113 protein-coding genes, 1 tRNA gene and 1 pseudogene (2 of these 115 running past the window's edge) are annotated in these 110,309 nt (G+C 65.5%); 80 read left to right on the forward strand and 35 right to left on the reverse strand.

The genetic code is table 11. The annotated features are described in order from the left end of the window. On the forward strand, positions 1–507 hold the 3' portion of the coding sequence (locus ACXMDM_RS08700) for a pseudouridine synthase (RefSeq protein WP_259722890.1). The gene continues 162 nt to the left of window position 1, outside the view; the window shows 507 of its 669 coding nt (coding positions 163–669); the start codon falls outside the window, past its left edge; its stop codon occupies positions 505–507. Positions 508–565: 58 nt separating this feature from the next. On the opposite strand, the gene ACXMDM_RS08705 is transcribed toward ACXMDM_RS08700, so the two are convergent. The 4 genes from ACXMDM_RS08705 to ACXMDM_RS08720 form a co-directional block, all read right to left on the reverse strand. Further along, complete coding sequence (locus ACXMDM_RS08705) at positions 566–781, reverse strand: DUF8669 family protein (protein WP_071801413.1); 216 nt, start codon at positions 779–781, stop codon at positions 566–568. Positions 782–860: 79 nt separating this feature from the next. Then, complete coding sequence (locus ACXMDM_RS08710; RefSeq protein ID WP_259722889.1) at positions 861–1,823, reverse strand: NAD(P)H-binding protein; 963 nt, start codon at positions 1,821–1,823, stop codon at positions 861–863. Positions 1,824–1,898: 75 nt separating this feature from the next. Beyond that, a complete protein-coding gene (gene petM, locus ACXMDM_RS08715; RefSeq protein ID WP_071801415.1) occupies positions 1,899–1,997 on the reverse strand; it encodes a cytochrome b6-f complex subunit PetM in 99 nt (32 codons plus the stop codon). An 18-nt stretch (positions 1,998–2,015) separates the two neighbouring features. Next, the gene (locus tag ACXMDM_RS08720; protein ID WP_259722888.1) at positions 2,016–3,095 is read right to left on the reverse strand and encodes a N2,N2-dimethylguanosine tRNA methyltransferase; all 1,080 of its coding nucleotides are present in this window, start codon (positions 3,093–3,095) and stop codon (positions 2,016–2,018) included. A gap of 130 nt (positions 3,096–3,225) precedes the next feature. Between ACXMDM_RS08720 and ACXMDM_RS08725 the strand changes: the two genes are divergently transcribed. Then, positions 3,226–4,077 (forward strand): alpha/beta fold hydrolase, encoded by an 852-nt coding sequence (locus ACXMDM_RS08725; protein ID WP_083544545.1) that lies wholly within the window; start codon positions 3,226–3,228, stop codon positions 4,075–4,077. 36 nt (positions 4,078–4,113) lie between these two features. Beyond that, positions 4,114–4,644 carry an acetolactate synthase small subunit gene (gene ilvN / locus ACXMDM_RS08730; RefSeq protein ID WP_071801417.1) on the forward strand — a complete coding sequence of 177 codons (531 nt, stop codon included), beginning with the start codon at positions 4,114–4,116 and terminating at the stop codon, positions 4,642–4,644. Between the two features lie 12 nt (positions 4,645–4,656). Here ilvN and ACXMDM_RS08735 read toward each other — a convergent pair whose 3' ends face one another. After that, positions 4,657–5,367, reverse strand: a complete 711-nt coding sequence (locus ACXMDM_RS08735; protein ID WP_259722887.1) for a peptidylprolyl isomerase — start codon at positions 5,365–5,367, stop codon at positions 4,657–4,659. 5 nt (positions 5,368–5,372) lie between these two features. Next, the gene (locus tag ACXMDM_RS08740; RefSeq protein WP_071801419.1) at positions 5,373–5,960 is read right to left on the reverse strand and encodes a photosystem I assembly protein Ycf4; all 588 of its coding nucleotides are present in this window, start codon (positions 5,958–5,960) and stop codon (positions 5,373–5,375) included. A gap of 221 nt (positions 5,961–6,181) precedes the next feature. Between ACXMDM_RS08740 and psbD the strand changes: the two genes are divergently transcribed. The 3 genes from psbD (at position 6,182) to ACXMDM_RS08755 (ending at position 9,574) form a co-directional block, all read left to right on the forward strand. Continuing rightward, positions 6,182–7,240 carry a photosystem II D2 protein (photosystem q(a) protein) gene (psbD, locus tag ACXMDM_RS08745; protein ID WP_145536902.1) on the forward strand — a complete coding sequence of 353 codons (1,059 nt, stop codon included), beginning with the start codon at positions 6,182–6,184 and terminating at the stop codon, positions 7,238–7,240. Further along, positions 7,224–8,612: a photosystem II reaction center protein CP43 gene (gene psbC / locus ACXMDM_RS08750; RefSeq protein ID WP_071801421.1), complete on the forward strand. Its 1,389-nt coding sequence runs from the start codon at positions 7,224–7,226 to the stop codon at positions 8,610–8,612. Before psbD ends, psbC begins: the two co-directional genes overlap by 17 nt. A 215-nt stretch (positions 8,613–8,827) precedes the next feature. Next, a complete protein-coding gene (locus ACXMDM_RS08755) occupies positions 8,828–9,574 on the forward strand; it encodes a YcgJ family protein (protein ID WP_259722956.1) in 747 nt (248 codons plus the stop codon). Here the strand turns inward: ACXMDM_RS08755 and ACXMDM_RS08760 are convergent. Then, positions 9,555–10,196 (reverse strand): nucleoside triphosphate pyrophosphatase, encoded by a 642-nt coding sequence (locus tag ACXMDM_RS08760; protein ID WP_233830716.1) that lies wholly within the window; start codon positions 10,194–10,196, stop codon positions 9,555–9,557. The two genes, ACXMDM_RS08755 and ACXMDM_RS08760, sit on opposite strands and share 20 nt — an antisense overlap. Before the next feature lie 39 nt (positions 10,197–10,235). Between ACXMDM_RS08760 and ACXMDM_RS08765 the strand changes: the two genes are divergently transcribed. Genes ACXMDM_RS08765 through ACXMDM_RS08775 form a run of 3 tightly spaced genes read left to right on the forward strand, consistent with a single transcriptional unit; the run spans position 10,236 to position 12,501 of the window. Beyond that, the gene (locus ACXMDM_RS08765; protein ID WP_259722957.1) at positions 10,236–10,658 is read left to right on the forward strand and encodes an Npun_F0494 family protein; all 423 of its coding nucleotides are present in this window, start codon (positions 10,236–10,238) and stop codon (positions 10,656–10,658) included. Positions 10,659–10,690: 32 nt separating this feature from the next. Next, the gene (locus ACXMDM_RS08770; protein WP_259722971.1) at positions 10,691–12,259 is read left to right on the forward strand and encodes a cobyric acid synthase; all 1,569 of its coding nucleotides are present in this window, start codon (positions 10,691–10,693) and stop codon (positions 12,257–12,259) included. Continuing rightward, positions 12,256–12,501 carry a 2Fe-2S iron-sulfur cluster-binding protein gene (locus ACXMDM_RS08775; RefSeq protein ID WP_071801424.1) on the forward strand — a complete coding sequence of 82 codons (246 nt, stop codon included), beginning with the start codon at positions 12,256–12,258 and terminating at the stop codon, positions 12,499–12,501. Before ACXMDM_RS08770 ends, ACXMDM_RS08775 begins: the two co-directional genes overlap by 4 nt. Here the strand turns inward: ACXMDM_RS08775 and mnmA are convergent. Next, positions 12,492–13,637, reverse strand: coding sequence for a tRNA 2-thiouridine(34) synthase MnmA (gene mnmA, locus ACXMDM_RS08780; protein WP_259722958.1), 1,146 nt, complete (start codon positions 13,635–13,637; stop codon positions 12,492–12,494). The two genes, ACXMDM_RS08775 and mnmA, sit on opposite strands and share 10 nt — an antisense overlap. On the opposite strand from mnmA, the gene ACXMDM_RS08785 reads away from it, so the two are divergent. The 3 genes from ACXMDM_RS08785 to ACXMDM_RS08795 all read left to right on the forward strand — a co-directional run bounded on the left by ACXMDM_RS08785 (position 13,636) and on the right by ACXMDM_RS08795 (position 16,568). Beyond that, positions 13,636–13,773, forward strand: a complete 138-nt coding sequence (locus tag ACXMDM_RS08785; protein WP_259722959.1) for a hypothetical protein — start codon at positions 13,636–13,638, stop codon at positions 13,771–13,773. The genes mnmA and ACXMDM_RS08785 overlap by 2 nt on opposite strands. Before the next feature lie 14 nt (positions 13,774–13,787). Beyond that, a complete protein-coding gene (locus ACXMDM_RS08790) occupies positions 13,788–15,401 on the forward strand; it encodes an NAD(P)H-hydrate dehydratase (protein ID WP_259722960.1) in 1,614 nt (537 codons plus the stop codon). 192 nt (positions 15,402–15,593) lie between these two features. After that, positions 15,594–16,568, forward strand: coding sequence for a sigma-70 family RNA polymerase sigma factor (locus ACXMDM_RS08795; protein ID WP_071802255.1), 975 nt, complete (start codon positions 15,594–15,596; stop codon positions 16,566–16,568). Here ACXMDM_RS08795 and pdhA read toward each other — a convergent pair. After that, positions 16,540–17,625 carry a pyruvate dehydrogenase (acetyl-transferring) E1 component subunit alpha gene (gene pdhA / locus ACXMDM_RS08800; protein WP_071801427.1) on the reverse strand — a complete coding sequence of 362 codons (1,086 nt, stop codon included), beginning with the start codon at positions 17,623–17,625 and terminating at the stop codon, positions 16,540–16,542. The genes ACXMDM_RS08795 and pdhA overlap by 29 nt on opposite strands. Before the next feature lie 125 nt (positions 17,626–17,750). On the opposite strand from pdhA, the gene ACXMDM_RS08805 reads away from it, so the two are divergent. The 8 genes from ACXMDM_RS08805 to ACXMDM_RS08840 all read left to right on the forward strand — a co-directional run bounded on the left by ACXMDM_RS08805 (position 17,751) and on the right by ACXMDM_RS08840 (position 26,357). Then, positions 17,751–19,700: an IMS domain-containing protein gene (locus tag ACXMDM_RS08805; protein WP_259722961.1), complete on the forward strand. Its 1,950-nt coding sequence runs from the start codon at positions 17,751–17,753 to the stop codon at positions 19,698–19,700. 68 nt (positions 19,701–19,768) lie between these two features. Further along, positions 19,769–21,229, forward strand: coding sequence for a signal recognition particle protein (ffh, locus tag ACXMDM_RS08810; protein WP_259722962.1), 1,461 nt, complete (start codon positions 19,769–19,771; stop codon positions 21,227–21,229). A 96-nt stretch (positions 21,230–21,325) separates the two neighbouring features. Then, positions 21,326–21,811 (forward strand): hypothetical protein, encoded by a 486-nt coding sequence (locus ACXMDM_RS08815; RefSeq protein ID WP_499569441.1) that lies wholly within the window; start codon positions 21,326–21,328, stop codon positions 21,809–21,811. 85 nt (positions 21,812–21,896) lie between these two features. Further along, positions 21,897–22,307, forward strand: a complete 411-nt coding sequence (rpsP, locus tag ACXMDM_RS08820) for a 30S ribosomal protein S16 (RefSeq protein WP_259722964.1) — start codon at positions 21,897–21,899, stop codon at positions 22,305–22,307. An 11-nt stretch (positions 22,308–22,318) separates the two neighbouring features. Further along, positions 22,319–23,311, forward strand: coding sequence for a PhoH family protein (locus ACXMDM_RS08825; RefSeq protein ID WP_259722972.1), 993 nt, complete (start codon positions 22,319–22,321; stop codon positions 23,309–23,311). Positions 23,312–23,373: 62 nt separating this feature from the next. Then, the gene (locus ACXMDM_RS08830; protein WP_259722965.1) at positions 23,374–24,102 is read left to right on the forward strand and encodes a Bax inhibitor-1/YccA family protein; all 729 of its coding nucleotides are present in this window, start codon (positions 23,374–23,376) and stop codon (positions 24,100–24,102) included. Between the two features lie 115 nt (positions 24,103–24,217). After that, on the forward strand, positions 24,218–25,333 hold the full coding sequence (gmd, locus tag ACXMDM_RS08835; protein ID WP_259722966.1) for a GDP-mannose 4,6-dehydratase: 1,116 nt from the start codon (positions 24,218–24,220) through the stop codon (positions 25,331–25,333). A gap of 19 nt (positions 25,334–25,352) precedes the next feature. Then, positions 25,353–26,357 carry a GDP-L-fucose synthase family protein gene (locus ACXMDM_RS08840; protein WP_071801434.1) on the forward strand — a complete coding sequence of 335 codons (1,005 nt, stop codon included), beginning with the start codon at positions 25,353–25,355 and terminating at the stop codon, positions 26,355–26,357. Positions 26,358–26,399: 42 nt separating this feature from the next. On the opposite strand, the gene ACXMDM_RS08845 is transcribed toward ACXMDM_RS08840, so the two are convergent. Further along, the gene (locus tag ACXMDM_RS08845) at positions 26,400–26,942 is read right to left on the reverse strand and encodes a sll1618 family protein (protein ID WP_233830718.1); all 543 of its coding nucleotides are present in this window, start codon (positions 26,940–26,942) and stop codon (positions 26,400–26,402) included. Positions 26,943–26,973: 31 nt separating this feature from the next. Between ACXMDM_RS08845 and era the strand changes: the two genes are divergently transcribed. The 6 genes from era (at position 26,974) to larB (ending at position 31,020) form a co-directional block, all read left to right on the forward strand. Then, positions 26,974–27,921 (forward strand): GTPase Era, encoded by a 948-nt coding sequence (era, locus tag ACXMDM_RS08850; RefSeq protein ID WP_499569444.1) that lies wholly within the window; start codon positions 26,974–26,976, stop codon positions 27,919–27,921. Positions 27,922–27,964: 43 nt separating this feature from the next. Then, entirely contained in the window at positions 27,965–28,510 is a 546-nt protein-coding gene (locus ACXMDM_RS08855; protein WP_233830723.1) for a phycobiliprotein lyase, read from the forward strand. Positions 28,511–28,515: 5 nt separating this feature from the next. Next, a complete protein-coding gene (trmD, locus tag ACXMDM_RS08860; RefSeq protein WP_071802257.1) occupies positions 28,516–29,211 on the forward strand; it encodes a tRNA (guanosine(37)-N1)-methyltransferase TrmD in 696 nt (231 codons plus the stop codon). Positions 29,212–29,285: 74 nt separating this feature from the next. Next, positions 29,286–29,765 carry a 2-C-methyl-D-erythritol 2,4-cyclodiphosphate synthase gene (gene ispF, locus ACXMDM_RS08865; protein WP_145537070.1) on the forward strand — a complete coding sequence of 160 codons (480 nt, stop codon included), beginning with the start codon at positions 29,286–29,288 and terminating at the stop codon, positions 29,763–29,765. Next, positions 29,762–30,286 carry a TIGR03792 family protein gene (locus ACXMDM_RS08870; protein ID WP_259722967.1) on the forward strand — a complete coding sequence of 175 codons (525 nt, stop codon included), beginning with the start codon at positions 29,762–29,764 and terminating at the stop codon, positions 30,284–30,286. Before ispF ends, ACXMDM_RS08870 begins: the two co-directional genes overlap by 4 nt. Beyond that, entirely contained in the window at positions 30,283–31,020 is a 738-nt protein-coding gene (gene larB, locus ACXMDM_RS08875) for a nickel pincer cofactor biosynthesis protein LarB (protein ID WP_071801439.1), read from the forward strand. Before ACXMDM_RS08870 ends, larB begins: the two co-directional genes overlap by 4 nt. Here larB and ACXMDM_RS08880 read toward each other — a convergent pair. From ACXMDM_RS08880 to ACXMDM_RS08890, 3 genes are all read right to left on the reverse strand, one after another. Continuing rightward, the gene (locus ACXMDM_RS08880) at positions 30,989–31,927 is read right to left on the reverse strand and encodes a DUF1517 domain-containing protein (RefSeq protein ID WP_071801440.1); all 939 of its coding nucleotides are present in this window, start codon (positions 31,925–31,927) and stop codon (positions 30,989–30,991) included. The genes larB and ACXMDM_RS08880 overlap by 32 nt on opposite strands. Before the next feature lie 74 nt (positions 31,928–32,001). Beyond that, positions 32,002–32,223, reverse strand: coding sequence for a sulfur carrier protein ThiS (gene thiS, locus ACXMDM_RS08885; protein ID WP_071801441.1), 222 nt, complete (start codon positions 32,221–32,223; stop codon positions 32,002–32,004). Further along, the gene (locus ACXMDM_RS08890; protein ID WP_071801442.1) at positions 32,220–33,296 is read right to left on the reverse strand and encodes a thiamine phosphate synthase; all 1,077 of its coding nucleotides are present in this window, start codon (positions 33,294–33,296) and stop codon (positions 32,220–32,222) included. The genes thiS and ACXMDM_RS08890 overlap by 4 nt, the downstream gene beginning before the upstream one ends. A 111-nt stretch (positions 33,297–33,407) precedes the next feature. On the opposite strand from ACXMDM_RS08890, the gene ACXMDM_RS08895 reads away from it, so the two are divergent. Then, complete coding sequence (locus tag ACXMDM_RS08895; RefSeq protein ID WP_255448140.1) at positions 33,408–33,530, forward strand: hypothetical protein; 123 nt, start codon at positions 33,408–33,410, stop codon at positions 33,528–33,530. A 20-nt stretch (positions 33,531–33,550) separates the two neighbouring features. Here ACXMDM_RS08895 and ACXMDM_RS08900 read toward each other — a convergent pair. Beyond that, positions 33,551–34,473 (reverse strand): annotated as a pseudogene (locus tag ACXMDM_RS08900) (bifunctional riboflavin kinase/FAD synthetase); the annotation flags it as partial. A gap of 82 nt (positions 34,474–34,555) precedes the next feature. Here ACXMDM_RS08900 and ACXMDM_RS08905 point away from each other — a divergent pair. Then, complete coding sequence (locus tag ACXMDM_RS08905; protein ID WP_071801444.1) at positions 34,556–35,137, forward strand: DUF3611 family protein; 582 nt, start codon at positions 34,556–34,558, stop codon at positions 35,135–35,137. 57 nt (positions 35,138–35,194) lie between these two features. On the opposite strand, the gene surE is transcribed toward ACXMDM_RS08905, so the two are convergent. Continuing rightward, positions 35,195–36,025, reverse strand: coding sequence for a 5'/3'-nucleotidase SurE (gene surE, locus ACXMDM_RS08910; RefSeq protein WP_259722973.1), 831 nt, complete (start codon positions 36,023–36,025; stop codon positions 35,195–35,197). Between the two features lie 112 nt (positions 36,026–36,137). On the opposite strand from surE, the gene pheS reads away from it, so the two are divergent. The 4 genes from pheS to ACXMDM_RS08930 are packed head-to-tail and all read left to right on the forward strand — an operon-like array spanning position 36,138 to position 39,387. Next, the gene (pheS, locus tag ACXMDM_RS08915; protein WP_071801446.1) at positions 36,138–37,145 is read left to right on the forward strand and encodes a phenylalanine--tRNA ligase subunit alpha; all 1,008 of its coding nucleotides are present in this window, start codon (positions 36,138–36,140) and stop codon (positions 37,143–37,145) included. Positions 37,146–37,197: 52 nt separating this feature from the next. Beyond that, positions 37,198–38,151: an NAD(+) kinase gene (locus ACXMDM_RS08920; protein ID WP_259722969.1), complete on the forward strand. Its 954-nt coding sequence runs from the start codon at positions 37,198–37,200 to the stop codon at positions 38,149–38,151. Between the two features lie 10 nt (positions 38,152–38,161). Then, complete coding sequence (locus ACXMDM_RS08925) at positions 38,162–38,827, forward strand: winged helix-turn-helix domain-containing protein (RefSeq protein WP_259722970.1); 666 nt, start codon at positions 38,162–38,164, stop codon at positions 38,825–38,827. Then, the gene (locus tag ACXMDM_RS08930; protein WP_311134009.1) at positions 38,824–39,387 is read left to right on the forward strand and encodes a DUF192 domain-containing protein; all 564 of its coding nucleotides are present in this window, start codon (positions 38,824–38,826) and stop codon (positions 39,385–39,387) included. The genes ACXMDM_RS08925 and ACXMDM_RS08930 overlap by 4 nt, the downstream gene beginning before the upstream one ends. Here the strand turns inward: ACXMDM_RS08930 and cbiE are convergent. Beyond that, positions 39,323–40,621: a precorrin-6y C5,15-methyltransferase (decarboxylating) subunit CbiE gene (gene cbiE, locus ACXMDM_RS08935; protein ID WP_186437651.1), complete on the reverse strand. Its 1,299-nt coding sequence runs from the start codon at positions 40,619–40,621 to the stop codon at positions 39,323–39,325. The genes ACXMDM_RS08930 and cbiE overlap by 65 nt on opposite strands. 51 nt (positions 40,622–40,672) lie before the next feature. On the opposite strand from cbiE, the gene ACXMDM_RS08940 reads away from it, so the two are divergent. The 7 genes from ACXMDM_RS08940 (at position 40,673) to ACXMDM_RS08970 (ending at position 49,188) form a co-directional block, all read left to right on the forward strand. After that, positions 40,673–40,915, forward strand: coding sequence for a DUF8678 family protein (locus tag ACXMDM_RS08940; RefSeq protein ID WP_071802259.1), 243 nt, complete (start codon positions 40,673–40,675; stop codon positions 40,913–40,915). A gap of 76 nt (positions 40,916–40,991) precedes the next feature. Then, positions 40,992–43,514 carry a GH116 family glycosyl hydrolase gene (locus ACXMDM_RS08945; protein ID WP_071801450.1) on the forward strand — a complete coding sequence of 841 codons (2,523 nt, stop codon included), beginning with the start codon at positions 40,992–40,994 and terminating at the stop codon, positions 43,512–43,514. Positions 43,515–43,597: 83 nt separating this feature from the next. Beyond that, positions 43,598–44,104, forward strand: a complete 507-nt coding sequence (locus tag ACXMDM_RS08950; protein WP_071802260.1) for a DUF3122 domain-containing protein — start codon at positions 43,598–43,600, stop codon at positions 44,102–44,104. A gap of 144 nt (positions 44,105–44,248) precedes the next feature. Further along, a complete protein-coding gene (gene ribD / locus ACXMDM_RS08955) occupies positions 44,249–45,325 on the forward strand; it encodes a bifunctional diaminohydroxyphosphoribosylaminopyrimidine deaminase/5-amino-6-(5-phosphoribosylamino)uracil reductase RibD (protein WP_071801451.1) in 1,077 nt (358 codons plus the stop codon). 48 nt (positions 45,326–45,373) lie between these two features. After that, entirely contained in the window at positions 45,374–46,405 is a 1,032-nt protein-coding gene (locus ACXMDM_RS08960) for a mechanosensitive ion channel family protein (protein WP_071801452.1), read from the forward strand. A 155-nt stretch (positions 46,406–46,560) separates the two neighbouring features. Then, positions 46,561–48,813, forward strand: coding sequence for a glycosyltransferase family 2 protein (locus ACXMDM_RS08965; RefSeq protein WP_259734792.1), 2,253 nt, complete (start codon positions 46,561–46,563; stop codon positions 48,811–48,813). A gap of 96 nt (positions 48,814–48,909) precedes the next feature. Further along, positions 48,910–49,188, forward strand: a complete 279-nt coding sequence (locus ACXMDM_RS08970; RefSeq protein WP_071801453.1) for a DUF427 domain-containing protein — start codon at positions 48,910–48,912, stop codon at positions 49,186–49,188. Positions 49,189–49,264: 76 nt separating this feature from the next. Here ACXMDM_RS08970 and ACXMDM_RS08975 read toward each other — a convergent pair whose 3' ends face one another. Together ACXMDM_RS08975 and ACXMDM_RS08980 are read right to left on the reverse strand one after the other, a co-directional pair. Next, positions 49,265–50,278 carry an AI-2E family transporter gene (locus ACXMDM_RS08975; protein ID WP_259734793.1) on the reverse strand — a complete coding sequence of 338 codons (1,014 nt, stop codon included), beginning with the start codon at positions 50,276–50,278 and terminating at the stop codon, positions 49,265–49,267. A 244-nt stretch (positions 50,279–50,522) separates the two neighbouring features. After that, on the reverse strand, positions 50,523–51,476 hold the full coding sequence (locus ACXMDM_RS08980; protein ID WP_071799713.1) for an IS1595 family transposase: 954 nt from the start codon (positions 51,474–51,476) through the stop codon (positions 50,523–50,525). A 94-nt stretch (positions 51,477–51,570) separates the two neighbouring features. On the opposite strand from ACXMDM_RS08980, the gene ACXMDM_RS08985 reads away from it, so the two are divergent. Beyond that, positions 51,571–53,010: a fatty acid desaturase gene (locus ACXMDM_RS08985; RefSeq protein WP_313772268.1), complete on the forward strand. Its 1,440-nt coding sequence runs from the start codon at positions 51,571–51,573 to the stop codon at positions 53,008–53,010. Here ACXMDM_RS08985 and ACXMDM_RS08990 read toward each other — a convergent pair. Together ACXMDM_RS08990 and ACXMDM_RS08995 are read right to left on the reverse strand one after the other, a co-directional pair. Then, a complete protein-coding gene (locus ACXMDM_RS08990; RefSeq protein ID WP_145537365.1) occupies positions 53,007–53,360 on the reverse strand; it encodes a hypothetical protein in 354 nt (117 codons plus the stop codon). The two genes, ACXMDM_RS08985 and ACXMDM_RS08990, sit on opposite strands and share 4 nt — an antisense overlap. 369 nt (positions 53,361–53,729) lie before the next feature. Then, complete coding sequence (locus tag ACXMDM_RS08995; RefSeq protein WP_071801457.1) at positions 53,730–54,209, reverse strand: DUF427 domain-containing protein; 480 nt, start codon at positions 54,207–54,209, stop codon at positions 53,730–53,732. 95 nt (positions 54,210–54,304) lie between these two features. Here ACXMDM_RS08995 and ACXMDM_RS09000 point away from each other — a divergent pair, with 95 nt between their 5' ends. Then, entirely contained in the window at positions 54,305–54,523 is a 219-nt protein-coding gene (locus ACXMDM_RS09000) for a hypothetical protein (RefSeq protein WP_499569454.1), read from the forward strand. Positions 54,524–54,815: 292 nt separating this feature from the next. On the opposite strand, the gene ACXMDM_RS09005 is transcribed toward ACXMDM_RS09000, so the two are convergent. Then, complete coding sequence (locus ACXMDM_RS09005) at positions 54,816–56,189, reverse strand: IS30 family transposase (protein ID WP_083544327.1); 1,374 nt, start codon at positions 56,187–56,189, stop codon at positions 54,816–54,818. Between the two features lie 106 nt (positions 56,190–56,295). On the opposite strand from ACXMDM_RS09005, the gene ACXMDM_RS09010 reads away from it, so the two are divergent. Both ACXMDM_RS09010 and ACXMDM_RS09015 read left to right on the forward strand, forming a co-directional pair. Continuing rightward, positions 56,296–56,655 carry a rhomboid family intramembrane serine protease gene (locus ACXMDM_RS09010; protein WP_499570392.1) on the forward strand — a complete coding sequence of 120 codons (360 nt, stop codon included), beginning with the start codon at positions 56,296–56,298 and terminating at the stop codon, positions 56,653–56,655. Between the two features lie 51 nt (positions 56,656–56,706). Then, positions 56,707–56,988 (forward strand): hypothetical protein, encoded by a 282-nt coding sequence (locus tag ACXMDM_RS09015; protein WP_145537250.1) that lies wholly within the window; start codon positions 56,707–56,709, stop codon positions 56,986–56,988. Between the two features lie 13 nt (positions 56,989–57,001). Here ACXMDM_RS09015 and ACXMDM_RS09020 read toward each other — a convergent pair whose 3' ends face one another. Genes ACXMDM_RS09020 through ACXMDM_RS09030 form a run of 3 tightly spaced genes read right to left on the reverse strand, consistent with a single transcriptional unit; the run spans position 57,002 to position 58,802 of the window. After that, a complete protein-coding gene (locus ACXMDM_RS09020) occupies positions 57,002–57,247 on the reverse strand; it encodes a Nif11-like leader peptide family RiPP precursor (protein ID WP_071801458.1) in 246 nt (81 codons plus the stop codon). Further along, positions 57,244–58,104 (reverse strand): potassium channel family protein, encoded by an 861-nt coding sequence (locus tag ACXMDM_RS09025; RefSeq protein WP_259722881.1) that lies wholly within the window; start codon positions 58,102–58,104, stop codon positions 57,244–57,246. The genes ACXMDM_RS09020 and ACXMDM_RS09025 overlap by 4 nt, the downstream gene beginning before the upstream one ends. Before the next feature lie 35 nt (positions 58,105–58,139). Further along, positions 58,140–58,802, reverse strand: a complete 663-nt coding sequence (locus ACXMDM_RS09030; protein ID WP_259722880.1) for an SOS response-associated peptidase — start codon at positions 58,800–58,802, stop codon at positions 58,140–58,142. Between the two features lie 96 nt (positions 58,803–58,898). Between ACXMDM_RS09030 and ftsH the strand changes: the two genes are divergently transcribed. From ftsH to ACXMDM_RS09105, 15 genes are all read left to right on the forward strand, one after another. Beyond that, positions 58,899–60,815, forward strand: a complete 1,917-nt coding sequence (ftsH, locus tag ACXMDM_RS09035) for an ATP-dependent zinc metalloprotease FtsH (RefSeq protein WP_259722879.1) — start codon at positions 58,899–58,901, stop codon at positions 60,813–60,815. A 64-nt stretch (positions 60,816–60,879) separates the two neighbouring features. Next, on the forward strand, positions 60,880–61,836 hold the full coding sequence (gene argF / locus ACXMDM_RS09040) for an ornithine carbamoyltransferase (protein WP_259722878.1): 957 nt from the start codon (positions 60,880–60,882) through the stop codon (positions 61,834–61,836). Positions 61,837–61,909: 73 nt separating this feature from the next. Beyond that, entirely contained in the window at positions 61,910–62,542 is a 633-nt protein-coding gene (gene lexA / locus ACXMDM_RS09045) for a transcriptional repressor LexA (RefSeq protein ID WP_071802262.1), read from the forward strand. Positions 62,543–62,575: 33 nt separating this feature from the next. Further along, positions 62,576–62,648, forward strand: a tRNA-Ala gene (locus ACXMDM_RS09050). 188 nt (positions 62,649–62,836) lie between these two features. Then, positions 62,837–63,997 (forward strand): site-specific integrase, encoded by a 1,161-nt coding sequence (locus ACXMDM_RS09055; RefSeq protein ID WP_259722877.1) that lies wholly within the window; start codon positions 62,837–62,839, stop codon positions 63,995–63,997. Between the two features lie 194 nt (positions 63,998–64,191). Beyond that, positions 64,192–64,431, forward strand: a complete 240-nt coding sequence (locus tag ACXMDM_RS09060) for a hypothetical protein (protein ID WP_259722876.1) — start codon at positions 64,192–64,194, stop codon at positions 64,429–64,431. Between the two features lie 3 nt (positions 64,432–64,434). Then, positions 64,435–64,752, forward strand: coding sequence for a hypothetical protein (locus tag ACXMDM_RS09065; RefSeq protein WP_313772302.1), 318 nt, complete (start codon positions 64,435–64,437; stop codon positions 64,750–64,752). A 159-nt stretch (positions 64,753–64,911) separates the two neighbouring features. Continuing rightward, positions 64,912–66,042 (forward strand): hypothetical protein, encoded by a 1,131-nt coding sequence (locus ACXMDM_RS09070; protein WP_499569459.1) that lies wholly within the window; start codon positions 64,912–64,914, stop codon positions 66,040–66,042. Continuing rightward, positions 66,039–67,007, forward strand: coding sequence for an AAA family ATPase (locus tag ACXMDM_RS09075; RefSeq protein WP_259722873.1), 969 nt, complete (start codon positions 66,039–66,041; stop codon positions 67,005–67,007). The genes ACXMDM_RS09070 and ACXMDM_RS09075 overlap by 4 nt, the downstream gene beginning before the upstream one ends. Then, on the forward strand, positions 66,989–67,402 hold the full coding sequence (locus ACXMDM_RS09080; protein ID WP_259722872.1) for a hypothetical protein: 414 nt from the start codon (positions 66,989–66,991) through the stop codon (positions 67,400–67,402). The genes ACXMDM_RS09075 and ACXMDM_RS09080 overlap by 19 nt, the downstream gene beginning before the upstream one ends. Positions 67,403–67,765: 363 nt before the next feature. Next, positions 67,766–68,236 carry a hypothetical protein gene (locus tag ACXMDM_RS09085; RefSeq protein ID WP_259722871.1) on the forward strand — a complete coding sequence of 157 codons (471 nt, stop codon included), beginning with the start codon at positions 67,766–67,768 and terminating at the stop codon, positions 68,234–68,236. Next, entirely contained in the window at positions 68,233–68,442 is a 210-nt protein-coding gene (locus ACXMDM_RS09090; RefSeq protein WP_259722870.1) for a hypothetical protein, read from the forward strand. The genes ACXMDM_RS09085 and ACXMDM_RS09090 overlap by 4 nt, the downstream gene beginning before the upstream one ends. Positions 68,443–68,508: 66 nt before the next feature. Continuing rightward, the gene (locus ACXMDM_RS09095; protein WP_259722869.1) at positions 68,509–69,126 is read left to right on the forward strand and encodes a hypothetical protein; all 618 of its coding nucleotides are present in this window, start codon (positions 68,509–68,511) and stop codon (positions 69,124–69,126) included. Then, on the forward strand, positions 69,123–69,443 hold the full coding sequence (locus ACXMDM_RS09100; protein ID WP_259722868.1) for a hypothetical protein: 321 nt from the start codon (positions 69,123–69,125) through the stop codon (positions 69,441–69,443). Before ACXMDM_RS09095 ends, ACXMDM_RS09100 begins: the two co-directional genes overlap by 4 nt. Next, the gene (locus ACXMDM_RS09105) at positions 69,440–69,706 is read left to right on the forward strand and encodes a hypothetical protein (RefSeq protein ID WP_259722867.1); all 267 of its coding nucleotides are present in this window, start codon (positions 69,440–69,442) and stop codon (positions 69,704–69,706) included. Before ACXMDM_RS09100 ends, ACXMDM_RS09105 begins: the two co-directional genes overlap by 4 nt. 683 nt (positions 69,707–70,389) lie before the next feature. Here the strand turns inward: ACXMDM_RS09105 and ACXMDM_RS09110 are convergent. Beyond that, complete coding sequence (locus tag ACXMDM_RS09110; RefSeq protein ID WP_071801463.1) at positions 70,390–71,613, reverse strand: cation:proton antiporter; 1,224 nt, start codon at positions 71,611–71,613, stop codon at positions 70,390–70,392. Positions 71,614–71,681: 68 nt separating this feature from the next. Beyond that, complete coding sequence (gene ppsA / locus ACXMDM_RS09115; RefSeq protein WP_259723167.1) at positions 71,682–74,135, reverse strand: phosphoenolpyruvate synthase; 2,454 nt, start codon at positions 74,133–74,135, stop codon at positions 71,682–71,684. Positions 74,136–74,149: 14 nt separating this feature from the next. Between ppsA and ACXMDM_RS09120 the strand changes: the two genes are divergently transcribed. From ACXMDM_RS09120 to hypA, 7 genes are read left to right on the forward strand one after another with little or no spacing between them, the layout of a single operon-like run. Continuing rightward, the gene (locus ACXMDM_RS09120; RefSeq protein WP_499569464.1) at positions 74,150–74,791 is read left to right on the forward strand and encodes an NAD(P)H-dependent oxidoreductase subunit E; all 642 of its coding nucleotides are present in this window, start codon (positions 74,150–74,152) and stop codon (positions 74,789–74,791) included. Then, positions 74,791–76,422 carry a NuoF family protein gene (locus tag ACXMDM_RS09125; RefSeq protein ID WP_259723165.1) on the forward strand — a complete coding sequence of 544 codons (1,632 nt, stop codon included), beginning with the start codon at positions 74,791–74,793 and terminating at the stop codon, positions 76,420–76,422. The genes ACXMDM_RS09120 and ACXMDM_RS09125 overlap by 1 nt, the downstream gene beginning before the upstream one ends. After that, positions 76,419–77,138, forward strand: a complete 720-nt coding sequence (gene hoxU / locus ACXMDM_RS09130; protein WP_259723164.1) for a bidirectional hydrogenase complex protein HoxU — start codon at positions 76,419–76,421, stop codon at positions 77,136–77,138. Before ACXMDM_RS09125 ends, hoxU begins: the two co-directional genes overlap by 4 nt. Then, on the forward strand, positions 77,135–77,719 hold the full coding sequence (locus tag ACXMDM_RS09135) for an NADH-quinone oxidoreductase subunit B family protein (RefSeq protein WP_071801467.1): 585 nt from the start codon (positions 77,135–77,137) through the stop codon (positions 77,717–77,719). The genes hoxU and ACXMDM_RS09135 overlap by 4 nt, the downstream gene beginning before the upstream one ends. A gap of 3 nt (positions 77,720–77,722) precedes the next feature. Next, the gene (locus ACXMDM_RS09140; RefSeq protein ID WP_259723163.1) at positions 77,723–79,186 is read left to right on the forward strand and encodes a Ni/Fe hydrogenase subunit alpha; all 1,464 of its coding nucleotides are present in this window, start codon (positions 77,723–77,725) and stop codon (positions 79,184–79,186) included. 7 nt (positions 79,187–79,193) lie between these two features. Further along, on the forward strand, positions 79,194–79,667 hold the full coding sequence (locus ACXMDM_RS09145) for a hydrogenase maturation protease (protein WP_071801469.1): 474 nt from the start codon (positions 79,194–79,196) through the stop codon (positions 79,665–79,667). Then, positions 79,660–80,001, forward strand: coding sequence for a hydrogenase maturation nickel metallochaperone HypA (hypA, locus tag ACXMDM_RS09150; protein ID WP_071801470.1), 342 nt, complete (start codon positions 79,660–79,662; stop codon positions 79,999–80,001). The genes ACXMDM_RS09145 and hypA overlap by 8 nt, the downstream gene beginning before the upstream one ends. A gap of 141 nt (positions 80,002–80,142) precedes the next feature. On the opposite strand, the gene ACXMDM_RS09155 is transcribed toward hypA, so the two are convergent. Beyond that, the gene (locus ACXMDM_RS09155; RefSeq protein WP_499569468.1) at positions 80,143–80,715 is read right to left on the reverse strand and encodes a hypothetical protein; all 573 of its coding nucleotides are present in this window, start codon (positions 80,713–80,715) and stop codon (positions 80,143–80,145) included. Between the two features lie 233 nt (positions 80,716–80,948). Further along, positions 80,949–81,188, reverse strand: coding sequence for a hypothetical protein (locus ACXMDM_RS09160; protein WP_259723161.1), 240 nt, complete (start codon positions 81,186–81,188; stop codon positions 80,949–80,951). 27 nt (positions 81,189–81,215) lie between these two features. Here ACXMDM_RS09160 and hypB point away from each other — a divergent pair, with 27 nt between their 5' ends. The 7 genes from hypB (at position 81,216) to hypE (ending at position 91,390) form a co-directional block, all read left to right on the forward strand. Next, positions 81,216–81,890 carry a hydrogenase nickel incorporation protein HypB gene (gene hypB, locus ACXMDM_RS09165; RefSeq protein ID WP_259723160.1) on the forward strand — a complete coding sequence of 225 codons (675 nt, stop codon included), beginning with the start codon at positions 81,216–81,218 and terminating at the stop codon, positions 81,888–81,890. Continuing rightward, a complete protein-coding gene (gene hypF / locus ACXMDM_RS09170) occupies positions 81,887–84,295 on the forward strand; it encodes a carbamoyltransferase HypF (protein ID WP_259723159.1) in 2,409 nt (802 codons plus the stop codon). Before hypB ends, hypF begins: the two co-directional genes overlap by 4 nt. A 96-nt stretch (positions 84,296–84,391) precedes the next feature. Then, positions 84,392–84,616 (forward strand): HypC/HybG/HupF family hydrogenase formation chaperone, encoded by a 225-nt coding sequence (locus tag ACXMDM_RS09175; RefSeq protein ID WP_071801480.1) that lies wholly within the window; start codon positions 84,392–84,394, stop codon positions 84,614–84,616. Next, the gene (nifJ, locus tag ACXMDM_RS09180) at positions 84,613–88,185 is read left to right on the forward strand and encodes a pyruvate:ferredoxin (flavodoxin) oxidoreductase (RefSeq protein WP_071801481.1); all 3,573 of its coding nucleotides are present in this window, start codon (positions 84,613–84,615) and stop codon (positions 88,183–88,185) included. Before ACXMDM_RS09175 ends, nifJ begins: the two co-directional genes overlap by 4 nt. Further along, complete coding sequence (locus ACXMDM_RS09185; RefSeq protein ID WP_071801482.1) at positions 88,182–89,210, forward strand: dihydroorotate dehydrogenase-like protein; 1,029 nt, start codon at positions 88,182–88,184, stop codon at positions 89,208–89,210. The genes nifJ and ACXMDM_RS09185 overlap by 4 nt, the downstream gene beginning before the upstream one ends. Then, the gene (hypD, locus tag ACXMDM_RS09190) at positions 89,207–90,337 is read left to right on the forward strand and encodes a hydrogenase formation protein HypD (protein WP_233830733.1); all 1,131 of its coding nucleotides are present in this window, start codon (positions 89,207–89,209) and stop codon (positions 90,335–90,337) included. The genes ACXMDM_RS09185 and hypD overlap by 4 nt, the downstream gene beginning before the upstream one ends. A 33-nt stretch (positions 90,338–90,370) precedes the next feature. Then, positions 90,371–91,390, forward strand: coding sequence for a hydrogenase expression/formation protein HypE (gene hypE, locus ACXMDM_RS09195; RefSeq protein ID WP_233830736.1), 1,020 nt, complete (start codon positions 90,371–90,373; stop codon positions 91,388–91,390). A 12-nt stretch (positions 91,391–91,402) separates the two neighbouring features. On the opposite strand, the gene cysK is transcribed toward hypE, so the two are convergent. Further along, entirely contained in the window at positions 91,403–92,383 is a 981-nt protein-coding gene (gene cysK / locus ACXMDM_RS09200; protein ID WP_071801484.1) for a cysteine synthase A, read from the reverse strand. A 103-nt stretch (positions 92,384–92,486) separates the two neighbouring features. Continuing rightward, a complete protein-coding gene (locus ACXMDM_RS09205) occupies positions 92,487–93,653 on the reverse strand; it encodes a calcium/sodium antiporter (protein WP_259723158.1) in 1,167 nt (388 codons plus the stop codon). Positions 93,654–93,822: 169 nt separating this feature from the next. Between ACXMDM_RS09205 and bicA the strand changes: the two genes are divergently transcribed. The 7 genes from bicA to ACXMDM_RS09240 all read left to right on the forward strand — a co-directional run bounded on the left by bicA (position 93,823) and on the right by ACXMDM_RS09240 (position 104,896). Beyond that, a complete protein-coding gene (gene bicA / locus ACXMDM_RS09210; RefSeq protein WP_259723157.1) occupies positions 93,823–95,472 on the forward strand; it encodes a bicarbonate transporter BicA in 1,650 nt (549 codons plus the stop codon). Between the two features lie 50 nt (positions 95,473–95,522). After that, positions 95,523–98,246 (forward strand): cation-translocating P-type ATPase, encoded by a 2,724-nt coding sequence (locus tag ACXMDM_RS09215; RefSeq protein ID WP_259723156.1) that lies wholly within the window; start codon positions 95,523–95,525, stop codon positions 98,244–98,246. Between the two features lie 9 nt (positions 98,247–98,255). Further along, positions 98,256–99,539: an ArsB/NhaD family transporter gene (locus ACXMDM_RS09220; protein ID WP_259723155.1), complete on the forward strand. Its 1,284-nt coding sequence runs from the start codon at positions 98,256–98,258 to the stop codon at positions 99,537–99,539. Between the two features lie 220 nt (positions 99,540–99,759). Then, positions 99,760–101,667 carry an NAD(P)H-quinone oxidoreductase subunit F gene (locus ACXMDM_RS09225; protein WP_259723154.1) on the forward strand — a complete coding sequence of 636 codons (1,908 nt, stop codon included), beginning with the start codon at positions 99,760–99,762 and terminating at the stop codon, positions 101,665–101,667. A gap of 13 nt (positions 101,668–101,680) precedes the next feature. Beyond that, positions 101,681–103,189: a complex I subunit 4 family protein gene (locus ACXMDM_RS09230; protein ID WP_259723153.1), complete on the forward strand. Its 1,509-nt coding sequence runs from the start codon at positions 101,681–101,683 to the stop codon at positions 103,187–103,189. A gap of 1 nt (position 103,190) precedes the next feature. Then, positions 103,191–104,483, forward strand: coding sequence for a CO2 hydration protein (locus ACXMDM_RS09235; RefSeq protein WP_259723152.1), 1,293 nt, complete (start codon positions 103,191–103,193; stop codon positions 104,481–104,483). Positions 104,484–104,494: 11 nt separating this feature from the next. Beyond that, complete coding sequence (locus ACXMDM_RS09240) at positions 104,495–104,896, forward strand: fasciclin domain-containing protein (protein WP_071801489.1); 402 nt, start codon at positions 104,495–104,497, stop codon at positions 104,894–104,896. Between the two features lie 189 nt (positions 104,897–105,085). Here the strand turns inward: ACXMDM_RS09240 and ACXMDM_RS09245 are convergent, their stop codons facing one another. The 5 genes from ACXMDM_RS09245 to ACXMDM_RS09265 all read right to left on the reverse strand — a co-directional run bounded on the left by ACXMDM_RS09245 (position 105,086) and on the right by ACXMDM_RS09265 (position 109,644). After that, entirely contained in the window at positions 105,086–105,421 is a 336-nt protein-coding gene (locus tag ACXMDM_RS09245) for a P-II family nitrogen regulator (RefSeq protein ID WP_071801490.1), read from the reverse strand. A 145-nt stretch (positions 105,422–105,566) separates the two neighbouring features. Next, positions 105,567–106,346 (reverse strand): amino acid ABC transporter ATP-binding protein, encoded by a 780-nt coding sequence (locus ACXMDM_RS09250; RefSeq protein WP_071801491.1) that lies wholly within the window; start codon positions 106,344–106,346, stop codon positions 105,567–105,569. Positions 106,347–106,349: 3 nt separating this feature from the next. Next, the gene (locus ACXMDM_RS09255; RefSeq protein WP_259723151.1) at positions 106,350–107,561 is read right to left on the reverse strand and encodes an amino acid ABC transporter permease; all 1,212 of its coding nucleotides are present in this window, start codon (positions 107,559–107,561) and stop codon (positions 106,350–106,352) included. Further along, a complete protein-coding gene (locus ACXMDM_RS09260; RefSeq protein WP_071802267.1) occupies positions 107,561–108,550 on the reverse strand; it encodes an ABC transporter permease subunit in 990 nt (329 codons plus the stop codon). The genes ACXMDM_RS09255 and ACXMDM_RS09260 overlap by 1 nt, the downstream gene beginning before the upstream one ends. 23 nt (positions 108,551–108,573) lie before the next feature. Beyond that, positions 108,574–109,644 carry an amino acid ABC transporter substrate-binding protein gene (locus tag ACXMDM_RS09265; RefSeq protein WP_259723150.1) on the reverse strand — a complete coding sequence of 357 codons (1,071 nt, stop codon included), beginning with the start codon at positions 109,642–109,644 and terminating at the stop codon, positions 108,574–108,576. Positions 109,645–109,746: 102 nt separating this feature from the next. Here ACXMDM_RS09265 and ACXMDM_RS09270 point away from each other — a divergent pair, with 102 nt between their 5' ends. After that, positions 109,747–110,309: the 5' portion of a TrkH family potassium uptake protein gene (locus tag ACXMDM_RS09270; RefSeq protein WP_083544553.1), read on the forward strand. The gene runs 880 nt beyond the window's last position; 563 of the gene's 1,443 nt are visible here — the first part of the coding sequence; it begins with the start codon at positions 109,747–109,749; its stop codon lies off the right edge, out of view.

The raw sequence follows: 110,309 nt of genomic DNA on the forward strand, positions 1-110,309 counted from the left end.
TCCGGCCCCCTGCAGCAACGGCTCACCGATCCCCGCTGGGGCCACTGGCGCCGGTATGCGGTTCAGGTGGAGGGCACGGCCACGCCAGACCATCTGCAGCAGCTGCGCAGTGGGCTGATCGTGCAGGGGAAGCGCACCCTGCCGGCGAAGGCCGCCCTGCTCGCCGATCCCGCCGTTGCTGAGCGGCAGCCCCCGATCCGGCACCGCCTTTCCGTGCCCACCGGCTGGCTTGAGCTGGAGTTGCGCGAAGGCCGCAACCGCCAGGTCCGGCGCATGACGGCCGCCGTCGGCCTGCCCACCCTGCGCCTGATTCGCACCGCCATTGATCTGATGGACGGCCAGGCGCCGCTCAACCTTGAAGGCCTGGCCCCTGGCCAGTGGCGGCAGGCTGATTCAGGCGAAAATGCGCGTTTTGAGGGGGTGCTGCGGCGCCCAGCCGTTCACTCTCCAGGACGCGGCGGCAAGGCAGGCGGTGGAAAGGGTGGCCAGGGTGGCGGCGGCGGATAGGGCGGTTTCGCCTGGGCTGTCCCTGCCTTCAGGCGATCACGCTTGAGCAGATCAGCGTTCAGCCGATCACCTGTTGCAGTTCCCGCGCCGTTTGCAACTGGCCGTAGTAGTAGTTGGCGCGCGAGCGGCGATCGGGATCCTCAAGGGAATCAAAAGCATCGAAGCCAACGGTCAGCCAGAGTTCGTGGCCGCAGCAGCGATTCAGTTCCTCCACCGCCTCCTGCTCAAGGTTGGCGAGCCGGCGCTGCAGGTTCTTGATCTGGGCAATGGACATGGCGTGCAAGAGCTGGAGGGGTGAAGGCGGAACCCAGAGGTGACGGGCAAAATCAACGGCAATAGTACGCCTGAACTGTTCAGAAGGGAAGCTTTTTCTTGGCATCCTTGGCCAGGTCCACATCCAGCTCCCGCAGTCGCTTCAGGATCGTGCCGAAATACTCCTTGAGGTAGGCGTCGAGGTGGGTCGTCTCGGCTGGATCGAGCCCGAAGGCCGCGTAGCTCTCGTCCATGGGTGCCTCCAGGCTGATGCCCCCACCGGTCACCTCGTCGAAGGCCAGTCGCTCGGCCACATTCACGCCCGGTTCGAAGAAGGCCGCAATGCCCTGCATCAGCCGGATCAGCACGGGCCTGACCCGAAACACCCGCGCCGCCTTGCCGCTGTACTTCTCACAGAGCTGGGTGACTTCACCGGTGTTCCACGCCCTCGGCCCGACAACGGCAAAGGCCTGACGGACCGTGGCGGGGTGGTCGAGGGAGGCAACGGCGAACCGGGCCACGTCCTGGGTGTTCATGTAAGCGATCGGCGTTGGCGTGCCGCTCACCCAGACCGTCTGGCTCTCGAGCACCGGCATGGCGAACTGACCGATCACCCCCTGCATGAAGGCCACACACCGCAGGATCGTGTAGTCAAGATCTGACTCGATCAACAACTGCTCGGTGCAGTATTTGATCTCCATCAGCGGCACGCTGCGGTGCTTTTCGGCATCCAGCAACGACACAAAGATGAAGCGCTTCACCGCCGCCGCCCGGCAGGCGTTGATCAAATTGAGCTTGCCGCTCCAATCGATCGTGTAGATGCTGTGGTTGTCGGTGGCGCGGGCCGTGGCGGCGTCGATGACCGCGTCTTGACCCTCCAGGGCGTAGTCGAGGCTGGCAGGCTCGAGCAGGTCGCCGCGGGTGAGCTCGCAGCCCCATTCCTGCAGAAACGAAGCCTTGCGCGGTGAGCGCACCATGCAGCGCACCTGATGCCCCTGATCGAGTGCGCGGCGGGCGATCTGGCGACCCAGCGTTCCCGTGCCACCGACGACCAGAACCTGCATGAACCACGGGCGGCGAAGGGCTGAGCCTAAAGCTGCGACAAGACCTGACGCGGGCCGCCAGGGGTGCCAGCCGGTTCAGTCTTTCTGCAACTTGAGCAGCACGGCGCCGCCGACCAAGCCGACCGGAATCAGCACCCAGAAGATCGCTGCGATGCCGAAGATTTCTGAGGCCATGGGAGTGGTCGGGAACGACTACCTATTTAGCGCCTCCGCCACGCCCAGCACCACGGGCCAGGGCGCGTCGGTGCGCACCTGCGCTGGCATCAGGGCGCTGGCGGACGCCGACCAGCCGTCGCCGCGCAGGGCGCTCAGCAGCGCGGCCAGTGCCGGTGGCCCACCGCCCAGTCGCTTGCCGATCTCAGCGGTGGGCCAGCAGCGGGCTGGCAGGCCTTCGTCGTCGGCCAGGCGGGCGAGCAACCGGGTGGCTTCGCGGCCCAGGCTGGGATCAGCTGGGGCCCTGGCCGTGAGGGTGGGGCCATGTTGCAAGGGGCCGATCCAGAGCGGTCCGCTCACCGCCAACGGCCGATCGGCACCGCAGCAGGGCGCCCAGGCGCGCAGGCTGATCAGCGGCTGCACCTGCTGGTCCCCGCAGCGGTGGCAATAGGCCGCCATGCCCAGCTGCCTCTCCTCCGCCTCGGCAGGCCGGCGCCGCAGGCGCACCGCCGTGCGGAAGGTGCGCCCCTCACTGAAACTCAGCAGGGGCTCCAGCCCCCGACCCATCGCCCAGGCCGTGCGGGCGATCACCCCCAGCTGCAGGCGCAGGGCCAGCTCCCAGCTGGCTGGATGGGCCCGGGCGGCAGCCCCCAGCAGCCGGATCGCGGCGGGCCGGTCGTGGCCGGTGGGGGAGCGGCCATCGCTGCTGGCCACGTAAAGCACGCCGCCGAAGCTGACCGCATTGAGGGCCAGGGGCAGCAGGGCACTCGGGCAGCCGAAGGCATCGAGATCGACCAGCTCGAAGCGTTCCTCCCGGATCAGGCAATCGGCCAGCAGTTTCTGGGCCGTGAGCGTGCTGACCCGCAACGGAGTGGGCAGCCGCAGCCGCAGTGGGGCCAGGTTGGCCTGAAGCAAGGCCAAGCGGTCGGGGTCGGCGTCATTGGCCCACACCGCTTCGGCCTGGCTTTCCTGGCCGTAGCGCAGGGCGCGAATGCCGCAGCCGGCCATCAGGTCGAGCACCCGCAGCGGGCCGCAGCCCGCCAGCTGGCGCGCCAGGAGCACGCCAAGATCCCGCGACGGCCGTGAGCTGGCCTGAAAAAAGCCGCTGCCGAGACGCACTCGGGCGGAAGCTTCGCAATAGTGAGAGTCCTCCTGCGTCGGATCGGCTCCGGTTGTGACAACCCTCTGCCAGCCTGTCGCAACGAGCGGCATCGATTGGGGCGAACACGCGGTTTGGCGGTGGCAGGGGATGGCCTGCCACTGGCGGCAGCTTGGAAATCCAGGCCATCCGCCCCTGCTGTTGATTCACGGTTTTGGCTGTGGCAGCGGCCACTGGCGCCGCACGGCGGGTCCGCTGGCGGCGGCGGGCTGGTGCGTCTATGGCCTCGACCTGATCGGCTTCGGCGATTCCGCCCAGCCGGCCCGCCGCCTCGACAATCGCCTCTGGGCGCGCCAGGTGCAGGCCTTTCTCGAAGAGGTGGTGCAGGCACCGGCTGTGCTGGTGGGCCATTCGCTCGGCAGCCTGGTGGCGCTCAGCTGCGCCGTGTTCTTTCCCGGCTGGGTGCGGGCCGTTGCGGCGGCCACCTTGCCTGACCCCACCTTGCTGGTCGCCGTGCCGCGGCGCCGGCCCCCCTGGCGGCGACGGCTGCAGCGGCTGGTGGTGATCCTGCTCTGCCGGCTGTTGCCGCTGGAGTTGCTGGTCCCCCTGATCGCCCGCACTCCCCTGCTCGATCTCGGCATCCAATCCGCTTACGCCACTGCCGTGATCGGCGACAGCGAACTGCGTCAGCTGATTGCCGCCCCGGCCCGCCGGCCCACCGCCTCCTGGGCGCTGCGGGGCATGAGCATCGGCATGGCGTTGCGGCCACGGCAGGCCACCGCCGCCGCCCTGCTGGCCCGCATGCAGCAGCCCCTGCTGGTGCTCTGGGGCGAGGCCGACCGGCTGGTGCCGATTGAGGTCTCGCGCCAACTGGTGCGTTACAAAAGCGATCTCGAACTGACCTTGCTTGAAGGGGTGGGGCATTGCCCCCACGACGAAGCCCCAGCCGAGTTCAGCCAGCAGCTGCATCCCTGGCTGAGCCGCCTGAAGGCCGCAACGTAATTTGGCCTCAGGATTCCGGGCCCCAGCGAGCGCTGCATGAAGCACACCCTTTCCGTGCTGGTTGAAGACGAATCAGGCGCCCTCAGCCGGATCTCCGGTCTGTTTGCCAGGCGCGGCTTCAACATCGAGAGCCTGGCGGTTGGGCCTGCCGAAGGCAAGGGAGTGTCCCGGCTGACCATGGTGGTGGAAGGGGATCAGTCGACCCTGCAGCAGATGACCAAGCAACTCAACAAGTTGGTCAACGTGCTCAATGTGATCGACCTCACCACGATTCCTTCGGTGGAGCGGGAACTGATGTTGGTGAAAGTCTCGGCACCGCCGGAGCGACGCTCCGAAATCCTCGAACTGATGCAGGTGTTCCGCGCCAATGTGATCGACGTCTCCAATCACGCCCTGATCCTTGAGGTGGTGGGGGATCCAGGCAAGTTGGTGGCCTTGGAGCAGATTCTCGAAAGTTACGGAATTCTCGAGATCGTGCGCACCGGCAAGGTGGCCCTGGAGCGGGCCTCAGGCGTGAACACGGCCTTCCTGAAGATCAGCGCGTCCAGCAAGCGGGTGCCGGCCTGAGGCTCCGCTCTCTCAGGGCTTGCCCTCCACCAGCTCGCCGCCCTCCACCACGGTGGCCTTGACCAGCCTGTCGCCCTGGCGGATCTTGTCCACCACCTCCATGCCCTTGACCACCCGGCCGAACACCGCGTAGCGGCCATCGAGCTCCACCAGGGGTTTGAGCGCGATATAGAACTGGGCGCTGGCCGAGTTGGGATCGGCCGAGCGGGCCATGGCGATCGCTCCGCGTTCGTGTTGCAGGCGCAGCTGCCCCAGCTCAGCGGGATTGGTCAGCTCCACGCCATAGCGGGGTTCTGCCTCGCCCTTGAGGGCGATCTCCAACGGCACGAAGCGGGCCTGGCCGCTGGTGGGATCAAGAAAACTGCCGGTTCCATAGAGGTTGGCCGGCACTTTGGCATCGGCACTCTGGGGATCGCCGCCCTGCACCACGAAGGGCGAAGGTTCGCGCACCACCCGGTGAAACACGGTGTTGTTGTAGGTGCCCCGCCGCACCAGATCAACGAAGTTGCCTGCTGTCAGCGGCGCCGCCTCACCGTCGAGTGAAACCTGCACCTCGCCGCGGCTGGTCTGCAGAGCCACCAGGGCCTGGCCGCTCAGGCAGGGGCTGGTGGCGGCTTCGCAGCCGACGGAGCCTTTGACCGGATCGGCTGCGCAGGCCGTGAGCCCAAGGGGCGAGAACAGCAGCAAGCCGACGAGCAGAACGCGGGGAAAAGAGATGGCCATTGGATTCAGACGCCCTCCAGGGGCACCTTGAGGAAACGGGCCAGCTCAGCACCGCTCTGCTCGAGTTCGGCCAGGGGAAGGGGTTCGCCGATCCTGGTCAGGGGCAGATCGCGGCGGCCCTGCAAGCGCAGAGCCAGGCGGCGGCGGGGATTGATCCCATCGCGCACATCCACCTTGACCGCCTGGATGTCGCGCAGGGGCAGGTCGAAGCGAATCCACTGGCGAAAGCCCCGCCGACTGATGGTGGCGGTGCCACTGGTCTGGTCGAAACGGTTGCTGCCGGCGCCGACATCGATGGCGATCACCCCCCAGAGGTAGGTGGAGAGCAACAGCGCCGCGATCCCGTAGGCCCCCATCACCAGCCCCTGGGGAACCCAGACGAGGGCGGCGGGGTGGCCGATCGGCATCAGGTCGATCCCCAGCTTGCTGGAGAGGCTGGCGAGCAGGAAACCGGCTCCGCCGGCTGTCACAGCCAGGGCGACGACCAGATTCGAGGGGCGCCGGGAGCCCAGCACGGCCTGATCGAGCACCTGGGAGGAATTGCCGGCCGGGGGCCGGGGCGGCGAGGCGGCCGAGGAGGAGACCGAAGCCATGGGGACGCAGCAGGGCGGAGACCTGCCATCTTCGCCTTCCCAGCGCAGCCCTGCGGGCGGGGCTGCGCTGGGAAGGCTGGCCTGAATGGGAAGAAATACTTAAAACCCTGGCTGCGGCGGCGATGTCGGGCCGTTTCAAGGTCCCCCGCTACCACCTCCCAGATTGTTACCATCGCCGGGTATTTCATCGACAAGCGGGTTTCCGACCTGCCTATGCACCCATGACGATTGCTCTAGGGCGCGCGCCAGCAGCCCGGGGATGGTTTGACGTCCTCGATGACTGGCTCAAGCGCGACCGTTTCGTTTTTGTGGGCTGGTCCGGCCTGCTGCTGTTCCCCACGGCCTACCTGGCCCTGGGCGGCTGGCTGACCGGCACCACCTTCGCGACCTCGTGGTACACCCACGGGATCGCCAGCAGCTACCTGGAAGGCTGCAATTTTCTCACCGCAGCGGTGAGCACCCCGGCCGATGCGATGGGCCACAGCCTGTTGCTGCTCTGGGGCCCGGAAGCCCAGGGCGATTTTGTGCGCTGGGTGCAGCTGGGTGGCCTCTGGCCATTCGTGGCGCTGCACGGCGCTTTCTCGCTGATCGGCTTCATGCTGCGTCAGTTTGAGATTGCTCGCCTGGTGGGCATCCGCCCGTACAACGCGATTGCCTTCTCCGGCCCGATCGCGGTGTTCGTGAGCGTCTTCCTGATCTATCCGCTGGGTCAGAGCAGCTGGTTCTTCGCGCCGAGCTTCGGTGTGGCGGCGATCTTCCGTTTCCTGCTGTTCCTGCAGGGCTTCCACAACTGGACCCTGAACCCGTTCCACATGATGGGCGTGGCAGGGATCCTGGGCGGTGCGCTGCTGTGCGCCATCCACGGCGCCACGGTGGAGAACACGCTGTTTGAAGATTCCGATCAGTCGAACACCTTCAAGGCGTTTGAGCCGACGCAGGAAGAGGAGACCTACTCGATGGTGACGGCTAACCGTTTCTGGAGCCAGATCTTCGGGATTGCGTTCTCCAACAAGCGCTGGCTGCACTTCTTCATGCTGTTCGTGCCTGTGATGGGCCTGTGGACCAGCAGCATCGGCATCATTGGCCTGGCGCTGAACCTGCGTGCGTATGACTTTGTGAGCCAGGAGATCCGGGCGGCTGAAGACCCGGAATTCGAGACCTTCTACACGAAGAACATTCTTCTGAATGAAGGCCTGCGTGCCTGGATGGCACCGGCAGACCAGCCCCATGAAAACTTCGTCTTCCCTGAAGAGGTCCTCCCCCGTGGTAACGCTCTCTAATCCTTCCCTTGTTGCCGTTGGCGGCAAGGATCTTGACTCCACCGGCTACGCCTGGTGGGCAGGCAATGCCCGCCTGATCAACCTCTCCGGCCGACTGCTGGGTGCCCACGTGGCCCACGCCGGCCTGATGGTGTTCTGGGCAGGCGCGATGATGCTGTTCGAGGTGAGTCACTACAGCCTCGATAAGCCGATGTACGAGCAGGGCCTGATCCTGTTCCCGCACGTCGCCACCCTTGGCTACGGCGTCGGCCCCGGCGGCGAAGTCACCAGCCTCTATCCCTTCTTTGTGGTCGGTGTTCTGCACTTGATCAGCTCCGCCGTGCTTGGCCTCGGCGGCCTTTATCACGCCCTGCGTGGCCCTGAAGTGTTGGAGAACTATTCCTCCTTCTTCTCCCAGGACTGGCGCGACAAGAACCAGATGACCAACATCATTGGTTATCACCTGATCCTGCTGGGCGTCGGCGCCTTGCTGCTGGTCTTCAAGGCCATGTTCTTCGGCGGTGTCTACGACACCTGGGCACCGGGTGGTGGTGATGTGCGCATGATCACCAACCCCACCTTGAGCCCTGCTGTGATCTTCGGCTACCTCACCGCCGCTCCGTTTGGTGGCGAGGGCTGGATCATCGGTGTCAACTCAATGGAAGACATCATCGGTGGACACATCTGGGTCGGCCTGATCTGCATCTTCGGAGGCATCTGGCACGTGATCACCAAGCCTTTCGGCTGGGTGCGTCGTGCCTTCATCTGGAACGGTGAGGCCTACCTGAGCTACAGCCTCGGTGCCTTGAGCCTGATGAGCTTCATCGCTTCCACCTTCATCTGGTTCAACAACACCGCCTATCCCTCCGAGTTCTACGGCCCCACCAATGCCGAGTCCTCGCAGGCCCAGAGCTTCACCTTCCTGGTGCGTGACCAACGCCTCGGTGCCAACATCGGCTCGGCCATGGGCCCCACCGGCCTGGGTAAGTACCTGATGCGCTCCCCCACCGGTGAAATCATCTTCGGTGGTGAAACCATGCGTTTCTGGGACTTCCGCGGCCCCTGGCTCGAGCCCCTGCGTGGCCCGAATGGCCTCAGCCTCGACAAGCTCCAGAACGACATTCAGCCCTGGCAGGTGCGCCGGGCAGCTGAATACATGACCCACGCTCCGAACGCCTCCCTCAACTCCGTGGGCGGCATCATCACCGAGCCCAACTCGGTGAACTTCGTGAACGTGCGTCAGTGGCTCTCGGCCACCCAGTTCATCCTGGCCTTCTTCTTTCTGGTCGGTCACCTCTGGCATGCGGGCCGCGCCCGCGCCGCAGCGGCCGGTTTTGAGAAAGGGATCGACCGCAAGGCCGAGCCCACCCTGGCCATGCCTGATCTCGACTGATCTCGCGAACCATCCAACGTTCACGGTTCATTCGTTCAGGGTTCATTCACCCCCCTTACCCCCGCACTTGCGGGGGTTTTTCATGGGCAGAACAGATCAGAGGTCAGGCCAGAAACCAGACCAGCCTTGTCATCACCCCAGCCTTGAGAGAAACAGTTGGGACAGGTTTGATCGATCGATCGTTCCTACGTTTGAAGGATCAACGCTGTGATCCCGTGCCTCTCCATCCATTCGCCGGCCGCGTCCTTGCCTATGCGGCCCTGCCCTTGGCCTTGCTGCCTGTGGCTGCTAGAGCCAGCACGATCGATTTTCCCCGCCAAGGCGTGGTCTGCGATCTGCCTGCCAGGAGGTGCTACACCGCCCAAGGTGTTTCTTTGGCGCTCACCCGCGAATTTTTCGGCAGCTACGCCGAGCGTGAACTGAGTTCCACTCAGTCGGGCAACAGGCGCTCGAATCAGTTCAAGTTGAGCGATGGAGATGTCTGCGATCTGCGCCAGCAAACCTGCTGGGATGACGGCCGGGGAGGCAAGAACGTCAGCAACGCGCTCAGCAGGCAACTGTTCGGCAGCAACGGCGCCTGGGGAAACAACGGCTCGCAGCAATCCGCCCAAGGCAGCCGCTCCTGTGAGCTTCGCCGGGGCAACCGTGGCCTTTTCGACGGCTCCTGCCAGCTCAATCGGCGCGAAACGTCCAATGGGACCGCCTACAACGTGGAGCTCAGTGATGGACGGCGATACAGCTTCTTCAACCGGGATGGACGGCTGGTGATGCGGGACGCCAACAATGTCCTCAGGCCCGCCCAGATCAGCAACCGCAACGGGGCCGTGGCCTTCCGCTGGGACGATCTGCAACTGTCAACGCGGAATCCAAGCTGGGGAAACCAGGGGCCGCAGGGGGGTAGCAGCGATTTCAACCCAACCAGCAACTTCCTCCAGGACGTCTTCAGCAACCTGTTTCGTTGACGGCTGACTCTTCTTGCAACCAGCGCCGCAACAGCGGCAGGCTCAGGCCGATCACGTTGCTGAAGCAGCCCTCAATCTGCTCCACCAGTAGGCCACCGCGGCCTTCAAGCGCAAACCCACCGGCGCAGTGCAACGGTTCGCCTGTGGCGACATAGCTGTCAATTTCGGCGTCGCTGAGGGCCGCGAACTGAACCCTGGTGGTCACCGTGGTCAGCTGAAGTGGTGCCAATACGGCCGGCCCGCGGCGCAGGCAGTGGCCGGTGTGGAGCTCCGCCCACTGGCCCGCCATCCTTCGCCAGCGCCGGCTCGCCTCGGCGGCATCGACGGGCTTGCCAAACACCTCGTTGTCAAAGACCAGCACGGAATCGCAACCCAGCACCAGCTCCTCCACTCCGACTCCGGCTCCGGCCAGCGCTTCGGCTTTCGCCCTGGCCAGCCGTTGCACCAGTAGCTCTGCTGCCAGCTGAGGCGCCCCGGACGCAATCGCGTCTTCGTCAACGCCACTGACGGCGTAGCGGTGTGGAATGGCGGCCTGCTCCAGCAGGCGCCGGCGCGCCGGCGAGGCGGAAGCGAGCAAGAGAGCCTGCATCGGCAGATCGTGGCAGCAGACGGTGGCTGTCATCCTCGACCGTCGCTGCCGGTTATCCAAGAGAATCGTGGGATGGAGAGCGATTCCCCAAGCAGTCCTGCGCAGATCAGCCCTGCACTGATCAGCCCTGCACTGATCAGTGACGCCCGCTCGCTCAGCCGTGCCGCCAGCGGTCTGCGCTGTCTGCCCTTCTCGCGGGCGTTCTATGCGCTGGTGCAGGGCGAGGCGATCAGCAGTGAGGCGCTTTGCCAGCGCCCCGATTGGCGCAGGTTCTGTTTCGTCTCGATGGGTCCCGATCGGGTCGAGGAGCATTTTCTCTGGCTGATCAAGCTCGGTGTGCTCCGCCGTGAGGTGGATGGCCAGGGCCTGACCGAGCGTGTGCGGCTGACGCCGATGGGACGCGAACTGGTGGCCGGCTGGCCTGGTGAAATTCCTCGGGCCGGTCTGGCGGAGCGGATCCACCAGAACCTGCGCCGCCACCGGCCCCGGCTATGAGCGGCCGCCAGCTGGGGCATCCCCACGCCCTGATGGTGCTGGGCACCAGCAGTGGCGCTGGAAAATCACTGATGACAGCGGCCCTCTGCCGGGTGCTGCGCCGCCGTGGTGAGCAGCCCCTGCCCTTCAAGGGGCAGAACATGAGCCTCAATGCCTGGGTCGACCGCGATGGCGGCGAGATGGCCTACAGCCAGGCCCTGCAGGCCTGGGCGGCGGGCATGGAGCCGGAGGTGGCGATGAACCCGGTGCTGCTCAAGCCCCAAGGCGACAGCCGTAGCGAGCTGATTCACCTGGGCCAGTCTGTGGGGGTCGCCCAGGCAGAGCACTACTACCGCGACTGGTTCCGCCCCGGCTGGGAGGCGATCCGGCAGGGCCTGGCCATCCTTCAGGCCTCCCATCCCGGCGGACGGCTGGTGCTGGAGGGGGCCGGCAGCCCGGTGGAGGTGAACCTGCAGCACCGCGACCTCACTAATCTGCGCCTGGCCCAGTTCCTGGGGGCCCGCTGCCTGCTGGTGGCCGACATCGAAAGGGGTGGCGTGTTTGCCCAGATCATCGGCACCCTGGCCCTGCTGCGGCCCGTTGAGCGGCCATTGATCGGCGGCATCCTGATCAACCGCTTTCGCGGCCGGCGCTCCCTGTTCGATGAAGGTCGCCGCTGGCTGGAGCGGGAAACCGGGATTCCGGTGCTGGGGGTGATGCCCTGGCTCGATGAACTCTTCCCCCCCGAAGACTCCCTCGATCTGCTTGAACGGCGCGCCCGCAAACCTGATGCGGAGCTGGAGATCGCCGTGATCAGGCTGCCGTCGATCAGCAATTTCTCCGACTTCGATCCGCTCGAAGCCGAACCGAGCGTGAGGCTGCGCTGGCTGCGCCCCGGCGAGGCGCTCGGCAGCCCCGATGCCGTGCTGATTCCCGGCAGCAAGCAGACCCTGCGCGACCTGGCAGCCCTCAAGGCCAGCCCGATGGCGGCGGAGCTGGAGCGCTTCGTGGCTGGGGGCGGCCATCTGTTCGGACTCTGCGGCGGTCTGCAGATGCTGGGAAGGGCCCTGGAGGATCCCGAGGGTCTGGAGGGTGGCGGCGGTGGCGGCGGTGGCGGCGGGGGTGGAGGCACTGTGACGGGCCTCGGATATCTGCCGCTGCTCACCCGCTTCGGCGCCGCCAAGGCCCTGCGCCAGTGCCAGGCCCAGGCCCTCTGGCCCGCGCCGGCTGATCTGGAGCTGGCAGGTTTCGAGCTGCACCGAGGCCGCAGCCAGGTTCTGGAGCCAGGCCATGGCTGCCTGCCGCTGGCCAGCGCGGCCGATCTGGGCTGGTGGCAGCCCAGCGCCGGCGGCGGGGTGGTGGCTGGCACCTACCTGCACGGGGTGTTTGAAAGTGGCCCCTGGCGCCGCCGCTGGCTGAATCAACTGCGGCGGCGGCGGGGCCTGCCTGCCCTCAGCGAAGACCAGTCTCACCACAGCCGCCAGCGCGAGGCCCTGCTCGAGCGTCTCGCCGATGCCTTTGAGGCCCACGTGAACCTGGAGCCGCTGCTGGCTTTGCCCAGGCGCCAAGCTGAGCGGCCACCCAGAATGGCCCTGCCGCTCGGTTCGCCCCTGTTGCCGTGACCCCCTCCCTGGTCAGGATCACCTGGCCCGATGGCCGCACCACCCTCGAGCCCAGCGGCCGTGACTGGCTGGCAGCGGCGGCGGCTGCAGGTCTGTTGATCCCCACCGGTTGTCTGGGGGGAAGCTGCGGGGCCTGCGAAATCGAGGTCAATGGGCGCGTGGTACGCGCCTGCATCAGCAGCGTGCCTCCGGCCCGCAGCGGTGCCCTGGCGGTGTCTCTCGCCAGCGATCCCTACTGGTGAGAGGCCGCCGTGGCAGGTTCCGGCTGAATCAGCCCACCGCCCAGCAGCACGGCACCGTCGTAGAAGACCGCCGCCTGGCCCGGGGTGATCGAGAACTGTTCCTCCTTGAACTGCAGCTGGCAGCGGGCCGGCCGGCCTGCGGCCGCATCGGCGAGGCTCGGCTCCAGCGGCGTCAGCAGGGCCTGCACCGGCGCGCTGCGGTAACGCACCTGCACCTCCAGCTCCAGCGGCCGCTTGGGTGGGTCGATCGACACCCAGTTGACCGCCCCGACCAGGCAACCGCCACGGGCCGCCTCAGAGCGCGGCGCTACCACCACCCGGTTCATGGCCGCATCGATGCGCAGCACATGCAGCGGCTCGCGCCAGGCCACGCCCAAGCCTTTGCGTTGGCCGATGGTGAAGTGCTCGATGCCGTCATGGCTGCCGAGAACCGTGCCATCGGCCAGGCAGATTTCGCCCTGACGGGGCGGCAGGTAGGCATCGAGGAACGCCTTCATCGAGCCGTGATGGTCGGCTAAGCAGAGGTCCTGGCTTTCTGGCTTGGAGGCGGTGCGCAGCCCGAGCCGTTCGGCTTCCAGCCGGGTGTCGGCCTTGCTGATCTCGCCGAGGGGAAAGACCAGCCGCTCGAGCACGGACTGCGGCAGGTCGTAGAGGAAATAGCTCTGGTCTTTCTGGCCATCGAGGCCGCGCAGGAGCTGGGTGCGCCCGCTGGGGCTCAGCTCCGCCGGCAGCAGCCGGGCGTAGTGACCGGTGGCGATCCGGCCAATCCCCCGCTGCTCGGCCGCCCACTCGAGCATGGGCGTGAATTTCACTTCCCGGTTGCAGCGCGAGCAGGGAAGCGGGGTCACGCCTGCGGCGTAGCCCTCAACAAGAAAATCGATGATTTCGGCCTTGAAGCGTTCGCGCGAATCGACCACGTGATGGGGCACCGCCAACTGTTCGCAGATGCCGGCGGCATCGACGAGGCCCTCGGCGCAGCAGCTGCCCTTGCCGCTCATCAGCCAGAGGGTGAGTCCTTCCACCTGCCAACCGGCCTGCACCAGCAAGGCCGCGCTCAAGGAGCTGTCGACGCCGCCGGAAAGACCCACCGCCACGCGCTGTTCACCCGGCCAGGCGCGTAAGCGCTCGATCGCCATGGCTGTTGCCGGGGTGGCCGCTGTTGCCGGGGTGGCTGGTGTGGCTGGTGTGGCCTGGGTGGCTGGTGTGGCCTGGGTGGGGGAGGAAGAGCTGGTCAAACCGGACGACCTCAACGCTGAAACGGAGCAGAACTAGGCGCTGCTCCCATCATGGGACCAGCCCGCGCCGATGCCGCCGTGTTCCTATGGCCCGCTCCGGATGCCGCCCACCTGCTGGTGCGCTCAGAGCAGATGGCGGCCCTGGAAGCCGAACTGTTCGCCAGTGGTCTGCCGGTGGCTGCCTTGATGGAAAAGGCGGCCCTGCAGATCAGCCGCCGGCTGCTGGCCCAACCCCAGCGGCTGGTTGCTGGCGTGCTCGTGCTGGTGGGTCCAGGCCACAACGGCGCCGACGGGCTGGTGGTGGCGCGGGAACTGCACCTGGCGGGCGTCGCCGTGCGGATCTGGTGCCCCTTCGAGCGCCAGAAACCCCTGGCGGCAGAACACAGGCGTCACGCCCGCTGGCTGGGGATCCCGGCCCTGAGCGCTCCACCAGACCCCGGCGATGCGGCCCTCTGGATCGATGCCCTGTTTGGCATTGGCCAACACCGCGCGCCGTCTGAGGATCTCCAGAAGCTGTTCGCCGAGCGGCAGGCTGCCCGAGCCGGCCAGCTGGTGGCCATCGATGTGCCCACCGGACTCTGCGCCGATGGGGGCCGGGTTCTGGGCCGCGTGGCGGCTTGTGCCAGCCAGACGTTTTGTCTGGGATTGCTCAAGCAGGGCCTGGTGCAGGACAGCGCCCTGGCCTGGGTGGGCCAGCTGGAGCGACTCGATCTGGCCCTGCCTGCCGCCCTACTGGCAACCTTGCCTATCGATCAGCCGCTGGGCCTGGGCGCTGCTGACCTGAAAACGGCGCCCAGGCCTGTTCTGCCGCCTGAGGCCGCGAAATACGGCCGGGGCCGGCTGCTGGTGGTGGCAGGTAGCGATCGCTACAGGGGTGCGGCTTTGCTCAGCCTTTTGGGTGCCAGCGCCAGCGGCTGCGGCAGCCTTCGGGCTGCGCTGCCGGCTGCCGTGGCGGCCGGTCTCTGGGCGGTGCAGCCCCAGGTGGTGATGGAGGCTGCCCTGGAGGAAAGACCCACCGGTGGCCTGGCCCTGGCTCCGCTGGCTGTACCGGGGGTTTTGGACCGCCTCGATGCTGTTTTGCTCGGCCCGGGCATCGGCCTTGGATCGGGGATCGGCGGCGGGACGGCTTGCGCTGACGAACCTGCCTGGCAGGCCCTGCAGGACTTCCCGGGCTTGTTGGTGCTCGATGCCGATGGCCTCAACCGGCTCGCTGGCGGAGCGGCGGGGACGGCGGGCACCACCTGGTTGCAGCAGCGCCGGGGACCGACCTGGCTGACCCCCCATGCCGGCGAATTTGCCCGACTCTTTCCCGATCTCGCCGGCAGGCCCCCGCTCGAGGCCGCCGCCGCCGCCGCGGGGCGTTGCCAGGTTTCGGTGTTGCTCAAGGGGGCTCGCAGCGTGGTGGCCTCCGCCGATGGTCGGCGCTGGCAGCTGCTGGCGGCGGCGGCCGCCGCTGCCCGCGCCGGACTGGGAGACGTGCTGGCCGGCTATGCGGCCGGACGGGGGGCCGCTGCGGGCTGCGGCGAGGGCGGGGCCCTGCTGGCCGCTGCGGCCCTGGAGCATGCCCAGGCCGGCTTGGCGTGCTGCAGGGAGCGGGGCCGTGGCGCAGCGACGCCCCAGGCGATTGCCCAGCAGTTGGCCGGACGTGCTGGCCGGGTGGCTTAGTGGAGGTCAGCAAGCCTGATCATCCAGATCAGTAACCCTGAAGTTCACTGCAACCACTGATAGCCGAGCCGAAGCGAGAGGCCAGTGACAGTATCTGTTGTGTTGTTTTGCACTTAGGCCCTGGAACAGTTGTTGAAATCACATCCAGGAATTGGTATTTCCAAGAGATTGGCGATCAACTTTTCAGGATTCATGCCAGTCGCCAGTCTTCAGATCAGGGAAAGCAGTCGTCGGCGTAGCAACGATCCCGTCAGCTGGTACCTGGCCACGATCGGGCGCGAACCGCTGCTCACCCCAGCCGAGGAGATCGAACTGGGCAATCAGGTCCAGACGATGATGCGCTTGTTGGAGAACGGTGAGCCCGCCTCTCCAAGCGAGCGTCAGAAGAAGTTGTTGCGCATCGGCCGGCGCTCCAAGCAGCGGATGATGAAGGCCAACCTGCGGCTGGTGGTCAGCATCGCCAAGAAGTACCAGGGCCGGGGCTTGGAGCTGCTGGACCTGGTTCAGGAAGGATCCCTGGGCCTGGAGCGGGCCGTGGAAAAATTTGATCCCACCCGCGGCTACAAATTCTCCACCTACGCCTTCTGGTGGATCCGCCAGAGCATGACCCGGGGGATCGCCTGCCACTCGCGCACGATTCGCTTGCCGGTCCATCTTGGAGAACGGCTCAGTGCCGTGCGCCGGGTGAGCCTGGAGCTGGCCCAGAAGCTGGGTGCCATGCCCAGCCGCAGCGAGATTGCCGAAGCCATGGCGATCCCGATCGAGGAGCTTGATTCGTTGCTGCGTCAGTCGCTGACCACATCCAGCCTGGATGCGCCGATCCATGGCGACGAGGGTCGCAGTTCCCTTGGCGATCTGATGGCCAACCCGGCCAGCCAGGAGCCCCTGGAGCTGCTGGAGCGGGCCATGCACCTGGACCAACTCGAGGCCTGGCTTGGCCATCTGTCGGAGCAGGAGCGCAAGGTGCTGGAGATGCGCTACGGCGTCAATGGAGCCCAGCGCAGCACCCTGGCCGAAATCGGCCGACTGATGCAGGTGTCAAGGGAGCGGGTGCGGCAGGTGGAGCTCAAGGCCCTAGGCAAGCTGAGGGCCCTCACAGAGCAACCGCGAACGGAGCAGCTACGAACAGTGCAGCCACTCAGTCTTCAGCCCAGATGTAGCGGGTGAGTTCGCTGGGGTCGGGTTCCGGAGCCGCCACAGCAAAACTGACCGCGTCAGCCACTTCGGCGTCGATCTCCGCTTCGATCGCCTTGAGCTCCTCGGCCGTGGCCAGCTCGCCGCTGATCAGCTGGGCGGCCAGGGCCTTGATTGGATCGCGCTGGGCCCAGAAGGCTTTTTCCGCCTCGCTGCGCAGTTCGTCGGGATCGGCCAGGGAATGACCCCGGAACCGGTAGGTGAGGCACTCCAGCACCGTGGGGCCGTCGCCTGCTCTGGCCCGCTTGACCGCCCGCTGGGCAGCGGCGCGAACCGCCAGCACGTCCATGCCATCCACCTCTTCGCCGGCCATGCCGAAGGCGGCCGCTTTGCGCCAGATCTCCGGTTCACTGGTGGCCCGTTCGTGGGCCATGCCGATCGCCCACTTGTTGTTCTCAACCACGAAGAGAATGGGCAGTTTCCAGAGCGCCGCCATGTTCAGGCACTCAAAGAACTGACCGTTGTTGCAGGTGCCGTCACCGAAGAAGGCGGCGGTGACGGAATCGCTGCTGGCATCCCCGAGGCCATCGCGCTTGTAGCGGCTGGTGAAGGCGGCTCCGAGAGCCACCGGAATCCCCTCGCCGATGAAGGCATACCCGCCCAGCAGATGGTGCTCGCGTGAGAACAGGTGCATGGAGCCGCCACGGCCCTTGCTGCAACCGGTGGCCTTGCCGAACAGTTCGCTCATCACCTCACGGGCCGGCACGCCGCAACTAAGGGCATGGACGTGGTCGCGGTAGGTGCTGCAGAACCAGTCGTGCTGGGCCTTCATCGCCTTGATCACCCCGGTGGCGACGGCTTCCTGGCCGTTATAAAGATGCACGAAGCCGAACATCTTGCCCCTGTAATACATCTCGGCGCACTTATCTTCAAAGCGCCGGCCCAGGGTCATGTCGCGGTAGAGCATCAAGCCCTCCGAACGGTTCACCATGGCCGGAGCGGCAGCGGCGAAGGCGGCCAGGCGTTGGGCGTGGCTGCCGACGCTCTCTGGCGCTTCAGCGGGGAGTGTGACAGCAAACTCCTGGGTCATGGCAGGGATGCCGGGTTCTATTGATGGCGACTGTACGGGGTCCAAACTCGAAGGGGAGTCAAAATCGATGCCGCTGCTTACACTCGGCGCACTGACGACCCACGCGGGTCTGGGAGCCGCTGCGATTGGAACTTCCGATCGATCACTACCGCTTGCTGGGGGTGAGTCCTGCCTCCGACTGCCAGACGGTGCTGCGCACCTTGCAGCACCGTCTGGATCACCCACCCAAGCAGGGATTCAGCCACGAAGCGCTGCAGAGCAGGGCCGCCTTGCTCCGCTCCAGCGCCGACCTGCTCAGCGACGAAGATCGGCGCAGTGCCTATGAAGCCGATCTGATTGCCTTCGAGGGCAGCGGCGGAGATGGCGCTCCCGGACTTGACGTGCCTAGCAGCAAGGAGTTGGGCGGACTGCTGCTGCTGCTGGAGGCCGGTCAGCCGTTGGACAGCTTCGAAGCAGCACGACGCAGCCTGCAGCCTCCCCAGACGCCGGCCTTGGGCAGCTCCCGCGAAACCGATCTCACCTTGTTGGTCGGTCTGTCCTGCCGCCAGGCCTCGTCCGATCTGCGCGATCAGCGGCACTTCGAGGCGGCGGCTTCTCTCCTGCAGCAAGGGCTGCAGCTCTTACAACGCATGGGCCAGGCACCGGAGCAGCGACGCCAGCTCGACAGCGACCTCCACGCCCTGCTGCCGTTCCGGGTGCTGGATTTGCTCAGCCGCGACCTGGCCGCCAGCCATGAGCGTCAGGAAGGACTGCGCTTGCTTGAGGTGCTGGTCAAGAAACGGGGAGGTCTCGAAGGCGACAGCGACCCTGAATTGCCGCGCCAGGACTTTCAGTCCTTCTTCAAGCAGATCCGCCAGTTCCTCACCGTTCAAGAGCAGGTGGATCTCTTCGGCCGCTGGGCCGGTGAAGGATCGCCCACCGCCGAGTTCCTGACCAGCTACGCCCTCACCGCCTCCGGTTTCTCCCAGCGCAAGCCCGAGCGGATAGCCGCGGGCCTGGAGCGGTTGGCGGCCAGCGGCCAGCCCGGCGTCGGGCCCTTCCTCGCCTGCCAGCACCTGCTGCTCGGCCAGGTTGATACAGCCCACAGCCACTTTGAAGCCAGCGCCGGCGAAGATCTACGCCGTTGGGCCGAAGCCCAGGGTGATGACCCCCTCGCCCAGCTCTGTGCCTATTGCCGCGACTGGCTCTCCAGAGACGTGTTGCCGGGCTACCGCGATATCGAAACCGATGCCGATCTCGAGGCCTATTTCGCCGATCGTGACGTCCAGGCCTACGTCGAGAAAAAGGATCTGGCACCGGCTGCCTGGGTGCCAACGGCTCTTGGTCAAGGCGTGAGCGCTGCGGACTGGCCAGCTCTCGGCGAGTCAGGCAACGGCGAAAGCCTGACGTCAGTTCAACCTGTTGAGCCCTTCGGCAGCGCTGAGCTGCCTGCCCAGCCCTCCCCGCGGCGCCAGGGTCGGGGGCTGCCCTGGCTATGGCCCGCTGGGCTCGGCCTGGCAACGGTTGCCGTCGCGGCTGGGTCCTGGATCGCCTTTCGCCCCCTTAATCCGAGCCCAACTGCTCCTTCGCCGTCGCAGGCCGGCTCCTCAGCGGTCAAACCCGATCCAGCCAAACCCGATCCCGGCAAGCCAGATCCCAGCAAGCCAACGCCGCCCCCGGCGGTGGCTGCGCTCAGCCTGCCGCTCAAGGCCCAGGCCCCCAGCGACGCCGAGATTCAGGGCTTGCTGGAGGCCTGGCTCAAGACAAAGGCGGAGGTGCTCGATGGCAAGACCCCCGGCCGCCCGCCGGGCGAGCTGGCACGGCCGGCCCTGGTCGCCTCCCTCCAGGCTGAAAGGCGCAGCCACGTGGCCCGGGGTGAACGCAAGCAGGTGAAGGCTGAAGTGGAGCAGCTCACTGTGGTCAGCCGCAGCCCACGGCGGATCGAAATCAACGCCCAGCTCGGTTACAGCGATCAGACCACCAACCTCGCTGGCGCCGTGCAGCAGCGCACCCCTGCGATCACGCTGCGCAACACCTACGTGTTCGGCCGCGACGGCGATACCTGGAGGCTGGCCGGCTGGCGGCAGCGCAGCTGATCCGTCCGGTGCCGGTCGGTTTTTAGGATCACAGCGCGATAGCGCGTTCTCCCAGCCCGGGCCTTTCCATGTTCGATGAGCTCTCCCAGCGTTTTGAAGACGCGGTCAAAAGCCTGAGGGGCCAGGACAAGATCACCGAAAGCAACGTGGAGGGGGCGCTCAAGCAGGTGCGGCGCGCCCTGCTCGAAGCCGATGTGAGCCTGGAGGTGATCAAGGTCTTCATCGAAGACGTGCGCCAGCGGGCGGTGGGCGCCGAGGTGGTGCGCGGGGTGAGTCCCGATCAGCAGTTCATCCAGCTGGTGCACCAGGCTCTGGTGGAGGTGATGGGAGGGGCTAACGCGCCTTTGGCCAAGGCCGAAGCGGCCCCCACGGTGATCCTGATGGCCGGCCTGCAGGGGGCGGGCAAGACCACCGCCACCGCCAAGCTCGGTCTGCACCTCAAGGAACAGGGTCGCCGTGCCCTGATGGTGGCCGCCGACGTGTACCGGCCAGCGGCTATCGATCAGCTGCGCACCCTCGGTGAGCAGATCGACGTGGAGGTATTCAGCCTCGGAACGGCGGCGAAACCCGAGGAGATCGCCGCAGCCGGTGTGGCCAAGGGCCGCGCCGAAGGCTTCGACGTGGTGCTGGTGGACACGGCCGGCCGCCTGCAGATCGACACCGGGATGATGGAGGAGATGGTGCGGATCCGCGCTGCCGCCCAGCCCGATGAGGTGCTGCTGGTGGTGGATTCGATGATCGGCCAGGAGGCGGCCGAACTCACCCGCGCCTTCCACGACCAGGTGGGGCTCACCGGCGCGGTGCTCACCAAGCTCGACGGCGACAGCCGTGGCGGTGCCGCCCTCTCGATCCGCCAGGTGAGCGGTGCACCGATCAAATTCATCGGCACCGGCGAGAAGGTGGAGGCGCTGCAGCCCTTCCACCCGGAGCGCATGGCCAGCCGGATTCTCGGCATGGGGGATGTGCTCACCCTGGTGGAGAAGGCGAGTAAGGAGGTGGAACTGGCGGATATGGAGACGATGCAGCAGAAGCTGCAGGAAGCCACCTTCGACTTCTCCGATTTCGTTCAGCAGATGCGGATGATCAAACGAATGGGCTCCCTGGGTGGCCTGATGAAGTTGATCCCCGGCATGAACAAGATCGACGACGGCATGCTCAAGCAGGGCGAAAGCCAGCTCAAACGCATCGAAGCCATGATCGGCTCGATGACCGAGGCCGAGCGCAAGCAACCCCAGCTCCTCGCCGCCCAACCCTCGAGGCGCCGGCGCATTGCCGCCGGCAGTGGCCATACCCCGGCGGATGTGGACAAAGTGCTTGCCGATTTCCAGAAAATGCGCGGGATGATGCAGCAGATGACTCAGGGCGGCCTGCCCGGGATGGGTGGGATGCCGGGGATGGGCGGTGGTTTCCCTGGGCTGCCTGGCCAGCAGGGAATGCCGGGAGCCGGGCCCGGGCGCGGCGGCAGTTCCCGCAAGCCCCACCGCCCGGCCAAACCGGCCAAGAAGCGCAAGGGATTCGGCTCGCTTTAGGGCCGGTCTGAGGGAGTGTGCCTCTGCGCATACAAGCGTTCAACCCCAGCGGTTTGCAGTACAAATAATAGGTATATTTCCATCACTCGCTTGTCCATGGCTCCTCAAGCCCAATCCTTGAAGCTGTTCTACGACCAAGACCAACTTCAGGTTGCCCTGTTCACGTCTGGCGACGGCTGGATTCAGAACTTGCCCGCAATGCAGGTTTTTATGACGTCCCCCGATGGGTTTCCCTACGAAGCCATCATTCCCATCGACCAGTTCAAGGGTTCTGTTGAGTTCCAGCCAGCCTTTCTCGCTACTTTCAGCGGACCGATCGAACTGGTTGCCCAGCCCAAATCAGTCAACCTCAATCACTATGTTTTAAGAATCTCCAAAAAAACCGGATTACCCGCTGAGCAGGTCAGAACGGTCTGTTTAGACCTTCTTCGAGGATTGGTTCGCCTGAGCGAGACAGGAACACGTTTTGTTTCACCGGTTGCCTTTGCGGTTCCTGGTTCGGATCCGGCGGGGCAGAGCCCTACAGGTCAACCCCTGCCGGCATCGAACTATCTGCGGTTTGAAGCGAGAGCCAAGCCCTGACCAGCTCTGTCAAGCCCTGGCTGGCTCCAGCATCAGGAGGTGTCTTGGTAGGATCTCGGTTTGGAAGCCAACTGACTCCGTCTCAATGATCAAGCTCCGCCTGAAGCGGTTCGGCAAAAAGCGGGAAGCAAGTTTCCGCTTGGTCGTCACCAACAGCACCTCCCGCCGGGATGGCCGTCCGCTCGAAGAGCTGGGCTTCTACAACCCCCGCACCAAGGAAACCCGGTTGAACACCGAAGCGATCCGGGTGCGTCTGAGCCAGGGCGCCCAACCCACCGACACCGTGCGCTCCTTGCTGGAGAAAGGTGGCTTGATCGAGCACACGATCCGTCCTGGCGAAACCGTCGGCAAGGCCAAGCAGGCTGCCGCTCGCGAGGCCGTGATCAAAGCGGCGGCCAAGGAAGCTGCGGATGCCAAGGCTGCTGCTCAACAAGCTGCTGCCGCTGAAGCCAAGGCAGCTGAGCCTGAACCCGAACCTGCCGTCGCCGAAGCTTGAGCGCCCGCCCCATGGCCGGGGCAGAAGGCGTCCATTCGTTTGTGATCGATCTCCCCGATCAGGCTGCGGCACTTGCCCTGGCCGGGGAGGCCGAGGTGACCTTGCACCGCCTTGAGGCGCTCAGCAGCGCCACCCTGGTGTTGCGGGGACTGCAACTGGTGATTCAAGGCAAGGCCGAGCAGCTCGAGCGGGCCTCGGCCTTGGTTGAGCTGCTGCGTCCGCTCTGGCTCGAGGGCCAGTCTGTGGGTGCGATGGATTTGCAGACGGCCCAGGCGGCCCTGGATTCAGGCACCGGCACGGAGTACCGCGCCCTCAGCAATCGGGTGCTGGCCCGCAGCCTCAGTGGCAAGTTGTTGCGCCCCCGCACGGTGGGCCAGCGCACCTATGTGGAGGCAATCGAGCAGCACGACCTCACCCTGGCCCTGGGCCCGGCCGGCACCGGTAAGACCCTGCTGGCCACCGTTCAGGCGGTGCGGATGCTGAATGAACGGCAGGTTGAGCGCTTGATCCTCACTCGTCCGGCGGTGGAGGCGGGCGAACGGCTGGGCTTCCTTCCCGGCGACCTGCAACAGAAAGTCGATCCCTACCTTCGGCCGCTGTACGACGCCCTGCACAGCTTGCTGGGGGCCGATCGCACCACGGCCTTGCTGGAGCGTGGCGTGATCGAGGTGGCTCCATTGGCCTACATGCGTGGACGCACCCTGGCCGATGCGTTTGTGATCGTTGATGAGGCCCAGAACACCACGGCTGCCCAGATGCGCATGGTGCTCACCCGCCTGGGGGAGAACTCCCGGATGGTGGTCACGGGTGATCCCAGCCAGGTGGATCTGCCGGCCCACCAGGTGAGTGGCCTCAGCGAAGCGGCTCGGGTGCTCGACGGCGTGGAGGGGGTGGCGATCTGCACCCTGACCAGTGCCGATGTGGTGCGCCATCCGCTGGTGCAACGTGTTGTTCTGGCCTATGCCCGGCTGGATGCCGAACGCCGGGGCGAGGGCCCCAGATAGGGAGATCCACACTCCCTGGGCCCGCCAGCACTGGCAGGATGGAGGGGTTCGAATCAAGAGCCATGCCGGCCAGCAGTAATTTCCAGGAAGCGATCCGCGAGGCCCAGCAGGGTGCCCTTGTTGGGCCCAACGTGGTCAACAAGGCCCTGCCCTACGTGGGCGGCGGCATGGTGCTCACCGCCGCTGGTGTGATTGGTGGTCTGTCGCTGATCAGCAACCCGATCTTCATGCCCCTGTTCTGGGTGGCCCTGATCGGCAACTTCGTTCTCTTCTTCGTGGCGCAGAACGCGGCGATGAAAGGCAACAACGGCACGGCTCTGCCGATCCTGGCGGCCTACAGCCTGATCACCGGCTTCACGCTCAGCGGCATCGTGGCGATGGCGATCGGCACGGCCGGCATCGGTGCGATCGGCACGGCAGCCCTGGCCACCGGCATCACCTTTGTGATTGCCTCGATCGTGGGCCGCAACATGAGCGACAGCCTCGGCCAGGCCCTCAGTGGCGTGGTGGGGCTGGGCATTGTTGGCCTGCTGATCGCCATGGTGGTTCAGATCGTGGGTGGAATCTTCATTCCGGGTTTTGGCGGCAACAGTTTTGAGCTGCTGATTGCCGGCTTCGGCACTGTCCTGTTTGTGGGGGCCGCGTTCGTGGACTTCTACACGATGCCGCGCACCTACAACGACGACCAATACCTGGCCGGTGCGCTTGGTATGTATCTCACCTATATCAACCTGTTCATCTTCATCTTGCGTCTGATCATTGCGCTGAACGGTGGCGGTCGCCGCAACTGAAATCGGCATTTTAATTCACGTGTAGCCAGGGCTTCGGTTCTGGCTTTTTGATGTTTTGAATGAATCGGCTTCCCTCCCACTCCCCTTACCCTTTCTCCAGCCAGAGCTGCAGGCCATGAGCAAAACCGCCCTGATCACCGGCATCACAGGCCAGGACGGCAGTTACCTCGCCGAGTTGCTACTTGACAAGGGCTATCAGGTGCATGGCATCAAGCGGCGGGCCAGCAGCTTCAACACCAGCCGCATCGATCACCTCTACCAGGATCCGCATGAGGGTGATCCCCGCCTGGTGCTCCATTACGGCGATCTCACCGATTCCACCAATCTGATCCGGATCGTGCAGCAGGTGCAGCCCGATGAGATCTACAACCTCGGCGCCCAGAGTCATGTGGCGGTGAGCTTCGAGAGCCCGGAATACACCGCCAACGGCGATGCCCTCGGCACCCTGCGCATTCTTGAGGCGGTGCGCATTCTTGGCCTCACGTCGAAAACACGGATTTATCAGGCCAGCACCAGCGAGCTCTATGGCCTGGTGCAGGAGACCCCCCAGAAGGAGACCACCCCCTTCTATCCCCGTAGCCCCTACGGCGTGGCCAAGCTCTATGCCTACTGGATCACGGTGAATTACCGCGAGGCCTACGGCATGTATGCCTGCAACGGCATCCTGTTCAACCACGAAAGCCCGCGGCGTGGCGAAACCTTCGTGACCCGCAAGATCAGCCGTGGCCTGGCGCGGATCGCTGCCGGCCTCGATCAATGCCTGTTCATGGGCAACCTCGACTCCCTGCGCGACTGGGGCCACGCCCGCGATTACGTGGAGATGCAGTGGCGGATGCTGCAGCAGGACACCCCGGAGGATTACGTGATCGCCACCGGCCGCCAGGAGAGCGTGCGCCGTTTCATTGAGCTCTGTGCCCTGGAGCTGGGCTGGGGTGGCATCGACTGGCGGGGTGAGGGCCTGGGCGAAACCGGGCACCGCGCCGATAGCGGTGCCCAGGTGGTGCGCATCGACCCGCGCTATTTCCGTCCAGCGGAGGTGGAAACTCTGCTGGGCGATCCCACTAAGGCCCGCGAAAAGCTGGGTTGGACGCCCACCACCACCCTGGAGGAGCTGGTGGCGGAGATGGTTGAAGCCGATCGGCAGGATGCCGCCAAGGAAGCCACGCTCCGCCGTGAAGGTTTCACGGTGGTGGGTTCGATGGAGAATCCACCGGCTTTGTTGCGGTCTTGAGAGGCGTCGGGAGCCAACCATGAGCCTGACCCCTACGACCTTGATCCAACAGGACGACCGCATCTTTGTGGCCGGTCATCGGGGCATGGCGGGGAGTGCCATCTGCCGGGCCCTTGCTGCCAGGGAGTACGGCCATGTCTTGACGGCCGGGCGCGACGAGCTTGACCTGCTCGATCCGGTGGCGGTGCAGGCCTGGTTTGCCGCGAATCGCCCCGATGTGGTGGTGCTGGCGGCGGCGAAGGTGGGCGGGATTCTGGCCAACAGCACCTACCCCGCCGACTTCCTGCTCGAGAATCTGAAGATCCAGAACCATGTGATCGAGAACGCCTGGCGCCATGGGGCGCGCCGGCTGTTGTTTCTCGGCAGCAGCTGCATCTACCCGAAATTCGCCCCCCAGCCGATCACCGAGGAATCGCTGCTCACCGGGCCATTGGAGCCCACCAACGCCTGGTATGCGATCGCCAAGATCGCCGGCATCGAACTCTGCCGGGCCCTGCGCCAGCAGCACGGCTTTGATGCGATCAGCCTGATGCCCACCAATCTCTATGGCCCTGGCGATAACTACCACCCCACCAACAGCCATGTGCTGCCGGCCCTGATTCGCCGCTTCCACGAGGCCAGGCAAGCCGCTGCGGCGCGTGTCACCTGCTGGGGCAGCGGCAACCCGCTGCGGGAGTTTCTGCACGTGGATGATCTGGCCGATGCGGCGCTGTTCTGCCTGGAGCGCTGGCAGCCGGCGATCACCGCGGCCGATCCCGATCCGCTGCAGTTCCTCAACGTGGGCACCGGCCTGGATCTGCCGATCCGGGAGCTTGCCGGCCTGGTGGCCGAAGCCGTGGGCTACGAGGGCGAGATCCTCTGGGACACGAGCAAGCCCGATGGCACCCCGAAAAAACAACTCGACGTCAGCAAGCTGGCGGCCCTCGGCTGGAAGGCCCGCATTCCCCTGGCCGAAGGCCTGCGCCAGACCGCCCAGGCCTATGCCCTCAGGGTTGCCACCGACGGGCCATCCGTTCGCCGCTGAACTTGGCTTCCTGGCCATCGATCGAGGGCCTCATCTCAGCGATCAGGTGGCAACGGAATGGACGGCGACCGCGATGGATTGTTTCTGTTCTTCGTCGTAGCCCCATCGCTTCAAGAACCCCACGTCTTCCCCCTGGCCGCCGGTGGCTGCCAGCAACGTTTCCAGCCTCTGCTTGACAGCCCCCGGTTCCAGCCCACGCAACAGATCCCGACAACGGCGTTGGACGCGCAGCGATTTGTCCTGTTGCTCACTGTCGCCGCTGCGGCCGTGGTGCTGCGCCATGGCCGTGCTCATGGCCAGGTTGCGTGCTGTGAGATCCACCACCGCTTCGCCAGCGATGCGCAGTTGCAGCACCAGGGCCTCCGGCAGCCGGTCCATCAGGGCGCTGTCTCCGGCCAGCGAGACCACGAAGAAGCCGCGGGCGCCGTCTCGGCTGGCCACCAACTCCCCGACCCGATCGGCGATCACCTCATCGCTCAGTTCACCGTTCTCCCAGAGCCCCAGCCAATGGTTGGCGATCTCCATTGCTTCGGCAAAGTCAGGTACCTTGGCGGTGGAGGCACTCTGGGGCGATGACATCGACATGGTGACGGGTCAGGCTGTCACTGTTGAGCGTATGCAAAACCCAATGCCGCCGGGGCCCGGCATGATCGATAGCGCTCCCGATGGCTTCCGCTCTGGCTTCGTCGCCCTGATCGGTCGGCCGAATGTGGGCAAGTCGACCCTGCTCAACCAGTTGGTGGGCGAGAAGGTGGCGATCACCTCCCCGGTGCCCCAGACCACCCGCAACCGGCTGCGGGCGATTCTCACCACCCCCGCCGCCCAGCTGGTGCTGCTGGACACCCCTGGCATCCACAAACCTCACCACTTATTGGGCGAGCGGCTGGTCAAAAGTGCCCGCGGTGCCATCGGTGAAGTCGACTTGGTGCTGTTGCTTGTGGATGGCAGTGAGCCGGCCGGGCGCGGCGACGCCTTCATCGTCCAACTCCTCCAGCATGGCCGGGCTCCGGTGTTGGTGGCGCGCAACAAGCAGGATCTCGTTGATCCCGCCGCCGCCGTTTCCCTGCAGAACAGCTATGCCGATCTGCTCGAGGAGCATGGACTCAACGCGGCCCAGATCGATTGCAGTGCAAGCACCGGGGCGGGCTGCCTGGAGCTGGTTGACGCCCTGGCCGCCCAGCTGCCCCTCGGCCCCTACCTCTATCCCAGCGACACAGTCAGCGATCAGCCCGAGCAGCTGCTGCTCGCCGAGCTGATTCGCGAGCAGGTGCTCACCCACACGCGCGAGGAGGTGCCCCATTCGGTGGCTGTGCAGGTGGAGCGGATCGTTGAAGATGGCAAGCGCACCGCCGTGCTGGCCACGGTGCTGGTGGAGCGATCCAGCCAGAAAGGCATCCTGATCGGCAAGGGCGGGTCGATGCTCAAGGAGATCGGCACGGGCGCCCGCCATCAGATGGAGAAGGTCTTCGACGGGCCGGTTTATCTGGAGTTGTTCGTCAAGGTGGTGCCCAACTGGCGGCGCAGTGCCTCGCGGCTGGCCGAGCTGGGTTACAGCGGCGATTGAGCCTGGCTCCTGCAGGATGGGGGCTTCTCAGCCTGGCTCTGCCGTGACCGGCTCCTCACCCAGTTTTCCACCCACCACGTTGCCGGCCTTCCTGGAACTCTGTGCGGGCCAGTGGATGGGTCTGCGCAGTCAGTTCTCGACCTCCCCCACCCCGGAGACTGCCCCGCCTGACTCCAGCACGTCTGGCCCTGGCGACGATGACGCCTGGCACAGCAGTGAAAGGGGCGACGTGGTGGTGAGCTTCGAACCGTCCCGCTCTCCCGCCACACTCGGCAGCCTGCTGGTGACCGCTCCCACCGGAACAAGCCAGCGGCTCGTGTTCCAGGTCGATGGCCGCCTAAGCGAAGAAGACGGCAGCGCCGGAACACAGCCGCAAACGCCACTGCTGGGCCATTTGATCGGCCATTGGCAGCTCTGGACCGATGGCAGCCTGGAGCTCAGCGGCGAACGGGGCGGCAGACAGTGGAAGGAGCGGATCTGGTTCACCAAGCCGAACCTTCGGTTGCGCAGCAGAGTCGAGCACAACGCGGATGACAGTGCCGCTTCTGCCTACTTCTGTTCGGAGATTCGCCGGGTGTCGGCGGCGTGAGTGGCTTGCGCCTCGATGTGATCAGCCTGGCGCCGGAGGCCTTCGCGCCGCTCCAGGGCCTTGGCGTGATTGGCCGGGCCTTTGGCGCTGGTCTGGCGGAACTTCACACCCACAATCCCCGGGACTTCGCCACCGATCGCTACCGCAAGGTGGATGACGAGCCCTACGGCGGTGGTGCCGGCATGGTGCTCAAGCCCGAACCGGTGTTCGCCGCCTTCGAGTCGATTCCGCTGCTGCCGCGCCGGCGGGTGCTGCTGATGAGCCCGCAGGGCCAGCCGTTGCAGCAGCAGGATCTGCGCCGTTGGGCCGGCGATTACGGCCAGCTGGTGTTGCTCTGCGGCCACTACGAGGGCTTCGACGAGCGCATTCGCGGCCTGGCTGATGAGGAGGTTTCGATCGGTGATTTCGTGCTCACCGGCGGTGAGCTGCCGGCGATGACTGTGATCAATGGCGTTGTGCGACTGCTTCCTGGCACCCTCGGTGCCGCTGCTTCCCTGGACGAGGAAAGCCACACCTCCCTGTTGCTGGAGCACCCGCACTACACCCGCCCAGCCAGCTTTCGCGGCCTGGACGTGCCCCAGGTGCTGCGCAGCGGCGACCACGGCGCCGTTGCCCGTTGGCGCGCCGAGCAGCAGCAGCAACGCACCCGTCAGCGCAGGCCCGATCTCTATGCCCGCTGGCAGGCCCAGAGCACGCCCTGACCTGGGCAGCTGACCTGCGCAGCAGCCGGATCGCGGGGCTGGGAGACTGGACGGATGCAAACGGGCTGAGGGGGATGCAGCTGCGCATCGGCAACGGATACGACATCCATCGCCTGGTGGCGGGTCGGCCCTTGATCCTGGGCGGTGTGCGCCTGGATCATCCGCTCGGGCTCGATGGCCATAGTGATGCTGATGTGCTCGTGCATGCCCTGATCGACGCCCTGCTCGGTGCCCTCAGCCTCGGCGACATCGGCCTCCATTTCCCCCCCGAGGACCCGCGCTGGAAGGGGGCCGACAGCCTGCTGCTGCTCGAGCAGGTGAGCGGCCTGGTGCGCCAGCGCGGCTGGCAGGTGGTCAATGTGGACACGGTGGTGGTGGCGGAGCGCCCGAAGCTCAAGCCCCACATCGAAGCGATGCGGGCCGCCATCGCCGCGCGTCTGGGTGTAGCCCCTGAGCAGGTGGGGGTGAAGGCCACCACCAACGAGGGGCTGGGGCCGACAGGTCGCCAGGAGGGCATCGCTTGCCATGCCGTCGCCCTTTTGCAGCAACCATGAGCAGGGCCCTGGTGATCGGCCTCGCGGCGCTGTTCCTGGTGGGTCTGCTGGCTCTGGGCTGGGCTTGGCCCTTTCTGGGGACTGCCCGGGCCAGCAGCCTGCCGCTGCAGGTCGGTGCGAGTGAAGTGGTGGAGGTGCTGCGCCTGAAAGTGCCCGCCGATCAACGGGGCTGCTGGCTGCAGGCCGAAGCGCTGAGCTGGGACCCCTGGCTGCGCCAGCAAACTGGTTACCGGGGCCGGCAGCTGTTCTGGGATGCCAAACGCCAGGAAGGCGTGCTGCTGATCGGCTGGGCTCGCCGCGCCGACTGGCAGGCGATCACAGCGGAAAATGTGGCGGTGGTGCAGAGCCGCTTTGAAGCCGACGCCCGCCGTTGTCTGGGTCTCAAAGACGCCCGGCCGCCACAGGCCGAGGCCGCTCAGCCAGAAGGGACGCTTGATTCCAGCAACAATCCCTTCCCCCTGATCAGCAGCGAGGAATGGCTGCCGGAGCTCACCGGCGACCCGTTGGATCCCCAGCGATGACAGGCAACGCTCCGGCCCCGGCGCCGCAGGATGGCTGGATCGACGGACTGGCCGAGCTGGACCTGGAGCGGAGCGCCCGTCTGGGCATGGCCGAAGCAATCTGGGGAGAAGACAAGAGCCCCGCCCAGATCAGCGCCATCCTCGAGCGCCTCGGCGCACTCGGTGCTGTGGCCCTGGTCACCCGGGTGTCGGCGGAGAAAGCCAGCACCGTGCTGGAGCAGTTCCGCCGACACCGGGCCCAAGCCATGCCCATTTACCACCGTGAGGCTCGTTGCCTCAGCTTTGGAACCTTGCCGGAGCTGGAGTCCGCAGCTGGGCCTGCTCGTGTGGCGATCGTCTGCGGCGGCAGCAGCGACCTGGTGGTGGCCCACGAAGCGCGCCTGGCTCTGCGCTGGGCAGGGCTTGGCGCCGATCTGCTGGTGGATGTGGGGGTGGCCGGCCTGCAGCGGCTGCTGGGCAAGCTGGAGCAGTTGCGGCAGGCCCGGGTGTTGATCGCCTGCGCCGGCATGGAAGGGGCCCTGCCCACCGTGCTGGCCGGCTTGCTGCCGCAGCCAGTGATCGGTGTGCCGGTTTCGGTGGGCTACGGGGTGGCCGCCGGCGGCATGGCGGCCCTGAACGGCATGCTGGCGAGCTGCTCTCCGGGTCTGAGTGTCGTGAACATCGACAACGGCTACGGGGCCGCCATGGCGGCCGTCCGCATCCTCAGAGGTGCTGCAGCTGCGGATAGGCGGTAAGAAGTTCTTCGGTACTGAGCACCTCCCCTTCGCCTTCCGGCTGCCAGATCACTTCGAGCGCCAGCAGATCGGTCGCCGAGACCGCACCGATCAGACGCAGACCTTCGCGCAGGCTTTCGGCGCTGTTGACGGTCTTGACGGGCAGGCGGCTGCGGCTGGCGACCAGCAGGGTGATGGCGATGAAGTCGCTGGTGGCATCGGCATTGCCCGCCGTTACAGCGGAATCCTGCAGGCGTTGGCCGGCCACGTTCGAGGTCACTTCGCTGCGCAACTTGCTGCGCTCGGTCATCGAGAGGCGGTTGAAGGTGGACTCCGCGCTCACGAAAGGCACCTGGCCCACTTCGCAGTTGGCATAGACCCAGAGCTCGGGCTGACGCATCAGGGCTAGGCAGGTTTCCTGCAGCACCTTCTGCAGGCCGGCGCTGTTGGAGGTGTTGGCCGTTTCGGCCAGCCGGCGCAGATCCTGCTGCAACTCGCGGGCATTGGCCAGCAAGCCAACCTGCAACTGGGCCACCGCCACCGGGCCATCGGGCTTGGTGACATAGCTGCGCCCATTGGCCGACGGCAGGGCACCACCACCGCCGCCTGCCCCACCGCCGCGCAGGGCGTTGACCAACACCCCGGCGATCGTCATCAGGATCAGGAAGCCGAACAGGCCGCCGCCGCCGAATCCGAACATCGGGATAAGGAACGGGAATCCGATCCCGCCACCGCCGAATCCACCGCCACCCCGAGCGCCACCGCGAAAATTACCGGCGCCGCCGCGGGAAAAGGAAGGAGCGGAACGGAAGCTGCCGCCACCGATGCGGCCACCGCGGGCGGCGTCACTGGGTTGGGGATAGGCAAATAGAAACAGACCAGACGCCAGCAGGGGCAACAGCAGCCAGATGGAGAGTCGACGCAGCATCGAAGAACGAAAGAAAGAACGGGGAGAGGGCACGGGAGAGACCGGACGAATCGCCCATAAAACATGCATTGAATCTAGGAACCCCCTCCAACGATGGTGACCACCTCAAGGCCATCACGAGCCTGTACCGCTTGGTTTGGCCAGTGCTTGCGCGCCAGGATCTCGCCGTTGAACTCCACCACCACCAGGCGTGGTTCGTAACCAAACCAGCGCAGGGCCGCGTCGAGGCAGAGACCGGCAGGGCAGGGTCGCAACTCGCCGTTGAGCTGAACCATCACCGTTGGCTCCGTGCTCATGAGCTTGCGGCCTGCAGGGTCGCCAGCAGCTGGCGGCAGGCCGCGCCAGGATCCTCTGCCGCCATCACCGCCCGCACCACGGCCACCTGCCTGGCGCCTGCAGCCACCACCGCTCCCAGGTTGCTGGCGTCGATGCCGCCGATCGGAAAGAAGGGAATCGGACTGGTCGCCGCCGCCTGGCGCACATAGGCCAACCCCACCGGCTCACGTCCCGGCTTGGTGGGCGTGGCATGCACCGGCCCCACCCCGACGTAATCGCAGCCGTCGGCCACGGCGGCCTGGAGCTGCTCCAGGCGGTTGGTGCTGCGCCCGATCAGGCGGTCGCGGCCGAGCAGGCGCCGGGCGATGGCCGGGGGCAGGTCCCCCTGGCCGAGGTGGACCCCATCGGCCTCCACGGCCAGGGCCAGATCGATCCGGTCGTTGACGATGAACAGGGCCCCATGGCGGGCGCAGAGCTGGCGCAGGGCGCGGGCCTCGATCAGGCGCTGTTGGTCCTCGGCCTGCTTGGCGCGGTACTGCACCAGACCGACCCCCGCCTCCAGGGCTGCGGCCACCGTGGCTTCGAGCTGCCGCAGCGGCGCATCCGCTGGATCGGTGATCAGATACAGCTGCTCGCTTGCGAGTTGGCGGCGGCGCTGTTCGCCGCTGCCAGCGCTGGCCAGCAGATCCGCCTCCAAGTCGTAGAGGGCATAGCGCAGGCTGGCGGCCTCGGCGGCCAGCACGGGGTCGCTGCTGCGGCCGAATTCCTCCAGCACCCGCAGGGCTTCCTGCACCCGGCCGGCATTGGCGGCCACCACCTGCTCTGGGGCCTGGCGCTCCTGCTGGGCGGGGTGTGCCAGGCCGGCGCCGCCATCGCTGGCGCTGTGGCGGGAGCGTTTGTAGCTGGCGCGGTGGCAGCGACCCAGCCGCTGGCGCATGTCCTTGCTGCGCGCCACCAGATCCTGGCGATCCAGGCCGAAACGGCACCAGTCTTCGATCACCCGCAGGCCCTCGCGGGCGCGATCGAGGTTGGCGTCGATCAAGCGCCGCACGCTGGCTGTCGGTTCCGGGGAAGGGGTCGGATCGGGTGGCATCAGGGCTGCATCAGGGCTGGGATTGGGTGGCGCTGAGATGTGAGCGGCTTAACACGAGCCAAGCATCGTGCCGCGCTGTTCCTAAGTTGGATTCACTCGATCAGGTGGCCCTTGGCCAACGATGCCGGCAGCAGCGAAAATCCGATGCTGGTCCTGATTTCAGGAATTCTGCTGCTCGGAGGCATCGGCGCGTTCATCAGCTGGGGCCTCACCCACGCTTACCCAGCCGGCTGAAATTACCCGGCCGGCTCAAGCCTGAGCAGCTGGCGGGCTTGCTGGGCGTCGGCACTGATCTGGGCACTGAGCTCCTCGAGATTGTCGAAACGCTGTTGCTGGCGCAGCAGGGCCACTGGCTCCACCTCCAGCTCCCTGGCTTCGAGATCCAGCTCCCGATCCAGCAGGTGCACCTCCACGGCCGAAGAGGCCAGCGGGTCCACGGTGGGTTGGCGGCCGAGATTCATCACCGCTGCCATCACGTCCGACAAGCCGCTGCGGCCAACCAGGCGCGCCCAGGCGGCGTAGACCCCTTCAGCAGGCAGGAATTTGCGACCGTCCACCTGGAGGTGGCGGTGGGCCAGCCCAGGCCCCGCCCCAGCCCCCGGCCGCGCACCACCGGGCCGCTGAAGCGGTAGGGGCGCTCCAGCAAGCGGGTGGCTTCGCTGATTTGTCCTGCCGCCAGGGCGCGCCGGATGCGGCTGCTGCTGACCCGCTCCTCGCCATCCCAGAGCATGGGCAACACGTGCACCCGCAGCCCATGGCGGTGGCCGATGGCCTGCAGATCGGCGCAGCCGCCGCTGCGCCCCACCCCGAAGCGGAAGTTCTCACCGACGGCCACATCGTGGGCCTCCAACTGCCCCACCAGCACCTGCTCAACGAACGCCTCTGGCGTCAGTGCAGCCAGCTCGTGGGTGAAGGGAACCAGCACCAGTTGCTGGATGCCACAGGGCCCCAGCAGCGCCAGCTTCTCGGTTGGCAAATCAAGCCTTAGCCGGGGCTCGCCGTGGAGCAGCTCGCGGGGGTGGGGCCAGAAACTGACCACCGTGGGCACCAGGCCAGGCGCAGGGTCGGCGGCGATCGCGGCAATCACGCGGCGGTGCCCCTGGTGCAGACCATCAAAACTGCCGAGCGCCAGGGCCGTGGGGCGTAGCGCGTCCCGGGGGGATCGCAGGGGAATCAACGGTGCGTCAGGGCCCTGGTGGAATCCATCTTTCCATGGGGCCGTGGCAAGTTTGGGGTCCGCCCCAGCACGTTTTGCCCCGATGGCTGACCAGCTCGATCTTCAGAGGGTCTCGGCGGCCCTGCGCCGCATCGGCTGGGGGCGGTTCTGGACCCAGCTGGCGCTGGGGGTGGTGGTGGTCGGGGTGTTGCTGTTCAACAACATCAGCGGACGGCTGGCGGCCAACTCCAATCGGGCCCTGGGGCTCGGGCCGGGGCTGTCTCTCACCACCCTGTCGTTTTTGCTGCTGCTCTGGTCGTTGTGGCAGGCCTGGCAGGTGATCCGCTGCGGCCGCGCCCTGGCCAGTCCGGTGCGGCCCAGCCGCGGCGAAACCAGCCGCCTGATCAAACGCAGCTTGCTGATCGACCTGGTCGGGCTCAGCCTGGCGGCTGTCGGCTACCAGGCCCTGGCTGGCAGCCTGTTTGTGCAGGCCTCGATGCAGGTGCCGGGGTTCTTCGGGGCCCAGCTGGCTGTGCCCCCTGGCACCCGCGGCAGCTTGATGGGCTTGCCGATCACCTCGATCGAAATGCTCTCGGTGCTGAGCAACACCCAGGTGCTCTTTGCTCACCTGATCGGTCTCTGCGTCAGCCTCTGGCTGCTGCAGAGGGTGTACCGGCCCTCCTGAGCTGTTGCGCAGACTGTTGCGCAGCCAGTTATTCAGATGCTGGCGCTTTTCGGCTCCCTAATCCCCCGCGCTGGGTGACAGGGACGGCCGAGAGGGCATGGAAGGAAGCGAGGGCAGCTCAGCCACGCTTCCCCGCCAGAACAGTTCGGGCTGCAGGGGGGTGAGGGCGGCACCACCGGCATGGATCTGGGCCACATCGGTGGGCCAGTCAGCCGGGCCAGCTGTGCCCGACTCCAGATCGAACACCACCTCTCCGGCCAGCCAGTAGTAGGTGCGGCCGCGAGGGTCGAGGCGTTTGTCGAATTGGTCGATGTAGCGACGCACCGCCGGCCGGCACCAGCGCAACGGGCCGATCTCGCCGGCCGGGAGGGCCGGCACGTTGAGGTTCAGCAGCAGCCCGGCGGGCCAGCCGGCAGCCACCATGCGCTCGGCCACATCCAGGGTCAGGGTGGCGGCCGGCGCGAAATGGCGCCACTGGAAGCAGGCGCTGCTCACCGCCAGGGCCCGCAACCCCTCAAGGGTGCCTTCCATCGCCGCCGAAACGGTGCCTGAATAGAACACATCGGTGCCCAGGTTGGGGCCATGGTTGATTCCGGACAGCACCAGCTCCGGGGGTCTCTCCAGCAGCCGGCCAAGCGCCAACTTGACGCAATCGGAAGGGGTGCCGCTGCAGGCCCAGGCCGTCACCCCAGGCGCAAACAGGGCATCGGCCCGCTCCGCCCGCAGTGGCGCCTGCATGGTCAGGCCGTGGCCAGTGGCGGAACGTTCCTGGTCAGGGCAGACCACCGTGACCTGGTGGCCCCTCGACGCGGCCTCGGCGGCCAGGGCCTGAATCCCTTCAGCGAAGATCCCATCGTCATTGCTGATCAGGATCCGCAGGAAGGGCATCGTCAGAGCGCACGCAGCAGTAGCCAAGCGAAACTTAGACGGCTTCGATTCATGGCCGCCTCGATCTGTAGCCGCCTCAATCCGTACAGTCAGCCCATCCTGCCCCCGATCCGTGAGCGCCACGATCAGCCTCCAGCAGCTCAGCGAGCAACTCGACAGCCTGGAAGCAGAAGCGGCGGCCGCGATCCAGGCCGCCGGCAGCGCTGCCGATCTCGAGACCCTGCGGGTAGGGCTGCTCGGAAAAAAAGGCCGGCTTTCGGCGGTGCTTGGCGCCATGGGGCGGCTTTCAGCCGAGGAACGTCCCCTGGTGGGTCAACGCGCCAACCGGCTGAAGGAACAACTCCAGGAGCTGCTCGCAGAGCGGTTGGGTGGGCTGAAACGGGCTGTGCTGGAGCAGAAGCTGGAGGGTGAACGCCTTGATGTCACGGCACCGAGCCGGTATGTGCCGGCTGGTCACCGCCATCCACTGATCGCCACGGTCGAGGAAATCGTCGACATCTTTTCCGGCCTTGGCTATCGGGTCGCCGAGGGACCGGAGGTGGAGAGCGACCACTACAACTTCACCGCCCTCAACATCCCGCCCGATCACCCGGCCCGGGACATGCAGGACACGTTTTATCTGTCTGAGTCGACCCTGCTGCGCACGCACACCTCACCGGTTCAGATCCGCCACCTTGAGAGCACGCCCCCGCCGGTGCGGATCGTGGCTCCCGGCAGGGTCTTCCGGCGCGATGCGGTGGATGCCACCCACTCGCCGGTGTTCCACCAGGTGGAGGTGTTGGCGATTGATGAAGGTCTGGATTTCAGCCATCTGCGCGGCACCGTCACCACTTTTTTGCAGCAGTTCTTCGGGGATCTGCCGGTGCGCTTCAGGGCCAGCTACTTCCCCTTCACTGAACCGTCGGCTGAGGTGGATGTGCAGTGGCGCGGCCGTTGGCTCGAAGTGATGGGTTGCGGCATGGTCGATCCAGCCGTGCTCGAAGGGATGGGCTTGGATCCGGAACGCTGGAGCGGTTTCGCCGCCGGCCTTGGTGTCGAGCGCTTCTGCATGGTCCGCCACGGCATCGATGACATCCGGCGTCTGTACAGCAGCGATCTCCGCTTCCTCGAGCAGTTCTGAAGCCGTTGCATCGGGGCGCCCCATAAACTCGACACTTCCTCGCCTGCGATCGGTGCCCTGCGTCGGACTGATCGTCAACGATGGCAAGGACCTGGCCGTGCAGACGGCCAACGCCATCGAAGCCCATTTCAGTGCGGCCGGCACCAGCGTGCTGCGGGTGAGCAGTTCAGGCGGCGTGGTTGGTTTCGCCAATCCCGACCAACATCTCCGGACCCTTGGCTACAGAGCCTGCGTGCCGCCGGAGTTCCACAGCGAGATGGATCTGGCGCTGGTGCTCGGTGGAGACGGCACCGTCCTCTCCGCGGCGCGGCAGACCGCACCGATCGGTGTGCCGATCCTGGCGATCAACACCGGCCACATGGGCTTTCTGGCCGAAACCTACCTGCATGAGCTCGAAGAGGCCCTGACCCAGTTGCAGGCGGGCCGCTGGAGTGTCGAGGAGCGCACCATGCTGGTGGTGAGCGTGAAGCGCGGTGAGCAGCGCCGTTGGCAGGTGCTCTGCCTCAACGAGATGGCCCTGCACCGGGAGCCGCTCACCAGCATGTGTCACTTCGAAATTGCCATCGGTGGCCATGTGCCGGTGGACATCTCCGCCGATGGGGTGATCCTCTCGACGCCGACAGGCTCGACCGCCTACGCGCTCAGTGCCGGTGGGCCGGTGATCACTCCCGACTGCCCGGTCCTGCAGCTCACCCCGATAGCCCCCCACTCCCTGGCCTCGCGTGCCCTGGTGTTCAGTGATCGCGAGCCCGTCACGGTGTTCCCGGCCACACCCGAGCGGCTGATGATGGTGGTGGATGGCAGCGCGGGCTGCTACGTCTGGCCGGAGGATCGGGTGCTGATCCGGCGCAGCGAACACCCGGCCCGCTTCGTGCGCCTTCAAGACCATGAGTTCTTCCAGGTGCTGCGCAACAAGCTGGGCTGGGGTCTGCCCCATGTGGCCAAACCGGGCAGCTCCGATCCCGGTCTCAGCCAGCGGGGAGAGCCACGCCTTGGCCGACGATGAGCGGCCCCCGATGAGTGGCCCCCTGATCCTCCTGGTGGGGCCTGCCGCCGAAGCCCGGGCGGCGAGGCTGGAAGCCTCCAGCTACCGCATCGCCCAACTGGGTGCCCTGCCTGAACCGCCTGTCCTGGCCTTGCTCAGTGGCAGCGAAGGGCTCGCGATGCTCCCCGCCCTGCGCCTGGCGTTGCCGGGGATACCCCTCTTGCTTGATATCGAAACCGACAGCATCGCGGGCCGCTCCAGCTGCCTCAGCGCCGGCGCCGACGACTTCTGGCTCTCCTCGGCTGGATCCAGCGACCTGCTGCTGCGGCTGAGCTCGCACCTGCGCCTGCGCAGTCATCGCCCCCTGCCGGCCAGCAGCCAACTCCAGGTGGCCGATCTCCGGGTTGATACCGGTCGGCGCGAGGTGAGCCGTGCTGGCCGGCTGATCGCGCTCACTGCCAGGGAGTACCAATTGCTGATGGTGCTGATGCGCCATGAGGGCGAAGTGCTCGGCCGGGACCTGCTGCTGCGCGAAGCCTGGGGGGACCCCCAGCAGACCGCCGGCAGCAACGTGGTCGAGGTCTATGTGCGCTACCTGCGCCAAAAGCTCGAGGAGGGCGGCGAACGGCGGCTGATCCACACCTTGCGCGGGCGGGGCTATTGCCTCTGTGAGCGCCAGCCTCCAGCGGCGCCATGACCATGACCTTGGCGGCCCGTCTCGCCCTGGCAGTCACGGGATTGGCGGCGTCTGGACTGGGCTTGTCGGTTCTGGGGATGTCAGCGCTGTCAGTGTCGAGGTTGGCTCCGATCCCGCAGCAAGCGACGACCCCGGCGCAACCCCCCCAGTTCCTGCCGATCGAAGCCCAGTGGTGCTTGGAAGCGGAGCCAGGCCCCTGTATCCAGCTGGAGGTGCCGCGAACCCCCCGCCAGTTCGCCTGGGGACTGATGCAACGCCCGGCCCTTGGCGCGCTGCGGGGCATGTGGTTTCGCTTCGAGCCCGAGGCGCCGCTGAGCTTCTGGATGCACCGCACCCTGGTTCCGCTCGACCTGATCTTCCTGCGGGCCGGCCGGGTCATCGCCATCGAGGCGGCGGCACCTCCCTGCCCGCGCTTGCCCTGCCCCAGCTATCGCTCTCCGGGGCCCGCCGACGGCGTTGTCGAACTTGATGGGGGTGAGGCGGCCCGGCTGGGACTCAGGCCGGGAAGCCCGGTGCTGATCCGCTGGAACGGCGCCCCTTCAGCACCAGCACCGGATTGAGCGGCGACAGGCGGGTGCCATCGGCCAGGGATGCCCCGCGCCAGGCCTGGTGCTGGCTCACCTGCACCTGCAGACCGGCCCGCTCCAGCAGGGGGCGCAGTTCGGCCAGGGCCTCCACCGTCGCCAGTGGCACCACCACCACCCCAGCGGGCCGGAGGCGCTCCAACACGGCCTGCAGCAACGGGGCCCGCTGCCGACCGCCTCCACCGATCAACACCCGGTCGGGGTCGGGCAGGGGAGGGGGGGTGTCATCAGCCCCGGCTCCCACCAGCTCCAGGGCCTCGCCCTCGAGCACCCCTGCCGGATGCACGCCCAGTCGCTGGGCATTGGCGGTGATCAGGGCGGCGGACCCGCCGCGCCGCTCCACCGCCCAGAGCCCCAGGTTCGGGCGCAGCCGCAGGGCCTCCAGACCGATCGAGCCCACCCCGGCGCCCAGGTCCCAGAGCACGCCGTCAGGGGGCAACTCCAGATCGGCCAACAGCTGAACTCGCACCTCCCGTTTGGTCATCAGGCCAGGGCGATCGGGGTGCTGCAGCCAGAGGCCGTCGTCGAGGCCGAACAGCGGCAGCTCGCCCGGATCGGGCGGGGCGGGGGTCTCGGCGATCAAGACCACCAGATGCAGCGGGTCGAGATCGGCGGGAAGGGCCGCCTCCGCCCCCAGGCGCCAGACCCTCTCGTCGGGATGGCCGAGCCGTTCGCAAAGCCAGACGGCATAGGCCGCTTCCAAGCCGGAAGCCCGCAGAATTCGGCGCACCTCCTCGGCACCGCCCCGGCCCGGATCGGTGAGCACCGCCAGGGCGGCTGGCCGCTGCTGCAGCCTGCGGGCCAGGGGTTCGGGCTCGCGGCCGTGCAGGCTGATCCAGCTCGCGTCCTGCCAGGGCCTGCCGATTCGCGCGAACGCCAGCTGCAGGCTGGAAGGTGCAGGATGAAAACGAAGCTGCTCTGATGGGATCTGCTGCAACAGCAGCCGACCGATGCCGAACCAGAGCGGATCGCCGCTGGCCAGCAGCACAGTGGCCCGACCAGCAGCCAGGGAGGCTCGCAGCACCGGGATCAGCTGATCGGGCCTGTCGCTGCTGTGCAGCTCCGCCTGGCAACTCCCCAGACCGCTCAGTAGGCGGGAGGGTGCCGCCAACAGCTGGGCCCTGTGCACCAGCCCCAGGGCCTGGGCAGAGAGGGACTCAAGGCCGCCGGCATCGGTGCCGATCACATCAAGCCTGGCGTCGTTGTTCATGGATTCCAGGTCCCCTCGCCATGATGCCCGGCAGATTGCTGCCGCCTGCCGATGTCCTCCCTGGCCGATCCCGACCGCCGCCAGCGCATCCATGAACTGGTGCTGGCCCTGGTGGGCCGTCAGGGGGAGCTGGAGCTCCTGGCCGGCGACGGGGTGGGTGGCGGTGGCGTCGAGGGTGACCCGGGCCTCTGGCTGGAGCGCAACCGCCGCGTGGTGCTGCGCTATCAGGCCCTGGTGCGTTCGGCCATCACCCTTGATGCCCTGATCGATCAGGACGTGAGCCGCAACCAGTAAGACGCAACCAATGAGCCGCTTGGGGCCAACCTGTTCTGATCAGTTCTGACAAGCTGACTCCACTTTCCCTGGCTCGATGGCGCCTTTCGGTCTTACCGCCTTCTCGAAACTGTTGCGCGGCCGCGGCTCCAGCCAGCCCTATCAGGCACCGGCGGCCAGTTGGCAGCGGCCGTTCGGCCTGGGCTGGGAGGCGCCTTACACCGTCCGTTACGCCAGCAACCTGGATGACGGCCCCAACCACGGCATGCCCCTGGGTGGTTTCGGCGCCGGTTGCTTCGGCCGTGCCCCCGATGGCCAGGTCAACCTCTGGCATCTCGATGGCGGTGAACACTGGTTCGGAGTTCTGCCGGATTGCCAGTTCGCCCTGTTCGAAAACGACGGCACCACCAGCCGCGCCCACGCCCTGGCCACCGCCCCGCAGCGTGACGATTCCCGTCCGCTTGATTCCAGCCAGGAGCCAGGCGAGCCACCCCTGGGCGCCTGGCAGTGGTACCCGGCCAGCACCCCTGAGCAGAGCACCGGCACCTATGCCGCCCGCTACCCCCTGAGCTGGGTCGAGCACAGCGGTGTGTTCAAAGCGTCGGTGGGCTGTGAGGCGTTCAGTCCGATCCTGCCGGGTGATTACCAGCGCAGCAGCTACCCGGTGGCGGTGTTCCGTTGGCGGTTGGCCAATCCCACCGACGCGCCCCTGGACCTGTCGCTGCTGCTGAGCTGGCGCAACACGCTGGGCTGGTTCACCAACACCGATCCCTCCGCCTCCGTCCACTTCCGCGATGACGGCAGCCCGGAGCACACCTACCTGCCGGCGATCGGCCGCGGCGAGGGCCAGCGCAACCGTTGCGTTGATACAGGCGCCCTCCAGGGTGTGCTGCTGGAGGGGCGGCGCAGCCAGCCGTTGGCGGAGGGCGAAGGCCAGTGGTGTCTGGCGGTGCCCGCCGACCTGCCGGGGGTGGAGGTGCTGCGCTGCAGCCGCTGGGATCCCCGTGGCGATGGCGCCGAAATCTGGGAGCCCTTCGCCCGCGATGGCTCGATTCCAGCCAGCGACAACGACCGGCGCAGCACCGCAGGCGAGCAGGCCAGCGCGGCGCTGGCCCTGCGCTTCCGGCTGGAGCCGGGCGCTGAGATCGAATTGCCGCTGGTGATCAGCTGGGACCTGCCGCTCACGGCCTTCGCCACCGGCCAGGGGGCCCTGCGCCGCTACACCGACCACTTCGGCGCCGGTGGCGACAACGCCGTGGCGATCGCCACCGAGGCCTTAGCCGACTGGCCCAGCTGGCGCCAGCAGATCGACGCCTGGCAGCAACCGGTGCTGGAGCGCAGCGACCTGCCCGAGGCCCTGCGCATGGCCCTCTTCAACGAGCTCTACGACCTCGCCAGCGGCGGCAGCCTCTGGACCGCCGCTGGTCCGGAGGATCCGGTGGGTCGCTTCGGGGTGCTCGAGTGCCTCGATTACGCCTGGTACGAAAGCCTCGACGTGCGCCTCTATGGCTCCTTTGCCCTGCTGCAGCTCTGGCCTGAACTCGACAAGGCGGTGCTGCGCAGCTTTGCGCGCGCCATCCCGGCCGGCGATGCCACCCCCCGACCGATCGGCTGGTATTTCACCCAGGGCAAGGGGCGGGTGGAGGCGCCCCGCAAGCTGGCTGGTGCCACCCCCCACGACCTCGGCGCCCCGAATGAGCGTCCCTTCGATGCCACCAACTACACCGCCTACCAGGACTGCAACCTCTGGAAAGACCTGGCCTCCGATTTCGTGCTGCAGGTGTGGCGCAGCTTCAAGCTGGCGCCTGGCGGCGAAGACCTGCGTTTCCTTGCCGATTGCTGGCCCGCTGCCGTCGAAGCCCTGCGCTACCTCAAGCATTTTGATGCCAACAACGACGGCCTTCCCGACAACGGCGGCGCCCCGGACCAGACCTTCGACGACTGGCCACTGCAGGGGGTGAGTGCCTACTGCGGCGCCCTCTGGATCGCGGCGCTGGAGGCGGCCCTGGCGATGGCCCAACGGCTGCAGCTGGAGCTGGGCCTCGACACCGGAGACGTGCAACGGGAGTTCGGCGGTTGGCTGGAGCAATCGCGCGCCAACTTCGATGCCCTGCTCTGGAACGGGGAGTACTACCGGATCGATGCCGAGAGCGGCACGCCGGTGGTGATGGCCGACCAGCTCTGTGGTGATTTTTACGCCCGTCTGTTGGGCCTGCCGCCGGTGGTGGCCGAGGAGCGCTCCCGTTCCTCGCTCGTCGCCATTCGCGAGGCCTGCTTTGAGCGCTTCGAGGGCGGCCGGTTGGGGATGGCCAACGGCCTGCGCCGCGACGGCACGCCGCTGGATCCGGGCGGCACCCATCCACTTGAGGTGTGGACCGGCATCAACTTCGGCATTGCCGCCTATTACCGCCTGATGGGCGAAACGGACACCGCCCTGGCGGTCAGCAGCGCGGTGGTGAACCAGGTGTATGGCGGCGGCCTGCAGTTCCGTACTCCCGAGGCGATCACGGCGACGGGCACCTTCCGCGCCTGCCACTACCTGCGGGCGATGGCGATCTGGGCCCTCTGGGCCACGCACACGGACTGGCAGCCGATCCCGGGCGCCGCGCGGGAACCATGAGCAGAGAAAGCCTGACCATGCCAATCCAGAACACTGGAATCCAGGGTCGATTGGTGCCCGTGGCTTGCCGTCCCCTGATCCTGATGCTCGCCCTGTTGCTGTCGTTTGCTGGCCTGGTGTCCTTCCCCAACGCGGTGATGGCGGCCTCTGGCCCCCTGGCCCAGCTGCACGCCCACCCCGATGCCAACGGCTCGCCGGTGCTGCGCAGCCTTGAAAGCCTGCGTGACCTCGACGACCAGAGCTGGCAGCTGGTGGCTTACCGCGAGGGCCCAGCTGGGGGGGCGTTGCGTCTGCGCCTGGTGGGCTTCCCAGGCAAATTGCGGCTTGAGCACCCCACCCAGCTGCAGGTGCGCTCCGGCCCCTTCAGCTGGAGCTTGGACGACCTCACCCTGGAGAATTCCCAGCTGGCGGTTGATGGCCGCTCGGCCGCGGCGGAATTCGATCTTGAGCCATTGCTGGCCGATCTTTCCCAAGACCGGCCGCTGCGCTTGAAGCTCCCCGGTGCCATTAACGAGCTGGCGGTGCCCCCCTATGTGGTCAAGGAATGGCGGCAATTGATGGGCGTTCAAGCTGTAGTTCCCGCTGCTTGAAACGTCTGAGCGGCGTCATGGGCGGCCTGGTGAAGACCACGTAGCCGTGGCTTTCTGCCACGGGTTTTTCATGGGCTGAGGCTGGTGTTGCCACTACGGTGATATCGAGCGCGAGAGCAACGGGTGAGCGTCTGGCAGCGCTGGATGGACCGCGCCCTGCAGCTGGCGGCGCTCGGCGAAGGCCGCACCAGCCCCAATCCGCTGGTGGGTGCGGTGGTGCTGGCCGCCGATGGCACGCTGGTGGGGGAAGGCTTCCACGCCAGAGCCGGGGCGCCCCACGCCGAGGTGGGTGCCCTGGTCCAGGCGGGTGAACGCGCCTGCGGGGGCACCTTGGTGGTGAGCCTGGAGCCCTGCTGCCACCACGGCCGCACCCCCCCCTGCAGTGAGGCGGTGATCGCCGCCGGCATCTGCCGGGTGGTGGTGGCAATGGCCGATCCTGATCCCCGGATGGCCGGCGCAGGCCTCGCCCAATTGCGGGCCGCTGGAATTGAGGTGATTGAGGCGGTCCGGCAGAGCGAAGCGCTGCGGCTGAACGCGGCCTTCTGCCACCGGGTGCGCAGCGGCCGCCCCCTGGGCCTGCTCAAGTGGGCGATGAGTGTGGATGGACGCACCGCCCTCCCCAACGGCCACAGCCAATGGATCAGTGGCCCCGAGGCGCGCCAGTGGGTTCACCGGCTGCGCGCCGGCTGTGATGCGGTGATCGTCGGCGGCGGCACGGTGCGCGCCGATGACCCCCTGCTCACCAGCCGTGGCCGGCGTTCGCCCGAGCCGCTGCGGGTGGTGCTCAGCCGCCAGCTGGATCTTCCCCCCGGCGCCCAGCTCTTTGACCAGACCGTGGCCCCCACCCTGGTGGCCCACGGGCCTGCTGCCGAACCCAGCCAGCGCCGCCGGCTTCTTCAGGCCGGGGTGGAGTGCCTGGAGCTCGAAGCCTGTGAACCGGCTTCGCTGATGGGGGCCCTGGCCCTGCGCGGTTGCAACCGGGTGCTCTGGGAATGCGGGCCGAGCCTGGCGGCCGCCGCCGTGGCCCAGGGATGCGTGCAGCGCCTGGTCGTTGTCGTGGCCCCGCGGCTGCTGGGCGGCGAGTCGGCGCGAACCCCCCTGGGAGACCTGGGCCTGACGGACGTCAACGCCGCCGCCCGCTGGAGCGAATGCGGCCTCGGGCGGCTCGGTCACGACCGGCTCTGGGAGCTGGTGGCGCCATCAGGCGAACGGCAGTCATGACAACCTGGCCCCATCGCTCTGGGCCCCACCCACTTCACCGACATCTGAATGACGCTTCTGCCTTTCGATCTACAGATTCCGATCCTCGGCCTGCTGCTCGCCGGCGGGCTCTGGTTACTGCTGGAGCTGCTGGCCCGCCGTTTCTCGCCGGGTTCACTGGCGCGGGCCCTGCTGTTGCGCAGCCAGCTCAGTCTTTGTCTCACCGTTGTCGCTGCCAGCTTCAGTTATTGGCTGGCAGGCCTGCTGCCCGCCAGCAAGCTGCCGACACCGCTCAATGAGGCGCAGCTGCGCGACACGCTGGTCAGCATCGGCCTGATCTGGACGGTGCTGCGCTGCAAATCGGAGCTGCTGCGCAAGGCTGATCGCTTTTCCGCCCAGCTCCTGCCCACCCTGCCCAGCAGGGATCGCCTGTTTCTCTTCGACGTTGCCGACAAGTTGATCGGAACGGTGGTGTTCGTGCTGATCACCCTGGCGATCCTCCGGTTGCTGGGGGCGTCCTTAACGGTGTTGGCCACCGCCGGTGGCTTCGGAGCGGCCGCCATCGGTTTCGGCGCCAGAACGATCGTGGAGAACCTGCTCAGCGGCGTCAGCCTCTACATCAATCGACCGTTCGTGGTGGGTGACATGATCCAGATCCCCGCCGACTCACTGATCGGTGAAGTCGAGCAGATCGGCTGGTTCTATACACGCCTGCGCGACCTTGAACGCCAGCCCCTGTTCATTCCCAACGGTGTGTTCACGACCCAGCCCGTGATCAACACCGGCCGCATTGACAGCCGCCGTATCTGGATCGAATTCGGTCTGCGCTTTGAGGATCACCAGGCGATCCAACCGGTGATCGCCGATCTTGAAGCCGCCTTACCGAAGGAGTCAGGGATTGATCTTGCGATGCCGCATGTGGTCCATTTCGTGAGCTACGGCCCCGCGAGCCTGGATCTGCGCCTGCTCTGCTTCTCATCAGGCGGCGACATCATGAATGCCTGGGACCTGCAACAGCGGCTGTTGCTGCAGATCGGTCATGTGGTCAAGGCCCACAATGCCGCCATCCCTTACCCCACCCGCCAACTGTTGAAGGCCTGAGCGCTGCGGCGCCTGAGCCAACACATCCGATCCTCTGTCTGGCCTGTATTCCATAGGTCCAGCCTCGGTGCAGTCGGCAGGGCATTGTCCGTAGCCTTTTGCAACGAGACGTTAAGAGCGTTGGCCAGGCCCCTTCCATGCTTTGTGGACCAGACGTGCTCCCAAGCGATTCCCCCGATCGTTTCAAGGAACATCAGGGTCTGGTCGACGGGCCTGATGCCCTTCTGAGGCGGCAGGCGATCCTGGTTTACGGGGTCTGGGCGGCATTGACGCTGGCTCTGGTTCTGTCGGTCGGCGCAGGCTCCGGCCCGATGTCGTGGCGCAGCCTTGTGCCGGCGCTCGCCGTCAGTATTTGGGCTCTGCTGCTCGGCTCACGCCAGGAGCAGCATCTGCCGCTGGCGGCCCGCCGCTCGGCGGTGGTGTTGCTCAGCCTTCTGGCGGCCCGCTATCTCCACTGGCGCCTGGTCAGCACCCTCAACCTGGCTACCCCTGGAAGCACAAGCCTGAGCCTGGTGATGCTGGCCGCCGAGCTGGCGCTGCTCGCCAACGGCTTCCTGCAGCTCTGGCTCACCTGGGTCAGGCAGCCGCCGATTGAGGCCGAAGCCAGGCTGGCTGCCGCCGACCTCGGCCGGCAGATCAGCGCGACCCCAGCCAGGGTGCCTGCCGTTGATGTGCTGGTGCCCAGCTACGGCGAACCGCTGGAGTTGATCGAGCGCTGCTTGCGCGGCTGCCTGGCCCTCGACTATCCGCTCTTTCGCGTCTGGTTGCTGGATGACAGTGGGCGGCCTGCTCTACAGGAGCTGTGCAAGCAGCTGGGCAGCCGCTATCTCACCCGTGGCTTCACCCAGCACGCCAAGGCCGGCAACCTCAACCATGCGCTGCCGCAGCTGCAGGGCGATCTGATCGCGGTGTTCGATGCCGACGTGGTGCCTCAGCAGGAATTTCTGCGGCGCAGCGTAGGCCTGTTCAGCGACCCGAGGGTGGGCTTCGTCCAGACCCCCCAGACCTACATGAATGCCGATCCGGTGGCTCGAAACCTGCGCCTCGAGCGCTGGCTGATGCCGGATGAGGAGAACTTCTACCGCTGGGTCGAGCCCACCCGCCAAGCGGTGGGCGCCGTGGTCTGCGCGGGCACCTCCTTTCTGATGCGTCGCTCGGCGTTGCTGCAGGTGGGGGGATTCGAAACCGGCACCTCGTCGGAGGATCTGGCCACCGGCATCCGTTTGGCCGCCGCCGGCTACCGCAATCTCTATCTCAATGAAAAGCTGAGCGCTGGCCTCTCCCCACTTTCGATCGGGGCCATGGCCCGGCAGCGCGGTCGCTGGGCCAGCGGCACTCTGCAGATCCTGCGCACCGGTGCCAACCCCCTCCGGATCCAGGGGCTGAGCCTGTGGCAGCGGATCGCCTATCTCGAGGGAATCCTGCACTGGTTCAACGTGATTCCCCAACTGCTGCTGTTGCTGATGCCGCTCAGCCTCGGCCTGCTGGGGGTGGCACCGATTCTGGTGCGTGGACCGGGCTTGCTCGAGGTGGCCCTGCCCTTTTTTCTCAGCCAACTGCTGCTGGTGGGTTGGTTCAGCCGCGGTGCTCGCTCGGCCCTGCTGCCCGAGCTCTACCGCTGGATTTTCCTGTTCCCGATCCTCACGGCGGTGCTCTCCACCCTGGTGGGCTGTCCCCGAAAGTTCAGGGTGACTCCCAAGGCGATCACCGCCCAACGCACCTGGCTGCCGGCCGGCGGTTTGTTTCTCCCCCTGCTGGTTCTGCTTGCCCTGCAGCTGCTCAACCTGCTCCATCTGATCCTCGGGCCAGGCGGCGCTGCCCCGATCGGCCCTGACCAGGCGGCCAGCAGCCGGGCAGCCACCCAGGCCCTCGGTCTCGTCTGGGCTTCGATCAGCGTCGCCACCCTGAGCGTCGCCCTTCGCACCTGCTGGGATCGCCCCCGCAGCGAGGCCACCCCCTGGTTCGCGGTCGGTTCGCCTCAGGTGCTGTTGCGCTCGGCCACTGGGCCTGCTCAGGCCCGCCTGATGGCGATCAGCGAAACCGGACTTGAGTTGCTGCTGGGGCCAGGCGGCACTGATGCCTGGGCTGCGGGGATGCTCGAAGGCGCCCGGCTGCAGTTGGAATGGCCAGGCCCCCTGCCGTTTCCTCTGCCGGTGCGCATCGCACGCACGCAGCGGGCAACAGCCGGCCTGCGCGTCGGTGCCGACTGGAATGACCTTGACGCCGCGCAAAGCGAAGCGATCCAGTCTCTGCTCTACCGACGCCTTAGCCAGTGGCCAACGCGTCAGGCGCCCTTCGAGCCCCTGGCCTTGCTTGCCGTTCTGTACCGCCTGCTGCAGCCGATGGCGGCGCAGGGTTGGTTTCAGCGCAGCCTGATGCCCTTGACGATCCAGGTCGATAACCCCTGAAACAAGGGACCCGCTGACCAAAGCCGCTCGATCAGGCTCAAGCAAACGCGTTTAGGCACCGGCAAGCGCGAGAATGAAAACTTTGCTGCCAAGTCCATGCAAGCCAGTTGGAACGACTGCCTGATCGCCACCAGTGACGACATCGTCAAGGTGGATGGCAATGCCTACTTCCCCGCCGAGTCCCTCAACTCCAGCCATGTTCGCCCCTCCAGTCACCGCACGGTTTGCGGCTGGAAAGGTGAAGCCCACTATTACGACGTGGTGGTCGGCGATCAGGTCAACGCCAACGCCGCCTGGTTCTATCCCGAACCCAAAGCGGCGGCCGCCGAGATCAAGGGTCGTGTGGCTTTCTGGAAGGGCGTTCAGGTTCGTTGAAGCGGGTCTCGGTTGCTGCTTCCCCAGAGTTTGGCTGATTGATGGGATGCGATTCAGCGCATTGGTTTCGGCAGAATCAGTTCGTCTCTGGGGTTGCTGCTGCCGGTGGTGAGTCAGTGTCTTGAATGTTTTGAGTGTGGTCGGTTGGGTCCGTAGGTGAAGGTCGCTGTTCGCTTGACCAACTGACGATCATTCCAGCGATTGGGATGGCTAGAAAGACGCCAAGCAGACCGGCAACCCGTTCGCCGATGAACAGCGCGAAGAAAATCACCACAGGGTTGATGTTCAAGGCTTTCCCCATCACTTTCGGGTGAATCAGATTGTCCTGGATCTGTTGCAGAACAATCGAAACCACCACCACCGAAAGTGCCGTCCACGGCCCTTGGGTGACGAAGACAAGACTACTGATTATGATCACTCCAAAGGTGGCCCCGATGCCCGGAATCGCATCGAGCACTCCAATGATGATCGCCAGAACCAAAGAGAATTTCACGCCTAAAACTGTGAAGGCGACGAAGCTTGAAATTGAGAGAAACAGCACCAGAATCATCTGGCCCCGCAGAAATCCAAGCACGTTCTTCTGCACACTGTGATCAAAGTGTTGGCGTGATCTGGCGGGCACCAGCCTGAGCAGCGAAATCCAGAGACGGCCATCATCAACCAGCATGTAAAGGCTGATCACCGGCAGAAAAATGAGTGTCAATACATTGCTGAAAGCACCGCCGATGAAACCGAAGCCCGTCTCCAAGCTGCTGCGCAACACCGACAGGATTGAGTCCAGATTGATCTGATTCAGCGTTTCAGTAAAAGGCAGATCGGAATCTCGTAATTTGCTTAGAACGTCCGTAGCAAGTGCACTGCCCTGGTTGACGACCTGAAACCCAAGGATCGCAATAAAGCCCAGAATCAACGCAGCAACAGCCAGGCTGGACGCCACGATGGCCAGCCATCTGGGCATTGTCTTGCTTAAATAGCGAACCGGAAAATCCATCAATATAGCGAGAATCGCCGCGACGATAAACATCGCCAGAACGTTGTAGAAGTAGGAAATTGCTAAGATTCCGGCCCAACCGCTGGCAAACAACAGCAAGAACCTCAATAAATCTGAATTCTGGATGGATTCCAGTCGGCTAGTAGCCTTGCTGTTCATTGGCTGATGTAGGGGAATGGTCACTGACAGCATTGGCTGTCGCTAGAGCTCTACCGAAAATCCAGCTGAGCAATGCTTTGTCAGCAAATCTAAGCTCTCCGTTGCTGATTCCTGGAGCTCGGCCTGTTCTTACACCAACACTGCTGGGCACTCGTAAGAGCCAAGCCCTCAAAAAGCCTCTCGATTAGGTAGCAAACTCCGCACACCTCAGGAGTCGTTCCGGCCGTGCTTGACAGCTGCAGATGGCATGAACCACACGCTCGGTCATTGCCGCCAGATTGAACCGCCGATTGAAGCGGTAGCTGAAGGCGCCCAAGTAGCGATCAGCGTACTTTTCGAAGCGAAGGGCATGGAAGCTGCCGCTGAAGCTGGTTTTCAAGTTGCTGAGCACCGTGTTAATCCAACGGAATTCTGGTAATTCATTGGGATGACGACCCTTTACGACCACAGGATGATGGAAGCAACCGACTTCTGCAACGGCGCGAAAGCAAGCCAGCCCATCGGAGATCACTTCACAGCCTATCGCCAGTGAATCTTGGGCCCAATCAGCAATAGCGGCAAAAGAGAACGTGGGCACGGTGGCAAGTTTTATATACCGGGGGTGGCCCGCCTCATCGACAGAGACGGCTGCCACGACCGGCACCTTGTTCTCCGATCCACGACCAGGCTTGCCACCACAGCGTTCTCCGCCAAGGTAGGCATCATCCACCTGCACCCTTCCTCTGAGGACATAGGCGCCATCACGTTCTTTCATTGCCTGCATGATCTTGTTCTGAAGCAACCATGCCGTTCGGTAGTTCACACCGAGATGACGCCTCAGAGCTAGTGAGGAGATTCCTGTCTTGGCTTGGCCGACGAGGTAGAAGGCAAGGAACCAGGTGGTCAGAGGTAACTTTGTTGCCTCCAAGATGGTACCGGCCGTGAGGGTGGCTTGATGACGACAGCTCCGGCACTGATAGCGCTTGTGGCGCCTGCCAATGATGAGCCCGTACTCCTTGCCCTCACAACGTGGGCAACGGAAACCATCAGGCCAGCGCGCCTGTTCCAGGGCAACTTCACATTTTTGCTCGGTTCCGTAGAGCTCAATAAACTGGGGCAGCGACAGGCTGGCCTGGAACTGGATCCGATTCATAGCCATGGCAGTGACGACTGGTATATGCGTACCAGCCTAGGTCCCAAAAGGGCTGCCTGCGGAGCTTGCTGCCTAATCAAGAAAAGCCTTGATGACCCCAATGACCACCTGGGTTCTTGGCGGTCCTGGAGCGGTTCTTGGGCGCCGCCAATTTGATGTCGTCGATTTCATCTCTCGATCGAAGCCGATCAACTCCGATCGACATCCATCGTCTTGTTGCTATGATCACAATATAGTTTCGCTACTGATTGACCGACCGTTCGTTGGCCCCCTGGCTGGATTCTTGACTGGCCTGCCTGCCGATCAACTTGGTTGCCATTTGCTGGCCTGTTTCGCGGCCCAGTTCAGCCCTGAACCGGCACAAAGCCTGCCTTTCGATGTCCTTATTGGATCACTCCCGTTGATGACAAACCAAATCGCGCCATCGCTGGTGACATCGGCTCAAGTTGAGCCAGCGGCTGTGAAGCGTTCGGATTTTGTATTGGCTCCCTATGTGAGGAGCAATGATCTTTGGGCCACTTGGCAAATCGTCAATACCCTTGTTCCCTATGGGCTGCTGTGGGTCGCGGTGATCTATGTGGCGAGGGTGTCGATCTGGCTGACGCCACCGTTGCTCGTGCTGATGGTTCTGTTTTCGGGTCGCTGCTTTTCGTTGATGCACGATTGCGGTCATCAATCGCTATTCCGCTCCAAGCGTATGAATCGCTTGGTTGGTTTTCTTTTGGGTGTGATCAACGCGATACCTCAGTACCCCTGGTCAAGGGGACATGCTTTTCACCACAAACACAATGGAAACTGGGACCTCTACCGAGGACCTTCGGCGCTGGTGAGCAGTGAAACTTTCCTGAAGATGACCCCTTTCCAGCAAGGATTTTATCAATTCCTTCGCCATCCCTTGATGCTCTTCCCGGGTGGATTCTTCTATTTGGTGATCAAGCCGAGAGTGGCCCTTCTGCTGGGCTTGTTTCACTTCGCTGGCCATGCCATGGCTTGCTTGAAAGCCGATATCCGCAGCAGCCTTAACTCGATCTGGACTAGCTACAAGCCTAAGTATTGGTATACCACTCTTGAGTTTCAGGATCTCGTCCTCAACAATATCTGCGTCGTTGCCAGCTGGATCATCCTCTCACGCTTGGTTGGTGCAGGTCTGTTCTGGAGCTTGTATTCGGTCGTGATGGCCTGCTCAGCAGCCCTGTTCATCTGTATCTTTTTTGTTCAGCACAATTTCGAGGGCTCCTACGCCCATCGAACAGAAGGCTGGAATTCGCTGACTGGAGCCATTGATGGCACCAGTCTGCTGCGCCTGCCAGCCATCCTCAATTGGTTCACAGCAGATATTGGCTATCACAACATCCACCATCTCTGTTCGCGGATCCCGAATTACCACCTCCGCGCTTGCCATCAACGCAATGCGTCCTTGTTAACCGGAGCCACCACCCTGACGGTGCGTCAGATTCCGGATTGCTTTGCCTTCATCCTCTGGGATCGGAGCACTGACAGCCTGCAATCCGTTGAGCAGGTTCAAGCGGCCCAGGCTTAGCGCTCGCCCAGCAACTCGGCCCAGCTGGGGGCCGAGCCAGATCCCGCCTTCACAGCTGACTTGATGTGGGGGAAGCTAACGAGCCAGGGGCTGATCGGGGCGATTGGCTCGAGCCGCTTCTGGCCGCTTGAAACCAGGCGTGGATTGGCAGATTTTGATTTGGTCTTGGTTTTCATGGTCTTGAGGGATAAAAGAAAAGGAACAGCAACATCCATCCGCTGACGCTCATTGAGAGTGACCAAAGAAAGCGTGAGCTTGCTTGAGAGGTCTTGAGAACGCTTGCCGCCTGGAGGGCAAGCTTCTCTACAAAACAAACTTCTTTGGCTTGACCTGGTGCTGAAGCGGAGCACTCAGGCGATCAACAAAAAACCAACGCTGCGGATCGATTCACTCAAAGTTTGCTTTCAATCTTCAATCTTCAGCTGTTAGTTGGCCTCTGGAAGATGATTCTAACTCAAAGTTTAGGTTTGTTTGAAAGCTAAGTTTCTACTCAAAGAGTATCACTCAAGAGTGCTACTTCAAAGTTGGATCGTCTCACAGAGTCTGCGATCAAGGCCAAAACCTGGGCGAGAACCCATAAAGGGTGCTCTTTGAAGACTTGTCAATCTGTAAGCCAACAGGCCGAAAGCCAGAGGTTTGAACAGTTGACGTGGTTTGGATGGAATAATCGGCCCCCCTAAGGAGCTACGGCCGACAAGTCCATACTAACCCCTTGACGCTCAGATCAGTTCCGGGTGGAGCGGATCTCCCTTGAACGGGCCGCTGACGGTGCTGGTGATCCAGCCGCCATAGAAGCCCCCTTGCTGGGGTCGTACCCGCTCTCCATCCACCCAGCAGCCGTCCATCTGGGCTGGATAGAGGGCATACCAGCCGGCCAGGGCCGCGAAGGCCGCTGTTGGCTCGGGGTAGTGCCAGAGAGCTCGCTTGATCCGCTGCGTTCCCACCACCAGATCGAAGTAATGGGCCACACCTTTCCATTCGCAGAAGCTGCGGCCGGGCACGGGCTCAAGCCAATCCAGTGCTACGGCGTCGGGCGGCAGGTAGTAGGTGGGTGGATGGAAGGTTTCGAGCACCTGCAAGGACAGCTGGGTCTCGCAGAGCAGCTCACCGAGGGCCCGCACCAGCACATGGGAGTGGCTGACGCGCAGCGCCGGAGGCCGGGGGTAGTCGGCGGCCTTCTCGGCCTGGGTTGCCTCCATTTGGCCTCTCCATTGACGACAATGGCTCCACCATGGCTCCATCACCCTCCGATCGGATATCGCTGCGTCTCGATCGGGCCCTGGCCCGGCTGGGCATGACGGCCCTGATCCCCGTGCTGCTGCTGCTGTTGGCCTGGGGCCAGGAGTTGGTGGACCAGCTGTTCTTCGCTGGCCAGTGGAATCTGCCGATGCTGCCGGGCGGGCCGTTCCTCGGCGTGCTGACTGGGTGGATTCCACCGGTCGTCGCAACACCGGGTTGGAAAAGGAGCATAAGGGCTTGTAGATACGGGTTTTCTCAGCTGCATCATTTTTAAATTTCTTTTCGATCAGTTAGTAACGAGCAGCAGCGGCTGGGCCCCGCCCGCTTGCGGGCGGTTCCACCTCGTCGGCAATCGGTGGCTGACGCCCCCGCTTGCCGCCAAGGCGGTTTGTTCAGAGGGAAAAATGGATCACCGGCTCACTTGATGATCGTTTCAACAGACGGTGCCTATGGATCCAAAAGCCAGTATGCACAGTGGTTTTCAGGGAGAACAGAATGCCAGATCTGTCGCTTAGGTCCGATGGCAGCGATGCGCGAGAACACCGTCGCGAATTAGAAAGGGGATTTCACAAAGCCCTCAGATGATTGTCAAGGGCCTCAGCAGGGGTCCTCCATCCGAGGGTTTTGCGTGGGCGTGTATTGAGTGCCAGGGCGACGGCATCAAGCTCGTTACGGGAGTGTCGGGACAAATCAGTACCTTTTGGGAAGTACTGCCGCAGCAGCCCGTTGGTGTTTTCATTCGACCCGCGTTGCCAGGGGCTATGCGGGTCGCAGAAGAAGATCCTCAGGCCTGTGTCGATGCGGAGTTGAGCGTGTTGTGCCATCTCAGCTCCCTGGTCCCAGGTCAGGGATCTGCGCAGCTGAGCAGGAAGCGTGTCGATCGTTGCAGCGATCGCATCGCGAACCGCCTCTGCACCATGTCCGGTCAGTGGGGGGCCGTTCTTGATCCGTGGCTGTTCTCCATGGCCCTGCATGCGGGGCAGGTGCAGCAGCAGGGTGAATCGGGTGGTGCGCTCCACGAGCGTTCCAATCGCTGAACTCTTGAGCCCCACGATGAGGTCGCCTTCCCAATGCCCCGGAATGGCGCGATCGTCAACCTCGGCCGGCCGCTGGGAAATCATGACCTCCGGGGTGAGGAAGTTCTTGCCGCTTGCCTGGCGCCTTGCGCGAGGAACACGTAGGGCACGCCCAGTGCGCAGGCACGCGACAAGTTCCCGTTTCAACGCTCCACGGCCCTGAACATAGAGAGCCTGATAGATCGCCTCATGAGAGATCCGCATCGACGCATCATCAGGAAAATCGATACGGAGCCGGTTCGAGATCTGCTCCGGGCTCCAGGAGGTCGCCCAAAGCCGGTCCTGACGACGACCATGCCTGCGGCCGATCCAGCTTGTAACAGGACCCGGCACGACATCACCGTTCGGGCGGGTGATCTGGCCAGAAAGCCGTTCCTGGACATACTTACGCAGGTGGCCGTTCCCGGCGAGCCTGGCAACTTTGGGACGTCTGGCGCGACGTTCAGCATGCCACTGTGCCGTTGTGGCCCGATAGGCCAACGCATTGCTGCGTGTTGAGGAATTACGGCGCAACTCTCGGCAGATGGTCGAGGCGGAGCGACCCAGCTCACGGGCAATGGCGCGGACTCCCAGATTCCTCGCCCAGAGGATGGCTATCTCCTCCCGCTCAGAAAAGGACAGGAAACGGCCCGAAGGCGGGTTCAGATCGATCGGAGGCATCCCGCCAGCATTGCGGAACCAACGCGTTCCAATCGCTTGAGGGATGCCCGCCTCGGATGCGGCATTCTCGCTCGATAACCCCTGAGCGATCGCCATCCAGAAAAGAACTCGATGCTTGTGCTGAGCTGTCGAGGGACGGCCAGGAGAGGGGATTTTCCCCCTCATCGAGCGAACGGCCATCTGCCGCTGATGCTTGCTCGTCATCCCAAAATCCCTCAGTGAATGAGGTGTTGCGACGACCACTTGAAACCGAGCTGCGCCCTTCAGTCACAGTGATTTCGGCCACCTGTTCGGGAACAGCCTCTGGTTTCTGCCCCTCTCCTGGCTGGTGCTGGCCAAAAGCCGTTCCGACTACATGGCCGTCTGGCTCGGGACCTACCTGATGGCGATTCCGGTCTGGCTGTTCTGGCCCAGCGGCAGCCATGGACTTTCCGGCGTGGTGTTTGCCCTGGTGGGATACCTGACCGTGATCGGTTTTCTGGAGCGGCGACCCCTGGTGCTGGCCCTTTCCGTGTTCAGCTTGATAAGCTATGGCGGCTTTCTGCCGGGTCTGCTTCCCTTCTTCTCACCGCCGGGTGTGAGCTGGATCGGCCATGCCTCCGGGTTTGCTGGTGGAGTTTTCGCCGCCTTTGCTGTGTTCAGGGAACCGGCGAAGGTTGACCGGCCCTGAACCTAAACCTTCAACCTGCGTTCCCCTGACCCTTCGCCCCCGATTTCGACGATGTCCTGTCCCCGCTGCGGAAGTTGGAATGTGCGCCGTGACAGGAGTCTGGCTGGTCGCATGGTCTGCGGCCAATGCAGCATGCCCCTGGGCCCCGGCCAGGCCTCGTCAGGGCGCGGGCCGGCGCGGCGGTTCCCCCGTCCCAGCTGGCCGTCCCGTCCAGGTGCTGTCTGGCGTTTGGCGCTGCCACTTGGCTTGTTGCTGCTGGTCAGCGCCCATCTGGCCCAGCGCAGCCTGCAGCAGGAACGCAGCATCCGGCCGCCGGCCGGGCTGATCCGCTGAACCCAACGGCCGCTCAGCCGGGAATGAAATTGCGCAGCCGACGCGCATCGTCACCAGCCCGTTGCTGCAATTCGCTGGCGCTCCGCTGGGATTCTTCGCGTTCGCGGGCTTCGAGCAGGTCTGTTTCTTCCACGGCGTAGCCTTCGCCTCGGGCCAGCATGAGGAAATCAGCCAGCTCGAGTGGCTCGTTCAACCTGGCCTGCAGCTGTGGTTGAAGGCTGGCCTGGAGCAGAAAGGCATCGAGTTGCTGGAGGCTCAAGGTGGCGGCGGCGCAGATTCGCCTGTCTTAGCGGATTGGGCTTCGATCGCAGCCGCTGCCGGCGGGTTGGAATAATCAGGTCTGTCCTGCATGGTGAAGCGGCTGATCAGCAGCCCCATCACCAACGCCAGGTAGAAAGGTCCAATCACCCCGAAGCCGATGCTGGTGATCTGGGCGATCGGCGTGGTGGGCAACACATCGCCGTAGCCGACTGTTGTGATTGTGGCGAAGGCGAAGTAGTTGAGACGCACAAAATCCAGCTCCCAGATCCTCTGCAAAGGGTTCTCGGCTGCCAGCTGATTGGGCAGCTCCAGACCAAGGGCCTGTTGGGAACTGCTGAAGCTGCCGGGTTGCACCGTTTCGAGCACGGTCAACAGCATGCCGGCGGTGAGCCCCAGCAGCAGATAGCCGGCCACCGCCCCCATCAGCACCTGGCCGTTGATCCGCCGCTCTTCGGCCAGGTACCCCACCAGCCGCAGCAGGCTCCAGGCCACGAACACGGTCATCAGAACCATCACCGGCAGACCGCTTTGGCGTTCAACCACCGGTGTGAAATACCAGAACCACTGGGAGAGGAGAGTCGCCAGTCCCAGCAGGCGGTAAGGGAGTCCCAGCCGATGGCCCCGACCACCGTGGCGGCTGCGCCCTTCCAGGGAGAGCAACAGGAGCAAAGTGGTCAGGCTGTAGGCCAGTGCCCCCAGCCAGCGCAGGGTCTGGGGCAGGGCCAGACAGATCATCACCAGCAGCAGCAGCAGCAGATTCCGGTAGAAGCGATGCCGGCGACGCAGTCGCGTCAGTGGGCTGAGTGGCTTTGATCGGGCCTGAAGCCAGGTGTTGAGCAGGACAGGACACGGCATGGATGTGGCTCCATTCTGGGCCTGTCCTGGAAGGGTCAGCCGAGCAGATCGAGCTGGTGGGCCCCGGCGCCCAACGGCAGCGCTTCCCAGCCCTGGGGGTCCCAGCAACCCAGCAAGGGCTCCAGTGCCCGCAGTCCGGGGCCATCGGCTGGCGCCAGCCAGGCCTCTTCCAGGCCGGCGGGCAGGATCACCGGCATGCGGCCATGGATCGGGGCAACCAACCGGTTCGGCGCGGTGGTGAGCAGGCAACAGCTCTCCACCTCACTGCCATCGGCTCCGATCCAACGGTCCCAGAGGCCGGCCAGCCAGAACGGCCGCTGGTCGCGGCGGCGGATCAGCCAGGGCTGTTTGCGCCCGGCCATGGGCGGGCCTTTCCATTCGTAAAAGCCATCAGCCGCCAGCAGGCAGCGGCGATGGCGCCAGGGGCCCCGGAAGGAGGCTCTGGTTGCCACGGTTTCGCTGCGGGCATTGATGGGCCTGGCCGCGCCCAGTGGATCCTTGGACCATTCCGGCAGCAACCCCCAGAGCAGCAGGGCTGCGCCGATCTGGCCATGTTCCTGGCGCAGGCCCAGCACCGGCTGACCCGGCCGCACCTCGGTCATCGGGGCGTAATGGGCGGCCAGGGCAGCCGGCAGGGTGTCGCGCAGCAGCGGCGGCAGTTTGTCGAACTCGGTGCTCAGCGCATAGCGACCACACATGGGAGAAGCAGATCACGTTCGGTTCTCACCCCCGCCCCGACGGGCATGGCCGCGGTGGCTCGGCCTAGCTTGGCCCCATTCCAGCGCCGCACACCCATGGCCCTCCGCCAGGACGACAATCGCCCCAACCGGCGATTCGGGATCATCAACCTCGTGTTGATCGGCTTCGGCGTGTTGCTGCTATTCAGCAACTTCCTGCCCAATCAAGCCACCCAGGTGCCACGGGTCCCCTATTCGCTGTTCATCGACCAAGTGAATGACGGCGACGTCAAGCGGGCCTTCATCACCCAGGACCAGATCCGCTACGAGCTCAGCAATGCACCGGAGGGAAGCCCCTCAGTGCTGGCGACCACGCCGATCTTCGACATGGATCTGCCCCAACGCCTGGAGCAGAAGGGCGTTGAATTCGCCGCCGCACCACCGAAGCGGCCCAACTTCTTCACCACGCTGCTGAGCTGGGTGGTGCCGCCGTTGATCTTCATCCTGGTGCTGCAGTTCTTCGCGCGCCGTCAGATGGGTGGCGGCGGAGCCCAGGGGGCGTTGAGCTTCACCAAATCGAAGGCCCGGGTCTACGTGCCCGATGAGGAGTCACGGGTCACCTTCGCCGATGTGGCCGGTGTGGATGAGGCCAAGGCGGAATTGGCTGAAATCGTTGACTTTCTCAAAAAACCCGAGCGTTACACGGCGATCGGTGCCCGCATCCCCAAAGGGGTGCTGCTGGTGGGCCCTCCCGGCACCGGCAAGACACTCCTCTCGAAGGCGGTGGCTGGCGAGGCCGAAGTTCCTTTCTTCATCATCTCGGGCTCCGAATTCGTCGAACTGTTCGTCGGTGCCGGTGCTGCGCGGGTGCGCGACCTGTTCGAGCAGGCCAAGAAAAAAGCGCCCTGCATCATCTTCATTGACGAACTCGATGCGATCGGCAAATCCCGTTCCGGCTCGATGGGCGTGGTCGGCGGCAACGACGAGCGCGAGCAGACCCTCAACCAGCTGCTCACCGAGATGGATGGCTTTGCTTCCACAGACAAACCGGTGATTGTGCTGGCCGCCACCAACCAGCCCGAAACGCTGGATGCTGCGCTGCTGCGGCCCGGTCGCTTCGACCGCCAGGTGCTGGTCGATCGGCCCGATCTCTCCGGCCGCAAGATGATTCTGGATATCTATGCCAAGAAAGTGAAGCTGGCCGAGGCTGTCGATCTCGATCGCATCGCCCAGGCCACCAGCGGCTTTGCGGGCGCTGATCTGGCCAACTTGGTCAACGAAGCGGCCCTGCTCGCGGCTCGTGGCATGCGCTTGGCGGTGGAGCAGAGAGATCTCAATGAGGCGATCGAGCGGGTGGTGGCCGGTTTGGAGAAGCGCAGCCGGGTGCTCCAAGACGATGAGAAGCGCGTGGTGGCGTTCCACGAAGTGGGTCACGCCATCGTTGGGCACCTGATGCCCGGTGGCAGCAAGGTGGCCAAGATCTCGATCGTGCCCCGTGGCATGAGTGCCCTTGGTTACACGTTGCAGCTGCCCCAGGAGGAACGGTTCCTCAACTCCAAGGAAGACCTTGAAGGTCAGATCGCCACCCTGCTGGGAGGCCGCTCGGCTGAGGAGATCGTGTTCGGTGAAGTCACCACTGGCGCCGCCAACGACCTGCAACGCGCCACCGACATCGCCGAACAGATGGTGGGCACCTACGGGATGAGCGACACGCTCGGCCCGCTGGCCTACGACAAGCAGGGCGGCAACCGCTTTCTTGGCGGCGGCTCCAACCCGCGTCGTTCGGTCAGCGATGCCACCGCCCAGGCGATCGACAAGGAGGTGCGCGGCCTGGTGGACCGGGCCCATGAGCGGGCCCTGGCGATCCTGCACGACAACCGCTCCCTGCTCGATGACATCGCCGGCAAGATCCTCGAGAAAGAGGTGATTGAGGGTGATGATCTCAAAAACCTGCTTTCCTCCAGCCACCTGCCGGACTCTGTTGCGTTGCCCGGAGAGGCGGCGGAGGCCGAACCAGCCGTCGTGGCCGGCTGAGCCTGGCCCCGGCACTTGACGCCGGGGCCCCTGATCCCGGATAAGGGATCTTTGGAATGGGGTCATGAGCCCTCCGATCACAAGCTCTGTCCCGGCCCTGAAGGCGTTGCGGGGTCGCGACCTGCTCTCTTGCGCCGATCTCAGCGCTGAAGAAACCCTGGCCCTGTTGCAGCTGGCCGGCGAACTGCGCAGCGGCGCCCGTCGCGTCGACCTCCATGGCCAGCTGCTTGGCCTGATCTTCACCAAAGCGTCAACCCGCACCCGGGTGAGCTTCTCCGTGGCGATGGCCCGGCTCGGCGGCCAGACCCTCGACCTCAACCCCGCTGTCACCCAGGTGGGTCGGGGCGAACCGATCGCCGACACCGCCCGGGTGCTCAGCCGCTACGTGGATGCCCTGGCGATCCGCACCTTTGCCCAGCAGGATCTCAGTGATTACGCCCACTGGGCCTCGATCCCGGTGATCAATGCCCTCACCGACCTGGAGCATCCCTGCCAGGCCCTGGCTGATTTTCTGACCCTGCAGGACGCTTTCGGCAGCCTCGATGGCCTGTGCCTGGCCTACGTGGGCGATGGCAACAACGTGGCCCATTCGCTGTTGCTCTGTGGTGCCCTGCTGGGCGTGAGTGTGCGGATTGCCTCTCCCGCTGGCTTTGAGCCTGATTCAGCCGTGCTGGAGCAGGCCAGGGCCCTGGCTGCGGGTCGCTGCAGCCTTGAGCTGACCACCGATCCCGTGGCCGGCGTGCGTGGCGCCCACGCCCTGTACACCGATGTCTGGGCCTCGATGGGCCAGGAGCAGGAACAGCGGCAACGGGAGGAGGCCTTTGCAGGCTTCTGCCTCGATGAAGCGCTGTTGGCGGCGGCCGATCCGCGCGCCATCGTGCTGCATTGCCTGCCGGCCCATCGCGGTGAGGAGATCAGTGCCGGCGTCATCGATGGGCCCGCCAGCCGGGTGTTCGACCAGGCCGAAAACCGTCTCCATGCCCAGCAGGCCCTGCTGGCCGCCCTGCTCGGCGGGCTCTGACTTCTTGCCGGGGCTGGACATTGGCGCCAATTAGTGGCACAAATGTACTGACGGTGTCTGAGGCCAGCTGGTGATCTCCTTCGATTCGGATTCGCCTGCTCCCCAGGCCACGCTCACCTCGGCCCAGCAGGAGCTCTACGAGTGGCTGGCCAGTTACATCGACAGCCATCGCCACAGCCCCTCGATCCGCCAGATGATGGAGGCGATGGGCTTGCGCTCGCCGGCGCCGATCCAGAGCCGCCTGCGCCACCTGCAGCAGAAGGGCTGGATCACCTGGCAGGAGGGCCAGGCCCGCACCCTGCAGCTGCTGGGTGGCCATCTCCAGGGCATTCCCATGTTGGGCACCGTGGCGGCTGGCGGCTTGGTGGAGCCCTTCGATGACATCCAGGAGCGGCTCGATCTCCAGCCCCTGCTCGATACCCGCGGCCTGTTCGCCCTCACCGTGAACGGGGACAGCATGATCGCCGCCCACATCGACGATGGCGATGTGGTCTTGATGGAGCCCGTCAACGAGCCCAGCCGGCTCAAGGCCGGCACGATCGTGGCCGCCATGGTGGAGGGCCGGGGCACCACGCTCAAGCATTTCCACCGGCAAGGGGCGATGGTGCGCCTGGAAGCCGCCAACCCCGCCTATGCGCCGCTGCTGATCGAGGCCGAACAGGTGGCCGTGCAAGGGAAGCTGGTGGCGGTCTGGCGCCAGGTCTAGGGGGCCGCCCGAGCTGTAATGTTGGACCCGAAAGGGGCCATAGCTCAGCTGGTAGAGCACCTGCATGGCATGCAGGGGGTCAGCGGTTCGAATCCGCTTGGCTCCATTCACTTTTTCTAGTCACAGCAAGGGTTCAGAGGCTTTGACTCCTGATCTCTTCACTACCTGTTGTGACATGCAATACCGTGTTTTACACACGCTTTTGCACACGCCCTGCCCTCCGCCCCCCGATCACCCGCCTGGGTTGCAACCCTCCGAGATGCTCTCCGCCATGAACACGGCCGGGGCTGGAATGTGGCGGAATCGCGGGGCCTGGTGCGGCTCACCCGCCGTGAACTGAGCGGCGTCCGCAGCACCGTCACCCTGCCGATCGCCTGGGAGCGCGGGTGCGTGTCGGCCGTGATCGCCACCACCAGCGGCCTGCGCGAGCGGATGGAGGAACAGGGGCTCAGCCTGAGCGCTGCGGCCGAGCTGCTGGCAGCCGCCCCCACGACCGGCCCAATGGATTGGCCCGCTCTGGTGACGGACTTTCTGGCTACCCGCAGCGACCTGAGGGCCACCACTCGCGGCGACCTGAACACCAGACTGCAGCGGCTGCTGGCCACCGTCACCAGCCGCCCAACGCCCCGTGATGGCCCCGAGCTGCTGCGGGCCTATGCGCGGCTGCACTTCGCCGCCTGTCCGCCTGGTGGGCAGGGGCGGAAGCGGCAGTTACTGGACGTGGCCCGATTCATGCGCTGGGCGGTGGAGCGCCGAGGGGCACCGGTGTGCTGGCTGCCGCCACCGGCTGACCACCAGGCGGAGCTGATCGGCACCCGAGAGGCCGCGGCCGCCCCCACCACGCCCATCAGCCCCGAGGGCCTGGCCGGTTTGCTCAATCACCTGGAGGCGAGCTGCGCGGAGCTGTGGCTGGCGGTGGCCCTTGTGGGCTGCTTCGGGCTGCGTCCAGCGGAACTGGGCGTTCTGCACCCGAGAGACGGCCGGCTCCGTGTCGGGGCGATCAAGCGCAACGCCCGAACGGCAGCGGCCCCGAAGCCGGCCCAGCTGGTGATGCCCCTGGAGGTGGAGGGCCGGGACGATGGAGCGCGGGCCCTGAAGCTGCTGGAGTCAGGGCTGCTGGAGCTGCCCCTGCCGATCCGCAATGCAGCCGCCAGCGGAGAGCACAAGGCCGTCGGCGATGCCTTCCGTCAGCTGCTCGACCGGCTGCCCTACTGGCAGGGCCTGGTGGAGCGCACCCCTGGGCTCACTCCCTACGGACTGAGACATGGGTTCGCCTGGCGCGGGGCACACCGGCAGCCGCCGATCCCGTTGCGCAATCTGGCCGCCGTCATGCGTCACAGCCCCTCAACCCACCTTCGGCACTATGGCCAGTGGACGGCAGAAGCGGACCTGATCGCCAGCTTCGCCGCGCCCCCACCCCTGGTGGTGGGCACAACGTGCCACCACATGATGTAGCGTTGTGGAGTTGTGAGCCTCGAATGAGGCCAGGGTGCCGCCCCTCATGGGCGCACCTACCAGGGCGGGGAACCACCCCGCCTCAAGGAACCGGGCTTATGTCCGGCCCGCGGTGATTTTGGCTGCGCCTCTGGTTCGGGGGCCGTGCTGTGACCGGGGCAACGCGAGCCAATCCATTCACCCTCTATCTCTTCATGAAGGAAGCAGATTCGGGCTTGGTCCGGTATCTCGGTCGCCTGGAATACCCGGCGATGGTCTCACTGCTCAAGGCCAGCAATGCTCACAACAAAGCTCGCAAGTACGCCCGCAAAGGCGTTGATCCCGCCACGATCAGCCCTTGCGTGGCGGACGTTTCCCGCCTGGGCCCCAGCATCCTGCCTCCGGCAGTGGCCGCGAAGCTGATGCAAGGCGGCACCGTTCAGGCGGAGTCCTGAGCGATGGCTACTGCAATCGAACCCCGCCCGCTTCGGGATCGCGGGGGGATCGCGCCTGGCGTCAGCATGGATCAGTGGCTGCCGACGCCATTGGCGGCACGTGCCTTAGGTGTCAGCACTCGCACGTTGAAGCGCTACGGGCACCCGGAAGTCGGGTTCCTGGTGCCGGGTGTCCACTGGGTCGCTGGACCGTTTGCTAACTCGACGCTCCGCTGGGACGTTGAGACCTGCCGGCAGGTGCTGCATCACCGGGGCATGCGGGTCATCGGTGATGTGAGGCCAGGCGATCGGCTGCCTGTTGTTCTCTCAGCGGGGATCTGAGCAATGAAGAACCCCGCCTCCCTTGCGAGGGGCGGGGCCTACATCCCTGAGGGGAATGGAAACAGCGTGGAAGCTGTGCCCATCCTCTCAGAAGTTGGCCCCGTTTGCCCCGGCCTGCAGACCCCACCCCTCTGGGGCCCCGTGTGCTCTCAGATCGCCTTGCTTCGCGGGAGCACCCGCCCCGAGGCTCTGGTGCTGCTTACCTTGTTTCCGCCCAAGGCCGCCCCTGGTGAGCGGCGCGGCGGGAACACCTACTACCTGGCCACGACCGGGCAGATCCTGCACCGCGAGCCGTCCCTGATCGCGGTCATCACCTCCGACCTGGGCTGCCGCCCCGGTTACAGCCTGGGGCTGATCGTCAACGAGCCGCGGCCGGTGCCGGACGACTGGGGCACCCTTCCCGAGCACTTCGCCCCCCACCGCCGCGGCCGCGATGGCCAGCCCCTCACCAGGGAGCAGCAGCTGGCCGATCAGGAGCAACGCTGCCAGGCCTTCATCACCGGGCAACCGGGCGCGAAGGGGCCGCGGCAATGGGGCGCCAGCAACGAACACATCAGCCCCTGCCGGTGGCTGTTCGCCGAGTGCGACAGCGAGGGGATGAGCCTTGATGATCAGTTGGCGCTGGCGGTTCGGGTGTTCGGCGCTGAGCCGGCGTTCACCATCAGCACCACCAACAAATCGCTGCATTGCTACTTCGGGCTGCGGGAGCCAATCAGCACTGAGCGCTTCACGGTGCTGCAGAAGCTGGTGATCGCTGCCTACCGGCACCTGGAGCCGGAGTGCAGCATCGACAGCAGCCTGGCGAAACCTGCGCAGGTGATGCGGCTGGCCGGTGGACTGCACCCGAAAACCGGGCAGCTGGCCAACATCCACACCTGCTCCGGCAGCCGGTTCGATGCCGACGCCCTGGAGGTGCGGCTGCGGGGGCTGCTGCCACCATCGCCCCCTTCAGCCCCACCAGCCCCAGCGGCGCTGTTCTCCCGCCCGCGGCGATCGTTCGGCCGGCACCGGCCCCGCACGCTGCAGGATGTGGTGGACCACCTGGCGACCCTGCCGCGTCGCGTTGGAGGGCAAGGCACCTACGTCGGCGGGGGATCGATCTACGGCGATCGGAACGTCCTGTGGGGCCTGGTGAAGGCGTGCGAGGAGGCCGGCTACAGCATCGACACCGCCATCGCCTTGATGGAGGCGCACAGCCCCAGTACCACCTGCGGCTGGGACGTGGCGCAGGTGGCCTGCAGTGGCGGTGATCACGCCTCTGCAGCCTGGTTCTGGGGGGCAGGGCGATGAGCAGCACCCAGCAGACCGCCGCCGAGCTGCTGGCCGCGGCCGGAATCGATCCGGAGCAGGCGAAGCGCCCCGCACCATCCAACGGCAACGGCGCGGCGGCAGTCGATGCCGAGGCTCTGGAAGCCCTGCGGAACGAGGCGCTCGACATTGTTGCGATCTACCCCGAGCCCGTGGAGCAAGGGTTGGCCTTGAGGCGGGTCGCCGAAAGATTGAGCCTCCCCAATCTCACGCAACAAGACATTGCGCGGCTGTTGTCAGATGCCCGCTTTGGCACCGAAGGCCCGCCCGAACTACTCACTAACGAATCCAGGCCTATGAGCATGACGACAACCCCCTGGCTATTGGAAGGCATCGTGATGGCGCGAGCCTTGAACCTTGTCGTCGCGCTCCCGAAGGTTGGAAAGAGCGCCCTGGCGCTGGGATTCATTGGTGCATGGGTGCATGGGCAGCAAACCTTCCTGGGGCAAGCACTACCGGGCGACCCATGCCCGCCGGTGCTGATTATCGGCAGCGATCAACCGGAGAACGACTGGGCGCGGATGTTCAAGCAATTCGGGCTCCTGACCGCTGACAATCGGCAGCACCCGCGCATTGTCGGGTTGGCAACTGCCGACAACCCGTGGAGTCTGGATACACGAGGGATTGAGCGAATCGCCGCCATTGCCGCCGACAACCCTGGTCTGCTGGTGGTGATCGATTCGTATCACGCCTGCACTCACCTATTGGGGTTGAAAGAGGAGGCCGCCGAAATGGCGACCCCCGCCCGCGAGCTGATGGCCGCCGTGGGGCCACACGCCGCCACCGTGCTGCTGATTCACCACGCCAGCAAGGGCCGCGCCAGCGAAGGCGCCGTAGCAGCCTCCAGGGGCTCCACAGCGCTACCCGCGGCCGCCAGCCAGACGATCACAGCCTCACCTACTTCCAGAGCGGCCCTGCCGGGGCGGCCATGGGGGACAAGCGGCTGATGCTCAAGACACAAGGGCGCGGCGGGATGCCGTTGGAACTCCTGATCGAGCGGGTCGAGGGGGGGCAGTGGGTGCTCCACGGCGATGCCGAGACGGCCATGGAGGAGCAGGCGAAGGGCAAGGCGTTGGAGAGGCTCACCCCTAGGCAGCAGTCCGTTCTGGATTCCGTCTGCTCCAGAGCGGCAGCAGGCACACCGGCAACGGTGGCCGACGTCGTGGCCGATTGCCAGCTGACGCACAACCGAGCTTGGGAAACCCTTGGCGCCCTGCTTCAGAAACGGTTGGTGATGAAGCAGCCGGGGGAAAGACCCGGCGGTGAGGGGCGCCCCGCCGACACCTACAGGCCGACACCCGGCGCGGTGCCAACCACCGGCGCTGCTGCTGCTGGTGCCTGACGCTGAAAAGGCCGGTGGTTGGCGAGACGCTGGCCTGACGCGGGTGCGGGGGCTTAATCCGGTCCCGCGCGGGGGGGGATCAAACCAATCGGATCAACCGAAACAACGGACAACAAACCCTCGTAGCAGGAAGATACATTGATTGCTATCACTGGTTAATACAGTTAATCCGGTTTGTCCGCCATATCCGAGGCCCCCGCGTGAGGGACCGGATAAGCCCCCCCCGACCGGATGAACCTCACTGACCGGCTGCCCCCCACCAGCGAGGCGGCGGTCCCCTTGGGGCGCCCTACTGGAGCAGGTGCGCCTTGCCGCCGCCGCTCCAGCTGCCGTTGAACGCGGCGAATCAGGCAGAATCAACCCATGAACGCACCAGAACCAGCGCCTGATTCACCTGAATGGCCCGAATGGGACGCTCAGCATTGCCCTGAAGATCGAACCGGGTTTCTGTTTGCGGCTTGGAAGCAGCGGAATCCCCTGCATAAAATATCGGTGGGGAGAATTGCAAATAAGAACATCACTGCACTTCGCGTCAACGAGATCATCAACTGGACCCGCAGGGGCACGGGCACCGGATCTGCCGCGCGCAAAGCTTCTGCCCTATGGGGTCTTTCCCGGCGTCATATGGATGACCTGCAGGCAAGAGCCAACCGTCAGATGGTGGCCGACTTATCGATGGATCGCGAAGTGTTTGCAGCGCGGTTGATAGCGCAAGGCGAATACATCACGGAGGCCGCGATGGAGGGCAAGCAATATTCAGCCGCCGTGGGTGCTCTGGCGCTGTTGGCCAGGGTGACTTCTGTTGTTCCGAAGTCCAGCGGGTCTCGCTATTGACCTCCCCGCTCACTCCTCACCAGCTGCAGCTCCACCGCCTCGCCGCCGCCGCGCTGGTGGAGTGCGGGGAGGCAAACCCCGACAGCTTGCGGATGTTCGCGGGGCTGATGGGCCTGCTCACCATCGACGTTGCCGCCACGGTTGACCCCGACCGTGGTTTTTCCCTGAAGGCCCGAGCCATGGGTGCACGGCGCGGCCTTCGCTGATGCCCGGCCGCTCGCCATGGGACCGATCCCGGTTGAGAATGGGAATCGACCCCAAGCATCAACCTCATGCCCACCGAACTGAGCCGCGCCCAGATCGAAAGCTTCACCGCTGCGCTCGATGCCCGAGGCGCTGAACAGGCCGACGCTGAACCCGCACCAGCCGCACCGATCCAGGCCTTGCCGGTCCCCAGCATCACCAGGACCGCTGCGGTGCTCAGCCGCTTCGCCGCCGTGTTCCCTGGAGAGCGGCTCCCTCAGGACATCACCAGCATCCCTTGGGCCGCCCAGCTCCAGCTCAAGGATGCAGACGGCGAGCTACATGCGCTCCTGACCGGACAGGCTTCAGCAGAGCTGGAGCTGGCAGTGCTCAACGGCTCCTGGAGCCACACGGCCCCGGTTCCGCCCACCCGCGAAGAGGCCGCCGCTCAGCTGGTGGCCGCCGCCACCGCGAACGGCCAGACCAACCCATGGGCGCCAACGACCTGGAACCTCAGCGCCCAGCTGGAGGTGAGCCGCGCCAACCCCGAAGCCGCCGAGAGCCTGCGCCTGGAGGCGGCACCAGCGATCCAGGCGGCACAGGCTGCCCGCCAACAGCGGGAAGCGCATCACCAGCAACAAGCCCAGGAGATGGCAAACCTGAAAGCTCAGGCTCGAGCTCGCCTTCTGTTCCACGGCCACGCTTGATCGTGGCAACACTTTCACCGTCGATCGCGAAACGCTCTGAAATGGCTGCGACGTTGAGGAGCCGCCGGCAGACCGCAGCGGCGGGTCTGCAAGCAGCGATCCGCTCGCTCGAAAACGAACCCCACCTGCTGGGCCTGTGCCCCGAGGTCGCCGACCTGTGGGAATCGCTGATCGCTGCGCGAGATTTGCTGGTTGCCCCGGTGCTGAGCGTCGCGCAACGAAAGGCGGACCGCGAGGCCGCCCGCTTCGCCAGGGTCTTTCCCCTGGGTGATCAGCTGATCAGCTGCGAAGGCGAAGGCGAGGGCCTGCAGGCATGAGCGCACCGCTGCCGCCCTGGGCGCTGACACCGGCCCGTGCCATTGCCTTGCTCCAGGCTGGCGGCCCCGCCCCCGTGCTCCCTGAGCCGGGCCCTCCCGAGCTCATGGTGGAGGCCGCCGAGGCCATGACCGGGCCGGATTGGTTCGAGCACCAGCAGGCTGCGATCTCCGCCCTGGGGCCTGCGGGCCGGGGATCCGCTTCTGGGCCTTGGCTGACCAAGGAGCAGCGCTTGCGGGCTCGGCGGATCGCGTCCGGGCGCTGAGCGGGGCAGGCTCCCTGGGAATAGTTGCAATTTGCTCCTAACCCGCTCATAACACTTAGGGGCGACTTATCTATATCCACCTGTCATGATGTTGGGGTTGATGTGTTGGTTGTCGTGGGCGAAACAAGCCTGTTTCGCCCACGACGTTTTCTTCAGCAGGTCAGACGGTCGCTTTTTCCTTGGCAGGTGTCAGCACGTGGCGGCCGGGGTTGATGTGTTGGGTGCCGTGATCGAAACAGGCCTGTTTCGATCACGGCTTTTTCTTCGGCAGGTCAGACGGTCGCTTCTTCCTTGGCTGGAGCGAGCACGTGGCGGCCGGGGGTGATGTGTTGGGTGCCGTCTTCCAAAAGGCCCATTTTGGAAGACGGCGTTTTCTTCAGCAGATCAGACGGTCGCTTCTTCCTTGGCAGGTGCCAGCACATGGCTCAGGTCAGCCAGCTGCTGGCCGGCGGCGGGCCCCGATAAGCGAATAATGCACACGCTTTTACACACGCAAACGAGTCTTGTCAGCGTTAAACTCAGTCAGGGCAAGCGATTCGAGTGATTCAATCCCTGCATGGCATGCAGGGGGTCAGCGGTTCGAATCCGCTTGGCTCCACTTTCAAAATCGTTGCAACTCACCCAACTCCCGTTCCTCAGCCCTGCGCTCTGTGACAGGGCGATCGCTTGGGTTCCTTCAAGCTTCAGCCGCTGGCCTCAGGAGAGGCCTCTCCAAGGTTGTCGGCGCTGGCCGGTCCGATCTCGCCGAGGGCGCGCATCAGCGGCGTGATCGAGAGTCCCTGCACGATCACTGAATAGGCCACCACGGCGAAGGCCACGGTCACTACGGCGTCGCGGTAGGGGAGTGTGGTGGGCAGGCCCAGCGAGAGGGCCAGGGCCAGGGCGCCGCGCAGGCCGCCCCAGAAGAGCACGTGCTGGTGGCTGGTTTTCACCTTCAGCGCTGAACCCAGGAACAGGCTGCAGCAGAGATAGGTGGACAGGGCCCGCCCCGCAGTGACCAGAACAATGGCGATGCCGATCGGCAGCAACACCTCGGTGAAGTTCTGGTGCGCCTCCAGCATCCCCATCAGCAGGAAGATCAGCGAGTTCACCACGAAGGCGGCGTAGTCCCAGAACGACACCACGGCCTCGCGTCCCTTCGGCGAGATGGCGCCCAATGGGCCGAGGTTGCCCATCATGATTCCGGCGGTGAGGGTGGCCAGCACCCCGGACACGTCCAGGTATTCCGCCAGCCAAAAGGAGCCGTACGCAGCAATGGTGGTGAAGGTGATCTCCACCAGGGGATCCTCGGTACGGCCGGCCAGGGCCAGGACCGCTGCTGCCACTGCGCCGCCGCAGGCCACGCCGCCAACGATCGTGACCGCCAGGAACTGAACGGTGCCCAGCGGTGTGATCGCGGCGCCGGTGGCCAAGGCGATCGCCACACTGAAGCCCACTGCAGCGGTGCTGTCATTCAGGAGGCTTTCGGCCTCCACCAGTGCCCGCAGCCGCCCATGCACGCCGGCTTCCTTGAAGGTGGCGATCACCGAAACCGGATCGGTGGCTGAGATCAGCACACCGAAGAGCAGGGCCGCCGGCCAGCTCCAGTGGGCCCAATAGTGCATTCCAAGCGTGGTGACCCCGACGGAGAGTACCACCCCCAGGGTGGCCAGGGTGAGCACCACCGGCAGGTCCTTGCGCAGCGCTGGCCAGGCGATGTAGAGGGCCGCCTCAAAGATCAAGGGCGGCAGGAAGGCGTTGAAGATCAACTCCCGCGTCAGGCTGAGATCGGGGGCGAAGGGCAGCCACGCCAGCACGATCCCCCCCAGCACCAGGCCAACGCTGTAAGGCAGTCGCAGCCTGCGGGCCAGCATGGCCACCACCGCTGCCACCAGCAGCAGCAGTTCGATCGATTCGATGGTGAGCATGGGCGAGAGGGGAGGGTGCGGCGTGCCGAAGGCAGCCCTCCAAGTGTGAAGGTTGGGACCCGCAGGCGTCAGCTCAGCTTCGCCGCTACGCCCATCTCCTGCTCCAGGGCTGCGATCGCCAGGCGGGTCTGCACGACGGCGTCGGGATTCAGGCTGATCGAATCGATGCCTTGCTCCACCAGGAAGCGGGCAAACTCGGGATAGTCGCTCGGGGCCTGGCCGCAGATGCCGATCTTGCGGCCGCAGCGTCTGGCTGTGCGGATCGCCATTCGGATCATGTCCTTGACGATGGGGTGACGCTCGTCGAAGAGATCGGCCACCAGAGCTGAATCGCGATCCAAGCCCAGGGTGAGTTGGGTGAGGTCGTTGGAGCCGATCGAAAAGCCGTCAAACCGTTCAGCGAAGGCCTCAGCTCCGATCACATTGCTGGGCAGCTCGCACATCACATACACCTGCAACCCGTTCACGCCCCGCCTGAGGCCATGGCGGGCCATTTCGGCCAGCACCCGGTCACCTTCCTCCGGCGTTCGACAGAACGGAATCATCGGGATCACATTGCTGAGGCCCATGTCCTCACGCACATGCCTGAGGGCCGCACATTCCAGGGCAAACGCTTCACGGAAGGCCGGCGCGACATAACGGGAGGCGCCACGCCAGCCGATCATCGGGTTCTCTTCGTGGGGCTCGAAGTCTGCGCCGCCCAGCAGCTTCGCGTATTCATTGCTCTTGAAATCGGAGAATCGCAGGATCACTGGACGCGGATAAAACGCGGCAGCCAGGCGAGCCATGCCCTGGCTGAGCAGGTCGAGGTAATAGTCCGCTGGATGGGGGTGGCCGGCGGTGAGCTTGGCAATCGCGGCGCGCTGCTCAAGGTCGCTGACCCGCTCAGGTTCCAGCAAGGCCATCGGGTGAACCTTGATCTGATTGGCGATGATGAATTCCAATCGGGCCAGCCCAACGCCATCACAGGGGATGGCCGCCAGCTTGAAAGCATCCTCCGGGTTGCCCACATTCACCAGGATCTGGGTGCGGGTGGAGGGAAGATCGCCGATGTCCTGTTCCTCCAGGCGGTAGGCCAGCGCTCCTCGGTAGACGCGACCCACATCCCCCTCGCAGCAGCTGGCCGTGACCGTTTCTCCATCGGCGATGGTTGTGGTGGCGTCGCCGCAGCCGACGATCGCGGTGATGCCCATTTCACGGGCGATGATCGCCGCATGGCAGGTGCGGCCACCCTGGTTGGTGATCACCCCGGCAGCCTTTTTGAGGATCGGTTCCCAGTCGGGGTCGGTGCGGTTGGTGACGAGCAGGTCACCATTCTCGAACTGGTCGATTCCCGTGGGATCGGCGATCACTCGGGCCCGGCCACTGCTCACCGAGGCACCAATCGCCCGTCCCTTGCTGATCAGTTCGGCGTCATGGGCTTCGAGATGCCAGCTGCGCAGCACGGCCGACGACTGGCGTGATTCCACCGTCTCCGGCCTAGCCTGCACGACGAACAGCTCGCCACTGAGGCCGTCCTTGGCCCACTCGATGTCCATCGGTGTGGGCACCCCGTGCTGGCTGCTGTAGTGCTGCTCGATTCGGCAGGCCCAGCGGGCCAGGGTCAGCACTTCGTCGTCGCCGATGGCATAACGGCGACGATCTACATCCGCAACCGGCACGTTGCGCGTGGAGGTTCCAGGATCGGCAGACTCCACTCCCACCATGCGGATCTCCTTGCTGCCCAGTCGGCGGCTGATGATCGGTGCATGGCCCTGCTGCAACGTGGGCTTGAAGATCAGGTATTCATCGGGGTTCACCGCTCCCTGCACCACGTTTTCACCAAAGCCGTAGGAGGCGGTGAGCAGCACCGCGTCGCGGAAGCCGGTTTCAGTGTCGAGCGTGAAGATCACTCCAGCGGCGGCCAGATCGGATCGCACCATGCGCTGCACGCCGATCGAGAGCGCCACCTCGAGATGGTCGAAACCGTTGTTCTGGCGGTAGGAAATGGCCCGATCCGTGAACAACGACGCATAACAGCGGCGGCAGGCATCCAATAGCGCCGCCTCTCCCTGGATGTTCAGAAAGGTGTCCTGCTGCCCAGCGAAGCTGGCATCGGGGAGATCCTCGGCGGTGGCGCTGGAGCGCACCGCCACGCTCAAGGATTCGCCATCCCCGACACCTTCGTTGTGGCGCAGGTCGGCGTAGGCCGAAATGATCGCCTGCTGCAGTGACTCCGGCAGAAACGCCGCCAGGATGCGTTGGCGAGCGGCCGCTCCGGCGGCTTGGAGGGCGCCCAGGTCGGTGGAATCGAGCTGGCTCAGCAGCTGACGCAGCGGCTGATCGAGACCGTTGTGGCTCAGGAAAAGGCGATAGGCCTCTGAGGTTGTGGCGAACCCCCCGGGCACGCGCACCCCCTGGGCCGTGAGCTCGCGGATCAGTTCGCCCAGTGAGGCATTTTTGCCACCAACGCTGGGGATGTCGGTGAGTCCGATGGCCTCGAGTGGGACCACGAGCTGCCGGTTGCGAGCCAGTTCAGCCATATGCCCCGCAAACTATGCGCGTGTTCAACCCTAGGGAAAGGCCCCGCCGGCGCAGCCAGGCCAGGGAAGATTCAGAAAAGACGAAGGAATACAGCGAGATCAGTCCGAACCGCTACGACTTCCTACGCTGGATTGAGGGTTGCGACAGCGTCATGCCCAGTGCCCCAACCGAACGGTCCGCTGAGGCCTCTGCTGAAGAGGTATCAAGCTTTGAAGCTTTGCAGTCGATTCTGGCTCGGCATCAGCGCAGCCCGGACAGCCTGATCGAGGTCCTCAATCACGCCCAGGAGACTTACCACTACCTCAGTGCTGAGCTGTTGCGCCACGTCGCCCGCAACCTAGGGCTGCCACTCAGCCAGGTCTTCGGCACCGCCTCGTTTTATCACCTGTTCCGTTTCCAGGCACCGGCCAGGCACAACTGCACGGTCTGTACTGGCACAGCTTGCAGTGTCATCGGAGCCGGTCGCCTGGTGGAAGCTTTGGAGCAGGAGCTGGGGATCCGCCTTGGCAGCAGCAGGGCCGATGGATCAATAGACCTGGGCTCCGTTCGTTGTCTGGGCACCTGCGGCGCCGCGCCGCTGGTGGTGATCGATGGGGTGGTGGCCAAGCAGCAGACCGTCGCCTCCGTGCTGGAAGCCGTGCGGAGCCTGCGGTGATGACAGCATCCCCAGCCCCCTTGTGCCTGCGTTGTTGCACCTCGGCAGGCTGCCTGGCGAGCGGTGCGGCCGAATTGAGGCAGTCCCTGCAGCGTGCGGTGTCCTGTCTTGAGCTGGCCGATCGGATAGAGATCAGGGGCGTCGGCTGCCTGGGACCCTGCAGCCAGGGGGCATTGCTGGCGGTCGACCCAGACGGTGCGCTCTTCGCCGGTGTCAGGGCGGAGGATGCCACTGGTCTGATTGCGGCTCTGGTCCGTCGCTGGGAATTGGAAGCGATCGATGGGCAGCGGCGGCCCCTCGCCTGGACCCCTGGGCGCGGGGAGCAGCTTGACACCAGTCAGCCTTTCTTTGCCCGCCAACGACGCGTGGTGTTGGAGAACTGCGGCCTGATTGACCCGGAGCGGATCGAGGCGGCGATCGAGCGGGGGGCTTACGACCAGTTGCGTCGAGCCGTTCAGGAGCTCACCCCAATGCAGGTGGTGGAGACCATCTATCGCAGTGGCCTGCGGGGACGCGGCGGGGCCGGATATCCCACGGGGCTGAAGTGGAGCACCGTTGCCAAGATGCCCGGTGACCACAAAGTGGTGGTCTGCAATGCCGATGAGGGTGATCCGGGCGCCTTCATGGACCGCAGCGTTCTGGAGGGGGATCCCCATCGGGTGCTGGAGGGCATGGCGATCGCCGCTTTTGCCGTGGGGGCAAGCCGAGGCTTCATCTACATCCGCGCCGAATACGCCTTGGCGATCGGCAACCTGCGCCGGGCGATTGACCAGGCCCAGCGCCACCGCCTGCTGGGCCAGAGATTGTTCGATTCCAGCTTTGAGTTCACGGTGGAGTTGCGGGTCGGGGCTGGGGCCTATGTCTGCGGAGAGGAAACGGCCCTGATCCACTCGATCGAAGGCAAGCGCGGCTCCCCCAGACCACGGCCGCCCTACCCGGCCGAGCAAGGGGTGGGCGGCCTGCCCACCTTGATCAACAACGTCGAAACCTTCGCCAACGTGGTGCCGATCCTGCGGGAGGGTTCCGACTGGTATGCAGCGATCGGTACCAGTAGCAGCAAAGGCACCAAGGTGTTCTCACTGACGGGCAACGTGCGCTGCGGAGGCCTGCTGGAAGTGTCGATGGGCACCAGCCTGGCCACGATCGTGCAGGAGATGGGGGGCGGTGCTCCCGAAGGCTCCACGATCAAGGCCGTCCAGACCGGTGGCCCCTCGGGTGGCTGCGTGCCCGCTTCCGAGCTCAACACAGCGGTGGATTACGCCTCGTTGCAGGAACTGGGCACGATCATGGGCTCCGGCGGCATGGTGGTGATGGACCACAGCACCAACATGGTGGCCCTCGCCGCGTTCTTCATGGAGTTCTGCCGGGATGAATCCTGCGGCAAGTGCGTGCCCTGCCGCGCCGGCACCGTCCAGCTCCATGGGTTGCTGCAGAAGCACCTGGCCGGCGACGCCACAGCTGCGGACCTGGCCCAGCTCGAGGCCCTCTGCCACATGGTCAAAGACACCAGCCTCTGCGGCCTCGGCCAGAGCGCACCCAAGCCGGTCCTGAGCACCCTGCGCTTCTTCCGTGAGGAGTACGTGGCCCTGCTGAAGCCCGTGGCTGCGCGTGCAACCGAGGCTGTGCCATGAGTGTCTCCACCCTGACGATCGACGGCCAGGCGGTGGCGATGGCCGTCGGCGCCACCCTGCTGGAGGCGGCCCGGGAGCTGGGGATCGCCATTCCTACCCTCTGCCACCTGGAGGGGTTGAGCCCTGTGGCGGCCTGTCGCCTCTGCCTGGTGGAGATCGAGGGCAGCGGCAAGTTGCAGCCCGCCTGCATCACCCCCGTGCTGGAGGGGATGGTGGTGCGCACCGACAGTCCCACTTTGCGGGACTACCGCCGCACGGTGATCGAACTGCTGTTCACCGAAGGGAACCACGTCTGCGCGGTGTGCGTGGCTAACGGCCATTGCGAGCTGCAGGACCGCGCCGTGGAGGTGGGCATGGACCATTCCCGGCTGCCCTACCGCTTCCCTGATCGCGCGGTGGATCTCTCCCACCAGCGCTTTGGGCTCGACCACAACCGCTGCATCCTCTGCACCCGCTGCGTGCGGGTCTGCGACGAGGTGGAGGGTGCCCACGTCTGGGACGTGGCCTGGCGGGGAGAGCACTGCCGGATCATCGCCGGGCTCGATCAGCCCTGGGGAGCGGTGGATGCCTGCACCGACTGCGGCAAGTGCGTGATGGTCTGCCCTACCGGCGCCCTCTTCCCCAAGGGCGACACGGTGGAGGAGAAGCACGAGGATCCCAGCCAGCTGGTCGCCCTGCTGCGGGCCCGTCAGGCGCGCCAAGGGGCGCCGCCATGAGCTCCCCCTCAGTCAGCACTACCGGCAGCATCAACGGCAAGCTGCGTCTGGCCACCGTCTGGTTGGCCGGCTGCTCCGGTTGCCACATGTCGTTCCTTGATCTCGATGAGTGGCTGATCGAGCTGGCTGACTGCATGGACATGGTGTTCAGCCCGGTGGCTTCCGACAGCAAGGAGTACCCCCAAGACGTGGATCTCTGCCTGGTGGAGGGAGGCGTCGCCAATAGTGACAACCTGGCGCTGATCCTCCAGGTGCGCGCACGCACCCGCCTGTTGGTGTCGTTCGGCGACTGCGCCTTGAGCGCCAACGTGCCGGGCATGCGCAACATGTTGGGTGGGGCCGAGCCGGTGCTGCGCCGCGGTTACCTGGAGCTGGCCGACGACAGTGGCGTCATGCCGCACGCTCCGGGGATCGTGCCGGAACTACTGCCCCAGGTGTTGCCCCTCCACGAGGTGGTGCCCGTGGATTTCTATTTGCCGGGCTGCCCGCCGTCGGCCGCGCGTATTCGCGCCTTTCTTGAGCCGCTGCTGCGGGGCGAGGCGCCGCTGATGGAGGGGGCGGAGATGATCCGCTTCGGCTGATCCATGGAGCCGACCCCCACGCCACCGGCCGGTGCAAGGCGCACGATCCTGATCGACCCGGTGACCCGGATCGAAGGCCACGCCAAAATCACCATCCACCTGGGCGAGAACGGTGCCGTGGAGGGCGCCCGCTTCCACGTGACCGAATACCGCGGCTTCGAGAGGTTCTGCGAGGGGCGCCCGTTCACCGAGATGGCGGCGATCACCGCCCGCATCTGCGGCATCTGTCCGGTGAGCCACCTTCTCGCTGCAGCGAAAACCGGTGATCGGATCCTGTCCGTGACGATTCCGCCTACGGCCGTGAAGCTGCGGCGCCTGCTGAACCTGGCCCAGATCATTCAGTCGCATGCGCTGTCGTTCTTTCATCTCAGCAGCCCCGATTTCCTGCTGGGCTGGGACAGCGACCCCGCCAAGCGCAACATCTTCGGCCTGATCGCTGCTGACCCGGAACTGGCTCGCGGTGGCATTCGGCTACGCCAGTTCGGCCAGGAGCTGATCGAGCGGCTTGGGGGTCGCAAGATCCACGCCGCCTGGGCGGTGCCGGGCGGGGTACGCAGCCCTTTGGATCCGGCCGACCGCGAGGCGATCCAGGCGCGCTTGTCCGAAGCCTTCGCCACCACCAACGCTGCGCTTGATCGTTTCAAGGGGTTGCTGGATGGCCCATTGGCGGTGGAGGCGGCCACGTTTGGCTGTTTCCCATCCCTGTTCATGGGCCTGGTGGGGGCCGATGGCCGCTGGGAGCACTACGACGGCGATCTGCGCCTGATCGATGCTGTCGGCGCTGTGCTTGCAGAAGCCCTGCCTCAGCAGCAGATCAGCGAGGTGCTGGCTGAGGCGGTGGAACCCTGGACCTACCTGAAATTCCCGTATTACAGACCGCTCGGTCCGGAAGCTGGTAGCTACCGGGTCGGGCCACTGGCGCGGCTGAATGTGTGCACGCGCATCGGCACGGAGCGGGCTGATGCCGAGCTGCTGGAGCTGCGTCAGCGTGGCGGCCGCGTAGTCAATAGCTCTTTTTATTATCACCTGGCCCGCCTGATCGAAATCCTGGCGGCGCTCGAAGCGATCGAGGCCCTGCTCGACGATCCCGAGATCTGCACCAGACATGTGCGCGCCCATGCAGGGGTGAACACCTTTGAGGCGGTGGGGGTAAGCGAGGCGCCGCGCGGCACCCTGTTTCACCACTACCGCGTCGATGCCAATGGCCTGATTGAGGCGGTGAACCTGATCATTGCCACCGGCCAGAACAACCGAGCGATGAACCTCACGATCACCCAGATCGCCCGCACCTACATCCAGCCGGGCCAGAGCGAGATTGCCGAGGGCCTGCTCAACCGGGTGGAAGCGGGGATCCGCTGCTTCGATCCTTGCCTGTCGTGCTCCACCCACGCCGCCGGCCAGATGCCGTTGCATGTGCAACTGCTGGGGCCAGGCGGCGAGCTGCTGAGCGAGCGCTGGCGGGATTGAGGTCCCCGTGAGCACTCCAGAGGCGCCGCGGCGCGACCTGCTGATCGGCTGGGGCAACGCCCTCCGCGAAGACGACGGCGTGGGACGCGCCATCGCTGCGGAAGTGGAGGGCTGGGGGCTGGCGAACCTGTGCGTGATCGAGCGGACCCAGCTCACGCCCGAGCTGGCCCCAGAGCTGGCCGCCGCCCGGCGCGTGCTGTTTGTGGATGCGGCAGCTGAGGCGGCGGCTGGCTCAGATGGTTGGCGGCTGGAGCCGCTCCTGCCTCCGGCTTCTGGGCCAGCCGAGCTGTTCAGCCACCACACCAGCGCCGGCGGGCTGCTGCAGCTGGCCAACACGCTCTACGGCCGCCGCCCGCCGGCCTGGCAATTGCTGGTGACAGCTCACGGCATGGGCCTCAGCACCGAGCTCACGCCCGCGACCAAGGCTTTGCTGCCCGAGCTGCTGGCGGCCGTGCGTCGCTGGTGCAGCGGCGATGCATGAATTGGCCTTGATGGAGGAGGTGCGCCGCATTGCCCTGGCGGCGGCGGCGGCGCAGGGGGCCCGGCGGATTCACGCCGTGAAGCTCAGCGTGGGGCGGCTCTCAGGCGTAGACCCCGATGCGCTCGCCTTCGCGTTTGAGGTGGTGATGGCCGGCGGGCTGAGCGCGGGGGCGCAGCTGGAGCTGGAGGTGGTACCCACCGTGTGCCGGTGCGCGGCCTGCGATGAGAACTTCGAGCCGGTGGATGTGATCTACGCCTGTCCAGACTGCGGCTGCCTGTCGGCGGAGGTGCTGGCGGGGAGGGAGCTGGAGTTAACGGGGCTGGAGGTGAGCTGAGGCTTATGATTTATCGCTTTGATAATTCCGAGCATCAGCAAAGCGACCGCGCTATTAAGAAGAAATCAGCCACTGAATAACGATTGATTAGATTGCCATCGCGAGACAAAGAATTTAAACATGTTTGAATTCTGCATTCCTTTAATTATATTCATTAGGCACAATGATCTCCGCCTTTTTTCTAATATGGCCAGGATACCAGGTTGTAAATACTGCTGTGCCCAGCATCAAGGTGTAGCTGATTAGCTCGTAGCCCAGATCAGGCAAGATATATTCGTTTATCTTGCCTGTGGCCAGGAGGACGTTGATCGTGAAAGTCAGGGCCCAGGCTGAGCTCACGATCATATTTGTTCTGATAAATTTGGGGCTATGCCATAGAGATGGATTGGTATGTTCTTTTGCGTAATCCATCGTAAAAGGGTTCTTGAAAATCACGGTTAGCCAGGTAGCTGTAGCGAGGACTCCTGGGGCTATGACTCCCATATATTTCGCAACCCACATATTATTGAAACCAATGACGGCAATTGATGCGCTAGCAAAAAATGCTAGTCCGACCCATAGAATTACCCCCCGATGCAGTCGGGAAATTCCCATTCCAATGCTTAAAATAAGGGCAGTGATGAGTCCGAGCTTGAGGCGAAATAGACTGCCATGGGCAATGACTAAAAATGCAAGCCAAGGGGCGAAAGCTAGAATCAACTTCAGGAATATCATCTTTGCTTATTGAAATAACATGTTTCTTGGTAGCTAATAACATTCAGGGATTCAGCAATCGCCCATTGACCTTGAGATGAGGCCGTAAAAGTGCATTCAAGTCTTTGGATTTTCATCTCAAGACTGCTCCAGGGTAAAATCGTTGATGACATTGACCAACTGGGCGAAGACTGCCTTAGTGGGCTCGAAAACAAGAAGCTCCATTGGCTGCAGGCGCAGAAGATCCACCGCGCTCATTCTTTACGAGAGGAGTTATTCAGTGAATCCGTGAAGATCAGCATGATCTTCACGCCGCAGTCTCCAGACTTGTTAAAGGACAAGTCTGCATGAAATTTAAAAATTAGCCTTGCTGCATAGGCCAGCCAATCGACTCGCTTGCCAATACTTGAATGCAGCTCCCACCAGCCGGTCAGCCCTGAAAGAATTCGCCACAAAATAAGTCCATCACCGCCACTCTCCCCACCCCTGCCCACACTGGAAGCACTGCTCCCACCGGGCCCATGTGCTCCCACTGCTCCTGCGGCCAGCCCACCCGCACCGTCCAGCTTCGCCACAACCTGCTGGCCACCAACGACACAGCGGCGGAACGTAACCGCGAGCGCTTTGCTGCCGCTGGGCTGTTGGTGGTGAATGTCCTCTCAGCGCCGGGGTCCGGGAAAACCGCGCTGCTGGAGCAGCTCGCCCACCAGTGGCGTCCGGCCCCAGTGGGGGTGATCGTGGGTGATCTGGCCACCGACAACGACGCCATTCGTCTGCGGGCCGCCGGCGCCCGGGCCGTGCAGATCCAGACCGGTGATCTCTGCCATTTGGAGGCGGCGATGGTGGGGCGGGCCTTTGATCAACTCGAGCACCAGGGCATGGAGCTGCTGCTGATCGAGAACGTTGGCAATCTGGTCTGCCCCACCGCCTTTGATCTGGGCGAGCAGCTGCGGCTGGTGCTGCTCTCGGTCACGGAAGGGGAAGACAAACCGCTCAAATACCCGGCCCTGTTCAAATCCGCCGATGTGGTGGTGATCAACAAGGTCGACATCGCCGCAGCGGTGGGCTTCGATCGCGCCGCGGCCCTCGCCAACCTGGCCGGTGTGGCACCGCAGGCACAGATCTTCGAAGTCTCGGCCCGCAGTGGCGTCGGCCTTGACGCCCTGATGCACTGGTTCAGCCACCAGCGGCAATGACCACCGCCGGGCAACGGCGCCTGCGGCTTGAGGTCGAAGGGCTGGTGCAGGGGGTGGGCTTCCGTCCGTTCGTGCACCGGCTGGCCAGCTCCCTGGCGTTGGCGGGCTGGGTGGAGAACAACCCATCCGGTGTCTGCCTGGAGCTGGAGGGGGAGGAAGCGGCGCTTGAGTCCTTTCTGGAGCGCCTCGATCTGGAGCGGCCGCCCCACAGCCGCCTGGATCGGTTGGAGCAGCAGTGGGTGCCCGCCCAAGCCAACGGCCACCCCAACGGTTTCCAGATCCGGCCGCCCTCCGGCAGCGCGTCAAGTCCCACCGCTCTGGTGCCGCCCGATCTGGCCCCCTGCGCCGCCTGCCTGGCGGAATTGGTCGATCCGTCCAGCCGCCGCTGCGGCTACGCCTTCACCAGCTGCGCCCACTGCGGGCCCCGCTTCAGCATCCTGCGGGCCCTGCCCTTCGAGCGACGCCACACATCGCTGGCCTCCTTCCCCCTCTGCGCTGCCTGCTCGGGTGAATACACCGATCCGGCCAACCGCCGCTTTCACGCCCAGACCACGGGCTGCCCCGCCTGCGGTCCCCGCCTGAGCTGGTGGGCGGCCGCTGAGCCGCGGCTGAGCGATCCACCGCTGAGCACGGGCCTGCTCAGCCCCTGCCTGGCGGCGGCGGTAGTCGCATTGCGGGCGGGGCAGATCGTGGCGTTGCTGGGGGTCGGCGGTTTCCAGTTGCTCTGCCTGGCCGGATCGGAGGCGTCGGTGGCTGAGCTGCGGCGACGCAAGGGTCGACCCGAGAAGCCCTTTGCGCTGCTGGCGCCCGATCTGGCCTGGGTGCGGCGCCACTGTGTGCTGAGCCCCGAAGAAGAAGCGCTGCTCACCTCCCCGGCGGCACCGATCGTGTTGCTGCGGCGCCGGCCGCCGAGCGATGCCGCCATCGCCGCCAACGTGGCCCCGGCCAACCCCTGGCTGGGGGTGATGCTGCCCGCCAGCCCGTTGCACGCCCTGCTGCTGCGGGAACTGGGCGTGGCGCTGGTCGCCACCAGCGGCAACCGCTCCGGTGAACCGCTCTGCGCCGATCCCGAACGGGTGGAGGCGGAGCTGGGTGCGATCGCCGATGGTTTTTTGGTCCACAACCGCCCGATCGCCAACCCCGTCGACGACAGCGTGGTGCAGCTGGCGGCGGGCCGGCCGCTGCGGCTGCGCCACGCCCGCGGCACAGCCCCCACCACGCTCGATCTCTCCGCCCTGCTGCCCCACCCGGATGCGCTTGCCGGTGTGGTCGCCATGGGCGCTCAGCTCAAGGGCAGCCTGGCGATCGGCCTCCCCGGCGGTCGCGCCTGGCTCGGCCCCCACCTGGGCGACCTCGACAGCCTCGCGTCTGAGCTGCGCTTGCGCGAGGTCCTCAGCAGCGCCCTTGAGCGCCTCGGCCTCACGCCCCGCCGCTTTGTGGTCGATGGCCACCCCGCCTACGTCTCGCGTCGGATCGGTGAGGAACTGGCAGCGGCAGCAGGCGTGCCACTACTGCCGGTGCAGCATCACCACGCCCATGTGCTGGCAGTGGCGGCCGAGCACGGTCTCGTCCCACCGCTGCTGGGGGTGGCCTGGGATGGCGCTGGCTACGGCGGCGACGGCAGCCTCTGGGGCGGTGAGTGCCTGCGCCTGGAGCCGGCCGCACCGGGCCAACCGGCCCGCTTCCAGCGTCTGGCGCAGCTGCGGCCGTTTCCGTTGCCCGGCGGCACACCGGCCCTGCGTGAACCACGCCGCGCCGCCCTGGGCCTGCTAGCAACCGCCTTCGGCGACAGCTCCCGCAGCACTCATTCCGCCTTCAGTGCTGAGGAGAAGCGGGTGCTGCTTGCCCTGTTGCGCCGCGGCGGCCCGCATGCGCCGCTCTGCTCCAGCATCGGCCGCCTCTTCGACGCGGTGGCCTCCCTGCTGGGCTTGATCCAGGTCTGCAGCTTTGAAGGCCAGGCCGCCCTGCGCCTGGAGGCAGCCGCCTGGGAAGGGATGCGCGCCACAGCATTTGAGCTAGCCGGCCCCTACACCCTGCCGATCGGCCCTGCCAGCGAAACCATCGGCTCCAGCCAACCCGTACTGCCCCTGCAGATCAACTGGCAGCCCCTGCTCATCGCCCTGCTCGCCGATCGCGACCGCGGCGTGCCGGTGCCCGCCATCGCCCTGGCCTTCCACCAGGCACTGGCCGGGTTGCTGGTAGCGCTGGCCGAAACCTTTTCAGACACTCCCGGCGAGCGGCGCCTGCTGCTGGCGGGGGGCTGCTTCCAGAACCGCCTGCTGCTGCAACTCGCCGCCACTGCCCTGCAGCAGGCCGGCATCGAAGCACTCTGGCCCCAACGGATCCCTTGCAATGACGGCGGACTGGCCCTCGGCCAGCTGCTGGCGGCTGCCCAGTTTCTGTAAGGCCTCGCAACACTGAGAGCGGAAACGAACCAGCGACCTATAACAAAAGAAGGGCGGTCCCACCCCCGGACGCTGCACCTCTGCCGGAGCTCCGCGATGTGTCTGGCCTTACCCGGTGAACTGATCGCCATTGAAGACGGCCACCCCCCTGGCGTCGCTGTCGATCCCTCCGATCCGGCTGATGCCGCGCTCTGGCGCTTTGGGCTGGTGGATTTCGGTGGCGTCCAGCGCCAGGTGAGCCTGGCCTGCGTGCCCGAGGCCCGCCTTGGCGATCAGCTGCTGGTGCACGTGGGCTTCGCCCTCAGCGTGGTGCAGCCATGAGCACCGCCAGCATCGACGGCAACGAAGCGGTGGCCCGCGTTGCTTACCGCCTCAACGAGGTGATGGCGATCTACCCGATCACCCCGGCAACGCCGATGGGCGAATGGGCCGACGCCTGGGCCGCAGCCGGCCGCCCCAACCTCTGGGGCAGCGTGCCGCAGGTGATCGAACTACAGAGCGAGGGCGGCGCCGCCGGGGTGCTGCATGGTGCCCTGCAGGCGGGGACGCTGGCCTCCACCTTCACCGCGTCGCAGGGGTTGCTGCTGATGCTGCCCAACCTCTACAAAATCGCCGGTGAACTCACCGCCACCGTGCTGCATGTGGCCTCAAGGGCCTTGGCGGGCCAGGCCCTCTCGATCTTCGGTGACCACGGCGATGTGATGGCCACCCGCGGCAGCGGTTGCGCCCTGCTCTGCTCGGGCTCGGTGCAGGAGGCGGGCGACTTCGCCGCGATCGCCACCGCCGCCAGCCTGCGCGCCCGGCTCCCGTTCCTGCACTTCTTCGACGGCTTCCGCACCTCCCACGAGATCCAGCGGGTGGAGCTGATCGATGACGCCGTGCTGCACGCCCTGGTGCCCCAGGAGCTGGTGGCCGCCCACCGCCGCCGCGGCCTCTCCCCCGACCACCCGGTGATCCGCGGCACCAGCCAGAACCCCGATGTGGCCTTCCAGGCCCGCGAGGCCGCCAACCCCTTCCACGCCGCCGCCCCCGCGATCGTTCAAGAGGTGATGGACGCCTTTGCTGCCCTCACCGGCCGCGCCTATCACCTGTTCGATTACGTCGGTGCCGCCGATGCCGAGCGGGTGCTGGTGCTGATGGGCTCCGGCGCTGAAACCGCCCAGGAAACGGTGGAAGCGCTCAACGCCGCCGGCGAGCGGGTGGGGCTGCTGAAGGTGCGCCTGTTCCGCCCGCTCGATACCACCGCCCTGATCGCCGCCCTGCCGCCATCGATTCGGGCGATTGCCGTGCTCGATCGCTGCAAGGAACCCGGCAGCGGCGCCGAACCCCTCCTGCTCGATGTGGGCCAGGCCCTGCTGCAGGCCTGGGCCGAAAAGCCCGGCCCCCTGCCGCGCCTGATCGGCGGCCGCTATGGCCTGGCCTCAAAAGACTTCACCCCAGCGATGGTCAAGGCGGTCTTCGACGCCCTGGCCCGCCCCGATCCACCCGGGCGCTTCACGGTCGGCATCACCGACGACGTCACGCGCCTCTCGCTGCCGGTGGACGCCAGCTTCTGCACCGAAGCCGCCGACTTTCGCGCCATCGTCTATGGCCTCGGCTCCGACGGCAGCGTCGGCGCCAACAAGAACGCGATCAAAATCATCGGTGATCACACCGATCTCTACGCCCAGGGCTACTTCGTCTACGACTCGAAGAAATCAGGTTCAGTCACCGTCTCGCACCTGCGCGTCAGCCGCACCCCGATCCACTCCTGCCACCTGGTGCAGCAGGCCCACCTGGTGGCCTGCCACCAATGGGATTTTCTTGGCCGCTTCGATCTGCTCGAAGCGGCCCTGCCCGGCGGCACATTGCTGCTCAACAGCCCCTTTCCCCCAGAAGAGGTGGCGATGCGGCTGCCGGCGTCGGTGCGGCAGGCGATCCGCGCCAAGCAGCTGACGGTGCAAAGCATCGACGCCACGGCAATCGCCCGTGAGCTGGGGCTGGGCGGGCGCATCAACACGGTGATGCAGACCTGCTTCTTTGCCCTGGCCGATGTGCTGCCGCAACAACAGGCGCTTGAGGCGATCCGAGAGGCAATTCGCCACAGCTATGGCCGCAAGGGGGGGCGCATCGTGGAGGCCAATCTCCAGGCCGTCGACGCCAGCCGGGCCCGGCTGCAGCAGGTGCCGATCGCAGACGACGAGCCGGCCAGCGCTGCTGCTGCTGCAGATCCAAGCCAGGCCCCAGCCCCCGATCCGCTGGCGGCGGCATCCGCTGCGCTGCGCCGGCTGATCGCCCCCCAGCTGGCCCGCCAGGGCGACCGTTTGCCCGTGAGCGCCCTGCCCGCCGACGGCAGCTTCGCCACCGGCACCGCCCGCTTCGAGAAGCGCAACATCGCCGAATCCGTGCCGGTCTGGGACACCGAGGTGTGCGTGCAGTGCGGCAAGTGCGTGATGGTCTGCCCCCACGCCGTGATCCGCGCCAAGGTGGTGGAGCCCGCCGCCCTGGCGGACGCCCCGGCCGGCTTCGCCCACGCCGCGGCCCGCGACCACCACTGGCAGGGGCAGAGCTTCACCCTGCAGGTGGCCGCCGAAGACTGCACCGGCTGCGGCCTCTGCGTGGAGGTCTGCCCGGCCCGCAACCGGGCCGAACCGCGCCGCAAGGCGATCAACATGGAACCGCAGCGCCCCCTGCGTGAGCAGGCCCGCGGCCACTGGGACTTCTTCCTCTCCCTGCCGAACCCCGAGCGCGGCGCCCTCAACCTGGCCCACGTCAATCAGCAGCAACTGCAGGAGCCGCTGTTCGAATTCTCCGGCGCCTGCGCCGGCTGCGGCGAAACCCCTTACATCAAGCTCGCCAGCCAGTTGTTCGGCGATCGCATGGTGGTGGCCAACGCCACGGGCTGCTCCTCGATCTACGGCGGCAGCCTGCCCACCACGCCCTGGAGCTCCAACCGTAACGGCCGCGGCCCCGCCTGGTCCAACTCCCTGTTCGAAGACAACGCCGAGTTCGGACTCGGTTTCCGCGTCGGCTTCGACCAGCGCCGCGTTATCTCCGCCCAGCTGCTGCGCGACACGCCCGGCCTTCCCGCCGGTCTGCGTCAGGGCCTGCTGGAGGCTGACCAGCACGATGAGCCGGGCATTTTCGAGCAACGGCAGCGGGTCGTGGAGCTGCGGCAGTGGCTGGAGGCCAACGCCCCCACCAGCGCCCTCAACGACCTGGCCGACGACTTGGTCAAACGCAGCGTCTGGATGATCGGCGGCGACGGCTGGGCCTATGACATCGGCTACGGCGGCCTCGACCACGTGCTGGCCGGCGGCCACGACGTCAACATCCTGGTGCTCGACACCGAGGTGTACTCCAACACCGGCGGCCAGATGTCGAAGGCGACGCCGCTGGGCGCCGTGGCCAAATTCGCCAGCGGCGGCAAGGCCACCGCCAAGAAGGATCTGGGCCTGATGGCGATGACCTACGGCCACGTCTACGTGGCCAGCGTGGCCATGGGTGCCTCCCAGGAGCAGACCCTGCGGGCCTTCCTGGAGGCGGAGTCGTATCCGGGGCCCTCGCTGATCCTGGCCTATTCCCACTGCATCGCCCATGGCATCGACATGGCCCAGGGGATGACGCAGCAGCAGCGGGCCGTGGACTCGGGGCGCTGGCTGCTCTACCGCCACGACCCACGCCGCAGCGAGCGGGGCGAGAATCCGCTCCAGCTCGACTGCCCTGAACCGAAACTGGCCATGGCCGAAGCGATGGCGGGCGAAAACCGCTTCCGCCTGCTGGGCTATAGCCATCCTGACCAGGCCCGTGCTCTGACACGACAGGCCCAGGCTGAAGCCCTCCAGCGCTGGCACCAGTACGCAGCCCGCGCCGCCGCCCCGGCGGATGCCAGCAAGGGAGCCCCCCCATGAACGGCCCCGACCTCGCTACCACCTATCTGGGCCTGCCCCTCTCCTCACCGCTGGTGGTCGGCGCCGCCGCGCCGCTCAGTGCTGACCCCGACTTGATCCCGCGCCTGGCTGAGCAGGGCGCTGCGGCCGTGGTGCTTCATTCACTCTTCCTCGAGCAGATCGAGCACGACTGGCAGGAATGGGAGCACCACCAGCAGCATGGCAGCGAGAGTTTTGCTGAATCGCTGAGCTTTGTGCCGCCCAATGCCCCCACGCACCTCGGCATCGCGGGCTACCTGCAGGAGATTGAAAGCGCCCGCCGCCGGGTGGACATCCCCATCATCGCCAGCCTCAACGGAAACGCAGGCGGCCACTGGGCCGGCACGGTGCGGGCGATCGAGCAGGCCGGTGCGCAGGCGATCGAGCTCAACCTCTACGCCGTGCCTACCGATGCCGAGCGCAGCGGCGGCGAACTGGAGGAAGAGCAGCTGGCGATCGTGTCCACGGTCTGCACGGCCACCCGTCTGCCGGTGGCCGTAAAGCTCAGCCCCAGCTACACGAACCTGGCTCATTTCGCCCGTCGCCTCCACCAGGCCGGTGCTCGCGGACTGGTGCTGTTCAACCGCTTCTTCCAGCCTGACATCGACATCGAAGCCCTTGAGCATGTCTCGAATGTGCTGCTCAGCTCTGCTGCCGATCTGCGCCCGCCGCTGCGTTGGATCGCCCTGTTAGAAGGCCAGGTGCCGCTGGATTTCGCCGCCAGCGGCGGCGTCGCCCACGGCACCGACGTGGTGAGGCTGCTGATGGTGGGCGCCAGCGTCACCATGGTGGTGTCGGACTTGCTGCGCCATGGCCCCGGTCAGCTGCGGCAGCTGGAAACCGAGCTCACTGGCTGGCTCGAACAGCACAACTACGCCTCCGTGCAGGACTTGCGGGGCTGCATGAGCCAGCGGCGCTGCCCCGACCCGGCCGCTTTCGAGCGGGCCCAGTACGTGCGGGCGATCAGTACCAGTCCAGCCGGCAGCGCTCTAGGCACCCATCTGTGAGCGCCCTGCTGGAGCCCTTCCGCCGGCCGGAGCGGGTGCGGCGCCTCACCGCCGAACTGCGCCAGGCCACCACGCGTCCCTGGACCCTGATGGAGGTCTGCGGCGGCCAGACCCACGCGATCCTGCGCCATGGTCTCGACCGTCTGCTGCCCGATGGTCTGGAGCTGATTCACGGACCCGGCTGCCCGGTCTGCGTCACTCCGGCGGCGGCGATTGATCGGGCCCTGGAGCTGTCCACCAGCCCCGGGGTGATCCTCTGCTCCTACGGCGACATGCTGCGGGTGCCGGGATCGGCGGGCCGCAGCCTGCTGGAACAGCGTGCCGAAGGCGCCAATGTCCGGGTCGTCGCTTCACCCCTCGATGTGCTTGCCATCGCCCGAGATCATCCAGGCTGCCGTGTGGTGTTCTTCGCGGTGGGCTTCGAGACCACAGCGCCGGCCACCGCCTTGCTGGCCCATCAGGCCTGGCGGTCGGGGCTTACCAACTTGGCTCTGCTTGTGGTGCATGTGCGGATCCCCCCGGCGATGGAGGCGTTGCTGGCAGCTCCGGAAGGCCGTGTGCAGGGCTTCCTGGCCGCTGGCCACGTCTGTGCGGTGATGGGTAGCGAGGAGCTGGAGCCGATCTGCCAACGCTTCCGCGTGCCGGTGGTGGTCACGGGTTTCGAGCCGGTGGACCTGCTGGAGGGAGTGTTGTGCTGCGTGCGGCAGCTGGAGCGGGGCGAGAGCAGGGTGGAGAACGCCTATACCCGCGCCAGCCCGCCGCAGGGAAACGCTGCGGCCCGGGCCCTGATCGCGCGGGTGTTCGAGCCGGTGGATCAGGAATGGCGTGGCCTTGGCGTGTTCCCTGCCAGCGGTCTGCGCCTGCGGCCGCCCTACGACGCCCTTGATGCCGATTTCATGCAAGCGTCTTCTCCTGGAATCCCAGCAGCCTCTCTTGGCAGCCCCTCTATCTGCATCAGCGGCCGGGTTCTGCAGGGCCTGGACCGCCCCACAGACTGCCCCTCCTTCGGGGTGGCCTGCACGCCGGAGCGGCCGCTGGGGGCACCGATGGTGTCTGCGGAAGGGGCCTGCGCCGCCTACTGGCACTATCGCCAACGGGACGGCAGCGCTGCAGCCGGGGTGCCCTGAGCGATGGAGATCATGCACGGAGTCGGCTGCCCCATGCCCTCAGATCCCGCCGAACGGGTTCAGCTGGGCCATGGTGGCGGCGGCGGCCTCAGCCAGCGGCTGATTGAGGAGCTGTTTGTGCCGGCCTTCGGTCCCGCCGATGGGGTCCTTCACGATGCTGCCACGCTTGCTGCTGGGCCTGGGGCACTGGCCTTCACCACCGACTCTTATGTGGTGCGGCCCTTGGTTTTCCCTGGCGGCGACATTGGCCGGCTGGCGGTGATCGGCACCGTCAACGACCTGGCGATGGTGGGCGCATGCCCCTTGGCCCTCAGCCTGGCTCTGATCCTGGAGGAAGGCCTGGCGATGGCCATGCTTCGGCACATAGTGGCTGCCATCCGCACAGTGGCTGCGGAGTGCGGCGTTCCGGTGGTGACCGGCGACACCAAGGTGGTGGAGCGGGGCAAGGGGGATGGCATTTTCATCACCACCAGCGCCGTGGGCCGCCTGGGGCCGGGTCCCGCCATCGGCCCACCTGCGGTTCAGCTCGGTGACGCGATCCTGGTGAGTGGCGATCTGGGACGCCACGGGGTGGCGATCCTGGCGGCACGCCAGGAGCTGGGCTTCCGTACGGATCTGCAAAGTGATTTGGCCTCGCTCCTGCCGGCGGTGCAGGCGCTGCTGGCGGAAGGGCTGGCCGTGCATGCCCTGCGGGACCTCACCCGCGGTGGGCTCGCCAGCGCGCTCACTGAAATCGCCCGCGGCGTCGGGCTGGAGCTACGGATCCAGGAGGCGGCCGTGCCGATTGCGCCCGCTGTGGCCAGTGCCTGCGCCCTATTGGGCCTTGACCCGCTGGCCATGGCCAACGAAGGCCGCCTCGTCCTGTTCCTACCCACCGCCCAGGCGGAGCAAGCCCGTGCCGTGCTTCAGACCTTCCAGCCCGAAGCCGCGATCATCGGCACGGTGGCCGCTGCCGGTAGCGCTATGGGCGGCATCGTGCTGCTGGAGAACGCCTACGGGGTGCTTCGGCGGTTAACGCTGGGCCAGGGCGAGCAACTGCCGCGCATCTGCTGACCACTGCGGCAGTCACACCAGCGCCAGGCCAGCCGAATCGAAGACCCCTTCAAACAGCACAGAGCTGAGATAGCGCTCGCCGGAATCGGGCAGCACCACAACGATCGTTTGGCCTGCGTAGGCCGCTTCGGCGGCCAGGCGAAGGGCCGCCACCGTGGCCGCTCCGCAGGAGATCCCCGCCAGGATGCCTTCCTCACGCATCAGCCGCCGGGCCATCTCCACGGCCTCTTCGTTGCTGACGGCTTCCACCCGATCCACCAGGCTGAGGTCGAGGTTATCGGGTACGAAACCGGCGCCGATCCCCTGGATTTTGTGGGGCCCAGGCACCAATGGCTGCCCCTGCATGGCTTGGCTGATCACCGGGCTGTTCTCCGGTTCGACCGCCACCGACACCAGGGGCTGGCCCAGGGTGGTCTTGATGTAGCGGCTGACGCCGGTGATCGTGCCGCCGGTGCCCACGCCCGCCACCAGCACATCCACGGTGCCTTCGGTGTCGTCCCAGATTTCCGGGCCGGTGGTGTCGTGGTGGATCTGGGGGTTGGCGGGGTTGGAGAACTGCTGCAGCAACACGTAGCGCTCGGGATCGGAGGCGGCGATCTCACGGGCGCGGCCCACGGCTCCTGTCATGCCGAGCCGGCCTTCGGTGAGCTCCAGTTGGGCGCCGTAGGCGGCCAGCAGCTTGCGCCGCTCCAGGCTCATCGTCTCCGGCATGGTGAGGGTGAGCGGCAGACCCCGCGAAGCCGCCACGAAGGCCAGGGCAATGCCGGTGTTGCCGCTGGTGGGCTCGATCAACTCCTTGCCAGGACCGAGCAGGCCATCTTTCTCCGCCTGCCAGATCATCGCCGCGCCGATCCGGCATTTCACCGAGAAAGCAGGGTTGCGCCCCTCAATTTTGGCCAACACCGTGGCCTTGCTCTCGCCCACCACCCGGTTGAGCTTGACCAGCGGGGTGCGGCCGATGCTGAGGCTGCTGTCGGCGAAGATCGTGGTCATCGGTGGATCCCTGGCATCAACGAGGCAAAACTATTTTCAGACTTCGACCCTAGGCAAGGGGAGCAAAAGTCTTGTGGTTTTGGCTTTAGCTGTCTGGCAGAGATCAGGCCCTGAGCCGCTTCTCGGAGCGCCAGTAGCCGGCCGACTGGACCACCAGGAGCAAAACAACTGCCGGGACCACCACCAGCAGGGTGAACCATTGCAGCGGTGCACTCAGCTCGGGCTGCACATAAGGCACAACTTGCTCCAGCAGGAAAAGGCCGTACAGGCCGAGCAAGATCCCCCCCTCGCGGCGGGTGATCACTCCGCCTGTCCAGAAGATCGGCAGGCAGGCCAGGGTGGTGGCCACCATGATCGGCAGATCCCGCTGAATCATGGTCGGGTCGACCGTGAGGCCCCGGCTTCCCGAGAGAAAGGCGCAGCTGCCCAGGATCAGCATCTGGTTCATCAGGTTGCTGCCCACCACGTTGCCGATCGCCAGATCGCCCTTGCCCCGCAGGGCCGCCACGATCGAAGTGACCAGTTCCGGCATCGAGGTGCCGGCCGAAACGATCGTCAGTCCGATCACGGTCTGGCTCACCCCCAGGCCAAGGGCGATCGCCGTGGCCCCCTTCACCAGAATCTGCGACCCCCAGATCAGCACGGCCAGGCCGGCCACCAACTTGATCAGGGCCGGCTTCAGGCTGATGTCCGACTCGCCTAGATCCAGGTCGTTATCTCCCTCAACACTGCCTTTATCCGGACTGCCTTCATCGGGCAGGCCTTCTTCGGACAGACCGCCTTGAGAATCGGCGGCCTCGGAGATTTTGGCTTCCCTTGATGTGCGAATTTCCCAGATGGTGTTGATCACCAAGGCCACCAGCAAGGCCACACCCGCCTGCCAGGTGACCCGCCCGGCCGAGGCCATGCCCCACACCGCCATCGACACCGCCAACAGGATCGGCACATCACGGCGGACGAGCCGGCTCTGCACCCGCAACGGCAGGATCACGGCGCTGCAGCCCAGCACCACCATCATGTTGAAGATGTTGCTACCGACCACATTGCTCACGGCTAGATCATCGGAACCCTGAAGCGTGGACAGCAGGCTCACGAACAGTTCCGGTGTACTGGTGCCCAGAGCGACGACGGTGAGCCCGATCACCAACTGGGGAATTCCCAGCAGCAGGGCCAGCGCCACCGAACCCTGAACGAACAGCTCGCCGCCTCCGAACAGCAACAGGATTCCAACGACGATCTCCACGACGCTGAGCACGGCAGGGCTGAGCACGGCAGGACGGCGAGAGGCAGGTGGGAGTCTGACGGGTCATGGGACTGGTGTCCTGCCTCCTTCGTTTCCGCTGGCGGCTCTGCAGCGTGTTGCCACAGATCCAGAGCAAAGCAAGGGATGGCATCGGTGCAGTTTCTAAGGTTGCTCCGCGCCGCACTCCAGCCACCCGTTGATGATCACCAATCGCATCAACTTCCATCATCTCAAGGGTGATCTGTTCGGGGGTGTCACCGCTGCGGTGATTGCCCTGCCGATGGCGTTGGCCTTTGGTGTCGCGTCCGGGGCTGGGGCCGCTTCCGGTCTCTGGGGGGCGGTGCTGGTGGGATTCTTTGCCGCCCTGTTCGGAGGCACTCCCACCTTGATCTCCGAACCCACCGGTCCCATGACCGTGGTGATGACGACGGTGATCGCTGGCCTCACTGCTGCGAATCCGGAGAACGGCATGGCCATGGCCTTCACGGTGGTGATGCTGGCCGGCGCCTTCCAGATTCTCTTCGGACTGCTGAAGCTGGGTCGTTACATCACGATGATGCCCTACACCGTGATCTCGGGCTTCATGTCCGGGATCGGCATCATCCTGATCATTCTTCAGATCGGTCCGTTCCTGGGCCAGGCCATTCCCCCCGGCGGTGTGATGGGGACCCTGCGGGCGATCCCTGAGTTGCTGGGCCAGACGCAGCCGATCGAAACCTTTCTGGCGCTGCTCACGGTGGCGATCATCTGGTTCACGCCCTCCCGGTTCAAGCAACTGGTGCCGCCCCAGTTGCTTGCTCTGGTGGCGGGAACGGTGGTCTCTTTGCTGATCTTCGGTGGTGAGGACATCCGCCGCATCGGCTGGATTCCCTCCGGTCTCCCGCCTCTCCAGCTCCCCACCTTCATGCCCGGCGAAATCCAGCGCATGCTCTTCTATGGCGCGGTGCTGGGGATGCTGGGCTCCATTGATGCCCTGCTCACCTCGATGGTGGCCGACAGCCTCACCCGCACCGAGCACAATTCCAACAAAGAATTACTGGGGCAGGGCCTGGGCAATGTGGTCTCCGGCCTGTTCGGTGGCATCGCCGGAGCCGGTGCCACGATGGGCACGGTCGTGAACATTCAGGCCGGCGGTCGCACGGCCCTCTCCGGCCTGACCCGGGCCGTCGTGTTGATGGTGGTGATCCTGGGAGCCTCGGGGCTGGCCTCCTCGATTCCGATGGCCGTGCTCGCCGGCATCGCCCTCAAGGTGGGTATCGACATCATCGACTGGGGCTTCCTCAAGCGGGCCCATCACCTCTCGATGAAGGGGGCCCTGATCATGTATGGGGTGATTCTGCTCACGGTCCTGGTGGATCTGATGGTGGCGGTGGGGGTTGGGGTGTTCGTGGCCAACTTCCTGACGATCGAGCGGATGAACACCCTGGAATCGCAGGGGGTGAAAGCGATCAGCACCGGCGATGGCGATACCGATCTATCGGTGGCAGAAAAGCGGCTGCTGGATCAGGCGAAGGGCAAGGTGCTGCTGTTCCAGCTCAATGGAGCCATGATTTTTGGGGTGGCCAAGGCGATCTCCAGGGAACACAACGCCATCACCAGCTGCGATTCCGTCATCTTTGACCTCACGTCTGTGACCCACCTGGGTGTCACGGCGGCCCTGGCCCTCGAGAACGCGGTGGAAGAAGCGGTCGAGAAGGGCCGCGCCGTCTATGTGGTGGGTGCCACGGGCACCACCTTCCAGAGGCTCGAAAAACTTCGGATGTTCGAGATCTTGCCCCCTGAGCGGGTGACCCTCTCCCGCCTCGTTGCCCTCAATCAGGCCGTGGCCAAGGCCGGCGTGGCGTAATCGCTGCCGGACCGCGCTAAAGCATGGGGCGTCCGCGATCCTCTGTCGCCATGGCCGAATTGGTGCAGCCCGACCCAGACGAGGCTGATCTGGCTGCACTCGTCGCCGGCGGCCATGCCTGGGAGGTGGAGTCTGTGCTCGCTGCCCTCGGCAGCGACGGGCTCCTGGGTCTGAGCGAGCCGCAGTCCGCTCTGCGACTGAGGCGTTTCGGCCCCAATGAGCTGAGCGGGCGACGGGAGCCACCGCTGTGGTGGCGTTTTCTGGGGCAGTTCAATGACCCGCTCCTCTATGCCCTGCTGATCACCGGCGCCATCAAGGCCCTGATCCATTCGCTCACTGAAGCGCTGGTGATCTGGAGTGTGACCCTGATCAACGCGCTGATCGGTTTCGTGCAGGAAAGCAAAGCCGAGACCGCCATCGCTGCCCTGGCCCGCTCGGTGCGCACTGACAGCGCGGTGATCCGCGAGGGCCAGCAGCGCCTGATTCCCTCCCAGGACCTGGTGGTGGGTGATCTGGTCCGCCTGGAGGCAGGCGCCAGGATCCCGGCTGATCTGAGGTTGGTGGCTGCCCGAAACCTGCAGGTCGACGAGTCAGCTCTCACCGGCGAATCCATCCCGGTGGAGAAGGGCGTTGCCCCTGTGGCTCAGGCAGTAGCCGTGGCTGAGCGGAGCGACATGGCCTATGCGGGCAGTTTCGTCACGGCGGGCGTTGGCTGCGGGGTTGTCGTGGCCAGTGGAAACGACACCGAAGTGGGTCAGATCTCCGGCCTGCTGCGCAAGCCCTCCGTGCTGACGACCCCACTCACGCGCACGATCCGGCGATTCAGCCGAACGTTGCTGCAATTGATCCTGGTGCTGGCCGGCATCACCTTTGCTGTTGGTTTGATCCGGGGCCGGGGGGCGGTGGAGATGTTTGACGGAGCCGTGGCCCTGGCTGTGGGGGCCATCCCCGAGGAGCTGCCGGCGATCGTGACCATCACCCTGGCGATCGGCGTGGGCCGCATGGCCCGGCGCAACGCGATCATCCGCAAGCTCCCCGCCGTGGAGGCCCTGGGCAGCACCACCGTGATCTGCTCCGACAAGACCGGCACCCTCACCCAGAACCGGATGACGGTGCGCGAGATCTATGCCGGAGGCAGCCTGGTGGCCCTGGAGGATCTCTGGCCCTCCCGTTCGGGCGGTCCCGACCCCTTGCTCGACAACCGGGCCCTACAGGAAACCCTGCTCACGGGCCTGCTTTGCAACGACGCCCGCCTCGACCCGGAGGGCGATCTGGTGGGCGATCCCACCGAAGCCGCCCTGCTGGTGGCGGCCGAGTTGGCCGGCATCGACCGCGACCATGCCCTCGGCCACCACCCCCGCCAAGACGCGATTCCGTTCGCCTCCGAGCACCAGTACATGGCCACCCTGCACGGCAGCCGGCGCATCCTTGTCAAAGGGTCGCTGGAGGCGGTGTTGCCACGCTGCCGGCGCCAGCTGGATCGCACCGGCGTGGCGATCCCACTCGATGGTGCCGCCGTGGAGGTGGCCGTCACCGCCATGGCGGGGCGGGGCCTGAGGGTCCTGGCCTTCGCCATGGGCACCGCCACGGCCGATGAGACCAGCCTGGATCATCACCACGTCGCCGGAGGGCTCGACTTCCTCGGGCTGCAGGGCATGCTCGATCCGCCCCGTCCTGAGGCGCAGCGGGCCGTGGCGGCCTGTCATCAGGCGGGAATCACCGTGAAGATGATCACCGGCGACCACCTCGACACGGCCCTGGCGATCGCCCGCCAGATCGGCCTTTCCGGCAAGGGTGATGCGGTTGTGGGGGTGGAGGGCAAAGATCTGGCGGCCATGACCCCAGAGGCCCTTGCCGCCTGCGCCGATCGCACCGATGTGTTTGCCCGGGTGGCCCCCACCCAGAAACTGGAACTGGTGCGAGCCCTGCAGGCCCATGGCGCCGTGGTGGCCATGACCGGCGACGGCGTCAATGACGCCCCGGCCCTGCGCCAGGCCGACATCGGCATCGCCATGGGTCGCGGTGGCACCGAGGTGGCCCGGCAGGCCGCTGACATGTTGCTCACCGATGACGATTTCGCCTCGATCGAAGCAGCCGTGGAGGAGGGTCGCGGTGTGTACCTGAATCTGCGCAAGACCCTGGCCTTTGTGCTGCCCGTCAACGGCGGTGCCTCGATCACGATCCTGCTGGCGGCCGTGCTCGGGCTTGAGCTGCCGGTCACGGCCCTGCAGGTGCTCTGGCTCAACATGGTCAGCTCGCTGACCATGTCCGTACCACTGGCCTTTGAGCCCAAGCCAACAGGGCTGATGGTTCAGCCTCCCCGTCCGCCCAGCCAGCCGCTGCTGACCCCCAGGCTGATCCGGCGGGTGCTGCTGGTGTCCTTGTTCAACTGGGGGCTTGTCTTCAGCGTCTTCTTCGGGGGCAAGGCCATCGGCGCCGATCTGGACCTGGCGCGCACCATGGCCGTTCAAGCCCTGGTGCTCTCCCAGGTGGTCTACCTGGTCAGCATCAGCCAGGTGGGGCGTGGGCTCTGCCGTTTGGGCGCTGGCGGTTGGCAGGCGATCCGTCAGGCCCCGGCCCTGCTGCTGGGGGTAAGCGTTGGTTTGCTGCTCCAGTATCTGTTTAGCCAGGCGCCCTGGATGAACACCTTCTTCGGCACGGCCCCGCTGGGCCTGCGAGAATGGTTGATCTCTGCCCTGCCCATGCTGGCCATGCTGCCGGTGTCGTTGCTGGCGCAGCGGCTTGATCCCACCAGCGCTGCCTCCCGTTCCTGAGGGTCCTGTGTGACAAGCCAAGCCCTGCTGGCCAGCGTCGCCTTCGCCGTTGTGCTGCTGGTCACCGCTTTTGGCCTGACCCATCTCACCGAGGCGGCCCTGCTCGGTGCCGCTGTGGTTGTGGTCACGGGGGTGGTGACCATGGGCCAGGCGGTGGACAGCGTTGGAGCGGCCCAGGGCACCTTGACGCTGCTGTTCGGAATGATGGTGGTGGTGCGGGCTCTGGAGAGCACGGGTGTCTTCGCGGTGCTGGCCCATCGCCTGCTGGTGCTGGCGCGCGGGGAAGGACGTCGCCTGCTGCTCGCTTTGGTTGGCCTCGCCACCTTGATCGGAGCCTGGTTACCCAACGCCACCACGGTGCTGTTGCTCGGTCCCCTGCTGCCGCCGCTGGCCCGGGAGCTGGCGCTCGACCCCAGGCCCTTGCTGATCCTCCTGGTGCTCACAGCCAACAGCAGCGGGTTGCTGACCGTGATCGGTGATCCGGCTACCTTCATCGTCGCCAACGGCCTTGATGTTGGCTTCGGCCGTTATCTGGTGGACTTCGCCGGAGGGGGGCTGCTGGTGCTGGCGGCCATCCTGCCGACTCTTCCCTGGTTATATCGCGACATCTGGCGGGCCCGCTTTTCCCCCCACACAGCACCGCCGCCGCAGTTGCACCATCGCCCCACCCTGGTGCTGCTGCTGATGCTGCTGGCCGCGATGCTGGGCCTGTTCATCGGCGGCGACCTGCTGCCGGTGCCCCTCACCCCCGATGTGGTGGCGCTGTTGGGGGCGTCGGTCAGCCTCACGATCGTGCGCGTCGGCCGGCTGCTGCCGGTGGAGCGCCTGTTGGCAGACCTTGACTGGTCGACGCTGATCTACTTCATGGCGGTGTTCGTGTTGATCGGATCCCTGGAGCGCACCGGTGTGTTGGCCACCGTGGCCCTGGGTCTGGCCGATCTGGTGGGCAAGGATCTGTTCCTCTCCAGCCTGTTGCTTCTCGTTGCCACGGCCCTGCTCTCGGCGGTGGTCCCCAACATCCCCCTGCTGGCGGCCCTGACGCCCCTGCTGCTGGAAACATGCGAGCAGCAGGGGTTCGCCGCACCGCCAATCCCTCTGTTTGCAGCCCTGATGCTGGGAGGGACCCTCGGCGGCAATGCCACCTTGATCGGAGCCTCGGCCAACCTGGTGGCCGCCGGCATCGCCCGCCATGAAGGGGTGGCGATCAGTTTTCGCGGCTGGCTGCGCACCAGCCTGCCCACGGTTGCGCTGCAGCTGGCAGCGGCGGTCCTCTGGTTGCGGTTGAAAGCCTGAGGTGGCAAGCCCCCGACGATCACAGTTCGTTAACTGAGTCATAGGCAACGCAACTTCACGCAGCCCCCAGCTTCAGCATTACGGCACTTAACGTTTGCCAACCATTGAAGCTTCGGTGATTTCCTCCAGGCCCACCTGGATCTCCCTGCAGATCATGCCCGCCTGAGCCTCGGCGATTGTTTCCCCGAATCTCACGACTCTCCCCCCGTTCTTCCCTCCGATGATCGTCGTTGCCGCTCAGACGGCTTCCCTGTCCGCCAGCTTCGTGCAAACGGCCTGGTGGATTCCGCTTTACCCGATCCTGGGGGCCACGTTCTCGTTGTTCTGGGCGCCAGGACTGATCTGGCGCTCGGGTCCAAGGCCCTCCGGGTATTTCAACCTGGCGTTCAACCTGGTGGCCTTCCTGCACAGCCTGCTGGCCTGGATTGCCTTCGACGGCACCCCCCTGACCACCAGCTGGACCTGGCTCTCCACCGCCGGGCTGACGATTGGTTTCGACGGCACGATCAACAGCCCCGCGCTGATCGCCATGACGATCATCTGTGGCGTGCATGTGTTGGCCCAGATCTATTCCATCGGCTATCTGGAGATGGACTGGGGCTGGCCCCGATTCTTCGGCTGTTTGAGTGTGTTTGAGGCTGGTCTGTGTGCCTTGGTGCTCACCGATTCGCTCTTCTTTGCCTATGTGGTGCTGGAACTTCTCACCCTCGGCACCTATCTGATCGTGGGCACTTGGTTCAACCAGTCGCTGGTGGTGAAAGGGGCACGCGATGCCTTCCTCACCAAGCGGGTGGGCGACCTGATCATGCTGGCTGGATTGATCGCCCTGCTGCCATTGGCTGGCAGCTGGAACATCAATACCCTCAACGCCTGGGCAGCCACTGCCACGCCCACACCGGCACTCACCTTGATCTTGCTGGCGATCATTGCCGGCCCGATGGGCAAGTGCGCCCAGATCCCCCTTCACCTCTGGCTCGATGAGGCGATGGAAGGGCCGATTCCCTCCTCTGTTCTGCGTAATTCCGTGGTGGTGGTGGGTGGTGCCTGGCTGCTGCTGCGGATCGAACCGCTGCTGGCGGTGAGCCCGATCGTGATGGGGGTGCTGGTGATCGTGGGAGGCACCACCGCTCTGGTGGGCGCCCTGATCGCGCTGGCCCAGATCGACATCAAGCGGGCCATCTCCTTTCTGGTGAGCAGCTGGCTCGGCCTTCTCTTCCTCGCTGTCGGCAGCGGCGCTTCCGACTCCGCCTGGCGCATGCTGCTGATCTATCCGCTGCCGATGGCCCTGATCCTGCTGGCTGTGGGCACGGTGGCTGTCAGCAACGTCACCCAAGACCTCACCCAGCTGGGCGGCCTCTGGAGCCGGCGGCCGCTGATGGGCCTGGCCTTCCTCACCGGTGCCGCCGGTCTGGTGGCCCTGCCGCCGTTGGGTGGCTTTGGTGCCCTGGCCACCCTGGTGGGATCACTTGGTGGCAGTCAGGCACCGGGTTTGTTGATCGGCATCGTGCTGATCACCAATGGTTTGATCAGCGCCGCCCTGGTGCGGATCTTCGGCCTGATCTGGGGCGGGCGGCCGTCGGTGTTCACCCAGCGCTCGCCGGAAGTTCTCTGGTTGATGGTGTTGCCCACCTTTGTGTGTGCGGGCCTGGTGCTGCACCTGCCAATCCTGATGGCCAAAGCAGGAGTGGCCAGCGGTTGGAATCCGATGGCCTTTCCCCTGTGCGCCTCCACCCTGGCGGGTATCGGTGTGGCCGGGCTTCTCTACCTCGTGCCCTCCACCGCGGCTTCCGCCCATACCCGCGCCGAAACGATCGGTCAGCCCGTGCTGCCCGCTTCCCTCTCAGGCCTCCAGGAATGGCTGGCCTCGGATCTGCACACCGAAACCTTCTACCGGCGCACGGTGGTGGGCCTGGTGGTGTTGCTGGCGGCCGCCAGCAACTGGTTCGAGCGCTGGGTTGTGGATGGCTTCAGCACCCGCAGCGGCCTGCTCTCGCTGGCAGGCGCACGTCGCCTCAGCTTCAGCACCTCCGGCCGGGTTCAGACCTACGCGCTCACGGTTTTGTTCGGCGTGGTGTTGATGGGCCTCTGGCTCCTCACCCGTCAGACCGTCAGCCTGCCCACCTTCTGAAGGGGACATCACCATGTTGACTCTGCTGCTCCTGCTCCCCCTGGCCGCCCTGTTGGCCTTCCCCCTGCTGCCGTCTTCGAGCCCCTGGGCCCGGCGCGCTTCCGCCCTGGTCTGTGGCGCCCAGCTACTGATCACGCTCTGGCTTGGCCTCCATCCGGTTGAGGAGTTACGCCGCGCCTGGTTGCCCCAGCTTGGTCTGGAGTTCCATCTCGGCCTTGATGGCCTCAGCTTGCCGCTGGTGGGTCTCACCGCCCTGATCACCCTGCTGTCGGTGGCGGAAAGCTCCCCTGAAGAACCCCGCGGTCGCCTCTTTTATGGACTGCTTCTGGCCGCCGATTTCGGCCTCACCGGTGCCTTTCTGGCCCGCAACGCCCTGCTGTTCGTGCTGGCCTTCGAGATCACCTTGATCCCCACCACCTTGTTGCTGGCGATCTGGGGAGGGGAGCGCCGCGCCACAGCCGCGATCCGTTATCTGATGTATGGGGCCGTTTCCGGTGTAGCCCTGCTCGCGGGTGTGCTCGCCCTAGGCCTGCTTAACACCAACGGCTTCAGCTTTGCCTACGACGATCTGGCCCAGGTGAGCCTGCCGCCGGGCTCCCAGCGCTGGATCATGGGCCTGCTGCTGCTGGCCTTCGGCCTGAAGATGCCGGTTCTGCCCCTGCACGGCTGGCAGCCGCTGGCCTACAGCCAGGCGTCCACACCGGTGGCGATGCAGCTCAGCGGGGTGGTCTCCAAGCTCGGGGCCTATGGCCTGCTGCGTTTTGCCGTCGGGATGATGGGCGACACCTGGGCCGCCTGGGCCCCGGCCATCGCCGTGCTGGGCATGGTGTCGGCGCTGTACGGCGCCCTCAATGCCATTGCCCAGACCGACATGCGCCGCCTGGTGGCCTACAGCTCCCTGGGCCACATGGGCCTGCTGATGCTGGCCATCTCCGCCGCCTCACCACTCAGCCTGCAGGGGGCCATGGCCCAGATCCTGGCCCATGGCCTGATCACCTCGTTGCTGTTCTGTCTGGTGGGCATGATCGAGACGCGCACTGGCACCAGCGAGATCGCGGGCCTCTCCGGCCTGCTCAACCCTTGCCGGGGGCTTCCCTTCACCAGCGGCCTGTTCCTGCTGGCCCTGATGGCCTCAGCCGGGGTGCCTGGCCAGGCCGGTTTCGTGGCTGAAATGGTGATCTACCAAGGCAGCTTCACCCTCTATCCGATCCCCACCCTCGGCTGCCTGCTGGCTTCCGGTCTCACTGCGGTTTATGCCGTGCGGCTGTTCAATCGGGTGGGCTTCGGCCGGCTCGACAACGCCTTGGCGGATTACAGCCGAACCAGCTGGCAGGAGCGGGTACCGGCCCTGAGCCTGTCGATGCTGGTGATCGTTGCCGGCCTCTGGCCGAACCTCCTGCTGGGCTGGAGCGAGGGCGCCACGGCCTCGCTGGCCCTGACCCATCCATCCCCATCGGTGTTGGTGGCTGCCCTGCCGTCCGCCGCCGTTCCCCAAGCCGCCGCCCTCCTGGAGCTTTCCTGACATGACGGTCCTCACCAGCTCTGCCAAGGCCCTGCCCCCCTCCACCCATCCCTTCGCCGAGGTGGTGGAACGCCTTGAGGCCGGCGGCTCGATGTTGCCGGACACCCCCGAGAACCTGATGCAGATCATCGGCATCTACAAGGCCTATGCCGTGCCGATGGATTTTTACTGGCGCGATCTGCTCTACATCGCTGAGCAGGTGTTCCTCAACCCCCTGCCGGCCTTCAAATACTTCCCCACCCAGGAGTATCTCGATCGCCCCAATTCCTATCAGGGGGATCAGGCCGATCTGCGCATCTGGCGCGGTGAGGCTGGGGCCCACCCTGAGCTGCTGGAGTTCATGGAGAAAGGCGAAATCGGCAAGCTGCCGAAGCTGCTCCATCACCTCTGGCATGACCGGATCAACATGGAGTTCGCCGAGGCCTGCATGGATGCCATGCTTTGGCACCAGGGCATGGGCGGCCGCTTCAACGACTATCTCGACAGCGAGGTGTACCGGCAGAACGCCGACAAGGCGATCAAGGCCTACTTCAAGGGCAACCCCCTGATGCTCGGCCTCTACAAGCTCTTCCCGGAGATGTTGCTGGAACAGGTCAAGAAGCTGTCCTATGTGGCGAACCTGGGCCTGTTCTGGGAGGTGATGGCGCCGGTCTTCTTCGAGATGAGTGACATCTACGACGAGGGCGGTTTTTCGGGTGTTCCCGCCGCGATGGACTTCCTGGTGAACGGCATCTTCGCGGTGGCTGGCCGGCCGATCTACCACCACGTGTTCATCCGTGGCGAGTGCTTCGAGATCATTCCCAAATCAGAAGGCTTCACCTGGCTCTATGAGGCGGCACTCCCCTATGTGGAGGCGGTGTTCTACCGCACGGCACCATTCCGCGGCACCAAGAGCTACAACGCCCAGGCTGGCCAGGTTCCCTCCGAGCAGTCCGAATTTCACTACGGCATCCTCTATGCCGATGTGTTTCCTGTGGGCTCAGCGGGGATACCGCCCACCTTGCTGATGCAGGACATGCTGCATTTCCTGCCGCCCTACCTCACCGAGCTTTACCTGCAGCACAAGCGCGGCGAGGACGACATCCTGGTGCAGCTGGGCATCACCTTCCAACGCTCCATGTACAACGTCACCTCGGCGGTGATCCAGGCCCTGAGGGCCGCCTTGCTGTTCCCGCTCGACGATCCCGATCCTGAGCACCTCAAGGCGAATCGTGCCTTCTTCGAATCCCAGATGGACCGCTTCATCCGTCCCGAAGCGCGCCTCAGGGATGTGCAAACCGAACATTACCGCTAGAGATTGTCCCCATGGCCAACATCATCGAAACCGCCAAGGGCGCCGGCCTCTTCTCCACCTTGCTCACAGCCGTGGAAGTGGCCGGTCTCACCGGTGCCCTCGAGAGTCCTGGACCGTTCACGGTGTTTGCTCCGGTGGACGACGCCTTCGCCGCCCTGCCTCCCGGCACCGTGCAGACCCTGGTGCAGAACCCACCCCAGCTGGCTCGCATCCTCAAATTCCATGTGATCTCCGGCGCCTACAGCCGCAGCGATCTGGTGGATCAGCCCAGCTGGGAGAGCCTGGAGGGGGCCATGATCCCGATTCGTTGCGCCGAGCCCTTTGAAGTCAAGAACACCTCAGTGCTCTCCGCCGACATCGTCTGTGACAACGGCATCGTGCACGTGATCAACCGGGTGATGCTGCCGGGCTGAAATGGGCTAGGCCTGGCTGAATCCCAGGCCAGAGCAGCACCGAAGAAAAAGGTATTGATCGGCTTGGAGGTGTTGGCCACAGAGAAGGGAACGGCCGTACCACTTCATCCTGTGGCTGTGCAGTCGATCGCTGCGGCCAACTGCTTGATGTCTGGGGCCGTCGGAGCAGAACCCCGACGGCCGTGCGAATCAGATGGCAGAGGGGCCCGATTCCGAGGTGCGGATGCGCACCACGCTTTCGACAGGCAGCACAAAGATCTTGCCGTCGCCGATTTCTCCGGTGCGCGATGCGCTGATGGCGGAGATGACGGCATCCACCTTCTCGTCATCGACGACCACCTCGACCTTCACTTTGGTGATGAATTCAACGGTGAATTCGGTTCCTCGGTAGGTCTCCACCTGACCCTTCTGCCGACCGAAGCCACGCACATCGGTGATGGTCATGCCAATGATCCCGGCTTCGACCAAGGCGGTCTTGACATCGTCAATCTTGGCGGGCCGGATGATCGCTTCAACCTTTTTCATAACGGAAAACGAGGGCTCTGAGGATGGGCTGGATGAAGGTACAGGAGGAGTGAATCGCCCCTGAAACCAGATGCCAGCTGAGCTTGAGGCCCGGTGTCCAGACGCTGTGTAGCCGTTGTGACCAACAGCTGCTCCGGCAGGCTGTTTAGAGAATCTGGGCCAGGAACTGGCGGCTGCGCTCGTGCTGGGGGTTGGTGAAAAAGGTGCTTGGCGGAGCCTCCTCGACAATCCGCCCTTCTGACATCAGCACCACGCGGTGGGCCACCTCCCGGGCGAAGCCCATCTCGTGGGTGACCACCACCATCGTCATGCCATCGGCGGCCAGGCCCTTCATCACCTCCAGCACTTCCCCGACCATTTCGGGGTCAAGGGCGCTGGTGGGCTCATCGAACAGCAGGATGCGTGGCTCCATGCAGAGGGAGCGGGCAATCGCCACCCGCTGCTGCTGCCCGCCGGAGAGCTGGCCTGGATACTTGCTGGCCTGCTCGGCGATGCCGACGCGCTCCAGCAGGGCGGTGGCCTGCCGCTCCACTTCGCTGCGGCGTCGTTTGCGCACCAGCACCGGCGCCAGGCAGAGGTTCTGCAGCACGGTGAGATGGGGAAACAGGTTGAACTGCTGGAAGACCATGCCGGTTTCGCAGCGGATCAGATCGATGTTGCGCAGGTCGTTGGAGAGGGCGGTGCCGTCGATCGTGATCGATCCTTCCTGAAACTCTTCGAGGGCATTGAAGGTGCGGATGAAGGTGCTTTTTCCCGAGCCCGATGGCCCCATGATCACCACCACCTCGCCGCGCCTGACCCGCAGGTCGACCCCGCGCAGGGCATGAAAACCGTTGGGATACCGCTTCTGAACGCCGATAGCCTCGATCATCCAGGGCCCCGTCGCCGCTGGAGCCTGCGCTGAGCTGATGGAGGGGGTGGTCATGGCTCAGGCAGGCGAATGGGTGGGGTCGAGGCGGCGTTCCAGGGCCCGGCTGCCGAGCCCCAGGGCGGCGCAGCAGCACCAGAACAGCACCGCCAGGGTGAGATACACCTCGGCGGTGAGGCCCAGGAAGTCTGGGTTGGCCATCACGGTACGGGCGGTGCCGAGCAGTTCGAGCAGGCCGATCAGGGACAGCAGCGTGGTGTCCTGCAACAGGGAGATGAACTGCCCCACCGTGGCCGGCAGGGCGATACGCAGGGCCTGGGGCAACACCACCTGCTGCAAGGCCTGGGGCACCGTCAGGCCCAGGGAGCGGGCGGCCTCCTGCTGGCCGGCGGGTACGGAGGCCAGCCCGGCCCTCACCGCTTCAGCCACGTAGGCGCCGCAGAAGAAGGTGAGCACCCAGGCCGCCCGCCAGACCCGATCCGGTGCCAGGCCGCCGGGCAGCATGAAACCAAGGATGTTCTGGCCGAGGAACAGCAGGGTGATCAGCGGGGCGCCCCGGACGAATTCGATGTAGACCACCGAGCCCCAGCGCAGCAGGGGCAGCTCGCTGCGTCGTCCCAGGGCCATCAAGACACCAAGCGGAAAACTGGCGAGGATCGCGAAGCTGGCCATCAGCACCGTGAGCAGCAGGCCTCCCCATTCCGAAGGCGGCACCCGCACCAGGCCTAGGCCGCCGCTGATCAGGGCCATGCCCAGCAGATAGAGCAGCGGCCAGATCAGGGGCACCAGTTTCAGCAGGCGTGGCGTCAGGCGCCGGCCCCAGCGGCCTGCCGACCAGCGGATGGCAAGCAGCAGGGCTGTGATCAGCCACCAGCGGGCCTGCAGCGGCACACTGAGCCCAAGGGCGGCGGGGGCCCAGCTGGCCAGAAACGCCAGCAGGGCAAGGGCGATCCGGTCGTTGAGCGGCCAGAGCACGCCGCTACGGTCCGCCCTGGGAATGGCGCGCAGCAGGCCCCAGCTGAGGCCGGAGGCCATGGCCAGCAGGGCCACCAGCAGCCACAGCCGCCATTGCTGATCGAGCGGGTAGCGCCCAACGGCGAACAGGGTGCTGTTGGCCTGGATCACCACCCACTGCGCCTGCAGGAAGGCCCAGCGCAGCAGACCCAGCAACGACGCCCCGATCAGGGCCAGCAGGCCAAGGCTGATCAGCCCGTCGGTGCGGCTGGCGAACAACTCGCGGCGAATGGCCTTCAGCGCGGGGTGGGAGGCCATCAGCGCTCGCGGATTTGAACAAGCTGGTTCAGGCCGTTCATCACAGCGGAGATCAGCAGATCGATCACCAGGTAGGCCCCCAGCAGCAGCAGGAACACCTCCAGTGCCCGACCGGTCTGGTTGAGGGTGGTTTCAGCCACGGAATAGAGGTCGGCGTAGCCGACGGCCACCGCCAGGGCGGAGTTCTTGGCCAGAGAAATGTACTGGCTATTGAGGCCGGGAATGATCACCGGCAGGGCCTGGGGCAACACCACCGAGCGCATGCTCTGGCTCCAGTGCAGCCCCAGGGAAGTGGCGGCTTCCCACTGGCCGCGGGGCACAGCGGCGATGCCCCCACGCACCACTTCAGCCACGAAGGCACCGGTGTAGGTGATCAGGCCGGTGAGCAGGGCGGCGAACTCGACCGAGAAACGCCATGGAGCTTGCCAGATCCCATTCACCAGTTGCGGCCCCTGCCAGGACCAGCCCTCGGCGAACCAGGCCAGATAGAGCCCCGACTTGGCCAGCACCACCCCAGGAATTTGCAGGGCCTCGGTGCCGTTGCCGAAGGAGAGGAATACCACGAAATACCAGAACAGGAGCTGGAGCAACAGGGGGATGTTGCGAATCACCTCCACGTAGATCCGCCCCAGACGGCGCACAAGGCCGTTGCCGCTGTAAGCCGTCATGCCAACGGCCGTGCCCAGCAGCGTGGCTCCAACCAGCCCAACCACGATCGCCCTCAGACTGTTCACCAAGCCCACCACCAGGGCCCGCCAGTAGGGCATGGCGGCATCGAAGGGGATCAGGCTTTCGGCCACATCAAAGCTGGCCGGTTGACCCAACCAGCGCCAGCTCAGCAGCAAGCCGGCGGCGGTGAGATTGCGCACCAGGTTGCCCACCAGCAGCGCTATCACCACGAGCATCGCCAGGCCAACCACACCCTGCACCAGCCAGGGGATCACGCGCCGATCCCGCCACCAAGGGATAGGGGGCTTCTGTTCGCTCATCGGGGGATACGCATCCGGTGTGATCAGCGGAACGGCGGTGAATAGATCAGGCCACCGTCGGTCCATTGCCGGTTTTCGGCACGATCCAGTTTCAGCGCAGAGGCACGACCCACGTTGCGCTCGAAGATTTCGCCGTAGTTGCCCACGGCAGTGACCGCCTGGACGACGAAGTCGGCCGGCAGACCCAGCTGTTTACCGAAATCGCCTTCCACACCAAGGAAGCGGCGCAGGTCGGCCTGGTTGGTGTTGGCTTTGGCTTCGGCCAGCTTTTCGGCCACGTTCGCCTGGGTGATCCCCAGTTCCTCAGCTTGGAAGAGGGCGTAGACCGTCCAGCGAATCGCATCGGCCCAGGCGGGATCGCCGTTGATGCTGGCGGGGGTGAGCGGTTCCTTGCTCATCACCACAGGGAGGAGCACGTGCTGATCGGGGTCGGGGAAGCCACTGCGCTTGGCCGCGAGCTGGGAGCGGTCGCTGGTGACGGCCACACAGCGTTTGCCCAGGTAGGCGGCATAGGTCTGATCGCCGGTCTGGAATTTCAGGGGGGTGTAGGCGATGCCCTGCTCGCGCATGCGATCGGCCAAGTTGAGCTCGGTGGTGGTGCCGCTCTCGACGCAGATCGGCTTGCCGTCGAGATCCTTGAGGCTGGCGATGCCACTGGCGGCCGGAACCATCATTCCCTGGCCGTCATAGAAGGTGGTGGGCCCGAAGCTGATGCCATTACCGCCGGCCGAATCGCGGCTGAGGGTTTTGGTGGTGTTGCGGGCGAGCATGTCCACTTCACCGCTGGCGAGGGCGGCGAAACGTTCGCTGGAGTTGAGGTCGCGGTATTCCACCTGGCCGGGGTCACCGAACAGGGCGGCCGCCATGGCCCGGCAGGTGTCGGCATCGAGGCCGCTGTAGGTGCCGTCGGGGCCCAGGAAGCTGAAGCCCGGCAGCTTGCCGTCCACCCCACAAACAAGCTTGCCGCGGCTGCGGATCGTGGCCATCTTCTCGCTCTGGACGCCGCCACCGCCACTGCCCTCGTCGGCGCAGCCGCCGATCACCAGGGCCAGAAGCAGGGGGCTCGCGCTGAGCAGGCGCCGCAGTTGGAGCATGGGTGGATAAGGAGTAGTGGGCGCAGTTTGCCAGTTGGGGGCAAGAGCACCGGTTACAAGCTCGACAGCAACACAACTGGGATAATTCGATGACTTGGCAGCATGCGGTTGTCTTTCAGCGCAAAGCAGCGTCCTGTGGCTGGGCAGGAGCTGGCGACGCGGCACAGCTGGCTCACCCTGGTGAACCACTGGCGATCACGGCTCACCGTTCCCCAGTTCACCCTGGTGAGCGGTGTTTTGGTGATCGTCTTCGGCACCATGCTGATGGCGCTGCCGGCTTTCTCCAACGCCAATGTGGGGATCTGGGAAGCCCTGTTCACGGTCACTTCGGCGATCACCGTGACAGGGCTCACGATCGTGAACGTGGGCGAGGACCTCACCTTTGCCGGCCAGCTGCTGCTGCTGCTGTTGATTCTCACCGGCGGCCTGGGGCTGATGGCGATCACCACCTTCCTGCAGGGCTTTGTGCAGGGAGGAACGGGATTGCGTCGTCGCCTCGACCGGGGCCGGACCCTCGATGAATTCGGCGTGGGGGGAGTGGGCAGCACCTTCCACTCGATCCTGATCACGGCCGCCTGGATGGTGGGTCTGGGCACCGTGTTGCTGTTCAGCTATGGCTTTCGCGACATCGCCTCCCCCGGTGAGCGGCTCTGGGCCTCGTTGTT

It is taken from the genome of Synechococcus sp. CS-603 (genome assembly GCF_977929215.1).

What these genes read in the sequence shown, in the direction of transcription:
- ACXMDM_RS08705 (WP_071801413.1), bottom strand. Translation starts at nt 781, where the DNA reads ATGTCCATTGCCCAGATCAAGAACCTGCAGCGCCGGCTCGCCAACCTT.
- ACXMDM_RS08710 (WP_259722889.1), bottom strand. Translation starts at nt 1,823, where the DNA reads ATGCAGGTTCTGGTCGTCGGTGGCACGGGAACGCTGGGTCGCCAGATC.
- petM (WP_071801415.1), bottom strand. Translation starts at nt 1,997, where the DNA reads ATGGCCTCAGAAATCTTCGGCATCGCAGCGATCTTCTGGGTGCTGATT.
- ACXMDM_RS08725 (WP_083544545.1), top strand. Translation starts at nt 3,226, where the DNA reads ATGGCCTGCCACTGGCGGCAGCTTGGAAATCCAGGCCATCCGCCCCTG.
- ilvN (WP_071801417.1), top strand. Translation starts at nt 4,114, where the DNA reads ATGAAGCACACCCTTTCCGTGCTGGTTGAAGACGAATCAGGCGCCCTC.
- ACXMDM_RS08735 (WP_259722887.1), bottom strand. Translation starts at nt 5,367, where the DNA reads ATGGCCATCTCTTTTCCCCGCGTTCTGCTCGTCGGCTTGCTGCTGTTC.
- ACXMDM_RS08740 (WP_071801419.1), bottom strand. Translation starts at nt 5,960, where the DNA reads ATGGCTTCGGTCTCCTCCTCGGCCGCCTCGCCGCCCCGGCCCCCGGCC.
- psbD (WP_145536902.1), top strand. Translation starts at nt 6,182, where the DNA reads ATGACGATTGCTCTAGGGCGCGCGCCAGCAGCCCGGGGATGGTTTGAC.
- ACXMDM_RS08760 (WP_233830716.1), bottom strand. Translation starts at nt 10,196, where the DNA reads ATGACAGCCACCGTCTGCTGCCACGATCTGCCGATGCAGGCTCTCTTG.
- ACXMDM_RS08765 (WP_259722957.1), top strand. Translation starts at nt 10,236, where the DNA reads ATGGAGAGCGATTCCCCAAGCAGTCCTGCGCAGATCAGCCCTGCACTG.
- ACXMDM_RS08770 (WP_259722971.1), top strand. Translation starts at nt 10,691, where the DNA reads ATGGTGCTGGGCACCAGCAGTGGCGCTGGAAAATCACTGATGACAGCG.
- ACXMDM_RS08785 (WP_259722959.1), top strand. Translation starts at nt 13,636, where the DNA reads ATGGCTGTTGCCGGGGTGGCCGCTGTTGCCGGGGTGGCTGGTGTGGCT.
- mnmA (WP_259722958.1), bottom strand. Translation starts at nt 13,637, where the DNA reads ATGGCGATCGAGCGCTTACGCGCCTGGCCGGGTGAACAGCGCGTGGCG.
- ACXMDM_RS08790 (WP_259722960.1), top strand. Translation starts at nt 13,788, where the DNA reads ATGGGACCAGCCCGCGCCGATGCCGCCGTGTTCCTATGGCCCGCTCCG.
- ACXMDM_RS08795 (WP_071802255.1), top strand. Translation starts at nt 15,594, where the DNA reads ATGCCAGTCGCCAGTCTTCAGATCAGGGAAAGCAGTCGTCGGCGTAGC.
- pdhA (WP_071801427.1), bottom strand. Translation starts at nt 17,625, where the DNA reads ATGACCCAGGAGTTTGCTGTCACACTCCCCGCTGAAGCGCCAGAGAGC.
- ffh (WP_259722962.1), top strand. Translation starts at nt 19,769, where the DNA reads ATGTTCGATGAGCTCTCCCAGCGTTTTGAAGACGCGGTCAAAAGCCTG.
- ACXMDM_RS08815 (WP_499569441.1), top strand. Translation starts at nt 21,326, where the DNA reads ATGGCTCCTCAAGCCCAATCCTTGAAGCTGTTCTACGACCAAGACCAA.
- rpsP (WP_259722964.1), top strand. Translation starts at nt 21,897, where the DNA reads ATGATCAAGCTCCGCCTGAAGCGGTTCGGCAAAAAGCGGGAAGCAAGT.
- ACXMDM_RS08825 (WP_259722972.1), top strand. Translation starts at nt 22,319, where the DNA reads ATGGCCGGGGCAGAAGGCGTCCATTCGTTTGTGATCGATCTCCCCGAT.
- ACXMDM_RS08830 (WP_259722965.1), top strand. Translation starts at nt 23,374, where the DNA reads ATGCCGGCCAGCAGTAATTTCCAGGAAGCGATCCGCGAGGCCCAGCAG.
- gmd (WP_259722966.1), top strand. Translation starts at nt 24,218, where the DNA reads ATGAGCAAAACCGCCCTGATCACCGGCATCACAGGCCAGGACGGCAGT.
- ACXMDM_RS08840 (WP_071801434.1), top strand. Translation starts at nt 25,353, where the DNA reads ATGAGCCTGACCCCTACGACCTTGATCCAACAGGACGACCGCATCTTT.
- ACXMDM_RS08845 (WP_233830718.1), bottom strand. Translation starts at nt 26,942, where the DNA reads ATGTCGATGTCATCGCCCCAGAGTGCCTCCACCGCCAAGGTACCTGAC.
- era (WP_499569444.1), top strand. Translation starts at nt 26,974, where the DNA reads ATGCAAAACCCAATGCCGCCGGGGCCCGGCATGATCGATAGCGCTCCC.
- ispF (WP_145537070.1), top strand. Translation starts at nt 29,286, where the DNA reads ATGCAGCTGCGCATCGGCAACGGATACGACATCCATCGCCTGGTGGCG.
- ACXMDM_RS08870 (WP_259722967.1), top strand. Translation starts at nt 29,762, where the DNA reads ATGAGCAGGGCCCTGGTGATCGGCCTCGCGGCGCTGTTCCTGGTGGGT.
- larB (WP_071801439.1), top strand. Translation starts at nt 30,283, where the DNA reads ATGACAGGCAACGCTCCGGCCCCGGCGCCGCAGGATGGCTGGATCGAC.
- ACXMDM_RS08880 (WP_071801440.1), bottom strand. Translation starts at nt 31,927, where the DNA reads ATGCTGCGTCGACTCTCCATCTGGCTGCTGTTGCCCCTGCTGGCGTCT.
- thiS (WP_071801441.1), bottom strand. Translation starts at nt 32,223, where the DNA reads ATGAGCACGGAGCCAACGGTGATGGTTCAGCTCAACGGCGAGTTGCGA.
- ACXMDM_RS08890 (WP_071801442.1), bottom strand. Translation starts at nt 33,296, where the DNA reads ATGCCACCCGATCCGACCCCTTCCCCGGAACCGACAGCCAGCGTGCGG.
- ACXMDM_RS08905 (WP_071801444.1), top strand. Translation starts at nt 34,556, where the DNA reads ATGGCTGACCAGCTCGATCTTCAGAGGGTCTCGGCGGCCCTGCGCCGC.
- surE (WP_259722973.1), bottom strand. Translation starts at nt 36,025, where the DNA reads ATGCCCTTCCTGCGGATCCTGATCAGCAATGACGATGGGATCTTCGCT.
- ACXMDM_RS08925 (WP_259722970.1), top strand. Translation starts at nt 38,162, where the DNA reads ATGAGTGGCCCCCTGATCCTCCTGGTGGGGCCTGCCGCCGAAGCCCGG.
- ACXMDM_RS08930 (WP_311134009.1), top strand. Translation starts at nt 38,824, where the DNA reads ATGACCATGACCTTGGCGGCCCGTCTCGCCCTGGCAGTCACGGGATTG.
- cbiE (WP_186437651.1), bottom strand. Translation starts at nt 40,621, where the DNA reads ATGAACAACGACGCCAGGCTTGATGTGATCGGCACCGATGCCGGCGGC.
- ACXMDM_RS08940 (WP_071802259.1), top strand. Translation starts at nt 40,673, where the DNA reads ATGTCCTCCCTGGCCGATCCCGACCGCCGCCAGCGCATCCATGAACTG.
- ACXMDM_RS08945 (WP_071801450.1), top strand. Translation starts at nt 40,992, where the DNA reads ATGGCGCCTTTCGGTCTTACCGCCTTCTCGAAACTGTTGCGCGGCCGC.
- ACXMDM_RS08950 (WP_071802260.1), top strand. Translation starts at nt 43,598, where the DNA reads ATGCTCGCCCTGTTGCTGTCGTTTGCTGGCCTGGTGTCCTTCCCCAAC.
- ribD (WP_071801451.1), top strand. Translation starts at nt 44,249, where the DNA reads ATGGACCGCGCCCTGCAGCTGGCGGCGCTCGGCGAAGGCCGCACCAGC.
- ACXMDM_RS08960 (WP_071801452.1), top strand. Translation starts at nt 45,374, where the DNA reads ATGACGCTTCTGCCTTTCGATCTACAGATTCCGATCCTCGGCCTGCTG.
- ACXMDM_RS08970 (WP_071801453.1), top strand. Translation starts at nt 48,910, where the DNA reads ATGCAAGCCAGTTGGAACGACTGCCTGATCGCCACCAGTGACGACATC.
- ACXMDM_RS08980 (WP_071799713.1), bottom strand. Translation starts at nt 51,476, where the DNA reads ATGGCTATGAATCGGATCCAGTTCCAGGCCAGCCTGTCGCTGCCCCAG.
- ACXMDM_RS08985 (WP_313772268.1), top strand. Translation starts at nt 51,571, where the DNA reads ATGACCACCTGGGTTCTTGGCGGTCCTGGAGCGGTTCTTGGGCGCCGC.
- ACXMDM_RS08995 (WP_071801457.1), bottom strand. Translation starts at nt 54,209, where the DNA reads ATGGAGGCAACCCAGGCCGAGAAGGCCGCCGACTACCCCCGGCCTCCG.
- ACXMDM_RS09000 (WP_499569454.1), top strand. Translation starts at nt 54,305, where the DNA reads ATGACGGCCCTGATCCCCGTGCTGCTGCTGCTGTTGGCCTGGGGCCAG.
- ACXMDM_RS09005 (WP_083544327.1), bottom strand. Translation starts at nt 56,189, where the DNA reads ATGACGAGCAAGCATCAGCGGCAGATGGCCGTTCGCTCGATGAGGGGG.
- ACXMDM_RS09015 (WP_145537250.1), top strand. Translation starts at nt 56,707, where the DNA reads ATGTCCTGTCCCCGCTGCGGAAGTTGGAATGTGCGCCGTGACAGGAGT.
- ACXMDM_RS09025 (WP_259722881.1), bottom strand. Translation starts at nt 58,104, where the DNA reads ATGCCGTGTCCTGTCCTGCTCAACACCTGGCTTCAGGCCCGATCAAAG.
- ACXMDM_RS09030 (WP_259722880.1), bottom strand. Translation starts at nt 58,802, where the DNA reads ATGTGTGGTCGCTATGCGCTGAGCACCGAGTTCGACAAACTGCCGCCG.
- ftsH (WP_259722879.1), top strand. Translation starts at nt 58,899, where the DNA reads ATGGCCCTCCGCCAGGACGACAATCGCCCCAACCGGCGATTCGGGATC.
- argF (WP_259722878.1), top strand. Translation starts at nt 60,880, where the DNA reads ATGAGCCCTCCGATCACAAGCTCTGTCCCGGCCCTGAAGGCGTTGCGG.
- ACXMDM_RS09060 (WP_259722876.1), top strand. Translation starts at nt 64,192, where the DNA reads ATGAAGGAAGCAGATTCGGGCTTGGTCCGGTATCTCGGTCGCCTGGAA.
- ACXMDM_RS09065 (WP_313772302.1), top strand. Translation starts at nt 64,435, where the DNA reads ATGGCTACTGCAATCGAACCCCGCCCGCTTCGGGATCGCGGGGGGATC.
- ACXMDM_RS09075 (WP_259722873.1), top strand. Translation starts at nt 66,039, where the DNA reads ATGAGCAGCACCCAGCAGACCGCCGCCGAGCTGCTGGCCGCGGCCGGA.
- ACXMDM_RS09080 (WP_259722872.1), top strand. Translation starts at nt 66,989, where the DNA reads ATGGGGGACAAGCGGCTGATGCTCAAGACACAAGGGCGCGGCGGGATG.
- ACXMDM_RS09085 (WP_259722871.1), top strand. Translation starts at nt 67,766, where the DNA reads ATGAACGCACCAGAACCAGCGCCTGATTCACCTGAATGGCCCGAATGG.
- ACXMDM_RS09095 (WP_259722869.1), top strand. Translation starts at nt 68,509, where the DNA reads ATGCCCACCGAACTGAGCCGCGCCCAGATCGAAAGCTTCACCGCTGCG.
- ACXMDM_RS09105 (WP_259722867.1), top strand. Translation starts at nt 69,440, where the DNA reads ATGAGCGCACCGCTGCCGCCCTGGGCGCTGACACCGGCCCGTGCCATT.
- ACXMDM_RS09110 (WP_071801463.1), bottom strand. Translation starts at nt 71,613, where the DNA reads ATGCTCACCATCGAATCGATCGAACTGCTGCTGCTGGTGGCAGCGGTG.
- ppsA (WP_259723167.1), bottom strand. Translation starts at nt 74,135, where the DNA reads ATGGCTGAACTGGCTCGCAACCGGCAGCTCGTGGTCCCACTCGAGGCC.
- ACXMDM_RS09120 (WP_499569464.1), top strand. Translation starts at nt 74,150, where the DNA reads ATGCGCGTGTTCAACCCTAGGGAAAGGCCCCGCCGGCGCAGCCAGGCC.
- ACXMDM_RS09125 (WP_259723165.1), top strand. Translation starts at nt 74,791, where the DNA reads ATGACAGCATCCCCAGCCCCCTTGTGCCTGCGTTGTTGCACCTCGGCA.
- hoxU (WP_259723164.1), top strand. Translation starts at nt 76,419, where the DNA reads ATGAGTGTCTCCACCCTGACGATCGACGGCCAGGCGGTGGCGATGGCC.
- ACXMDM_RS09135 (WP_071801467.1), top strand. Translation starts at nt 77,135, where the DNA reads ATGAGCTCCCCCTCAGTCAGCACTACCGGCAGCATCAACGGCAAGCTG.
- ACXMDM_RS09140 (WP_259723163.1), top strand. Translation starts at nt 77,723, where the DNA reads ATGGAGCCGACCCCCACGCCACCGGCCGGTGCAAGGCGCACGATCCTG.
- hypA (WP_071801470.1), top strand. Translation starts at nt 79,660, where the DNA reads ATGCATGAATTGGCCTTGATGGAGGAGGTGCGCCGCATTGCCCTGGCG.
- ACXMDM_RS09155 (WP_499569468.1), bottom strand. Translation starts at nt 80,715, where the DNA reads ATGATATTCCTGAAGTTGATTCTAGCTTTCGCCCCTTGGCTTGCATTT.
- hypB (WP_259723160.1), top strand. Translation starts at nt 81,216, where the DNA reads ATGTGCTCCCACTGCTCCTGCGGCCAGCCCACCCGCACCGTCCAGCTT.
- hypF (WP_259723159.1), top strand. Translation starts at nt 81,887, where the DNA reads ATGACCACCGCCGGGCAACGGCGCCTGCGGCTTGAGGTCGAAGGGCTG.
- ACXMDM_RS09175 (WP_071801480.1), top strand. Translation starts at nt 84,392, where the DNA reads ATGTGTCTGGCCTTACCCGGTGAACTGATCGCCATTGAAGACGGCCAC.
- nifJ (WP_071801481.1), top strand. Translation starts at nt 84,613, where the DNA reads ATGAGCACCGCCAGCATCGACGGCAACGAAGCGGTGGCCCGCGTTGCT.
- ACXMDM_RS09185 (WP_071801482.1), top strand. Translation starts at nt 88,182, where the DNA reads ATGAACGGCCCCGACCTCGCTACCACCTATCTGGGCCTGCCCCTCTCC.
- hypE (WP_233830736.1), top strand. Translation starts at nt 90,371, where the DNA reads ATGCCCTCAGATCCCGCCGAACGGGTTCAGCTGGGCCATGGTGGCGGC.
- cysK (WP_071801484.1), bottom strand. Translation starts at nt 92,383, where the DNA reads ATGACCACGATCTTCGCCGACAGCAGCCTCAGCATCGGCCGCACCCCG.
- ACXMDM_RS09215 (WP_259723156.1), top strand. Translation starts at nt 95,523, where the DNA reads ATGGCCGAATTGGTGCAGCCCGACCCAGACGAGGCTGATCTGGCTGCA.
- ACXMDM_RS09225 (WP_259723154.1), top strand. Translation starts at nt 99,760, where the DNA reads ATGATCGTCGTTGCCGCTCAGACGGCTTCCCTGTCCGCCAGCTTCGTG.
- ACXMDM_RS09230 (WP_259723153.1), top strand. Translation starts at nt 101,681, where the DNA reads ATGTTGACTCTGCTGCTCCTGCTCCCCCTGGCCGCCCTGTTGGCCTTC.
- ACXMDM_RS09235 (WP_259723152.1), top strand. Translation starts at nt 103,191, where the DNA reads ATGACGGTCCTCACCAGCTCTGCCAAGGCCCTGCCCCCCTCCACCCAT.
- ACXMDM_RS09240 (WP_071801489.1), top strand. Translation starts at nt 104,495, where the DNA reads ATGGCCAACATCATCGAAACCGCCAAGGGCGCCGGCCTCTTCTCCACC.
- ACXMDM_RS09245 (WP_071801490.1), bottom strand. Translation starts at nt 105,421, where the DNA reads ATGAAAAAGGTTGAAGCGATCATCCGGCCCGCCAAGATTGACGATGTC.
- ACXMDM_RS09250 (WP_071801491.1), bottom strand. Translation starts at nt 106,346, where the DNA reads ATGACCACCCCCTCCATCAGCTCAGCGCAGGCTCCAGCGGCGACGGGG.
- ACXMDM_RS09255 (WP_259723151.1), bottom strand. Translation starts at nt 107,561, where the DNA reads ATGGCCTCCCACCCCGCGCTGAAGGCCATTCGCCGCGAGTTGTTCGCC.
- ACXMDM_RS09260 (WP_071802267.1), bottom strand. Translation starts at nt 108,550, where the DNA reads ATGAGCGAACAGAAGCCCCCTATCCCTTGGTGGCGGGATCGGCGCGTG.
- ACXMDM_RS09265 (WP_259723150.1), bottom strand. Translation starts at nt 109,644, where the DNA reads ATGCTCCAACTGCGGCGCCTGCTCAGCGCGAGCCCCCTGCTTCTGGCC.